Source organism: Mycoplasma sp. 1199 (assembly GCF_034863365.1).
GTDB lineage: Bacteria > Bacillota_I > Bacilli_A > Mycoplasmatales > Metamycoplasmataceae > Mycoplasmopsis.
The window spans coordinates 1-115,343 of sequence record NZ_JAYFFA010000002.1 but is presented as its reverse complement, the minus strand read 5'-3'; the positions used below and the strand labels follow the sequence as shown (position 1 = coordinate 115,343).

Annotated in this window: 93 protein-coding genes and 1 tRNA gene (1 of these 94 running past the window's edge); 57 read left to right on the top strand and 37 right to left on the bottom strand. The window is 28.5% G+C overall.

From position 1 onward, the window contains the following. From VBM89_RS01625 to VBM89_RS01605, 5 genes are all read right to left on the bottom strand, one after another. Positions 1–1,851, bottom strand: the 5' portion of a protein-coding gene (locus VBM89_RS01625) for a DUF262 domain-containing protein (protein WP_323188569.1). It extends 1,128 nt beyond the left edge of the window; 1,851 of the gene's 2,979 nt are visible here — the first part of the coding sequence; the start codon lies at positions 1,849–1,851; its stop codon lies off the left edge, out of view. Next, a complete protein-coding gene (locus VBM89_RS01620) occupies positions 1,841–2,623 on the bottom strand; it encodes a DNA methyltransferase (RefSeq protein WP_323188568.1) in 783 nt (260 codons plus the stop codon). Before VBM89_RS01620 ends, VBM89_RS01625 begins: the two co-directional genes overlap by 11 nt. 203 nt (positions 2,624–2,826) lie before the next feature. After that, a complete protein-coding gene (locus VBM89_RS01615) occupies positions 2,827–4,704 on the bottom strand; it encodes an ABC transporter ATP-binding protein (protein ID WP_323188567.1) in 1,878 nt (625 codons plus the stop codon). A 15-nt stretch (positions 4,705–4,719) separates the two neighbouring features. Continuing rightward, a complete protein-coding gene (locus tag VBM89_RS01610; protein WP_323188566.1) occupies positions 4,720–6,525 on the bottom strand; it encodes an ABC transporter ATP-binding protein in 1,806 nt (601 codons plus the stop codon). 108 nt (positions 6,526–6,633) lie between these two features. Further along, positions 6,634–6,710, bottom strand: a tRNA-Arg gene (locus VBM89_RS01605). A gap of 124 nt (positions 6,711–6,834) precedes the next feature. On the opposite strand from VBM89_RS01605, the gene VBM89_RS01600 reads away from it, so the two are divergent. The 5 genes from VBM89_RS01600 to VBM89_RS01580 all read left to right on the top strand — a co-directional run bounded on the left by VBM89_RS01600 (position 6,835) and on the right by VBM89_RS01580 (position 12,737). Further along, positions 6,835–7,197 carry a hypothetical protein gene (locus tag VBM89_RS01600; RefSeq protein ID WP_323188565.1) on the top strand — a complete coding sequence of 121 codons (363 nt, stop codon included), beginning with the start codon at positions 6,835–6,837 and terminating at the stop codon, positions 7,195–7,197. Beyond that, entirely contained in the window at positions 7,152–8,558 is a 1,407-nt protein-coding gene (locus VBM89_RS01595) for a site-specific DNA-methyltransferase (protein ID WP_323188610.1), read from the top strand. Before VBM89_RS01600 ends, VBM89_RS01595 begins: the two co-directional genes overlap by 46 nt. A 1-nt stretch (position 8,559) precedes the next feature. Further along, positions 8,560–11,034, top strand: coding sequence for a DEAD/DEAH box helicase (locus tag VBM89_RS01590; RefSeq protein ID WP_323188564.1), 2,475 nt, complete (start codon positions 8,560–8,562; stop codon positions 11,032–11,034). Positions 11,035–11,104: 70 nt separating this feature from the next. Then, a complete protein-coding gene (locus VBM89_RS01585; protein ID WP_323188563.1) occupies positions 11,105–11,941 on the top strand; it encodes an MAGa3780 family membrane protein in 837 nt (278 codons plus the stop codon). Positions 11,942–12,398: 457 nt separating this feature from the next. Then, positions 12,399–12,737 (top strand): hypothetical protein, encoded by a 339-nt coding sequence (locus VBM89_RS01580; protein WP_323188562.1) that lies wholly within the window; start codon positions 12,399–12,401, stop codon positions 12,735–12,737. 613 nt (positions 12,738–13,350) lie between these two features. On the opposite strand, the gene VBM89_RS01575 is transcribed toward VBM89_RS01580, so the two are convergent. After that, positions 13,351–13,710, bottom strand: a complete 360-nt coding sequence (locus tag VBM89_RS01575; RefSeq protein WP_323188561.1) for a hypothetical protein — start codon at positions 13,708–13,710, stop codon at positions 13,351–13,353. A 435-nt stretch (positions 13,711–14,145) separates the two neighbouring features. Further along, entirely contained in the window at positions 14,146–15,333 is a 1,188-nt protein-coding gene (locus VBM89_RS01570; protein WP_323188560.1) for a phosphopentomutase, read from the bottom strand. Positions 15,334–15,500: 167 nt separating this feature from the next. On the opposite strand from VBM89_RS01570, the gene VBM89_RS01565 reads away from it, so the two are divergent. Next, complete coding sequence (locus VBM89_RS01565; RefSeq protein ID WP_323188559.1) at positions 15,501–16,712, top strand: hypothetical protein; 1,212 nt, start codon at positions 15,501–15,503, stop codon at positions 16,710–16,712. 164 nt (positions 16,713–16,876) lie between these two features. On the opposite strand, the gene VBM89_RS01560 is transcribed toward VBM89_RS01565, so the two are convergent. Further along, positions 16,877–18,505 carry an IS1634 family transposase gene (locus VBM89_RS01560; RefSeq protein WP_323188558.1) on the bottom strand — a complete coding sequence of 543 codons (1,629 nt, stop codon included), beginning with the start codon at positions 18,503–18,505 and terminating at the stop codon, positions 16,877–16,879. A 695-nt stretch (positions 18,506–19,200) separates the two neighbouring features. Between VBM89_RS01560 and VBM89_RS01555 the strand changes: the two genes are divergently transcribed. The 11 genes from VBM89_RS01555 to VBM89_RS01505 all read left to right on the top strand — a co-directional run bounded on the left by VBM89_RS01555 (position 19,201) and on the right by VBM89_RS01505 (position 28,166). Next, positions 19,201–19,635, top strand: coding sequence for a division/cell wall cluster transcriptional repressor MraZ (locus VBM89_RS01555; RefSeq protein WP_257089633.1), 435 nt, complete (start codon positions 19,201–19,203; stop codon positions 19,633–19,635). Beyond that, entirely contained in the window at positions 19,622–20,530 is a 909-nt protein-coding gene (rsmH, locus tag VBM89_RS01550; protein WP_323188557.1) for a 16S rRNA (cytosine(1402)-N(4))-methyltransferase RsmH, read from the top strand. Before VBM89_RS01555 ends, rsmH begins: the two co-directional genes overlap by 14 nt. Before the next feature lie 10 nt (positions 20,531–20,540). After that, positions 20,541–21,758, top strand: coding sequence for an MAG3720 family protein (locus VBM89_RS01545; RefSeq protein WP_323188556.1), 1,218 nt, complete (start codon positions 20,541–20,543; stop codon positions 21,756–21,758). A gap of 11 nt (positions 21,759–21,769) precedes the next feature. Beyond that, the gene (locus VBM89_RS01540; RefSeq protein WP_323188555.1) at positions 21,770–23,029 is read left to right on the top strand and encodes a cell division protein FtsZ; all 1,260 of its coding nucleotides are present in this window, start codon (positions 21,770–21,772) and stop codon (positions 23,027–23,029) included. A gap of 265 nt (positions 23,030–23,294) precedes the next feature. Then, a complete protein-coding gene (locus VBM89_RS01535; RefSeq protein WP_323176435.1) occupies positions 23,295–23,534 on the top strand; it encodes a hypothetical protein in 240 nt (79 codons plus the stop codon). Further along, positions 23,534–24,124, top strand: a complete 591-nt coding sequence (locus VBM89_RS01530; RefSeq protein WP_257089643.1) for a diadenylate cyclase — start codon at positions 23,534–23,536, stop codon at positions 24,122–24,124. Before VBM89_RS01535 ends, VBM89_RS01530 begins: the two co-directional genes overlap by 1 nt. Before the next feature lies 1 nt (position 24,125). After that, positions 24,126–25,595 carry a magnesium transporter gene (gene mgtE / locus VBM89_RS01525; protein WP_323188554.1) on the top strand — a complete coding sequence of 490 codons (1,470 nt, stop codon included), beginning with the start codon at positions 24,126–24,128 and terminating at the stop codon, positions 25,593–25,595. A gap of 9 nt (positions 25,596–25,604) precedes the next feature. After that, a complete protein-coding gene (locus VBM89_RS01520) occupies positions 25,605–25,937 on the top strand; it encodes a hypothetical protein (protein ID WP_323188553.1) in 333 nt (110 codons plus the stop codon). Positions 25,938–25,949: 12 nt separating this feature from the next. Further along, on the top strand, positions 25,950–26,522 hold the full coding sequence (locus tag VBM89_RS01515; RefSeq protein WP_323188552.1) for an MHJ_0274 family protein: 573 nt from the start codon (positions 25,950–25,952) through the stop codon (positions 26,520–26,522). After that, entirely contained in the window at positions 26,494–27,318 is an 825-nt protein-coding gene (gene pgsA, locus VBM89_RS01510; RefSeq protein WP_323188551.1) for a CDP-diacylglycerol--glycerol-3-phosphate 3-phosphatidyltransferase, read from the top strand. The genes VBM89_RS01515 and pgsA overlap by 29 nt, the downstream gene beginning before the upstream one ends. A 53-nt stretch (positions 27,319–27,371) precedes the next feature. Continuing rightward, positions 27,372–28,166 carry a hypothetical protein gene (locus tag VBM89_RS01505; protein ID WP_323188550.1) on the top strand — a complete coding sequence of 265 codons (795 nt, stop codon included), beginning with the start codon at positions 27,372–27,374 and terminating at the stop codon, positions 28,164–28,166. Positions 28,167–28,180: 14 nt separating this feature from the next. Here the strand turns inward: VBM89_RS01505 and rlmD are convergent, their stop codons facing one another. Both rlmD and rsmD read right to left on the bottom strand, forming a co-directional pair. After that, positions 28,181–29,509: a 23S rRNA (uracil(1939)-C(5))-methyltransferase RlmD gene (rlmD, locus tag VBM89_RS01500; protein WP_323188549.1), complete on the bottom strand. Its 1,329-nt coding sequence runs from the start codon at positions 29,507–29,509 to the stop codon at positions 28,181–28,183. Next, positions 29,497–30,039, bottom strand: coding sequence for a 16S rRNA (guanine(966)-N(2))-methyltransferase RsmD (rsmD, locus tag VBM89_RS01495; protein ID WP_323188548.1), 543 nt, complete (start codon positions 30,037–30,039; stop codon positions 29,497–29,499). Before rsmD ends, rlmD begins: the two co-directional genes overlap by 13 nt. Positions 30,040–30,110: 71 nt before the next feature. Here rsmD and trmB point away from each other — a divergent pair, with 71 nt between their 5' ends. From trmB to VBM89_RS01480, 3 genes are all read left to right on the top strand, one after another. Next, positions 30,111–30,722: a tRNA (guanosine(46)-N7)-methyltransferase TrmB gene (gene trmB, locus VBM89_RS01490; RefSeq protein ID WP_323188547.1), complete on the top strand. Its 612-nt coding sequence runs from the start codon at positions 30,111–30,113 to the stop codon at positions 30,720–30,722. A 343-nt stretch (positions 30,723–31,065) separates the two neighbouring features. Beyond that, a complete protein-coding gene (locus VBM89_RS01485; protein WP_323188546.1) occupies positions 31,066–31,326 on the top strand; it encodes a hypothetical protein in 261 nt (86 codons plus the stop codon). 1 nt (position 31,327) lies between these two features. Then, positions 31,328–32,185, top strand: coding sequence for a hypothetical protein (locus VBM89_RS01480; protein ID WP_323188545.1), 858 nt, complete (start codon positions 31,328–31,330; stop codon positions 32,183–32,185). Positions 32,186–32,267: 82 nt separating this feature from the next. On the opposite strand, the gene rpsR is transcribed toward VBM89_RS01480, so the two are convergent. From rpsR to rpsF, 3 genes are read right to left on the bottom strand one after another with little or no spacing between them, the layout of a single operon-like run. Beyond that, positions 32,268–32,531, bottom strand: coding sequence for a 30S ribosomal protein S18 (gene rpsR, locus VBM89_RS01475; protein ID WP_257089673.1), 264 nt, complete (start codon positions 32,529–32,531; stop codon positions 32,268–32,270). 10 nt (positions 32,532–32,541) lie between these two features. Then, a complete protein-coding gene (locus VBM89_RS01470) occupies positions 32,542–33,075 on the bottom strand; it encodes a single-stranded DNA-binding protein (protein WP_323188544.1) in 534 nt (177 codons plus the stop codon). A 38-nt stretch (positions 33,076–33,113) separates the two neighbouring features. Then, positions 33,114–33,521 (bottom strand): 30S ribosomal protein S6, encoded by a 408-nt coding sequence (gene rpsF, locus VBM89_RS01465; RefSeq protein WP_323176425.1) that lies wholly within the window; start codon positions 33,519–33,521, stop codon positions 33,114–33,116. A 278-nt stretch (positions 33,522–33,799) separates the two neighbouring features. Between rpsF and efp the strand changes: the two genes are divergently transcribed. From efp to VBM89_RS01440, 5 genes are read left to right on the top strand one after another with little or no spacing between them, the layout of a single operon-like run. After that, the gene (efp, locus tag VBM89_RS01460) at positions 33,800–34,363 is read left to right on the top strand and encodes an elongation factor P (RefSeq protein WP_257089679.1); all 564 of its coding nucleotides are present in this window, start codon (positions 33,800–33,802) and stop codon (positions 34,361–34,363) included. Beyond that, entirely contained in the window at positions 34,363–34,671 is a 309-nt protein-coding gene (locus VBM89_RS01455; protein ID WP_257089681.1) for an MMB_0454 family protein, read from the top strand. Before efp ends, VBM89_RS01455 begins: the two co-directional genes overlap by 1 nt. A gap of 2 nt (positions 34,672–34,673) precedes the next feature. Beyond that, positions 34,674–35,018: a hypothetical protein gene (locus tag VBM89_RS01450; RefSeq protein WP_257089683.1), complete on the top strand. Its 345-nt coding sequence runs from the start codon at positions 34,674–34,676 to the stop codon at positions 35,016–35,018. 15 nt (positions 35,019–35,033) lie between these two features. Further along, positions 35,034–36,020 carry an MAGa3780 family membrane protein gene (locus tag VBM89_RS01445; RefSeq protein ID WP_323176423.1) on the top strand — a complete coding sequence of 329 codons (987 nt, stop codon included), beginning with the start codon at positions 35,034–35,036 and terminating at the stop codon, positions 36,018–36,020. Positions 36,021–36,073: 53 nt separating this feature from the next. Further along, positions 36,074–37,093 (top strand): nicotinate phosphoribosyltransferase, encoded by a 1,020-nt coding sequence (locus VBM89_RS01440; RefSeq protein WP_323188543.1) that lies wholly within the window; start codon positions 36,074–36,076, stop codon positions 37,091–37,093. Positions 37,094–37,151: 58 nt separating this feature from the next. On the opposite strand, the gene VBM89_RS01435 is transcribed toward VBM89_RS01440, so the two are convergent. From VBM89_RS01435 to VBM89_RS01415, 5 genes are all read right to left on the bottom strand, one after another. Further along, positions 37,152–38,816, bottom strand: a complete 1,665-nt coding sequence (locus VBM89_RS01435; RefSeq protein ID WP_323176421.1) for an MHO_4530 family protein — start codon at positions 38,814–38,816, stop codon at positions 37,152–37,154. Further along, entirely contained in the window at positions 38,816–41,023 is a 2,208-nt protein-coding gene (locus tag VBM89_RS01430) for an ATP-dependent helicase (protein ID WP_323188542.1), read from the bottom strand. Before VBM89_RS01430 ends, VBM89_RS01435 begins: the two co-directional genes overlap by 1 nt. Further along, complete coding sequence (locus VBM89_RS01425; RefSeq protein ID WP_323188541.1) at positions 41,014–41,649, bottom strand: RDD family protein; 636 nt, start codon at positions 41,647–41,649, stop codon at positions 41,014–41,016. The genes VBM89_RS01430 and VBM89_RS01425 overlap by 10 nt, the downstream gene beginning before the upstream one ends. A gap of 165 nt (positions 41,650–41,814) precedes the next feature. Continuing rightward, entirely contained in the window at positions 41,815–42,825 is a 1,011-nt protein-coding gene (locus tag VBM89_RS01420; RefSeq protein WP_257089694.1) for a glycosyltransferase, read from the bottom strand. 97 nt (positions 42,826–42,922) lie between these two features. Next, on the bottom strand, positions 42,923–44,161 hold the full coding sequence (locus VBM89_RS01415) for an MAG3090 family protein (RefSeq protein ID WP_323188540.1): 1,239 nt from the start codon (positions 44,159–44,161) through the stop codon (positions 42,923–42,925). A gap of 359 nt (positions 44,162–44,520) precedes the next feature. On the opposite strand from VBM89_RS01415, the gene VBM89_RS01410 reads away from it, so the two are divergent. The 10 genes from VBM89_RS01410 (at position 44,521) to VBM89_RS01365 (ending at position 62,480) form a co-directional block, all read left to right on the top strand. Beyond that, positions 44,521–45,891 (top strand): glycine--tRNA ligase, encoded by a 1,371-nt coding sequence (locus tag VBM89_RS01410; RefSeq protein ID WP_323188539.1) that lies wholly within the window; start codon positions 44,521–44,523, stop codon positions 45,889–45,891. Between the two features lie 31 nt (positions 45,892–45,922). Further along, on the top strand, positions 45,923–47,794 hold the full coding sequence (dnaG, locus tag VBM89_RS01405; RefSeq protein ID WP_323188538.1) for a DNA primase: 1,872 nt from the start codon (positions 45,923–45,925) through the stop codon (positions 47,792–47,794). Between the two features lie 3 nt (positions 47,795–47,797). Next, positions 47,798–49,288 carry an RNA polymerase sigma factor gene (locus VBM89_RS01400; RefSeq protein WP_257089700.1) on the top strand — a complete coding sequence of 497 codons (1,491 nt, stop codon included), beginning with the start codon at positions 47,798–47,800 and terminating at the stop codon, positions 49,286–49,288. A 37-nt stretch (positions 49,289–49,325) separates the two neighbouring features. Continuing rightward, positions 49,326–50,117 carry a Nif3-like dinuclear metal center hexameric protein gene (locus tag VBM89_RS01395; protein ID WP_323188537.1) on the top strand — a complete coding sequence of 264 codons (792 nt, stop codon included), beginning with the start codon at positions 49,326–49,328 and terminating at the stop codon, positions 50,115–50,117. A 179-nt stretch (positions 50,118–50,296) separates the two neighbouring features. After that, positions 50,297–51,523 carry a replication-associated recombination protein A gene (locus VBM89_RS01390; RefSeq protein ID WP_323188536.1) on the top strand — a complete coding sequence of 409 codons (1,227 nt, stop codon included), beginning with the start codon at positions 50,297–50,299 and terminating at the stop codon, positions 51,521–51,523. After that, complete coding sequence (gene pheS / locus VBM89_RS01385; protein WP_323177504.1) at positions 51,524–52,477, top strand: phenylalanine--tRNA ligase subunit alpha; 954 nt, start codon at positions 51,524–51,526, stop codon at positions 52,475–52,477. Next, entirely contained in the window at positions 52,467–53,138 is a 672-nt protein-coding gene (locus VBM89_RS01380; RefSeq protein ID WP_323188535.1) for a uracil-DNA glycosylase, read from the top strand. The genes pheS and VBM89_RS01380 overlap by 11 nt, the downstream gene beginning before the upstream one ends. 3 nt (positions 53,139–53,141) lie before the next feature. Further along, the gene (locus VBM89_RS01375; protein WP_323188534.1) at positions 53,142–55,340 is read left to right on the top strand and encodes a phenylalanine--tRNA ligase subunit beta; all 2,199 of its coding nucleotides are present in this window, start codon (positions 53,142–53,144) and stop codon (positions 55,338–55,340) included. A 7-nt stretch (positions 55,341–55,347) separates the two neighbouring features. Further along, positions 55,348–56,610, top strand: coding sequence for a serine hydroxymethyltransferase (gene glyA / locus VBM89_RS01370; RefSeq protein WP_323188533.1), 1,263 nt, complete (start codon positions 55,348–55,350; stop codon positions 56,608–56,610). Between the two features lie 218 nt (positions 56,611–56,828). Then, positions 56,829–62,480 carry a phosphatidylinositol-specific phospholipase C domain-containing protein gene (locus VBM89_RS01365; RefSeq protein ID WP_323188532.1) on the top strand — a complete coding sequence of 1,884 codons (5,652 nt, stop codon included), beginning with the start codon at positions 56,829–56,831 and terminating at the stop codon, positions 62,478–62,480. Positions 62,481–62,594: 114 nt separating this feature from the next. On the opposite strand, the gene VBM89_RS01360 is transcribed toward VBM89_RS01365, so the two are convergent. The 4 genes from VBM89_RS01360 to prfA form a co-directional block, all read right to left on the bottom strand. Then, on the bottom strand, positions 62,595–67,772 hold the full coding sequence (locus tag VBM89_RS01360) for a M60 family metallopeptidase (RefSeq protein ID WP_323188531.1): 5,178 nt from the start codon (positions 67,770–67,772) through the stop codon (positions 62,595–62,597). 333 nt (positions 67,773–68,105) lie between these two features. Continuing rightward, positions 68,106–69,611 carry a 2,3-bisphosphoglycerate-independent phosphoglycerate mutase gene (gene gpmI / locus VBM89_RS01355; RefSeq protein WP_323188530.1) on the bottom strand — a complete coding sequence of 502 codons (1,506 nt, stop codon included), beginning with the start codon at positions 69,609–69,611 and terminating at the stop codon, positions 68,106–68,108. Between the two features lie 11 nt (positions 69,612–69,622). Further along, positions 69,623–70,333 carry a peptide chain release factor N(5)-glutamine methyltransferase gene (gene prmC, locus VBM89_RS01350; protein WP_323188529.1) on the bottom strand — a complete coding sequence of 237 codons (711 nt, stop codon included), beginning with the start codon at positions 70,331–70,333 and terminating at the stop codon, positions 69,623–69,625. Next, entirely contained in the window at positions 70,333–71,397 is a 1,065-nt protein-coding gene (prfA, locus tag VBM89_RS01345; protein WP_323188528.1) for a peptide chain release factor 1, read from the bottom strand. The genes prmC and prfA overlap by 1 nt, the downstream gene beginning before the upstream one ends. 179 nt (positions 71,398–71,576) lie before the next feature. Between prfA and topA the strand changes: the two genes are divergently transcribed. The 3 genes from topA (at position 71,577) to VBM89_RS01330 (ending at position 75,899) form a co-directional block, all read left to right on the top strand. Further along, the gene (gene topA / locus VBM89_RS01340) at positions 71,577–73,451 is read left to right on the top strand and encodes a type I DNA topoisomerase (RefSeq protein ID WP_323188527.1); all 1,875 of its coding nucleotides are present in this window, start codon (positions 71,577–71,579) and stop codon (positions 73,449–73,451) included. A 163-nt stretch (positions 73,452–73,614) separates the two neighbouring features. Then, positions 73,615–75,465 carry a tRNA uridine-5-carboxymethylaminomethyl(34) synthesis enzyme MnmG gene (mnmG, locus tag VBM89_RS01335; RefSeq protein ID WP_323188526.1) on the top strand — a complete coding sequence of 617 codons (1,851 nt, stop codon included), beginning with the start codon at positions 73,615–73,617 and terminating at the stop codon, positions 75,463–75,465. After that, positions 75,465–75,899, top strand: coding sequence for a 23S rRNA (pseudouridine(1915)-N(3))-methyltransferase RlmH (locus VBM89_RS01330; protein ID WP_323188525.1), 435 nt, complete (start codon positions 75,465–75,467; stop codon positions 75,897–75,899). The genes mnmG and VBM89_RS01330 overlap by 1 nt, the downstream gene beginning before the upstream one ends. A 19-nt stretch (positions 75,900–75,918) precedes the next feature. On the opposite strand, the gene VBM89_RS01325 is transcribed toward VBM89_RS01330, so the two are convergent. Both VBM89_RS01325 and VBM89_RS01320 read right to left on the bottom strand, forming a co-directional pair. Then, positions 75,919–76,302 (bottom strand): MAG1140 family protein, encoded by a 384-nt coding sequence (locus tag VBM89_RS01325; protein WP_323188524.1) that lies wholly within the window; start codon positions 76,300–76,302, stop codon positions 75,919–75,921. Beyond that, the gene (locus VBM89_RS01320; protein ID WP_323188523.1) at positions 76,286–78,343 is read right to left on the bottom strand and encodes an Mbov_0121 family peptidase domain-containing ABC transporter; all 2,058 of its coding nucleotides are present in this window, start codon (positions 78,341–78,343) and stop codon (positions 76,286–76,288) included. Before VBM89_RS01320 ends, VBM89_RS01325 begins: the two co-directional genes overlap by 17 nt. A 149-nt stretch (positions 78,344–78,492) precedes the next feature. On the opposite strand from VBM89_RS01320, the gene VBM89_RS01315 reads away from it, so the two are divergent. The 12 genes from VBM89_RS01315 (at position 78,493) to VBM89_RS01260 (ending at position 89,228) form a co-directional block, all read left to right on the top strand. Next, a complete protein-coding gene (locus tag VBM89_RS01315; RefSeq protein ID WP_323188522.1) occupies positions 78,493–78,933 on the top strand; it encodes an RpiB/LacA/LacB family sugar-phosphate isomerase in 441 nt (146 codons plus the stop codon). Positions 78,934–78,935: 2 nt separating this feature from the next. After that, on the top strand, positions 78,936–79,181 hold the full coding sequence (locus tag VBM89_RS01310; RefSeq protein ID WP_257089736.1) for a DUF2188 domain-containing protein: 246 nt from the start codon (positions 78,936–78,938) through the stop codon (positions 79,179–79,181). A gap of 200 nt (positions 79,182–79,381) precedes the next feature. After that, a complete protein-coding gene (locus VBM89_RS01305; protein WP_323188521.1) occupies positions 79,382–80,044 on the top strand; it encodes a LemA family protein in 663 nt (220 codons plus the stop codon). A 1-nt stretch (position 80,045) separates the two neighbouring features. After that, on the top strand, positions 80,046–81,131 hold the full coding sequence (locus tag VBM89_RS01300) for a DUF3137 domain-containing protein (protein ID WP_323188520.1): 1,086 nt from the start codon (positions 80,046–80,048) through the stop codon (positions 81,129–81,131). 109 nt (positions 81,132–81,240) lie between these two features. After that, a complete protein-coding gene (locus VBM89_RS01295) occupies positions 81,241–81,903 on the top strand; it encodes a LemA family protein (protein WP_323188519.1) in 663 nt (220 codons plus the stop codon). A 5-nt stretch (positions 81,904–81,908) separates the two neighbouring features. Next, positions 81,909–83,018 (top strand): DUF3137 domain-containing protein, encoded by a 1,110-nt coding sequence (locus VBM89_RS01290; RefSeq protein ID WP_323188518.1) that lies wholly within the window; start codon positions 81,909–81,911, stop codon positions 83,016–83,018. Positions 83,019–83,116: 98 nt separating this feature from the next. Continuing rightward, positions 83,117–84,304 carry a phosphoglycerate kinase gene (locus VBM89_RS01285; protein WP_323188517.1) on the top strand — a complete coding sequence of 396 codons (1,188 nt, stop codon included), beginning with the start codon at positions 83,117–83,119 and terminating at the stop codon, positions 84,302–84,304. A 188-nt stretch (positions 84,305–84,492) separates the two neighbouring features. After that, positions 84,493–85,032 (top strand): hypothetical protein, encoded by a 540-nt coding sequence (locus VBM89_RS01280; RefSeq protein ID WP_323188516.1) that lies wholly within the window; start codon positions 84,493–84,495, stop codon positions 85,030–85,032. Positions 85,033–85,225: 193 nt separating this feature from the next. Beyond that, on the top strand, positions 85,226–85,564 hold the full coding sequence (gene rbfA / locus VBM89_RS01275) for a 30S ribosome-binding factor RbfA (protein WP_323188515.1): 339 nt from the start codon (positions 85,226–85,228) through the stop codon (positions 85,562–85,564). A gap of 47 nt (positions 85,565–85,611) precedes the next feature. After that, a complete protein-coding gene (locus VBM89_RS01270) occupies positions 85,612–87,390 on the top strand; it encodes a hypothetical protein (protein WP_323188514.1) in 1,779 nt (592 codons plus the stop codon). Positions 87,391–87,636: 246 nt separating this feature from the next. Continuing rightward, entirely contained in the window at positions 87,637–88,785 is a 1,149-nt protein-coding gene (gene metK / locus VBM89_RS01265; protein WP_323188513.1) for a methionine adenosyltransferase, read from the top strand. Continuing rightward, positions 88,785–89,228 (top strand): NUDIX domain-containing protein, encoded by a 444-nt coding sequence (locus VBM89_RS01260; RefSeq protein ID WP_323188512.1) that lies wholly within the window; start codon positions 88,785–88,787, stop codon positions 89,226–89,228. Before metK ends, VBM89_RS01260 begins: the two co-directional genes overlap by 1 nt. A gap of 165 nt (positions 89,229–89,393) precedes the next feature. Here the strand turns inward: VBM89_RS01260 and VBM89_RS01255 are convergent, their stop codons facing one another. The 5 genes from VBM89_RS01255 to VBM89_RS01235 are packed head-to-tail and all read right to left on the bottom strand — an operon-like array spanning position 89,394 to position 97,972. Beyond that, positions 89,394–91,325 carry an ABC transporter ATP-binding protein gene (locus tag VBM89_RS01255; RefSeq protein ID WP_323188511.1) on the bottom strand — a complete coding sequence of 644 codons (1,932 nt, stop codon included), beginning with the start codon at positions 91,323–91,325 and terminating at the stop codon, positions 89,394–89,396. Beyond that, entirely contained in the window at positions 91,303–93,063 is a 1,761-nt protein-coding gene (locus tag VBM89_RS01250; RefSeq protein WP_323188510.1) for an ABC transporter ATP-binding protein, read from the bottom strand. The genes VBM89_RS01255 and VBM89_RS01250 overlap by 23 nt, the downstream gene beginning before the upstream one ends. A gap of 1 nt (position 93,064) precedes the next feature. Continuing rightward, entirely contained in the window at positions 93,065–93,451 is a 387-nt protein-coding gene (locus VBM89_RS01245; protein WP_323188509.1) for a transcriptional regulator, read from the bottom strand. 18 nt (positions 93,452–93,469) lie between these two features. Next, positions 93,470–97,606, bottom strand: coding sequence for an AAA domain-containing protein (locus VBM89_RS01240; RefSeq protein WP_323188508.1), 4,137 nt, complete (start codon positions 97,604–97,606; stop codon positions 93,470–93,472). A 12-nt stretch (positions 97,607–97,618) separates the two neighbouring features. After that, entirely contained in the window at positions 97,619–97,972 is a 354-nt protein-coding gene (locus VBM89_RS01235) for a PTS glucose transporter subunit IIB (protein WP_323188507.1), read from the bottom strand. 221 nt (positions 97,973–98,193) lie between these two features. Between VBM89_RS01235 and VBM89_RS01230 the strand changes: the two genes are divergently transcribed. After that, a complete protein-coding gene (locus VBM89_RS01230; RefSeq protein ID WP_323188506.1) occupies positions 98,194–99,042 on the top strand; it encodes a DegV family protein in 849 nt (282 codons plus the stop codon). After that, the gene (locus VBM89_RS01225; protein ID WP_257088624.1) at positions 99,035–99,265 is read left to right on the top strand and encodes a hypothetical protein; all 231 of its coding nucleotides are present in this window, start codon (positions 99,035–99,037) and stop codon (positions 99,263–99,265) included. Before VBM89_RS01230 ends, VBM89_RS01225 begins: the two co-directional genes overlap by 8 nt. 78 nt (positions 99,266–99,343) lie before the next feature. Here the strand turns inward: VBM89_RS01225 and VBM89_RS01220 are convergent, their stop codons facing one another. From VBM89_RS01220 to VBM89_RS01200, 5 genes are all read right to left on the bottom strand, one after another. Next, on the bottom strand, positions 99,344–99,766 hold the full coding sequence (locus tag VBM89_RS01220; protein ID WP_323188505.1) for a hypothetical protein: 423 nt from the start codon (positions 99,764–99,766) through the stop codon (positions 99,344–99,346). 107 nt (positions 99,767–99,873) lie between these two features. After that, positions 99,874–100,536, bottom strand: coding sequence for a deoxyribose-phosphate aldolase (gene deoC, locus VBM89_RS01215; protein ID WP_323188504.1), 663 nt, complete (start codon positions 100,534–100,536; stop codon positions 99,874–99,876). 48 nt (positions 100,537–100,584) lie between these two features. Further along, positions 100,585–101,880: a pyrimidine-nucleoside phosphorylase gene (locus VBM89_RS01210; RefSeq protein ID WP_323188503.1), complete on the bottom strand. Its 1,296-nt coding sequence runs from the start codon at positions 101,878–101,880 to the stop codon at positions 100,585–100,587. A 1-nt stretch (position 101,881) separates the two neighbouring features. Continuing rightward, entirely contained in the window at positions 101,882–102,586 is a 705-nt protein-coding gene (gene deoD, locus VBM89_RS01205; protein WP_257088632.1) for a purine-nucleoside phosphorylase, read from the bottom strand. Positions 102,587–102,868: 282 nt separating this feature from the next. Continuing rightward, positions 102,869–103,339 (bottom strand): L-threonylcarbamoyladenylate synthase, encoded by a 471-nt coding sequence (locus VBM89_RS01200; RefSeq protein WP_323188502.1) that lies wholly within the window; start codon positions 103,337–103,339, stop codon positions 102,869–102,871. Positions 103,340–103,438: 99 nt separating this feature from the next. Between VBM89_RS01200 and mutM the strand changes: the two genes are divergently transcribed. From mutM to VBM89_RS01180, 4 genes are all read left to right on the top strand, one after another. Then, on the top strand, positions 103,439–104,293 hold the full coding sequence (mutM, locus tag VBM89_RS01195) for a bifunctional DNA-formamidopyrimidine glycosylase/DNA-(apurinic or apyrimidinic site) lyase (RefSeq protein WP_323188501.1): 855 nt from the start codon (positions 103,439–103,441) through the stop codon (positions 104,291–104,293). A gap of 1 nt (position 104,294) precedes the next feature. Then, entirely contained in the window at positions 104,295–104,831 is a 537-nt protein-coding gene (locus VBM89_RS01190; RefSeq protein ID WP_323188500.1) for an isochorismatase family cysteine hydrolase, read from the top strand. Beyond that, a complete protein-coding gene (locus tag VBM89_RS01185; RefSeq protein ID WP_323188499.1) occupies positions 104,822–105,157 on the top strand; it encodes a Smr/MutS family protein in 336 nt (111 codons plus the stop codon). The genes VBM89_RS01190 and VBM89_RS01185 overlap by 10 nt, the downstream gene beginning before the upstream one ends. A gap of 219 nt (positions 105,158–105,376) precedes the next feature. After that, positions 105,377–108,148 carry a cation-translocating P-type ATPase gene (locus tag VBM89_RS01180; RefSeq protein WP_323188498.1) on the top strand — a complete coding sequence of 924 codons (2,772 nt, stop codon included), beginning with the start codon at positions 105,377–105,379 and terminating at the stop codon, positions 108,146–108,148. 144 nt (positions 108,149–108,292) lie between these two features. Here the strand turns inward: VBM89_RS01180 and VBM89_RS01175 are convergent, their stop codons facing one another. Together VBM89_RS01175 and VBM89_RS01170 are read right to left on the bottom strand one after the other, a co-directional pair. Further along, on the bottom strand, positions 108,293–109,165 hold the full coding sequence (locus tag VBM89_RS01175; RefSeq protein ID WP_323188497.1) for a hypothetical protein: 873 nt from the start codon (positions 109,163–109,165) through the stop codon (positions 108,293–108,295). 305 nt (positions 109,166–109,470) lie between these two features. Then, positions 109,471–110,568 carry a hypothetical protein gene (locus VBM89_RS01170; RefSeq protein WP_323188496.1) on the bottom strand — a complete coding sequence of 366 codons (1,098 nt, stop codon included), beginning with the start codon at positions 110,566–110,568 and terminating at the stop codon, positions 109,471–109,473. A 61-nt stretch (positions 110,569–110,629) separates the two neighbouring features. Between VBM89_RS01170 and VBM89_RS01165 the strand changes: the two genes are divergently transcribed. Further along, entirely contained in the window at positions 110,630–110,794 is a 165-nt protein-coding gene (locus VBM89_RS01165; protein ID WP_323188495.1) for a hypothetical protein, read from the top strand. Here VBM89_RS01165 and VBM89_RS01160 read toward each other — a convergent pair. After that, the coding region (locus VBM89_RS01160; protein ID WP_323188494.1) for a lipoprotein 17-related variable surface protein at positions 110,791–115,343 on the bottom strand (4,553 nt) is incomplete at its 5' end. The genes VBM89_RS01165 and VBM89_RS01160 overlap by 4 nt on opposite strands.

Genomic DNA, 115,343 nt, shown 5'->3' with positions numbered 1-115,343 from the left:
ATGAATTGATTCAATCTTTTCGGCATTATCATCAAAATAACTACATTCTTGGTTTGATTTAATGAGACAACGGTTGTTTTCACATTTTAAACTTCTAAGATTCACAATTCTAAAGTATATATGTTCAGTAAAATCGTTAAAATGATCATTGAATTTATCTATTTTCTTATTATCTTTGTCTTCTGATTTCGTAGGAATATATTTGTCAAAAAGTTTTTTTCTTATATCATCAATTACAACAGACTCATCTTTAAATTCATTTGTGAGAAATGAAGAATCTTTAGATTTTAAGTCTATGAGTTTGTAATAGACAAAGTTTATAAATAATTCGAAATTAGTTAATTGCACACCTGTAGAGTTAAGTGTTTCAAATAATTCTTCAGGATTAATTTTATCAACAATAGTGACCGTAAGATATGAGCTATCTAAAAATCTGGTCGCAAAATCATTAAGCTTAGATAAATTTAAATCACCATGAATATCAAGCGCATAAGCTATAATGTAATTCTCGATTTCTCTAAAAATGTTATCATCAACCTTGTTAATTAGTTGTCCTATATTCTTCAAATGTTCATAATTGTTTGAACTTTCATAAACAGATAAATGAGGTTTGTTACGATGGTGTTTAATCAAATTATATGCGTGTCAAAATATGAATGACAATCCTTTGTATTTATTTAGCACTTCAGTTAATTGCTCGCTTCATTCGTTTTTTGGGCGTGATGGATCAATTTTGAAATACATTTGACCCATTGTTACTTTTCATAAACATAAAACAATAATTGAAATAGTTAATGTTCTTTGTTGACCGTCTAAAAGTGAGTATTCGTTATCTTGTAGTTTATAGAAAATAACGTTGTTTAAATAGTAATTTTTATTTGAGTGAGTACTAAATAATCTATCAAGTAACTCTTTAATATTGTCGAATTTTCAAACATACTCTCTTTGATAAGGAGGTAATTCAAATTTTATTGTTTCGAGAAGCATTTGAACATAATCTCTTATTGATGCTAATTTTGAATAAGAGGTTTTTAATTGTTGAGTCTCATTATTTATAACTAGATTTTGAAATTTATCTTCTAAGGATGCATTGACTTTTTCGATTAATGTGTCTAAACATTCTTTATTTTCATTAATTTTAACTTCATTTTGTTTAATCTTGCAAATGAATTGAGAATATGGAAAGTCGAATTCAATTGATGGACTTTTATCAATATTTGAAATAAAGTTTTTTAATGCATTAAAAAGTTCATTTGACTCATTTTCTGAAAGAAATTCTGAGTAATTATGTATATAAAAATAATAAAGTCTATTATCAAATTTTTTATTTTCAGAATCTGAATTAACAAATTTCATATATTGATATTGTGAGAATACAAAAGAAAGTCAAAAGCTTTGTTCTGAATCATCGAAATCGACAAATTCAGTTTCCATAAGTTCGTTTTGGATAAATTCATTTAGTATCTCAAGCGAAATTTTATAAAGTTCAGTGATTTTATCTTTAAGTTTTTTAAAATCTAAAGTGACTTCATAATATTTTGATGTACTATTTAATGATTTATTAATATTAAATTCCTTTTTGAAAAGAAAATATACAATTCTTAAATATTGGTCAATTGTACTATTAGAGACATTTGATGATTTACTTTTTGATCTGTACAATGTAAATTCAATATCATTAACATTTATTTCATTTCTTTCAGGATATATTTTAAAGATTAATTTGTTTTTACTTACACTTTCATAATCTAATTTATTTCAAATCTCATTAACGTTGTCTTTTAATTGATCAAGATAGCGAATCATCGCTGTACCAATTTTTCAGAATTTAACTTTAATTTTATCTTCCATCACGACCTTCTTTTTTATCTTTATCAATGTAGTGAACAATTTGATTAACCATATCAATTATTAATTGATGTGGGATTTTGCTTCTTTGAGCATAAGAACCATGTGACATATGTTTGCTTTTTTCAGCTCTCTTTTCTGACTTAGAAATTAAATGTAACTTAATGTTTGATTTAAATATTGTGGGTTTTAAAGAGAATCTACTATCATATGCTGAATAAGTTGATTTATTTTCAAATCCCATAAAATCTCAGTGATTTTTTTGAAATTCTCAAGTCTTTGATGTAGCAGGGTTTTCGACAACTCAGACTTTTGGTTTGAATGTTCTAATTATTTCGATTGTTCCACCAACAGTTGCTTCACCTAAAATTCTTCCTCTTTCTTTTTGTTCAAAGTATCTTCTTTTAACCGGATGGCAAGTTTTGTTGTATTCATCATAAAATCTTGAATTTTTAACAACTCAGTTTCCGTCTCTATCGATTTTTCTAAACATTTTCCCATTACAATCTGCTCCAGATCAGCTTTCGCATGGTGGAGATGCTAATATTATGTCTGGTGTAGGTAATTGTTTTAATTGAGAAATTAAATTAAAGTTTGTAATAGATAAATCAATTCTATGATAGAAGTATTTATCGCTTTTTGGAAATGATATGTCGTTAATTCCGACACTATGAACTTCTAAATCATATTTTTCGTTATTTCAATGTTCCTTAATTGCATTTTTATATGAACTTTCTGCATCATCATATAGAGCTCAAATAACTAATTTTTTCAATACTTTCTCCATAATAAGTTGATTATATATATATATATATATATATATATATCGAAAACATCTTTTACATCTATATATGAATAGAAAAAGTAAAAAATGATATTGAAAATTTATGTATTTTACTTACTTTTATAAAAATTAATGAAATAGAGTCAATGTTTCAAAAGCATAAAAAAAGCAAGCGTATAGCTTGCAAATTTGTCTTAATTTTCGAATTCAAATTGTGATGTATATAGTTGATGGTAGAAACCTTTTTTATCTAATAACTCTTTATGAGTTCCTTTTTCAATAATAAGCCCATTATTAACAACTATAATAACATCAGCATTTTTAATTGTACTTAAACGGTGAGCAATAACAAATGTTGTTTTATTTTTCATTAACTCTCACATAGCTTTTTGAACAATTTGTTCTGTTGCTGAATCAATGTTTGAAGTGGCCTCATCTAAAATAAGTAAGTTTTTATTCGAAAGAATTGTTCTAGTCAATGAAAGAAGTTGTCTTTGACCTTGTGATAAGTTAGCACCATTGTTTTCGATCATTGTATCATAACCTTGAGGCATATTCATAATAAAATGATGGGCATGTGTCATTTCAGCAGCTTGAATGATTTGTTCATCAGTTGCATTCGGATTTGTCATTTTAAGGTTATCTTTAATTGATTCATTAAATAAGAACGAATCTTGAAGCACAATTGTCATATGATCTCTTAATTTATCTGTTTTGATGTTTCTAAGTTCATTTCCATCAATTTTAATCGAACCCTTAGTGTAATCATAATATTTAGATAAAAGAGAAATGATTGTAGTTTTACCAGCACCAGTTGGACCGACAATCGCAACAACTTGACCTGGTTTAATATCGAATGAAGCTGCTTTTAGTTGATATTCTAACTTATCTGGATTGTATTTGAAATATACATTATCAAATTGAACGTGTCCTTTAATTGAGTTAATATCAATTGTTTGATTTGATGTATCAGGTTCAGCAATTTCTAAAAGTTTGAAAATTCTTGATGAAGATGCAATTCCAATTTGTGCATTAAATGCACTTGATAAGATGTTTTGGAATGGTCCCATAAAGTTTCAATTAAGTGAAATGAATAAGATAATAAATGCAGGTGTTGCATTTCCGTTTTGGTCAACTCCAAGTCCGATTAAGTTTCAAACAGGTATTTGTTTGAAATAAAAGATTGCAGCAAGACCTGAGATAAGTAAGATAACAAAGTTTGCTATAAGTGTATATCAGATATCAAATAATTTAGCAATTACATCACCTTTGTAAGCACTTTTTCTAATATCGTATGTGATTTTTTCAAGTTCACTATAAACATATGCTTGTCTATCAAATGAGTTAGTTACTTTTGTATTTGTTAACATTTCTTCAACAAAAGCGTTAAGTCTCCCGAATGAGTTTTGCACTTTAACAAAGTAAGGTTGTGATTTTTTAATTAGTAAGAAAACTAATCCAAATAAAATCAGTGTAACAGGTAAAACAATTAATGTAAGAAGTGATGAAACTAACATAAGTACAATGATTGTTATACAAATGTTGAATATACTTGTTACAACTTGCGTCATCATTTGGAATAATGAGTTAGCTGTATTGTTAACATCAACAATTAAAGTTGATATCAAGTCTCCTGTTTTGTTTTTATCATAAAAACTAACAGGCATTTTTAATATCTTTTCAAGCAGTTCTTTTCTAAGTGTTGCACCAGCTTCAAAAGATAGTTTGATATATAACCTTTGTTCTACATATCTACAAATACCGTACAAGATAAATGTAAGTGTAAGTGCAGATAGCATTAATATAAAGTTAGTTAAATTAAATTTATCAGGGTAAGTTATTTGTGAATTAAGATAAGGTTCAAAGAAGATTTGTACGATTATTCCAATTAAGAAACTACCAATGATATAGAAAATAGAGTTGAGTAATGAAAATAAAAGAGCAACAAATAATATTTTTTTACTTCTACAAAAGTATGAAAGTAATTGTTTAAGTGTTTTAAAGACTTTAACTTGGTCATTAGCTTGTAAATCTTGAGCTATTTCTTTTTGTTCTTCTCTTAAATCAGACATATTTACTTCTCCTTTCTATTGATCTAATTGGTTAGTTGCTACATCTTTATATCATTGACAAGATTTAAGTAATTGTTCGTGAGTTCCTTGGTCAAGAATTTTTCCATTTTCAAGAACTAAAATATTATCAGCGTGCTTGATTGAGTTAATTTTCTGAGAAATAATAATTGTTGTACAAGAGTAATTTTCTTTAATATTTTTAATAAGTTGCTTTGTGGTTAAGTTGTCAAGAGCAGAAGTTGAGTCATCTAAAATTAAGATTTTAGGGTCAATAATTAAACTTCTTGCGATTGAGATTCTTTGCTTTTGACCACCACTTAAGTTTTTACCTTTTTGTTCGACTTTGTGATTTTCTCTATCTTCGAATGTCTGAATAAAGTTTCTTGCACAAGATCCTACAAGAGCTTTTTGAAGTTCTTCATTAGTTGCATCAGGTTTAGCGAATAAAACGTTTGATTTAATTGTCCCTGAATATAAAAGTGCATCTTGATAAACAATAGCTACGTTCTTATGTAAGTTATGTGTATTGATGTCTCTAACTTCAATACCATTAATTAAGATATTTCCGTTTTCTTGGGTGTATTTCATATTGTTAACAAGTAAGTTAACAATTGTACTTTTACCTGAACCAGTTGGTCCGATAATTCCTAAAGTTTTACCACCTGGAATTTTGAAGTTAATGTTTTTAATCGCATAATCTTTAGCTGTATCAAAGTATTTGAAGTTAACATTTTTAAATTCAACCGAATAGTCAGTTACATCATTAGTTTGTGAAATTATTTTTCCATTTGGAACAAATAAATCATCATATTTAGCATCTAAAACTTGAACTATTCTACCTGAACTAATTTTTGCTCTAAACATTGAACCTAAGAATTGTGAGAATAAAATAATTCCACCAGCTATAACAAATTCATATTCGATGAACACATTAATCTTTGCGATAAACTCACCATTAATGCTTGTATTTTGGTCTAATTTAACTTTTCCTATTGCGTAAATTAAGACAACAATAAAGTTAACAATTCCAAAGAATGCAGGCGTTCCGATTGCAAAGAATTTAAAAATATTCTTTTCAGTTTTTACTCATTGATTATTAGCGTAATTGAATTTTCTTTTTTGTTGTTCTTGTAAATTATTTGCTTTTATAAATCTAGCACCATTTACAGTTTCGTCAACTTCTTTTGTAATTGCATCAAGATTTTTTCTGTTTTGTTTAAGTTTAGGGTTTACCTTAATGAATATAAATACCATAACAAAAAGAAGTAAAGGTATAACTGCTAAAATTGAGTAAGTGAATTCTAAATCTGTTGCAAAAGCAAATACTAATCCAACAACAATAAATAATGGCGCTTTAACAAGTGATGTTGATGCACCGACTAAGAAATCTCAAAAGACAGCAACATCATCATTAATTCTTGTTATTAAACTTTCGGTTGTTAAATTAGAAATATCTTTAAGACTAAGTTTTTGATATTTAGCAAATAAAGCATTTCTATAAAAGTTCGAAGCTCTCTCGCCAGCTCCGATGATTATCATAGTTGAAGCTATAGCAGTTATTGCTGTAAGTGCAAGTAATACTAAGATTGAAATTAATAAGAATACAAATGCATTAGTTCAGCTTGATGATTCATACAATTGTAAGTTCTTAAAAATTGTAATCGTGTATATTTCTTGACTACCTTTTGTAAGTAAAGGTAAGAATTGACTAAGCACAATTGGCAAAATCATTGTGCAAGCAACATTTAAAATAACAATAATGATACCAATAAAAAATCTCATTTTAATGTTAAATGGCAAAATTTTAAACATCTTATACATAACTTACTCCTTTCATTAATTTGTCCTATATATAATGCATACATTATATATATTTTTAATTTTTATATCTTCAATTATTTATAAGGGTCAAAAAAGGTATAAAAAAAATGGCGATCACGAGAGGATTCGAACCTCCGACCACAAGCTTAGAAGGCTCGTGCTCTATCCAGCTGAGCTACGCGACCACGCTAAAACTATTTTACATTATTTTTGTTAATTCAAAGAATAAAAATTTAATTTTATTTATTGAGCCACTTGCATAGTTAATAGTAATATAATTTTAATTATAAACAAAATTATGGAGGAAAAATGCAATTTACAAAAGAACAATACTTGCAACAATGAAACGATGAAATTGATAAAAAATCAAGCAACGTTTTAAATGAAAATCAAAAGAAATTGATTAAGACAATTATTGAATCAATTTCAGAAAATAATATTGAGTTGGTGGAGCCGATTATTCAATTTTTATTATCAAGAGTAAAAACAGGATTCACATTTGATGTGGCACCACAGATAGACAATAAGAAGATTTCTTACTTAGAAATAGATACAAAAAGAAGTTTTAATGTTGATGAAACTAAAACAAACTTTAACTCTTTAATCATTGGAGATAACATTGATGGATTAAAGAACTTAATGCTCTCAGAGAGAGAGAGAGAGACGGCTTAGAACATAACTTCGATGTTGTCTATATTGACCCTCCATACAATACAGATGCAACAAAAGAAGATGGGAATGGCGATTCAACGAGTTCAAAATTTATTTACAATGATAAATTTTCACGTTCTGGTTGATTAAATTTAATGAATGACAGACTTAAAATAGCAAAAGATCTCATTAAAGATGATGGGATGATTTTTGTGTCGATTGACGACAATGAACAAGCATATTTAAAAGTTTTAATGGATGAAATATTTGGTGAAAGTAATTTTATTACAACATTTAAATATGTTAAAAACCCAGGTGGAGATAGTGATAATAAATTTATAGCCAATACAACAGAGTACGTTCATGCATATGCAAAAATGAAAGATAGGCTATTATTAACAAACGATGAACAAAATATAGAAGTTTCACAATGATCATTTAATGAAAAATGAAATAGATACGAGCGAAAAGGTTCTAACCTACAAAAAGGTGGAAATGAAGAGTTTTTATATCAAAGACCAAATATGGGGTATGTAATTTATTACAATGAAAAGACTAAAGATATTAAAACTTCAAGTAATTACAAAAAAGACAATATTGCTAGTGGTTCAAAATTTGAAGATGTTTACTCTTTAGATAATGACCTTATTAATCAAGGGTATTCAGCTATTCTTCCTACAATTAGAAAAGAGGAATTAGGTAGATGAAGAATTAAAGAAGAAACATTTCATGATAGATGGGAAAAAGATCTCTTTGTTATTCAAAAAACGAAAAATGGATATCAAATTTTTGAATATGAGACTGTCGATATTGATGGTGTTAAAAATACTAAACCAAAAGATTTAATTCAATTTGCTAATAATGCACAAGGAACAAGAGAATTAAAAGCTATTTTTAGTGATCTTAATAAAGTTCCATTCAATTATCCTAAACCAACAAGTTTAATAGAGTATTTAATTAAATTGCATCCTAATAAAAATGCTCGTGTATTAGACTTTTTTGCTGGTTCAGGTACCACCGGGCACGCTGTCTTAGAACTTAATAGACAAGATGGTGGAGCTAGAACTTATACATTAATAACAAATAATGAGAACAATATTGCAGACACTATAACATATGAGCGTCTATATAGAATAAACAATGGTGAAGGAACTCAAAAAGAAACTTTTGATTGACTTAAAAAGAATAAACCATATGGGAAAGATTTAAATATTTTTGAGATTAAATACGAAAATATAGATTTCAAAAAGGAAAATAGAGTTGATTTTATTTTGAAGAAAATAAAAGAAGAAATCCAGTACTTTACAAAAACATCTAAACTAATAAATGAAGATGAAATTTTAAATTTAATTAGACAACTATATGTAATTAAAAAGGATTAATATGAAATTAACATCAACACAACAAAATGCTGTTAACCAAGTTGTGACAATTTATCAAGAGCAAAATTCTAAAAATGCTTTATTATGAGCACCAACAGGTTCTGGAAAAACATTTATGGTTGCTAATATTATTGACAATATTGTCAAAATTCAAGAAAATAAAAATGAGAAAGTAATATTTATTTTTGCAACTATCTCAACCGCTGAATTACCAAGACAGTTGGAAAACAAATTTAGAGAATATAAATATTTCTTAACAAATGATTTTCCAGTTGAATATTATGAATCCCCATCTAATAGTCAAAAAGATACCAAAGATTCTGAAATTTTTATCAATTTTGTGAACAACAAAGTATATATTGTAGGAACTCAAACTTTTGGAAAAAACAGAATAATGTCTGAAAGGGGAATTTTCAAAGACTTTCTGCAGGAAGCACGAGATAAATATGGAGCAAAAATTGTATTTATACGTGATGAAGCACATATTGGTATGGCAAGTAAGACTAATAATGAATTCGAAAGATCATTGAATGAAATTGTCGCAAACTACGTAGACTTTACTCTAACAATGACAGCCACACCTAAATATGAGCAATATAATTCTGATATTCAGATAGTCAGAGTGCGAAGTGAAGAAATTGAAAATGATATAAATGTAAGTTTATTAAAAACTAATTTAATAACACCAACATTTAATGAAGATGTAGATAACGTAGGTATTTTAGAAGAAGCTTGTAAAATATTCGTTAATGAAATTCAACCAAAATACAATGACCCAACAAACAAAAATCATTTGGCAAAAGTTAGGCCAGCAATGCTTGTTCAAGTTGATAACAAACCGAAAGATGCAGAAAAAGCAAAATTATGAGATGAAGCTTATGAAAATATTATTAAAGTAACTAAAAAATATGGATTAAAAGTAGCTACATATTTTGCAGATAAGAAAGATGGTGAAAGATCAGACTTAATAGGTGAAGAAATCACATTAAATAATCTTTCTAAAAGTAATTCTTTATACGATGTAATTATTTTCAAAATAGGACCAACTGTTGGGTGAGATATCCCTAGAGCTTGTATGTTAGTTCAATTAAGAAATATTAGTTCTGAAAGTTTGGAGATTCAAACAATTGGAAGAATTAAAAGAAACCCTGTTCCTGAAATAGGGAAAATTAATGGTGATTGAATTGGTAAATATTACTGAATCGTTTCTTTTAAGGATGTAAAAACACTTGATAATTATTGTTCATATGTCTTAAAGAATCAATACAAGGAAGAAAGATTTTATTCAGGTGAATTACGGATAATCACAAATGAAAAAAAAGAAAAAGAATTCCTTAAAAATAAATATGATGATGAAATTAACGAATTTTTAGACAATTTTAAATGAGATAAATATTTAAAGCAATTTTATGATTATGTTGATAATTGTGAAAAATTAATTCAAGATTCAGATAAAAACTCAAAAGATGTATTAAATATTAAAAGTTATATAAATAACCAAATTGATTTAAGAAAATATATTTTTAATATAAAAAATAAAAAGTTTAAGAATCTATTAAATGAAAATTTAATACACAAACTCCAAGCTATAAAAGAAAAACTAAATTTTAAATACAGTGATGATATGTTCTACTATTTTGTTTTTAATCCTTACTGATTTAATGTTTCAGACAAATTTTATATTCAAAATATTCAATTGTCATTAATGCAAATATATAAAAATAACTTAAAACCTTTGTCTAAAAATGCTTATGTTTTAAAAGAAGGAATTACGCTTCCTGAACAATATAGAATTTTAAAAGTATTAAATGATACAAAGAATGAAATAGAAACAAAAACAATTAGAGCAATAGTAAGTGATCGTCCAGAACTTAAAAATGCTTATCAAATACTAGATAGAAATGAGAATAAAGATTATAAAGATTTGGAAGATGGCGATGAAATAATTTATTTAGATTCAAAACCTGAGCAGAACGTTGTAAAAGAACTAATTAAATTAATTGATGTTCGAGAGAACTTAAATGTTAAAATCTGAACAAAACTACCGGTAGCAGGAAAAGTTGGTTTTGAATACGCAAAGTATGATGATGGGGTAACAGAAATTCATCAATCAAAACCTGACTTTATTTTAAAAATTGATAATCATCAAATTTTTATTGAAATTAAACATTTAACAAATGACCCAAGAGAAGACAAGACGAAAGCTATTCAAGAAGCATATTCAAATTACCCATTTACAATTGGTGAAAATCACAGACTATACAAAGATGATTTAACAATGATAGTTTTAAGAGTCGGTGATAGCAAAAAAATGTTTGAAGGTCAAGAAAACTTTGCTTCAAAAATTAAATGTCAAATATCAGGAGCAAGTTCAATTAAGAAAATAAATGACTATATTGAAAAAAATAAAACTAATGATGACTTAAGACTCAAAAATGTTCTGGATTTTCTTATAAGCGATAAATTTGCTGATTAAATTAACTTTTAATTCATAATTAAGAAAGACAAAAATCTAATTGTCTTTCTTATTTTGTATAATAAAAACCATGAAAATAAAAACTTTAAAAACAACAAGACAAAAAATATCATTCTTTTTAGCAATAGGTATTGTATTTGTTGTCATATTAGCGACGCTAATAAGCTGACATTTAACTTCAACAAAAATTTCACAAGAATTGGCAAAACTATCAAATGAAGCTAAATATGAAATTTTAAATACATCAAGTATTCACGGTTACAAAATGCTTCAATCATTTTGAAGAGTTAATTTAACATTCACGTGGCTTAGTAATACATTTTTAGCAATATCTGCAGTTATATTTGTATTAAAAATTAAAAATCATAAAGCACAACAAACATTCTTTTTGTCAATTATTTACATTTCAATTACATTCTTAATATATTGAACTTTAATCTTTGCACCTGAATTAAAAGAATTTAAACCACTTTACTTTTTAAACACATTTATAATCCACGCAGTGTCACCAATTTTAGGATTTGTGATTTTAATCATAAATCGTAAAGAAATTCAAATTTCAAAGAAAACTATTTATTTAAGTGTTATAACAATGTTAGGTTACTACTTCTTTGCTTTAATCACATTTTTTATGTCAACACCGATTTATGATCAATTTAAAGATGTAGAACTTAAGAATGGAAATAGATTAACAAGAGAACTTGATATGACTATATATGGTTTCTTAAACTTCCGTGAACCTTTATTTTATAAAGGTGGAAATGTAGCTATTGTATGTTTATTAAACTTTGTTATTTTTGGAGTTGGATTTGTTTTAACTCCAGCAATAGGTTATTTATGAGTGAAGACATTGAGAATTAAATTTGCAACCAAAACATCTCAAAAAGTAGATTGAATTAGACGTTAACAGTATCTGAAACATCACAAATTTATATGTGATGTTTTTATTTTTGAGACTTGCATTAAGTAATAAAAGAAAAAAATAGATAATTTTGTTAAATTCTCTATTTAATTATTTTATTTACTAAATTGATTATATTTTACCAATCCTCTTCGATAAGTTAACATTACAGCAGCTTCAGTACAAAATGGAATGAAAAAGCTAACTATGTATAAAGCAAAGATTTCATTACCAACATTCTCGAATCTAACGCATGCAATAATTATAAGTATTTTTGTTATTTGCAAAATCGTTAAAATTTCATATATAAAATAGAAAAAATTCGCAGTATTCTAATTTATTAGTAATAATTAGTTTATTTATAGAAAAACAAAGAATCAAAAATAGAGAGTATTTTACTGCTCTCTATTTTTGATATTAAGTTTATAAATTTTAATATTAATATTGCTTTTTAGCAATGGCTATGATTGAACCGATGAATGAAAGCAATAGTAAAAGAGGGGGTATACATACACCAATAGTGTATAACACCATAGTTGCTTTATTTCATTCAGAAATTCTAACTGCATCTACAATGCACATAACAAATAATGAAAACGCCATAGCTGCAGCAGGTAATAGAGTTAAGGTTACATTAGCTTTCATAATGATAATCGGTAACTGACCTCCAGAACTATTGGTATCACTGAATAGAACGGCAGCAAAAGTAGATATTAATCCATATGCTATAAAAAATACCATTGTTAAAATGGATAAAACTAATATTGGAATTGATAAAAAATTCTTCTGCATATTGAAGTAACCCTTTTTATAAAGTTTGTTTAAATAGAAACTTTTAGATTTAGAAGGAGTAAAACTAATTATTTATTATTGAATCACTTAAAACATTGAACTAAATTACATACATCTATCCTTAAATATATAAATATTGAATTTAATAATCATACATAACGAAAAGAAATTACTGATTATTGTACATTAGAAGTAACTTTTCGAAACATTACATTATTGAATTTATAATGAAGTTATTATTTTTTAATTACTGTGATTGTTAGATAACACTACCATCATAAAAACGAATCAATAAAATATTAAAAAGAACAAATGGTAATTTATTGTAAGTAATAAACTAGAAAAATCTTGGTAATATGATAGATATTAGAATATTATTTTTAATTGTTTTATTCCTCCCACTACTTATTCTAAAAAAAAAAAAAAAGCAAAGAGAAAGTTAAAAAACTTTGATTTAATGTGAAAAAATGTGAAAAATTTACACTTTTTGCTATGAATTACATAAATTTGAATCAATTCCTTAGTTTTTAATGTGGATTTTCTAATTTTGAAAACAGTTAGATTAAAAATAGAGAACTTTTGTATTATTCTCTATTTTTCTATTTGATTTTATAAATTTAATATTAGTATAATTTTTTGTGAATAGCCATACCTGCTGCAATTAAAGTACAAATTGGGACGAAAAATCCAACGATATATAAAGCCATAATTGTTTTATTTTCATCCTTAATTCTAACAGCAGCAATGATTTGCATAATAAATAAAGCTAAACCAATTGCGCTCATTAAAAGTGAAACAAGGATCACACCTACACTGGCACCAACAAATCCAACAGTGGCTGGATCTTCAAGGCCAGCACCAGTTGATGAAGCTGTAGCTACAGCTACACCTGCTGATACAAGTAATCCCATTAAAACAAAGATTAAAATTTGAAATAAAATTGATAATACTAATATAGGTACTGATAAAAATTTCTTTTGCATATTTTTTAATCCTTTTGTGTAATTTTTAAATTTAAATATTAACATTTAGAAAGAATGAAATTATTTTAGCTCAATTGATTACTTGTGAAACTTAGAAAAATATTTATATTCAATTAGTTGAGATTAACTTTAATAATTAATAATTGTTAGATTAATTAATTAGATGTGCGTTTGATGAAAATCAGTTTTTTTAAATCTAAACAAAATGAATAATTGAGTTGTGGAGAATGGAATGTTATATTCTTGTGTATTTTTTGGTCTTATGATCTAAATAATTTCACACTTTCTAACCCTTATTTTAAAAAAAAAAAAAAAAATGGAAAGAAAAACATAAAAACTTCAATTCAGTGTGAAAAATTTACATATTTAATTGTAATTTAGATAAATTTTGGAATAAAAAAACATCAAGCATAAGCTTGATGAGTTGAATAAATACTATACTAATTTGTCGAAAATATCTTCACCTGTTTCAGTAACAATATCAACACCAAAGTTTCTAGCAACGATGTTTCCTGTTGTTCCTAACCCTTCAAGGGCTGGTAACACTTTTGGTGATTTGAATGATTTAGAGTAAACTGTAAGTGGTAAGTATTCTCTTGTGTGGTTGAACCCAGGGTAAAGAGGGTCGTTTCCGTGGTCACTTGTCATGATTAATAAATCATCTTCTTTAAGAACGTTGATTAATTTTCCTAATTTAACGTCTAAGTCAGCAATGTTTTGTGCGTATCCACGAACATTTCTTCTGTGTCCAAAGTGTGAGTCGAATTGAACTAAGTTTGTGAAGATAAATTGATTTTCTCCATCTTGCATAGCTAATTCAATTGTAGCATCCATTCCTTTTTCATCTGAACCAGATGGAATGTGTCTTGAGATACCTTGTCCAACGAAAATGTCGTTAATTTTACCGATAGAAATAACTTCAACACCTGCTTTTTGTAATTCATTTAAAATCATTTCACGTGGTTGGTTTGCGTAGTCATGTCTGTTGAATGTTCTTGTGTAGTTACCCTCTTCTCCAATGTATGGACGAGCAATAATTCTACCTACGTTTCATTCTGGACGTGATGAACAAATTTCACGTGCAGCTTTTGCATATTTGTATAAGTTATCTAAACCTGTTCATTCTTCATGAGCACAAATTTGAAGAACTGAGTCATTTGATGTATAAACAATGATTGCTCCACGTTCTTTTTCTTCATGTGCTAATTCGTTAATAATATCTGTTCCTGATGCAGCTTTGTTTCCAACAATTGGACGTCCATCAAATGCTTTTGATAATTCGTCGATTAATTCTTGTGGGAATCCGTTTTCTGCAAATGTAGGAAATGGAACTAATGTTTTAATTCCCATCATTTCTCAGTGCCCTGCTAATGTATCTTTAGCATTTGAAACTTCTTGGATTTTAGCAACATAACCTATTTGGTTTTTTTGTCTGTAGTCACCATTTAAGTCTGTAATGTTTCCGATACCTAATTTTCTTCAAGTGTCAATTTTGAATTCATCAACCATTGATGCAGATCTAATTGAGTTTGCACCATCATCTCCAAAACGTTTTTGATCTTTATCTGGTCCAATTCCTAAACCATCTGTAACAATCATAAAAACACGTTTAAATTTAGCCATATTTAATCTCCTTATATAAAAAACTGTAATAATGAAATATGCTTATATTTTATTCCTTTTTTAATTTTATTTATCTATTTTATTTTACTTAAATCATATTTTTAATATTAGCAATCAAAACTTTAATTTATTTAAATTAAATTTCAAATAATATACAATTTAAAATTATGTTAAAAAAGAAAAATAAATTATTTTTATCATTATTAGCAACTCCAGTTGTTGCTTTTCCTATTGTTGCATCAGTTTCTTGTGGTTCAGTAGATGACTTCGAATATCAAGTTTCTAGATTTGATGAACTTGCAAAATATCTTGAAAATAAAGTGAATAATGAAAACCAAACTGAGTTATTCTACTTATTAAAAGCTGTGCAAAATGCAAATGATTCATATAAAGTTGTTAAAGAAAGATTAGCTAAAAAAAGAGATGAGGGTGAAACATTTGCTGCTATTGAATATGAAAAATGAACAGCTACAATTAAAGCCAAAATTAATCAAGTTAATACACAAGCAGATCTTTTTAGAAAGGTACCAACTTTAGCAAGATCTGATGAGTTTCCTGTTCTAGGACTTTATTTATATATTTACGGTATAAATCCAAGAGAATGAAACTATGTTACTGAAGTTAGTGATTTAATAAATGAATATGTAAATACAAATATTGAAAGTTCAAAATCAACAGAGTTAATCAATAACATTGCAAATAACCTTTATGTTGTTTCTAAATTTTTAAATAATCAAGAGAACATTGATGCAGTTTTCGCTAATAATCCTGAAAACAAAGCTCAATTTGATCGAATTAATGAAGAAATTAAGCAAAAGAAATATTCACACAAAATTCTTAAAGACTTACAAAAGAAAGATGAACAAGAAAAATTTAATGAATACAACAATATGTTGTTAAATCAAGCTAATTTATATTCAGCTTCATTAATTAATAATCCAAAAGAAGCTGAATATGCACCTATTGTTGAAAAGATTAAATTCATTCTGAACTACAACTTAAATATGATTTCAGTTGTAAATTATTTAATTAATGATATTGTTAGAAAAATTTATTCTTCATTCTACAAGACATATGAATTCAATGAGTTGTTAAATGGTGAACATACAAATATGATCAAGGATAACATCATCAAAAAACCTTTAGATAAATATAGGGAAATGAGTGTTCAATTATCTAAGGTGTCACTTAAAGAGATTGATTTAACTCCATACTATGATGGTAGAATTGATTTTCAAACTAATGAATATGTTCGTCAAATAGATAATTACTTAGATAACAAAATCAATGAATTAGTTGCAAAAAGAAAAGAAGAAGAACGTAAAAAGCAACAAGCTGCAAACTCATCTTCAAACCAAATAACTGCTCCATCAAATTAATAATAATTTAAAGTCCTGCACAATTTTATTGCGCAGGTTTTTTTATTAAAAATTAAAAAATACCATCTTAAACCCGAGTTTCCAAGTTTGAAGGTCTAAAAAACGAATATGCCTATAAATAAGACATATTCGTTTTTTTATGTTTCAAAATTACACACATAAAATTAACCAATGCATGCTATAAAATCTCTATAAATTTTGATATTTTCCTGATGATGTGGATCTAAATCATTAATTATTTCTTGAACGATTTGACCATTCACTTCTTTTCTAGTGATTGTCATCATTCTTAATGAATCAACTAATAAATCAATTGATATTCTCTGAATTTCGCCGTTGTTTTCGTAATATTTTTTCAACTTGTAAAGACAGTATTTAATAGTAACTAATGCTAAAAAACATAATAAAACATGAGCTAAAATATGATTTTCTTTATGAACATATACCGGTCTAATTTGTAAGGCAGATTTTAACATTCTAAAATTGTCTTCAACTTTTCACTGTTGCTTGTAAATCTCGTTTGCTTTTTCAGCTGTTAAGTCCATAATGTTGGTTTCAATCATATAAAAACCATCTTGATCAGCTATTTTTCTGATCTTTTCATAATTTAATTTGGCTGTTGTTTTTCCTTCAACATCCATATATTTTTTCTTATATTCAGGAACAAGATCACTTAAGCAAATTTCACGATTTGTTGATTTTTTGTCTATTTTTGTTAAGAAATTTAATCTTTTAAGTTTATCAAGTGTTTGTTTCGCAGGGCTAAAGTAAACAATTTGCTTTCTCATTTGTCCATTAAATCTCTTCTTATTTCAAATCGAATCAACGTATCTTTCTTTTGAAAAGATTTGATTGTCAAACATATAGTCTTTGTCTTTCACAATAAATCTTCTGCTTTCTTCATTTAATGTGTCAATTCTTTTTTGGAAAATATATCTAAAACCTTTTTGTTCTAAAAAACGTAAGTTAGCATTGTTATTTATACCTCTATCAGCAACAATTACTGGATTCGAAATACCATAAAGTTTTTTCATTTCTACAAGAAAATCAATCATTGTTTTGCAATCTGCTGTGTTTCCTGGGAAAACTTTATAGTGAAGGGGAATACCATTACTATCAACTGCCATAGCAATTACAATTTGGTCTTCATCATGCTTGCCGTCTTTTGAAAATCCTCTTTGTCTAACTCCCTCCCTTGTAAAACTTTCAAAATAAACAGTTGTGTTGTCAAAGTGCATAATATTGTTTTTTCTATTGGTTAATTCATTCATTTTGTTAAATAAATTTTTCAAAATTGCGTTTTTATTCTCCAAAACAGTGTCAAGATAGTTGTAAATTGAAGATTTTTGTACATCAACTTTGTTGATGAAGTCATTCTTGTTTTTAAACTGTGAAGAATAACTTCTTGGCAAAATGATGCGAGTCCCAATAACAAATTCAAGAACTTCTTCCAATGATTTATTTCTGTTTTCCGTTAAAACGCTAAATAAATCCAGTTCCTTAATCACTTTGTAAATCAAATCAATACCAATATTTTGAACACTTGTTTTTACAGAAGTTGGAGCTAATAGTTCAAAAAAATGTGCTTTAGCATCTTTTTTGTCTAGATTAACATCAATTTTAGCTGCAATCGGTCTTATATCCTCAATTTTTGATAAATTGTATTTTTCTTTTAAGTCTTCTCAATAACCTAAACCTACTTGGCTTCCATAACCTTTTTTAAAACCTTTTGAAATTGCTAAGACTAAATAGTATTTTCCGTTTTGTTTTTTTCTGCATAAGTTGTATTTCATACTCTTTATTATACCATTTTATGTGTGTAATGTAAGTAAAAAAATAAAATTTCTTTTCCTTCATATATCTATAGATATATGGATTAAAAAACGACCCTTAAAAAAGGTCAAACTTGGAAACTCGGGAAGAACGTAAAAAGCAACAAGCTGCAAACTCATCTTCAAACCAAATAACTGCTCCATCAAATTAATAATAATTTAAAGTCCTGCACAATTTTATTGCGCAGGTTTTTTTATTAAAAATTAAAAAATACCATCTTAAACTTTCTTTTTCAAACTTTTTAAAATAGTTATTTATGATTCATTTAAAGCAAGTTAAATTCATTGAGAAAAATCGGACAAATTATCAGAGTTTTTTCAACTTTTTCATGAAAATCACAACTTATTATTAAGCTGAATATTTTTTTCTCAAAATTCATCCCACTAATTGTTTAAATATTTGCAAATTTTGACTAATTTTCATCAATTTTGTCTCAATTAATTTAATCTATTAAATTAGTAAAAAATAGAAAAAGTGCATTTTTTCCATAAAAACTATCAAAAATTCAAAAAATAAGATTTTGAGTAAGTCTGATTTTTTGAATTTTTCACATTTATGAAAAATCTAAAAAATTTTGCTAAAAAAATAAATATTTTTTAAATGCTTGTCTAATTTGGTGTAGAATTATGGTGGATAGTGGGAGGAAGTGGTAAATATGTACGGCGAATACTCAAGAAACATAGATGATAAGAACCGTGTGGTCATTCCACCGGTCTTCAGAGATGAACTCGGTTCGAAAGTTTTTGTTACCATCGGTTTTGATGGTAATGCTGAAATTAGATCAATCGAAGAATACAAAGCTTACATCAGAATGATTGAAGAAAATAATCGTTTTGATAGAAATGCACGTATTCTCGCAAGATACATTTTAGGAAACACTTACGAAATCGACCTTGATAATCAAAACCGTATCTCATTACCAAAAATTATCATTGACAAACTATCCATCAAAAAAGAAGTTATTTTCATTGGTGTAGGTTCAATTGCTGAACTATGATCAAAAGAAAAATACGATGAATTCAACAATCAATACTCTCTTGATGATATAGCAAATATCGCTCAAACTCTTTCAGGTCATGGAACAAAGTAAATTACATTATTCAGTTCTATTAAACGAAACAGTAGATTCACTGGACATAAAACCAGATGGAATTTATGTTGATTTAACTGTAGGAATGGGTGGTCACTCATCAGAGATATTAAAAAAACTAACAACAGGTCACTTATATGCTTTTGATAAAGATGATTATGCTTTAGAACAATCAAAAGCAAGACTTGAAAAAATAAGTAATAATTTCACACTTATTAAAAGCGACTTTAAAGATTTTGTTTCAAAATTACATGAACAAAATATCTTTAAAGTCAATGGGATTATTGCTGACTTAGGAATTTCATCACCACAAATTGATCAAGCAGAACGTGGATTCTCATATAACAAGGACGCAAAACTTGATATGCGTATGAATCAAGCGCAAGAACTTGATGCTTATTATGTAGTTAACTACTATGATGAAGATAAATTGGCTGATATATTATGAAAATACGCTGATGTAAAACTTAATAAAAAAGTTGCGAAGGCCATTTGTAATAATCGTCCAATTAATACTACATTAGAGTTAGTTAATGTCATAAAAAGTGCATATCCAGCTGCATTACTTAGAGAAAAAAATCCAGCTAAAGCAATTTTTCAAGCAATCAGAATTGAAGTTAACAATGAACTTGATTCATTAAAACAATTACTTGAAAATGCACTTGGTATGTTAGGTTCAAACGGAACTTTAAGCATTATTACATTCCATTCTATCGAAGATAAAATGGTAAAAAACGCATTTGCAGAAGTTACCAAATCTAAAATACCATCAAAAATGCCAATTCAAGAACAAAAAGAATTTATAACTAAATCAATCAAAGCTTCTAAGCAAGAAATTGAAGAAAACAATAGATCAAGAAGTGCAAAACTAAGAATTATTAAAAAATTAAAATAAAGGAGTAATTATGAGCAAGTACATAGCAAACTATCATATAACAGATACAAATGCAGAATTTGTACTTGTTAAATATCAAAATGATAATTACTTCAATGTTTTAAGTCGTACTTCAGAATATAACTCATTTGACATTATAACTTTTGACGCGTGATATCAGCAAGCTGCTGTAGCAACAAAAACAGTTGTAAATGATAGTGAGCTAGAGTTAAATGTAATTTTCGATGACAATTTATTTGAAAACTTATCATTTTCAAGATTTATCAACCAATTAGATAATAACAAGAATCTAATTAACTCTTCAGAGGTTGAGAAATCACTTGAAAACTTAATGCAAAAACACATTAAATTCTCAAACTTAGAGAATTTCATCTCTTCACCAACAATTAACTGAACAACAGTTAAAGGTGATATTAGCAAAGAATATGCAAATGTACCTACAGATAGAGAGTTCACAAAAATTAGTCAAGTATTTTCATTATTTGACACAGGTTTAGATAGAACAAACTTAGAAACATTAAAAGAAATGTTCACTAAACCTTATTCAGAAACAAACTTAAGAGTTACTTTCTATCTTAAGTCACAATTAGTTGCAAGTAAAATTACAGATACAGCTGTTCAAAGCATTGCTGTAGACTTAAACAAAAATTATTTATCACTTTTTGTAGTTAAAAATGGAAAAATTTTCAACTACAAAAAATATGACAATATTTCATTAAATTACTTAGTTAATAAATTAGCAAATCATCTTAAGGTAAATAATCAACTAGTTGCCAATATGATTGATTACCACACAAGATTAGATGAATTTTCAAATGGATTTGATGAAGATGCTGAAGTTTACAAATTTGTTGTAGCAAAATACAATGAATTTAAAAAACACTTATCAAACTTAGTTTTAGATTTTTACAATCTAAATAGAAAACATTTAGATTTACCAAACTTAAAAAGCTTAATTGTAAATTCAGAAAATGAATTTATCGCAAATGATTTAAAAGAATCATTTAGCAACAATTTCAATCAGCTACGTGTTCAAAATTTATTAGCTGACAACGCTTTTACTTTATTTGTTTTAGAAAACAAATTAATTCAGCAAGCTATTTTACAAAGTAACAATATGCTTATTGAAAAAGATCAAAACAACACTATTATTAGTAGAATAGATTATTCAAGATCAAAAAGAAATATCTTTGCAAGAATTTTTACAAACCTTTTTAACCATAAATAAGGAGTTAAAAAATGGATCAATTAACCCAAAATAGTCAATATAAAAAATGAGAGAACTTTAAAATCACCATCATTGGCGTTGGTGGTGCAGGAAATAATGCAGTAAATATGATGATTGATGAAAATTTGCCAAACATCAATTACATAGCTGCAAATACAGATTCTCAAGCATTAGAACACAGTAAATGTGAAAATAAACTAACTCTTGGAAAAAGTAACAATGGTTTTGGTGCCGGTTCAAATCCAGAACTTGGATTAGAACTTGCTAAAGAAAGTATTGAAGATATTAAAGAAAAATTAAGCGGTTCAAAAATTGTAATAGTAACTGCTGGATTTGGTGGAGGAACAGGTACTGGAGCAGCACCATTAATTGCCCAAATTGCCAAGGAGCAAGGTGCATTAGTATTAGGTATTGTTTCTACACCATTCACATATGAAGGTAAAGCAAGAAATAAAATAGCTACAAATGGTATTGAAAATCTTAAACAAAATACAGACGCATATTTAGTTTTATCAAACCAAAAAATTTCAGAATTGAACCCATCAGTTCCGAGTGCAGACTTATACAGATTAGCTAACGTAAGTTTAAAAAATATTGTAGTTGCAATTAATGACATTTTAAACAAAGTAGGATTTATCAACATTGACTTTGCTGATTTTAAAAATGCATTGACAAATTCAGGTAAATCAATCATCAACGTCACACAAGGTTCAGGAGAATCAAAAGTTTCAAAAGCACTTAACAAGCTTTTTGAACCAAACTATTATGATTATCCATTATTTGCACCTTCGAGATTATTAATTAACTTGCAATATGACCAAAATACGACATCAGCTCAAATTCAAGAAGCAATCATGGGTGTTTACAAAAAACTAAACATCGATGAAGCTAATGAATCAGAAGCTATCAAAATAGGTCAAGAAATTATCAATACACCACACAATGCAGGATTTTTCAAAATCACTGTAATTGGTTCAGGTGAAGATGAGCAAGTTGACAAAAACATCTATGTGCAAGAAGAAAAGGTTGAAGTTATAGAACAAATCAATGAGCTAGAAGACATCAAACAAGACACAATTATTCTTGAAGATGTCCAAAGTATTATTGAACAAGAAATCAAGTTACAAACTCAAGATACAGAAATTCTTAAAGTTGAAGAAGATGCTGCAGATGCATCAAAAGAAAATCCTTCTATAGAATTATTAAACTACTTCAATATTCCAAACGAAAACGAAGTAGATGATTCAAAAACAAAGGTATGATTTAATTAAAATAATCGATGTCTTTGAAGAATATTTTAATCACAAAATTATGCTAATTTTTCACAGTTCTAAAGAACTGTTTTTTTATGCAGTTTTTGCAATTGCATAATTTAAAATTAGCTAATTTAGCTAATATCAAAATCAAAAATTAATTTGTCAATTAACTAAAACTACTTTCTGCAATGCTTATTTAACTAGTTTAAAAATTTTATTTTTAAAAAAAACAATTTAAAATTATATAAATTAAAAAAGTAAATATACAAAAGGAGTCAATATGGATAAGAAAACTAAAGAAAAAAGAAAATTCATTGACTTAGTTGAATTTAGAAAAAATGAGATAAATAACGCTCGTGTTAAAGCGCAAGCAGAAAAAGAAGCATTAGAACACAAAAAATCACAAAAAGCTCTTCCTTGATACAAAAAAGATTTAACTTTTAACATTCTTGGAATAGTTTTCACATTACTTGTAATGGTGCTAATCATCCTAATCGCATATTTTGTTAAAGGTGCATAATGAATGTTGTTGCAATCATTTCATTAGTTATAGGTTGCTTAACTTTTATAGCAATACTAGGGCTTTTAGGTTACTTCTTAAAACCAATGATTTCTACATTTGTTGGAAATAAAATCAGAAAATCAAAATATGAAAAATTAGGAAAAAGTAGTCAAATTCGTTTAATTAACCAATTAAGAGAAACAGTTGATTACTTATCAAAAAACAAAATTGGTGCCCTTATTACGATTGAAAACAATGACAACATTGATAACTTAAGAACCGATGGTGTTGTTGTTAACGCAAACATTTCGAGCAGTTTGCTTATTTCGATTTTTAATAAAACATCTCCATTGCACGATGGTGCTGTGGTTATTAGAGATAACAAAATCTACTATGCAGCTACATTTTACAAAATCACAAAAAGAAGTTTTGAAGCTAATTATGGCTCAAGACATAGAGCTGCTTTGGGAATTTCTGAACAATCAGATGCAACTACAATTGTAGTTTCAGAAGAAAATGGACAAATTAAAATCATCAAAAACGGAGCAATGATAGATACTGAATTAGATCATTTCCAAGAAGATTTAATTAAGTACTTAAGTGAGTAATATGAACTTCACAGAAGAACAAAAATTAGAGTTAATACAAAATTTAAGAACTCTCATTGCTGCTAAAAAAATTAAAGACGTTAGATTGTTGCTTGAAAAATATCCTCTTGCAGACTTTGCTGAAGCACTTGGTGAATTAACAATCAATGAGCAACTTTACATTTTAAGGGTGCTTAAAACCGAAGATGCTGCTGACGTTTTTGCTTATTTAGATGATGATACAAAAGTTAATTTAGCTCAATCATTCACTCAAGATTGAGGTATGGAAGTTTTACAAGAACTTCAAACTGATGAGTTAGCCGACGTTCTTGAAGAATTACCAGCTAACATTACAAAATACATTTTGTCTAAAACAGATTCAGAAAAAAGACAAAAATTAAATAACATTTTATCTTACGATGACGATAGCATCGGAAGTATTATGAGCGTTGATATGTCTGTTCTTAAATCTGATTGAACAGTTAAAAAAGCTATTTCAAAAATCAAAAAAGACTATAGAAGCAACATTGAACTTACACACAACTTCTATGTTGTAGATGACCAAAAGAAATTACTTGGAGACATCACACTTGAAGAATTAGTCTTTGCAGATGATGAAAAAGAAACATTAGATGAACTTTACAACGTTGTTACAACAGTTCATCCAAATGATAAAAAAGAAAATGCAGCTAACATATTTGCTGACCACGATAGATCAACGCTTCCAGTAACTACAGCTGATGGATACCTTATCGGTATGATTACAGCTGACGATGTTATTGATGTTATTCAAGATTCAGCAACAGAGGATATGTATAAGCTTGCCGGGATTAACCCTGAAGCTGCTGAAGAAAGTTATCTTAAAACAACAATTATGCAAATTGTTAAATCTCGTGTTTTATGATTAATTATCTTAATGATTTCAGCTACTTTATCTCAATTTATTATTCAAAAATTCACTGACGTTTCAGAAGGATTTGTTAACGGAATTAATGTTGCAATTTCTTCTGCTATCTTAGTTGGACTTATTCCGATTATTTCAGGGGCTGCTGGAAACGCAGGTTCTCAATCTTCCACAACAATTACTCGTGCAGCATCTTTAGGTGAAATTGGAACTAAAGATATGTGAAAAGTAGTTGGTCGTGAAGTATCCATTGGTGCTATTATTGGGGCGATTATGTTCGTAGTCAATGTAGCCAGACTTTATATTTACTTTGCAATTCCATCATTTAGAGAAAGTGATGGTAAAACAGCAAGTTGAGGTGTTCTTTCATTTGTTATTTTAGCAAGTTCATTATCACTATTTTTTGTAGTTATATTTGCTAAATTCTTAGGAACAATTATTCCTCTTGTAGCTATTAAATTTAAAAAAGACCCAGCTGTTATGTCTGCTCCAATTTTGGCAACATTATCAGATGCTTTATCAACATTGATTTTCTTCGGTCTTAACATTTTAGTTCTTTTCATAGCACACAGTGCTCATTGAATTTAAGGAGAATTTATGCAACACGAAACAATTGATATTGAAAAAATCGTTTTATTAGCAGAAAACTATGTTAATGCTAAAAAAGAAGCAAATGAAAACTTAAAATTAATCAAAGAAGAACTAAAGGATGTAGGCATTGAAATTTCAAGAACACTATCAACTGGTGGAAAAATTTCATACGTACTATATCAACCTGCTAATTCATTTGATTACAGAGGATATGGAAACTTCTTACATCAATCGATGTTAGAAGGAAGAACTTTTACACCTGAAGAATTAGATGATTTAATCAAAGAATACGTAGTAGCAAAAGAACCTAAATGAAAATTAAAAATAACTACAAAATAGAAAGGAGATGTTATGCCTGATAATAAATTAAATATAGCAATTTGAGTTATCCTTGGTGTTGTTTTACTTGCTTTAGCATCATACATCTTATACCAGTTTATTAAGGATAAAATTGCAAAGAAAAAACAAAGACAAGCGCACTTTGAATTTACACAAGAAGCAATCGTGTATGTTTATGAACTTAACGTTATGGTTAACAAATTAATCAAACTTAACAAAGTAAAACACGATGAATTTGTACCATCAATTGGTGAATACACAATGTCAGAAATTAACAATAACACTAGAAATATTCTTGTTAAAGTGTTTAAATCACCTGAATTTAGAGAATTCTTATTCAAAAACCCTGCTCACGAAATTTTTATTAAAAACTTAGAACAACTTAGAGATTGCAACTCAAACTTGTGAGCTAAAAAAATCCCTAACGTTTTAGAATACTTTAATACAAACCAAGAAAAAGCTTTTGCAGAAGTTAAAAAATACAATGAAGCTTCAATTAATCAAATTTATAAAGAAGAAGCTGAATTACACAGTAAAATGGAGGAGATTTTTAAAAATGAGTTCAACAAAGGAAAAGAAAATTAAAAAAGTAAAAGTTGTAAAAGAAAAGAAAAAAATCAGTTTACCAAACTTACTTACATTAATCAGAATCATTTTAGTTGTTCCAATGCTTCTATTAATGTCAATTAGTATTTTATTAATTTACTTAGGAACTGACCAAGCTGGTGCATCATATTTTAAATTAGAAACTTTACCAAATTTAGGCAGCGTTCTAGGATACAAAATTGCACTTACAATTATTAATTTATTAATCCTTGCAATTTTTATTGGAGCTATGGTTACAGACTACTTTGATGGAGCAATTGCAAGAAAACGTAATTTAGTATCTGTGTTTGGAAAAGTTTGAGATCCAATTGCAGATAAACTAATGGTTAACTTAACACTTGTTTATTTAGCCGTAATTAATGTTTTACCTTTCTGATCTATGGCACTTTTCTTATTAAGAGATATTATTGTAGATGGTGTTAGAGTATTTTTAGCATCAAAAGGATATGATGTATCAGCAGGTAAATGAGGAAAAATTAAAACATTTGTTTTAGCTATAGGACTTACAATCACATTAACTGTTACAGTTGGATTGCATTATGCAACATTAAATGCAACATCACACCAACAAATTGTTAGATACATTTTAAACATCACAATTTACGTAGCTTTAGTATTTGGAATTCTTTCAGGAATTTTCTATGTAAGAAAAGCATTTAAAGCTGTTAAATTAGTTACAACAACAGAAACAGTTACAACTACACAAACAAAAGTGGTTGAAGAAAAACAAGCAGAACAAATTGAAAAATCAAAAAAAGAAGTAAATAAACAATAATTTAATTTAAATAAGCTCAAATCAAATATCAGTTAACATATCAAGGATTTACAGTGGAATTTATATTAACAAAGAAGTTTTTATGAGAACTATTTGTTGCAGAGTTTTTAGCAGTTACATTTTTATCAACTATGTCACTGCTACTAACTTATGTAGGCAAAAAATATGCTAAATTAAAATTTATATTTCCATTTACATATGGTTTAGCTACATTTACTGCAGGATTGCTTTCATACTTTATTCTCAGAGGACTTGTTTACCAATTTGAAAATGATTTATACAATGACATTAGTAAAAAAGTTCCTCCTGTTATAAACCCAGTTGTATCTCTTTTTTATGTTTTTATTTACTTATTTAACAAAAACTTAAATAATCAAACAATATTATTCCTCAACTTATTCTTGTTATTTTTAGCACACGTACTTGCTTCGATAGTTTCAGGAAACATCTGAGGCTTAATATCAAGAAAATATAAGAAACTTCAAGTTTCGAATATGAATAAGACTTCAATCAAGACTTATTCAACTTTCAAAGATGTAACACAAATCATTATATTTGCATCAATCTTATTTACTATTCAACATACAATAACAGAAAACTTAAGCTCATATGTTATGGCTGATACAATAGCTGGATTAACAACTTATGTAGCACTTTTAGCTTTTACACTAGTGTTTAAAGAATTTTCATTCCCAACAAACATCTATGTTTGTGTCGGTTCATTCTTTACTTCATTGCACACAAACAAAAAGATTTGGTATAAAAACTTATTGTATACAGGAATAGTCGCTTCAACATATGTTCTTATTTCAATGATACTTTCAGGAATATATGCAATCGCAAAATAAAAATAGTCGCAAGACTATTTTTTTTCGATGAAAACAAGCGCCTCAATATGTGGTGTATTAGGAAACATATCAAAACCTTGAATGTAAGTTATTTTATAAGAATTATCTTCTAAAATTAATTGTAAATCTCTTGTTAATGTCTTAACATCACAAGACATATAAACAATATTTTTGATTTGTTTTTCAATTATTCAATCAATGAATTCTTTACTTATTCCACTACGTGGTGGGTCTAAAATTAAAATGCTGTCCTCTAAATTAGAAACATTCTTAGTGAAATAAACATCAGAAGATATTGTTTTATATTCACCACTAACAGAGTTTAAAAGTTTGTTATTATTTGCATTTTTAATTGCACTTGAGACAATGTCAGAACCATATACATAATTATTTTTGTTTGCAACAATTTGACCAATTGTACCAACTCCACAATATGCATCTAAAATAGTTTTAATGTTGTTTTTGCTATTTACATACTCTTTTATCTTAGTAAACATCATTGATGCAACAATATCGTTTACTTGAAAGAAAGATTGAATGCTACAAATGAACTCTTTATCATTCGATTGCATTTTGAATTGCCCTTTTTCAAATAAGACTTGTACACTATTCTTTTTGTTGATACTTAATGAAATAACTTGTGTAATTTCATTAAGTAATTTAACTAATTTATTAGGCAAATCATAATCAGAGTGAATTGATAAACAAACATCAACCTGATTTTTTGAATTTGCTCTTAATGTGATTTTTTCAAACATTTTCAAGTTTTTTAATTTGCTAGTGTTTTCCAGAAATGTTTGAATTGTATATAAAATATGACTGATTGTTTCTTTTATGATTGGTTTAACTAAAAATAAATTATTAGCATCTGTTATTTCATTAGACTTTTGATTAATTTCATTGATAGTCAACTGATTATTTTGAACGCTTAATTTATAAGAAACTTTATTTCTATATTCAAATTGAATTAGAGATTGAGTAAATTGAGAATAAACTTCATTTAAATTTATGTTTTGCAAGTTTCTTTTAAGCAAATTATAGAAATAGTTATTTTTAAATTTGATTTGAGCAGGATATTTTAAAGTGACTAATGGTGCTGATGGAGTTCATTGAAATTCAGAGTTTCTATCTTCGGAAAAAGTTAAATGTTTAACAATGCATCCAAATGCATAATTTTTATATAAGTTTGTTATCTTGATAATTGCTTCTTCATTAGGCAATAAATCACTTATAAAAATAGGAAAGTTATTTTCATCTCTATAAACACCATAACCTTCGTAACTAATTTCACTGCATTTAACTTTTAACTCTTGTCGTAAGATATATTTGTTTATTTTAGACATATTTTTAAGATATAAACCTTTCCATATTGTTTTTCTTTATAAACTTCCAAATTGTCAGGCAAGACAATTAAATTAGGTTTATCAGTTTCTAAAATAATTTCACCATTTTCATTTAGTAAGCTTTTTTGTGAAATTGTTAAAAGTGAATTATTGACTAATTCATATTCAACAAATGGAGCATCAATAAAGATAAAATCATAAGTTTTGCTTGTCTTACTTAAAAAATGTAAAGCATCATCATTAAATAAACTTATTTGATTATCTGTTTTAGTTTTAGCAACATTTGCTTTAGTTACAGTAAAAACTTGTCTTTGTTTTTCAACTGCATCAACGTGTTTTGCACCTCTGCTGATAGCCTCAATAGCTCAAGCTCCTGAACCTGAAAACAAGTCTAAACAAGTCGTGTCTTCAATTTCAAATTGAATTGATGAAAAGACAGCTTCTCTGACTTTATCTCCTGTAGGTCTAGTGAATTTTGAATCTGGTTGTTCTATTATTAAGTGACGTAATTTACCTGCTATTATTCTCATTTTAGCTCCTTATAAAAATTCTTTTTAACTATTCATATAGTGATTTTTAAATTATACATTATAATAAAACCATGAGATTGAGATATGATAAAAATGCTGAAGCACATTTAGCAAATTCTGACTTTTTAATTAAAGAATTTCCAGTTAACTTAAAAGAAAACCATGTTTTAGAAATTGGAGCAGGTAAAGGTGAAATGATTGCTCAATTAGCTCTTCAAAATCCTAATATTACATATTATGCTTTTGAAAAATACCCAACAGTAGCTAATAAAATTCTTAAGAAGATTAATGAACTTAATTTAAAAAATCTTTTCATTATCACTAAAGACGCAAGTAATTTAACTGAATTATTTACAGGTAAAATAGACACAATTTGATTAACTTTTTCAGATCCGTGACCTAAAAAAGCTCACGAAAAAAGAAGATTAACATACAAAACATTTTTAGACCAATATAAACAATTATTGTCTGAAAAAGGTTGCTTATACTTTAAAACTGATAATGACAAGTTATTTGAATTTTCAATAGAATCATTGAATGAAAATAATTGAAATATCATTGATATGACAACTGATTTACATTCATCAAAGTATAATGAAACTAATGTTCAAACAGGATATGAGCAAAAATGATCTTCACTTGGTAAAAACATTAATTTCTTAATCGCTAAGCCAAATGAATAATGTTTAAAATTATGAATACTATAATAGTATTCATTTTTTATTATTTTATTAAAGTAAGCTTTTTAATTTTGTAATTTAAATACATAAGTAATTTAAATTAAATTAGAGGTATTGATGAAGAATAATAGAAGAACAACAAATAAAAAATAAAATTGCATTTTTAATCAAGGTTAATGACAATGAATTCTACAGGGATGACAATAATTCTTATTTTTTGAATTATTTTTGGAATTTCTTTATTTCGGCATAGTTAAAGATTTTTTTCAAAAATAGAAAACGGTTATTGCTTTAGGAATATAATTTTAATAATAAATAGATAATTACTATTAAAAAAGAGGCAGAAATGAAAAATAATTTACTTAATGCAACAATATTATTTTCTTCAGTAACAAATGTTGTTAATTCGACACCGGTAACTGTTTCAACAAATGTTAATATTTCTGGAGAAAATTCAACAACATTAAATCAAATAGATATGAAAGCTGTTGAGAGGTTAAATAATGAAGTTCTTAAAAAATCAGGTTTAATGAAAGTCTATGACAAGAGAAATGGTTGATATATTAAAACACTACCTAACAATAATAAAATTGATAACTTAGGTTAAAATGGACTTAATAGGGATTTGAACAATTTTTATTCTATGAATTGTTATTGGGGCTTTATTAAGTCTATCTTCTCTGATTTTATTTTACTGTTTCTATTTACCAATAGGTAGAAATTTTAGCAAAGTTGAGAACTGCAGGTGAAAGCAATTAAAATATTGAAATCACAATAATGCAACAATTAATAAAAAGTATTTAGATGGTTTTATAGCATTAAAAAGCTTATACAAAAGATATGAAACATCATTGTCAATTCTTTCGTTTTTTAGCTTAATTTATTTTCTAATCTCTTTATCATTCTTTTTTGCATGAATCTATCCTCCTAGTAATTTCCTTAAAAAAGAGGAATCAGATATCGGTTTTCCATTTCCTCTTGTATGGTTTGTTGTATCATCTATACCATTCGGAAGTTGTTTCAGTATCTCTAGAAAACGTTATTTTTTCATAAAATATTCTAGTTATTGAAATGATTTTTTAAAACAAATAACCAATAATTTTAAAGATATAAATTGAACTTATGAATGTGAGTTATTTAAAAAAGATAACAATTTAAAAATAAAAAATAAAGTTGATATCAAATTAGAGAAGTTAAAAATAATTCCATCATGAGATGTAGATGTAAGTGATATTAATTTTGAAAATAAAAAGAAAACCAAGAAAAAGTATTTTTACATAAATAATACGTGACGCATTTATAAGAATGCAGAAGACATGGGTTATTTCTTGTATAACTTTGATGACATTGAAGAATTTGTAGGAAATGAAAATAAAGAAATTTATAAAGATATCTACTATTACTACATTAATGAATTTGAACAAAAACGCAATAAAAAAATAAAGAGAAAATCTAATTCAATTTAACCTTAAGCACCACAGGAGTGGTGCTTTTGTTTTTGATAAAAGAAAACCACTTGCTTTCACAAGTGGTGTAATAGTATATAAATTAGTTTGATTTTTGAATACGTGGACGAACAACGTGGTAAGGCATTAAAGCGATGAAACGTGCTCTTTTAATTGCGTTAGCAACTTTTCTTTGGTGTTTAGCACATGTTCCAGTTGCAGCTTTAGCTTTAATTTGCCCTGTTGCTGTTACATATTTGTGTAATAAATCAACGTTTTTGTAATCAACATATGTCATTTTGTTATCACAGAATTCACATGATCTTCTTCTGTTAATAAAACCTTTTTTGTTTTTGTAAAAAGCCATTCTTATCTCCTTAATTTAAATCCTCAGGTGCTGCGAAAAGATCTTCTAAATCGTGTAATTTAGTAGCACCGGTTTTTGGATTAGTATTTTCAAATGTAGCATTCGCAGGTGTATTACGATTCACAACACTTTGTGATGCTTTATAAGTCGGAGTATACGTTTGGGGCGCAGACACCGGAGAAGGAGTTGCGTTTAAAGAACCACCACGAGCTTCTCTGACACTTTTTGACTCTAGAGCGACGATTTGATCTGCAGTAACATCTAACGTTCTTACTATTTGGTTTGTTTGGTTACTGTGATATTGATTTGAATGTAAAGACCCTTCAACTAAAACAAGAGACCCTTTATTCAAATATCTCGCTATGAACTCGGCATTTGATCTTCAAGCAACAACTGGGATAAAGTCAGTAACTTCATTTTGTTGTGCTGAAAAGTTTCTTCTATTAACTGCCACTGTGAAACGTACGTATGGAACACCTTGTGATGTATGTGCTACCGCATTATCTGATGTTATACGTCCTACTATTGTAATTTTATTAAACATAATACCCCCTGTGAATAACTAAACTTTTAAGCATTTAATTATTCAGATGCTTTTGCTTTAACTGTTCTTGTACGAGGTTTTGAAACTTTTTCTTCTGCTGATGCAGCTGATTTTCTTGTTCTACGTACTGGTTTTTTAGTTTCTTTAACAGATTCTTTTCCGTTAAGACCTTTTTCTGTGTCTAAATTAATTACTAAAGCTCTTCAGATATCTTTAATAATATTTGAACGACGTGTAAATTCAGCAATGTCTGAACCTTTAGCATTAACAAATGCTAAAACGTATTGTCCATGTTTTGACTTGTTGATTTCGTAAGCTAATTCATTTCTTTCAAGTTTTTCAACTTTAGAAATGTTTTCTTTTCCAAAAACTTCGTTTAATAAGTCAACTAAAACTTGAACGTCTGCTTTTGGACTAACGATTGACATAATTTCGTATTTTTGCATTTTCTCTCCTTATGGTCGTTTCTGGGCTAAAAATCTTATAGCCAAGGAGTATCTTTATATACTCTTGTATATTATACAAGAGTGTCAAAATCTAACCAAAAACTTTTAAGACTATTACACACCTTTAAAAATATTTTTTACACCTACCACACTGGCTAATTTAGTAAATTTTAGTTTTTTTGTGTCAAATTAGGCAAAATTTGAATTTTTAAACTATTTAAATGCAATTTTTTAATTATTTAATATAATTAAACAAATAATTTACTAAGGAGAATTTTATGATTAATGTTAATGAATTTAAACCAGGTATTACTTTCCAAGATGAAGGTGAAATTTTTGTAGTTTTAGATGCTCAACACTCAAAACAAGGACGTGGACAAGCAAACGTTAAAGCTAAAGTTAAAAATTTAAGAACAGGTTCAACAACTATAAAATCATACACAGGTGGAGACAAAGTTAAACCTGCTCACATAGATAAAAGAAAAATGAACTTCTTATACTCAGATGGAGAAAACATTATCTTAATGGACAATGAAACATATGAACAAGTTGAAATTCCTGTTACAGTAGTTGAATGAGAATTAAACTTCTTAAAAGAAGGTTCAGAAGTTCAAATTAGAAAATTTGAATCAGAAGTTTTAGATATCGAATTACCTGCTCACGTTGATTTATTAGTTACAGAAGCACCTGATGCAGTTAAAGGTAACACAACAACAAACCCTCAGAAAAAAGTAACTGTGGAAACTGGTTTTGAATTAGAAACACCTATGTTCATTAAAGAAAATGACGTTATTTCTGTTTCAACAGAAACTGGAAAATACGTTGGAAAAGCAAATAAATAATGAATTGAATTAATGTATCTTACAATTCAAATCAAAATTACATAGTTCAAGAAAGTGCAATTTTAGATGTTGTAAACATTGCGCTTAGTTCATACAAAAATATTAAAGCTTCAAACTCAATTAGATTAAGTTTTGACGATAAACATTCAAACGTTGAAATTTATGTAGATATTAAAATTAAAAACCAGAAAAATAAAGAACCATATTCAACAATTAAAGAATTAATCACACAAATTGAAAATGGTGTGAAATCTTTAATTGATAAGAAACCTAAAAACGTTCAAGTAGTGTTATTAGATTTTTATTAATAATGAGAAGAACTTATAAAGATTTGGATAAAAACTCTTATGCAATATACAGAAGAGTTTTTATTAACGAAGTTCGTGCTGAATTAAATAAAAAACAAAACGTCAAGTCATATGAGAAAAAAAACAAATACACTGTTGAATATTTTTTACAATTAAACAAATTACTGAAAGAATTAGAAACAGACAAAATTCCAGATCAATATTTACCTGAAAATAGATTTGTGTTCAATAGACTAAAGAAAAAATATTTAATGAATAAATATTCAAAATGATTTATTCTTGGTGGAATTAGTTTTGTTCTAGTTATTATAGGTATTATTCTACTAGCTGCATTTAAAATAATTTAACTTTAAGGAGGTGTCGTGATTGGATTGAAAAAGTCTTTTAGAGTTTTAAAGGCAAAATTTAATTTATTTGATTGAAAAGATTGAATTACATTTTCAATAGGTTTAACTTTAATTCTTACTTATTTAGTTGTAACCTTACTTGAATGACACTTCAGAAGTATTGCAGTTGAAAAAGCATTCTTAGAAGTTAAAGGAACATTAGATGAATCTAATGTTGATAGTGCTAAACTTCAAAAATTAATTTACCCTAATGCAACCTTACTTTTCTGAGGTGGATCAACTTACTGATTTACATTTATGTCTAATGTGCTTATGGGTGTAACAATGTTCTTATATCCTTTTTATAGAACATCTAAAAAGGCACAAAGATTTTACTTTGCTTCAATGGTCTACATTATTATTGTAGTCGCAGTTTATTGAGGTGGTGTAGCAACCGATCCAACACTAATGAGTGACTCACAAACTTTTGAATGAGTTAAAACATCAATTATGCACGGCGCCGCTCCATTCTTGGGACTTTTAACTCTTGTTGGATGAGAAAGAAAACGTATCAGAATTTCAAATGCGTCAATTTGAAGTTTTATGATTTATCCAATTGCTTACTTATTTTTCACATTTGCAATTTATGCATTTGGGTATAAATTTATGCAATTTGGAGGAACTGAATTAGAACGTGGTGTTGCTATTTATTCAGTTGTTTCATATTTACATCCATTTAACTACAAAGGTAATTCAACATTAGTTATTGTAGTATTAGATATTATGCTTTTACTCTTTGCTATGTTTTCAGCACCTGCTTTAGGATTCTTTTTAAGAAAAGTACTCAGAATCCTAAAACCAGGTCAAAAAGCGCTTCCTAAAATTTACTTTATTTCACCAAAAGTACGTGAAGCAATTAGACTTAAAAAATTACAATTAAACAAACAAAGAGAAGAATACAAAGCTAAGAAACAAAAAGTAAAACAAATAAGAAAAGAACAAAAACTTAATAAGCAAAAATAATTTAACAACAAACTATTTGCTATAGTTTTGTTTTTATTATACAGGTGGTAAAAATGCGCAAAGATAAAAAAGCCTATATTGCATCTTACTTTGAAAAAACTAAACAAATCTTAGAAACTTTTAAACCTAAAAACAAGATTGTTATGCAATTTTTTCAAAGAAAAGACAACTCAATTTTATGTGGAATTAATGAAGTTCTTGCTCTTTTAGAAGAACAAACAGACACATCAAAATACACAATTAAATACTTACCTGAAGGTTCAAAAATTAATAATTTAGATATTGTTTTACAATTAGAAGGACACTATCAAGATTTTGGTATTTGAGAAGGTATGGTCGATGGTATTTTAGCTAGAAATACATCAATTGCTACAAACGCTTACCACTGTGTGCAAGCTGCAAAAGATAAACAAGTTATCTTTATGGGAGACAGAGCAGACCACTACATTAATCAAGAAATGGATGGTTATGCAGTCAGAGTCGGTGGAATTAAAGCTGTTTCTACATTAGCTCAAAAAGATCAAAACGAAGTTAATGATGAAAATGTTTTTGGAAGTATGCCTCATGTATTAATTCAAGGTTTTGCAGGTGACACAGTCGCTGCAACTAAGGCTTATCATAAACTTTTCCCTAAAAATAAACTTATAGCTCTTGTAGATTATCATAATAATATTATTAGTGAATCTCTTAAAGTTTGAAATGAACTCGGGAATCTTGTTTGAGGTGTTAGAATTGACACTTCAAAGAATATGATTGACCATATGTTTGATAACGATGAAGAAAAGCAATATGGAGTTAATCCAGAACAAATTAAGAGATTACGTGAAGCATTAGATAAAGCTGGAGCAACTAACTATAAAATAGTTGTTTCATCTGGATTTAATGCAGAGAAAATAGAATTATTTGAATCATTAAATGTCCCTGTAGACTATTATGGAGTTGGTCAAAGCATTTTCAAGCTTAACAATTCTTTCTCAGCTGACGCAACTATTTTAAATGGTAATCCTGAAGCTAAAGAAGGAAGAGGGTACAGAGAAAATCCTAATTTAATAGTCTACAAGTCAGATAAATAATTTATCAGCTTTTAAAGCTGATTTTTTTATACAAAAAAATATCCCTGATCAGGATATTTTAATTTTCATTCTTATATGAAATTTTAACATTAGCCTTTTTAATTGTAAGTGGGTCTAAATAATCAGGTGCACCTTCATAAATAGTCTTAATGTTATTATTAGTAGCTAAGTTCACAATATTAAAACAGTTTAAAAATACCTTTGTATTGTTTAATTGTTTTGAAATCTTTTCTCCAATTACAATAGCTTGCAGTTTTGTATCGTTGATGATATTGATAAGAGATTTATCAATAGTGTCAATGTATAAAGCTGTAGGTATTTTTTTCTTGTAGTTGTTACTGATTTTTTGTCTTAAATGATATGTGTCAAATGTATTATTGTATGCATAAATAAGGCAAATTGGTTTCTTTTCTTCAAGAATGAAGTTAGATTGTAAAAATGTCTCTTGAGATATTTTTATCAATCTCTGCATATTTTTAACATTACCAGTTTCATCAAGTTTTTCAGTATTTTGTGTGATGAAGTCGTATCATTTTTTCTCATATAAGTAATTTAAATGTGGGATTTTTCGAAAGAAGTCAGTTCAATATTTGTCTTGGTCGTCTTTAGTTATTTTTTGCAATGAGTTAATTACAATGTTTGAAGCTTTTTTAGTTTCATAAACAAAGATATTTGTACTCTTAATTGTTGCATTTTTAGAACTTAAAGTATTGTTTCATTGCACATATTCATTTAATCTCTTAACAAATTCTGTGAATTTAGGATCTTGAGAAATTGTTGCAGGAATATTTGAATATGTTGATTTTGTTTTAGGATTAATCGTTAAATTAAATAATGAGAATTTGACTTTATTGATTAATTTAAGTCTATCAGCTTTATTATTTAGTTTATTTTCGTTAATTAATGAAGCACATAAGAAGAATTTATTAATCATCCTATTATCATTAATTTCATTAATCATTTTAAGATATTTTTTGTGTCCGAATTTTGATAATTTATTCTTAACAATAAACAGAATTCCATCAATAATATAGAAAGGTGTTTTTGATATTGAAATGTTTAAGTTATCAAAAATTGATTTAATTTGGATGCTGTCAAATTCTTTGTTTATAAAGTAAGGTTTAAATGCAAAAGCTAAAACAGAATGTTTGTTGCTTTTGAAGTTTTTTTGTTCGAATTCTTTTAATGATTGCTCTGAATTATGATGATTAAATTTGTATTTAAGTCGATTTTTTTCTCACTTAATAGTACAAATGAATTTTTTATTTTCAATAGGTTTGATTTTAAGAATATATGATGAATTAAGTCTTTTATTTGATTTATCAAGCAAGTAAGCTATTTTTTCAAATAACGTAAGGTTTGATGTGTTAAATTCTGGATTCAGTTTAATTTCAAAAGAAGTTTTAACTGAATCACTGACTAAGTCAAAGAATTCATTTAGTTTTTTTCTACTTCCTTCATCAAGGAAGCTAAAAAAGGTTTGTAATGTAATGAAATTAAATGTTCTGAAACCTAATTTTTTAGCATCAAATAAAGTTGATAATGCTTGATTTCTTTTTGAAAATCTAAGAACTTTTTTATTAACTGAATCAATTTCAAACAAAATTATTCCAGCTGTTGATCTTATGTAATATAAGTAAATAATTAATCAAAATCCCATTAATAATACAAAGAGTAATATTAATGAGATTATTGAAATTACAATAATAGCTGTTAAATTCATTATCTTGTGATTACTTTGATTGAAGGGTGATTTTTATTAAGGGTTCTTATTTTTCTATCTTTAATGAAGTCAATAACAATTTCTGTTCCTTTAACTTCAACAACTTCACCTTCTCCGAACATAACGTGAGAAATAATGTCTCCAACTACAATGTTATTGTTTGTAGGCGTTTCATCATCAGGTGAGAATGTAGGATCATCAAATTTTCTTCCGTGGTAGTTGATAATAAAGTCTGAAATATCAACTCCCATTTCTCCAATAAATCTTGAAGGTTTCTTATCAATATCAGATGAAATAAGTTTTCCACGTGAGTCACTTAGGAATAAGCGTTGTTTTGCTCTGGTTACTGCAACATAAGCTAAACGTCTTTCATCTTCTAATGTATCGTTATATTTATCAATTAATGGAGATGATGATTGTTTTTTATTTTTTTCTCTATCTAAAGCACGCTTGTTAGGAAAAACTCCTTCAGACATACCGATAACAAAAACGTTATCAAATTCTAATCCTTTAGCAGAGTGAATTGTCATAAGTGAAACGTAGTTAGAAAGGTTATCATATTCATCTTCAATTGATGTTAGTCCAACTTCATTTAAGTAGTCAATAGCAGACTTATCTGGATTGTTGCTTTCTCAGTTTTGAATTGAGTTAATTAATTCCTTAACGTTATCAATAGCTGACCCTCTAAGGTTTTTATTCATTTCGATGTGTTCATAGTATTTGATTTCTTCAAGGAATTTATTCAAAGTTAAGCTTATTTTATTTGTTAATAAAGCTTTTTGGTATTTACGAATAGTTGATAAGAATGGGAAGACTGATTTAACAATTAATTCTTTTGAGATAGGTAGAATTTTAATATCTTTAATCATTATGTTGAATAAACTATCGTGAATGTTTTCTGCGTGGTCTTTAAGTTTTTTAAGAGTAGCATGACCAATTCCTCTATTAGGAACATTAATAACACGTTCAAATGAAATATCATCATTAGGGTTTGCTAAAACTTTCAAGAATGCAAGTGCATCTTTAACTTCAGCACGTTGGAAGAATTTAATTCCATTAAAGATTTTGTAGTTAATGTTTTCTGCAATAAGTGCATCTTCAATTGGTCTTGATAAGTAGTTTGCACGATATAAGATTGCAATTGATTTTAATTGTTGTTTTTGTTTTTTAAGTTCATTAATTTTTTGAACTACTCATCTAGCTTCAGCTTCTGAATTGAATCCGTGGTAGTACTCAATTTCTAAACCTTCTTCGTTTTCTGTAATTAAATTTTTATGAACACGGTTTGAGTTATGAATAATAAGATTGTTAGCTGCGTCTAAGATTTTCTTACTTGATCTGTAATTTGTATCAAGCACGATTGTTTTAACGTTTTCAAAATCTTTATCAAAGTCTAAGATTAAGTTAACATCAGCACCACGTCAGTTGTAGATTGTTTGGTCAGGGTCTCCAACAATTGTAAAGTGTGTATTTGGACCAATGATTTGTTTAATAACTTCATATTGAAGTTTTGATGTATCTTGAAACTCATCAACAAGCATATATTCAAATAATTTCTTAAGTTCTTCAACTACTTCAGGATGTGTATCGAATAAAAGTTTTGTAAAGATGATTAAGTCATCAAAGTCAACAGCACCTTTTGAAGTTAATTCGTTTAAGTAATCTTGATATACAACTGCAAGGATGTGTTGAGGTGACTTGTTTAGCATTTTTGCTAATTCAGGTCCTGATTGAATTTGGAAGTTTTTAGCTCAAGAAATGTACTCAATCATTGTTTTATAACTAATATCGTGAGATGTGATTCCTCTTTTTTCATAAATACCTTGAAGTATTTGGATTTTGTCAGGGTCATCTACGATAATAAAGTTTTCTCTAAATCCAATTAATTTACTTTTTCTTCTTAATAATTTTGCACAAAATGAGTGGAATGTTGAGATTTTAAGTTGATCGCTATCAACTGATTTTGAACAATATTGTAAAACACGTTCTTTCATTTCATTTGCAGCTTTATTTGTAAATGTTAAAGCTAAAATGTTTTTGTAGCTTACACCTAAGTCATTAATTAAGTAAGCTATTTTTCTTGTAAGAACTCTAGTTTTACCTGAACCAGCGCCTGCGATAATTCTTAAAGGTGAGTCAAAATATTCAACAGCTTCACGTTGCTGTTCGTTTAAGTCACTTAATAAATCAGGTTTAATTAATCCCATAAATTCTCCTCCTTATTAACGTAACGATATTTACGTCCTTTATTATAGAAAGGTAAAAGCACAATTTCTTCTTCAAGCACTTGTTGTATTTGCTTATCTTCAACAATCCTTGTATTAAACATTAAGTCAAGTAATGTTAGTTTTTTCTTGTAAAAAATTAACATTGTGTAACCTATTGTTTGAATTGCTAATCATGCAGTCATTAGTGCAGATATAAATGCACTGGATGATTTAAATTCATTTGTTTTTTCAAATTCCTTGATTGTCATTTCTTTTTGAAGGCACATTGGAATAATTGTGAGTAAGAAGATAACTTGCAACATAAATATTCCTATTATGTTTCTTTTGAAAATGAGTTTATAACTAAACTGCTTTGAATTTGTATCTATGAGCTTGAGTTTAAATAGTTTCATTCCAAGTGTTTTGCCTTTTAGTAATAAAGGTAAAATCAAGAAATAAACATTCATTCAAAAGCAAACTAAGACAACAGAAACAATTCTGTGAATTAATGTTTGATTAGCGTGATCTAGCATTATCAAGAAGATAACTGCAGAAAATGCTATAAACAAAAAATTGTCGAAGACATTTGAAAAAAACCTCTTGAAAAAAGATGCATTTTTATACATTTGTACTTGATTACAATTTGAATTGTAAATTCTCCTTTATATATATTTTTAATATATATAAATTTTAGCACATCTATTGATAAATAAAATTTTTAGTAATTTTATGGTGTATTTTTGACTTTTTGCATTAAAAAACCATATGAGAAAGCTCATATGGAAAGTTAATTATTCAAGTCCTTTTAATAATTTATCTGCCTTTAATTTAGAAAATTTAGTTTTTAGCAATTTAGTTTCATCATTATCAAGTAAAACATAATAGTTGGTTGTTAAAAACGTTTGAAAATCTGCTGTGTCTTCGATTTTCTTAATTGTTTCAGCGTGTTTATCATTTAGGAATGAACTACGTTTTTCGCTAACTTCATCATCTTGAACATTGAATAATTTATAGAAGAAGTAGTTTGCTTTTAAAAAACCTGAAAGAAGTAATTTTAAGAAGTAGTATTTTGCATATTCTAATTCTTCATTAATCTTTAAATTCTGATTTTTTGCTATTTGTTTAATTATGTCAAATGATTTAACATAATTTTGTGTGTTCAATCAAATATCTGATGAAATAAAATCTCTTTTAACCTTATAGTCAAGGTATTTATATTTTTTAGCATTCATTAAAAGACTGTATGTAACTTCAATACACATAATTGAATCGTTTGAAATTTGAGGTCTATATTTAATGAATTTTTTAATTAATGATTTCTTGAAAACTTTATTGAAGATGAAAGGGAAACTATACGCTAATGGTAATGAATTTTTAGTTAAATCAAACATTTGGCTCATTTCAGCTCTTTCTTTTGGTTTGAATCTAACTGAGCCAATTAGTTTTGGTTTGAATTCTAAAACATCAACATTTCAACGTTGTGCTTGCTCTAAAATGTTCTCAACATAACTATCTCTAAATGTTGAATCTGAATTTAAAACAGTAATAAATTCACCTTTTGCAACTCTAAATGCACTAATTAAATTGTGTTGATATGAAGTGCTTTTTGTGTTGAAAATCATAATAAGTCTGTTACCGAAAAATTGGTAGTAATCTTTAGCAACTTTGAAAATTGCTTTTGAGTTTTCAGTTAAACAAAGAATAACTTCAAAGTTCTGTGCACTTTGATCTTTTAATCTTTCTAAGTATTCTCTTACTTTTTCAACTGAGTTATTTTTTAATGAAATTAATGATAGTCTCATCTTACACCTTCTTGTTTCAAATTTATATTTATATAAATTTTAACACATTCAGAGAATAAAAAAACAAGGCGTTTAAGCCTTGCGCATTGGATTAAAACTAAATGATGTATCCTAATCCTAATAAGATTGTTAACACGATTAAGATTGAGTATCCTAAAACAATTAAGAAAATTGCTAAAAGACTAGCTCTTGAACGTGTTGTAACAACTTGACCTTCACCTGAAACAACACCATCTGATAATACAGATTCAAATACTAAGAAGTGTTGTCTTTGAGCTTCTTCACCTAAGAAGATTGAGTAGTCGTAGCTGTCTTTTTTAACAAATCCAACGTGTAAGTTGTTGAATAATACGTATGAAGTTTTTTGTGCTAAAGTAATGTTTCCAACTAATTCACATACTGAGTAAACTTCAGTTTCAGCATTAAATTCGATTTCTTCGCTTCCTTTAACTTTGTCAGCAAATTCTTGCATTGCTTTAGAAATAGTAGCAACAATAGCAGCTAATAATTCTTTGTATTCTTCATTTCCTTTAACATCTTTTTTAAGAGCTTTAGCAGCTTTTAAAACATTTTCAAAGTTTGTTTCAATACGTTTGATGTCTTCTATTGATGTTAATGTTTCTGGTAATGAAGCGGCTGTTAAACGAAGTTTTCTAGCGTAGATTGCTAATACTTTGATTTGTTCAGAAATCATTAAGTCTCTAATGTATGCATATTCTGTAATTTTATCTTCACACACTGGTAAAACTTCAACATCTTTTTCTACAAATTTTTCAACTAAAACTTCTTTTGTAACTGAGTTAGCTAATTTTTCTTGAAGTTCGTTAACTTCTTTTTCTAATTGTTCTTTTTTGCTTAATTCGTTTTGTAATTTTTCAATTTCTAAGTCTTTAGCAGATTTTTTTCTTTCGTAAACGTAATCATCATCAGCTGGGAAGTATGTTTCGTGATCTTTAATGATTTTGAAATCAACTACTTCTTTGAAGTTTCTTTTAGCTGTTTTGTCATCACGTTTCATTGATTTTGGATCAATAGCTAATTCTTCTATTGTTTCTTCGTAATCTAAACCACCGTCGAATTTATCAACGTTAAGTTCGAATTCAGGAACGATATTTCCTTTTGAATCTTTATCATTGAATTCGATAACGATTCCCCCTCAGATTTTTTTATCTGTTTGGAATCAAGTTGCACACTCGTAACCTAATGATAAGAATCAGGTCATAGCGTCTTTACGAGTTTTGAATAGAGCTAAAGGACTTTCAACTTTTGGGTGTTTAAGAGCTCAAGGGTAGTTTTTATCCTTGTTAGGTCTATATAAACATTGTAAACGTTTCATATATCTCCTTTGTTTAAATAAGTAATTTTGTATAACGTTATATAAAATAAACTTTCGTTCCTCTTAATTATAAATGCTTTTTATAAATAATGATGATATATTTGTCTACTTCTATCCCTACAATTTAGGGAAAAACGGTATTTTTTGCTTTTTTTTCACAAAAATTAAGAAAAAATAGCTATTTTTTTGATGTTTTCCATAGTGTGTAAGGGATAAACATATTTTGAAATTAATAGCAAAGTGTAAAAATCAAATGTGTAACAAAATTCAAAAATTTTTGCTTTTTTCTTTTGTTTTCATCAAATTATGATAATAAAAAATAAATTTTTTATTAAGCGTTTAGTGATAAAATTACAATTATGCTAAATAATAGAGAAAATAAAATGAATGATATTGTTAATCACTTGAAGAACTCTGGATTTGTTTTTCAAGGAAGTGAAATTTATGGAGGATTGTCAAATACTTGAGATTATGGACCGCTTGGCTCACTTTTAAAAGATAACATTGAGCAAGCTTGAAAACGTGAATTTGTTATCAAAGAAACTAACAACTACTTAATTGACTCAAAAATTTTAATGAACCCACAAGTTTGAGTGACAAGTGGTCACGTTTCTAACTTCTCTGACCCTTTAATCGAAAACAAAGTTAATGGAAAAAGATATAGAGCAGACAAATTAATTCAAGAAGTAAATCCTGATTTAATTCCTGAAAAAATGAGCTTTGAAGAAATGGTTGTTTTTGTAAGAGAGCACATCAAAGAATATGAAGGAGATAAAACAGATTGATCAGACATTAAGAAATTTAACTTAATGTTCGAAACTTCTCAAGGAGTTGTTGAGGGTGCTAAATCAAAAGTTTACTTAAGACCTGAAACAGCACAAGGTATTTTTATTAACTTCAAAAACGTTCAAAGAACAATGAGAGCTAAATTGCCATTTGGTGTAGCACAAGTTGGAAAAAGCTTTAGAAATGAAGTTACACCAGGAAACTTCATTTTCAGAACAAGGGAATTTGAACAAATGGAGCTTGAATTCTTCACAAAACCTGAAGAAGCACAACAATGATTTGACTACTATGTAAACAAAGCTTATAACTTTGTGCAACAATTAGGAATTTCAAAAGACTTAATCAGAGTTAGAGCTCACGATCCAGAAGAGTTAGCTCACTATTCAGCAGGAACAAGTGATATTGAATTTAATTTTGCTTTTGGTTGAGGTGAATTACTTGGGGTTGCTAACAGAACAGATTACGATCTTAAGTCACATATGAATGCAACAGGAGAATCACTTGATTACTTAGATCCTGAAACTAATACAAAAGTTATTCCATATGTAATTGAACCAAGCATCGGATTAGATCGTTTAATGTTAGCTGTAATTACAAGTGCTTATGATGTAGAAGAATTAGAAAATAATGATTCAAGAATTGTTTTACGTTTCCCTTACGAAATTGCACCTTACAAAGTTGCTGTTATGCCACTTGTTAAAAAGTTAAATGAAAAATCAAAAGAAATTTTCAACAATTTAGTTGCTGCTGGAATTTCAGTAACTTATGATGAAGCAGGTTCAATTGGAAAAAGATATCGTCGTCAAGACGCAATTGGAACACCTTGATGTTTAACAATTGACTATGACACATTAGACGATAATGCAGTTACTTTAAGAAACAGAGATACTATGGAACAAGTCAGAGTATCAATTGACCAAGTAATTTCATTTATTCAAAAATAAAAATAACTAAATTAATTCAAAGGAGGAAATAATGTCAGCAAGATTAACTTCTGAAATAACAAATCAAATTAAGCATGCAAATGATATTGTTGATGTTATTTCTGAATTTATTCAATTACATAAAAAGGGAAATAGTTATGTAGGACTATGTCCTTTTCACCAAGATACTAAACCTAGTTTAAGTGTTGTTCAAGCTAAGCAAATTTTCAAATGCTTTGTTTGTGAAACTGCTGGTGACGTAATTGAGTTTGTGAAAAGATACAAAAGTATTTCTTATGTAGACACATTAGAATATTTAGCTAAAAGATCAAATATTGAACTTGATTTTGAACAATATAAGCAAACTGAAACAACAAATTATTCTCAAGAAGTAATTGAAATAACTGATGTTTTAGACATTGTAAACTCATTTTACAAAGTTCAATATTTAACCAATCAAGCTGCTAAAGAATATTTAGCTAAACGTAAAATTGACAATCAAATTAGAGAAAAATTCAACATTGGTTATGCACCTAAAAATGTTTTGGTTAATTATTTAACTAATTTAAATTATTCAACACATCAAATGCAACAAGCAGGATTAGTTAATGCAGATATGCACGAGTTATTCTGGGATAGAGTAACTTTTGGTATTGCTAATGAACACGGACACATTGTTGGATTTAGTGGAAGAAAACTAAATAACAATGATCCTAATTCGCCTAAATACATTAACTCTCCAGAAACTGTTGCATTTAACAAATCGAGAATTTTATATAACTACCATAATGCTAAAGATTCAATTAGAACTAAAAAACAAGTTGTAATTGTTGAAGGTTATATGGATGTTATTGCTTGTTATAAAGCAGGAATTGAAAACGTAGTTGCAATTATGGGGACTGCACTTACTAAAGAACATTTGGCGCTTATCAAAAACACAAAAGTTTTAATGTTCCTTGATAATGATAAAGCAGGAATTGAAGCAACGTTTAGAAGTTTAAGTAGATTATTAGAACACAATTTTGATGTTTCTATTATTAATAACACTTATTCAAAAGACCCTGACGAAATTTTAAATGAATATGGTGCACAAACTTTAGTTGACTTGATTAACAATTCACAAATATCTGCTATCGACTTTCTTTACAATCGTTTAAAAATCAAACATCAAATCAGCAGTGATAGTTATGACTTTAATCACTTTAACTTGTTTATCATTGAACTTAATAAATACCTTGATTTATTTAGTGAAAAAGAACAACAATATTTAAAATCACAATTACAAAGAGAATTTAATTACGAACTAAAAATTGTTCCTAAAAGACAAATCCAAGAACAAGTCAAGTATGATGAATTTGTTGCAAATGACCCATATGCACCTATTGATCCATATGATGGGTTCGTTGAAGCACTTAACAATGTTAGGTTTGATGAAAAAGATTTTTACAGCAAGCTCACTACTTTAGGTATTCAAAATAGATTGAAAATCTTAACTCAAGCTATGATGAACTCTCATATTTTGGATATCCTAAAACAAACAGAACATATTAGTGCTGTTTTTAGCTACCCAACTCAAATTGGCAAACTATACAAAGAAGTCATGAAAAACACCAAACAATATTTAAATGAAAATTATTTAGACATATTCAAGCAATATTTACTTAAAAATTGTGGAATGACTGAAGCTGAAGTTAATTCAGAAATCATTGAAAATTATTTACACGAGTTATATGAAGAAACAACTTTCTTTACAGAGACAAGTATGCTTTCGTTTAATTCATATATAGTAGAACAAGAACCATTTATACAACAAACAATTGCAGATTTACCTAAGGGAGATGCATTGCCACCATATCTTGTTGACACAATAAATAACTTGAAAAAACTTAACTCAAATAAACCTGATAAGAAGAGAGGAAGATAATTTATGTATAAATTTGAAGAGATTATTAATTATATGAAGAGAGAGCTTAAAAAGCACCACAAAGATTACTTAACTCAAGAAGAAGTCTTTGATATCTTAAGCTCAAAAGGTTTATCTATTGATGAAGACACTATTGATGATTTTATGTCAGAATTAAAAGATAACAATATTATTATTGATGATGTTGACTTTGGTGACAATGATGACTATACAGAAGCTGATTTTGAAGATGTAGCGCCTGCAAAATCAAAAAAATCTAAGAAAACAAAAGAAAAAAGTCTAGATGACTATGATTTTGAAAAATTAACTGACCTTGATGATCAGGAACCTGACTTTGACGGCGGCTTTGATTCTGATGATATGGATGATGATGAGTATTATGAAGATGACGAAAACGAAGATTACTACACAATTCCAGATGAAGAAATAGAAGCTGATGAAGAAGAAGAGGAAGACGAAGAAAAAGAAACTGAAGTTCATAGATTAAGCGATGAATTCTTTGATGATGCAGGAATTGATTCAGGTTTTGATGATATGGATTTAGTTTTTGAAACTTACGATGAACCAATAGAATTAGCTGACGATACAAAAATTAAATATAACTTATCAAACAAACTTACTGAAACAAATGACATTGTTAAATGATATATGCGTTGAATCGGTAAATATGGAGAATTATTAACTTTAGAAGAAGAAAAACACTTAGCTAAATTAATGGAAAAAGGTGGTTTCAGAGGAAAAAGAGCAAGAGATAAACTTATCCAAAGAAACTTACGTTTAGTTATTAACAATGCTAAAAAATACAAAAACAGAGGGCTTACATTTATTGACTTAATTTCTGAAGGTAACTCAGGTATCTTAAAAGCCGTTCAAAAATATGACGTTAACAAAGGATTTAAATTCTCAACATATGCTACTTGATGAATTAGACAAGCTATCACAAGAGCTGTAGCTGACCAAGCTAGAACAATCCGTGTGCCTGTTCATATGGTTGAAACAATTAACAAAATTTCAAAAATTGAACGTGAATTACAACAAGAATTAGGAAGAGAACCATCTGATGAGGAAATTGCAGAAAGATACCAAAATGGATATGATGCTGCTAAAGTTAGATACATTAGAAAAATTAATATCGACCCTATTTCATTAGATAAACAAGTCGGTAAAGAAAACGATTCATCATTCAGTGACTTTGTTAAAGATGACAACATTGTTTCGCCGGTTGATTATGCTTCACAAGAAGAATTAGAAGAAATCTTATTAGATATGGTTAACAACCTTGATCCAGAAGATAAAAAACTTATTTGTAAACGTTTTGGTATCGGTGTTGATGAAAACGGAAACAAATACAGAGTGCACTCATTAGAAGAATTAGCACTAGACCGTGGAGGAGTTTCTAAAGAACGTGTAAGACAAATTGAAAACAAAATCTTACGTAAACTTAAATCAGATCCAAAACATGGTAAAAACTTAAAAGACTTTATTAGAAACTAAAAACAACAATTAAGCAAAATTAGGAAAAATAGATATTATGAGAGAAAAAAGTTTAAAAATTAAAGATTTTATTGAATTATTAAACAAAATGTACCCATTAGAAAACAAAGAAATTTGAGATCCATCAGGGTACTCAGTTAAAACAGTTCAAGCTAAAAAATTCAAAGGTGCAGTTTTAGCAATCGACCTTACAAAAGAAGTGCTTCAAGAAGCAATTGACAATGATTGCAACGTTATCTTAACACACCACCCATTCAAATTCGAAAGAAGATGAATTGATGAAGATTACAAAGCACCATACAAAAGAGAAATCTTAAATTTACTTAGAAAACACCAAATTACAGCATTCTCAATGCACACAAATTACGACTGCGATCCAAAAGGTACTTCATACCAAATTGCAAGATATATGGGTATAGAAGCAAAACAAAATGAAGAATTAACACAAAAATTCTCATCAGTTGTTGATGCTAATTTATCATTAAACCAAATTAAAGAATTATTAGAAAAAAGATTAGGATTGCACTCATTTAGAACTAATGTTGCACCTGAAAACTACGATAAAAAATTCAAAACAGTTGCAATCTTAAGTGGAAGTGGATACATTGGACAAATTAATGATTTAGCTACAAAATGTGACTTAATCATTTCAAGTGACTTTAGATGAAGTGACTGAATCGTATTTGACCAAACAAACACAAACATTTTAGAAGTTCCACACTTAGATGAAGAAGTATTTGCGCTTGATATGTATGAACAACTTCAAGAAATACTTCCAAATCATAAATTCATTTTTGTTAAAACTAATGTACCATATCACAATATGTAATTGACTAAATTTAACTGCTACAAAGCAGTTATTTTTATTTTTATAATAGTGTGCAAGCTTTAAAAGTTTTGCTACTTTAAACTTTTATTACTATAAACTAAACAACAAAGTGCAATCTTTAAAAAAATAAAAATGTATAATTAATAAAATTTATTTTATTAATTAACTAAAAGGGTGTTATGAACAATAAAAATCTAGCAAATTTAATTAGACCAACTAAATTAGAAGACATTGTCGGACAAAAGCACGTTGTTAAATTACTTGAAAAAGTTATTGCAAACAAAATAACAACAAGTTTTATTTTCTTTGGTGAATCAGGAACCGGTAAGACAACAAGTGCAATGATTTTGGCTAACCAATTAGGTCTTAAGTATGATTTGTTTAACGCATCAGTTGATAATAAAGATAAATTAATTAATATTTTGAAAAATAATGATGTAATCATCATCGATGAAATACATAGATTAAATAAAGATAAGCAAGACATTTTGTTATCTTATCTAGAATTTGACAAGATTATTGTTTATGCAACTACAACAGAAAACCCTTACTTTAAAGTTGTACCTGCTCTAAGAAGTAGAATGCAAATTGTGCAGTTTTTTAAGATTTCAGAAGATGAAATCGCAGAGAAACTTAATCAAATTGTTAAGGAAAGTTTTCCTAACTATTTAATTAGTATGGATGTTCTAAAAAACTTAGCTAGATTTTCTTCAGGAGACTTAAGATTAAGTATTAACAATTTACATATGCTAATTTTATGTTCAGATCCAGGTGTAGAAATTACCAAAGAGCAACTGAAACAAGTTATTCCGAATATTAACTTCTACAGTGACTTAAATTCAAGCGCACATTACAACAATTTATCTGCATTTCACAAATCTCTTAGAGGTTCAGATGTAAATGCTGCACTGTATTATGGGATGTTAATTTTAAAAAGTGGAGATGTTGATGGATTATTCAGGAGAATGATTTGTGCATCATATGAAGATATTGGTCACGCTTCACCGAATGTAAACTTAAGAGTGCTCAATGCAATTGAAGCTTTTGAGCGACTTGGAATGCCCGAAGGAAAATTACCAATTGCTTTTGCAATTATTGATATTGCACTAGCACCAAAAAGTAACTCAACATACATTGCAATCGAAAACACAGAGCAAATCTTAGATTCAGGACAAATTTATCAAATACCAAAACATTTAAGAGATTCACATTATGCATCAGCGGCTAAATTAGGTGATGGAATTGATTACAAATATCCACATAACTACTGAAACAATTATGTTAATCAGCAATATTTACCAAAAGAATTATCTAAAGCAGAATTTTATTTTGCTGGATTAAATGAAAACGAACAAAAATACAAAAAATATTGACAAAAAATCAAGGAAGCAATTAAGGAGGATTAGATGAATTTAAAATTAGAAAACATTAATTCATTAGAAGATCTTAAAGTAGCAAAAGCAAGTGTATTTTCAAATGAAGGAGAAATTTACAAACTTCAACAAGAATTAAAAACAGCCCCAGTTGAACAAAAGAAAGAAATTGGACAAAAAATTACAGTTCTTAAAAAAGAATATGAAGATTTCTTTAAGTTAGCTGAAGAAAGAATTCAAAAACTTGAAATTGAAAAGAAAATTAATTCAGAATTTATTGACGTAACAATTCCTGTTTTAAAACCTGGAGCATTACACCCAATCACACTTGTAGAAGAAAGATTAAGAGATTGATTTTTCCAACACGGATACTATGAACGTAAAGATGGTGAAATTGTATCTGATGAATATAACTTTAAACGTTTAAATATTCCAGATGATCACCCAGCTAGAGGAATGCATGACTCACTTTACATTACAGAACAAACTTTATTAAGAACACATAATACAGGTATTACTGCAAAAGTTCTTGAAGAAAATCCTAATAAGGAATTTTCAACTTTTGCTATTGGTAAAGTTTACAGAAATGATGAAGATGATGCAACTCACTCACACCAATTTACTCAAATTGACTTTGTTACAGTTGGAAAAGTTTCATTCTCTAACTTAATTTGAACTCTTAAAGATTTACTTTCATATGTTTTAGAAGAAAATGTTGAAATCAGATTAAGACCAAGTTACTTCCCATTCACTGAACCAAGTGTTGAAGTTGATGTATTTTACAAAAATAGATGAATTGAAATTTTAGGTGCTGGTATGCTTCATCCAAGTGTGTTAGAAATGGCTGGTTTTGATTCGTCATTTAACGGTTTTGCAGCTGGTATTGGAATTGAACGTATCACAATGATTAAATATGGTTTTACAGATATAAGAGATTTATACAGAAATGATTTAAGAATAATGGAGCAATTTAAAAATGAAAGATAGTTTTTTAAAAATATTACAGTCAGAAGGTCAAAAACCATACTTTACAAAAATTTTAGATAAATTAAAAGAAGAAGAAACAAATGGAGTTAAAGTTTTTCCACACCAAATGGATTTATTTAAACCATTTGAATTCTTCCAAGTTAATGAAACTAAAGTTATTATCTTAGGTCAAGATCCATACCACACATTAGGTTTAGCTGATGGATTAGCATTTTCAACATACGATGACAAATTTGCTCCATCACTAAATAATATGCTTAAGGAACTTAAAAAAGATTATCCTAAAACAAAATTAGAAACAACTTCACTTGTTTCTTGAGCTAAACAAGGTGTTTTATTATTAAATACAGTTTTAACAGTTGCTCAAAGCAAGCCTGCTTCGCACTTCAGAATAGGATGAGAAACTTTCACACACAAAGTAGTTGAGGAAGTAGTTGCGCAAAACCCTAATGTCATTGTAGTTGCGTTAGGTAAAAAAGCACAACAATTCATTAAAGATATAGCTATTAATCCTAAGAACTTAGTTGAACTTGCACACCCAAGTCCATATAGTTACAATAAAGGTTTTGCAGATTCACACTTATTTAAAACTATTAATAAAAAACTTAAACAAAACAATGTAAAACCAATCGAATGAGATTTAACTAAAGGAGGAAAGTAATTTATGATTTTATCTTTAAAACATTTAAATAAATATTTACCAAATATTAAGTTAGATGCAAAAGAAGTAGAAAAAGCATTAAACAACTTAGGTTTAGAAGTTGAATCGGTTTCACCTTTCTCTGACGTTAAAGGTTTAGTATTTGCAAAAGTTTTAGAAGTTTCGGTTAACCCTAATTCAGACAAATTAGATGTAGTTAAAGTTTTAACAAAACAAGGTGAATACACAATTCAAACAAATAATAGAATTTTAAAACCAGGTGACCTTACAATTTGCTTCCCAACAGGTGCATCAAAAGGCGATTTTGTTTTAGCAGACAAAGAAATTAAAGGTGTTTTATCACAAGGAATGTTCGGTGCGTGATCTGAAATTGAATATGATAATTCACTTTTATCATATACTGACTCAATTTTAGTTTTACCAAACGATTTTGCTACACTTGAAGATGATGCAATGGAACTTTTAGGTCTTAATGATACACTTATTGAAATTTCAGTAACGGCAAACAGAAATGATGCGAACTCATATTATGTTTTAGCTAGAGAATTAGCTTCATATTTTGATACTGACTTTATAAGCGTATTAAAAGAAACACCAAGTTCATTTACAACACAATTTACAGTTAATAAAAACAAAGCACAACATTTATCATTTACAGAAGTTAAAGGTAAAAAAGAAATAACTTTATATGAAAAAATGTTACTTGCAAAACACGGTATTGATACAAAATTTGACTGAGCAGTTAATTTAACAAACTTAACATTAATTAACTATGGTGTTCCTGCTCACGTTTATGATGCTACAAAATTAGAAAACAATTTAAGTGCAGATTATTATTCAGGAAAATTAGTTATTTTAGGAAATAAAGAAGTTGAATTAAATAATGTTTTAACAATTTTTGCTAACAATAAACCTGTTTCAGTTGCTTGCGCTATGGGTCTAGAAGACACGAAAGCTACAGAACAAACAAATGATTATTTATTTGAAGTTGGAGTGTTTAAGTCTACAGATGTTAGACATTCATCTAAAGAACTTAAATTAATTTCAAACTCAGCTGCACAAGGTGCAAGAACAATTACACCCGAATTAGCAAGTTTAGCAGTTAAATTCATCAGATCATACTGCAATGATTTACAAGTCTCAAATACAATTGGTGAATTTGAATTTGATAGCTACAAAGAAATAAAAATTGATAATGAAAAATTAAAAGTTTACTCAAATAAATCAGACAATCAATTAGTTGAATTTAACAAAGCTAAAGATCAATTAAGTAAATTAGGATTTATCTTTGAAGCAGACATTGTTAAAGTCCCTAACTATAGATATGATGTTAACTTATTTGAAGATGTTATGGAAGAATTATTCAGATTCTATTCATACAGCAACTTTAAAGAAGAAGTTGTTAAAAACGTTCCATTAATTACACAATCAAAAGATAGAACAAAAAATATTATTAGTGGGATGGGTTATTCAGAAGTTAGAACATTTACACTTGTTTCTAAAGAAAAAGCAAACTTTAAAGTTTTAGACTTAAAAGAAACTGTTAGGCCTTTATTAACATTCGTTTCTAAAGAAAGAGAATACGTACGTAATTCAATTATTGTTTCATTGCAAGAAGTTGTTGAATACAATCAAAAACGTAAATTAAACTCAATTAACATTTTTGAAGTAGGAATGATCGGGAACTCTAATGAAGTTTTAGGTCTTGCTTCAACAACTAAATCATTCTTTGAAATGAAACAAGATATTATTAATTTTGCAAAATTAGATTTAGAATTTGTTCCTTTAAAAGACAATGCTTTAGTTCATCCAAATGCATCTGCAAAAATTGTTTACATTGACCAAAACACAGGTGCACAAGTTGAATTAGGTTGATTAGGTAAAATTCATCCATCAATTGATAAGACAAATGCATTCTATGCCGAATTATTTACAGATGTGATTAAAAACATTAGAAACAAAGAAGCAGCAACTAAATTCCAATCAGTTAATACTGAACCATATAAAACACTTGACCTTACATTTGAACTTGGAAACGGTGAGTACATCAAAGATAAAATTAATCAAATTAAATCAGTTTCAAATTGTTTCAGCATTGACCAAATTGATGATTACAAAAAAGAAAATTCACACAATGTAACACTTAGAATTACAGGTTCAAGTGAGCAAATTGAAAAAATAGATTCACACTTTAACAACTAGGAGACCTATGTATTCAGATATTAGTTTAAAAGATAAATTAGTTCAAGATGCAATTAATAATGAACTAAAAAGACAAGAAGATCACATTGAATTAATCGCTAGTGAAAACTATGTTTCAGAAGATGTACTTAAAGCTCAAGGTAGCATTTTAACAAACAAATATGGTGAAGGTTACCCAAATAGAAGATATTATGGTGGATGTGAAAATGTTGACGTAGTTGAACAAGCTGCTATTGATAGATTAAAAGCTATTTTTGGTGTTAAATTTGCTAACGTGCAACCTTATTCAGGTTCAGTTGCAAATGCTGCTGCTATTGCATCGGTTGTACCTAGTGGAGGAAAAATTATGGGACTTTCACTTAGTTCAGGTGGACACTTAACGCACGGATACAAAATCAGTTTTAGTGGAATTTTCTATGATTCAGTTTCATATGATTTAGGTAAAGATGGAATTTTAGATTATGATGCAATTTTAGAACTTGCTCTAAAAGAAAAACCACACTTAATTATTTGTGGTTATTCGGCTTATTCAAGAACAATTGACTTTGCTAAATTCAGAGAAATAGCTGATAAATGTGGTGCAAAATTACTTGCTGATATAGCTCACATTGCAGGACTTGTCGCTACTGGAGAACACCCATCGCCAGTTGGCTATGCAGATATTATTACTTCTACAACACATAAAACATTACGTGGAGGCAGAGGTGGGATCATTATGACTAATGATGAAGAAATTGCTAAAAAAATCGACAGATGAGTATTCCCTGGATACCAAGGTGGTCCATTATTCCACGCTATAGCTGGAAAAGCTGTAAGCTTTTATGAAGCTATGCAACCTATGTTTAAAGAATATGCAAAAAACATTAGATTAAATGCAGCTAAGTTATGTAATAACTTCATTAACAAAGGTGCAAAAATTATTTCAGGTGGAACAGACAACCACTTATTTATGATTGATGTTTTATCAACATACAACATTAGCGGTAAAGAAGCTGAAGAAATCTTAGGTAAAATCAACATTACATTAAACAAAAACACAATTCCATTCGATACACTTTCACCGTTTGTAGCAAGTGGTATTAGAATTGGAACTGCTGCTATGACAAGTAGAGATTTCACAGAATGAGATAAATTAGCTGACATAATTGATTACACACTTAGAAATTATGAAATGTTAAGTTCAGAAAATGGAATCGATAAACTAAATGAACTTAAACAAGAAGTTTTAGAATTAACTAAAAAATTCCCAATCAAAAAATCATATTTATAAGATGCAATTGCATCTTATTTTTTTTACTTTTATAATATTCTCCTAGACTTAAAAGTAAAAAATGTAAATCAAATTTAAATAAGCTAATAAATCTTGAAATTTAACAATCAGACATTGTGTATAGTGTTTAGAATTTGTTAAAATAGACAGATAAAATATAATAAATTTATTTATAAATTTATTAGGATTACTCAAATTTTGAGTAGGTTGGTACATTTATGAAAAAAAGAAATAAGAAATTAATAATAAGTTTAACCCTCGGAGCAGCTCCGATCCTTTCATTGACTGCAATTTCAGCAATTGTTCAACAAAGTGTTTCTTGAACAGATGAAAATAAAGCTTATTCACGTGAAACACAAACACAATTGAATTTAAGTGATTGAATGGCTGATGTTGATGGGAATAAATTACTATCAGAGCTTTCTATACCAGGAACTCACGATAGCGGTATGTATGATGGTAAAGGTTTTAGATGATTTTTCGGTTCTGCTTGAGCTAGAACACAGTACAAAAATTTACCTACCCAATTGAAAATGGGTATTCGCTATTTTGATATTCGCTTAGATAGAAACAATTTGGTTAATCACGGTGGAGCAGATTCAAATAACTTATATCTAAAAAATGTGTTAGACGAGTGTAAAAAATTCTTAACTGCACACTCAAGTGAAACAATCATTTTACGTATAAAAGATGAAAATGTAGATGTTGGTAATTTATCTGCTACAGATTGTATAAAATGAAGAAACTCAATAATTGATAATCTTTATAAATTCAAAGATATCCTCTTCAAAAATGATTCTCGTAATAATAATCTGAACCCAACACTTAATGAACTAAGAGGTAAAGTTTTTGTTGTAAATAACTTTCACCACAAAGTTTATTCAGATAATAACTATGGAACTTTCATCGATCACCGTAATAACTGAAATATTTGACAAGATACATATGATTCAACAGAAGATGTAAAGAAGAGAACATTTGAGTCTATGGCAAACATGTATCAAGATCTAAATGATTTCCACAATGACATAATGACCAACTTCATTTCAAGATCTAACGGTGAGCAACCTTGAAGGACTAGCGAACCTTTAAATAAATGACTTGTTAAAAAACTTCGAGAAAAAGAAGAACAATGAGAACAATTAGGAATTGTACCAATGGATTTCCCTGGAGATGCCCTTGCATTAGCTATAGTGCGTAAAAACTATATGTATAGTCAAAGAGCAATTAACCGTGGAATTTTAGGAAGACAATTAAATGCGATTCCTGTTACTAAATTAGTTGACAATACATCGATTATTGAATTAAACCAACCTATGAAAGATTACTTTGTTGAAGTTTACAAAGGTAATAATCTTTTAGAAAAGAAAAAGATAACTGATACAAACACAAGAATTCAGTTAGCTAATAAATTTGTTTTAGGCGATTCAATCAAATTAGTTTTCTACAAAGAAACTCCAACAAACATTTACTATCCAACTCCAAAAAGAATTTTAAATGTTGAAGGAACACTTACGGTTTCTAGAAATGAAGAATATGTAAATAAACTTCTTAGAATAGGGAGAAGTTATGTGGCATATTCAGATACTCTTGCTAATACAACTTACCAAAATTTCATTAGATTTCATATTCAAAATGAAATTGTAAGTGTAGCTAATTCATATATCATTCAACCAATGACTGACCAAAGAGGTGAATGAGCCGACTTATTTGATTCAGATAAAACTGAAGTTCAAAATAAAATTACAAACTTAAAAAATGCTTATGAAGCTTTGAAATCAGATATAAAAACATTTAATTCATCAGTTCCATTTAGAAATTCTCAATTAAGTTTTATAACAACTGCTGACAAATCTAAATTATCAGAAGATAGTTATGAAGCATTTCAAGATGTAATTACAACAATTCCTAAATTACCTGAATATCAAAATGTTCTCAACATTTACATCAAGAAGAAAAATAAATTAGCTGGATTAAAAACAATCTTGAACGATCTTCAGGATTATTTAGGATTGTTCAATCAAAAAGTTACTGACTTAGATTTATATAATTTACAAATTAACTACCAAGATAAAAAAGCAGAATTAAACCAAAATATTCAATCTATTCAAGCTATTATCAAAGAAACAATTAATAATGATGAAACTATTGATTTTGCGAATATAAAAAGCAGATTGCAAACTCATTATGATAAATGCAATCAAATTATTAAATCACTTGAAGACTTAAGAAAACAATATGATCAAAACTTATATAGAGAAAGATTAAGAGCTGCATTACAAAAATGTGAAGAACAAAAAACTCAAATTAATTACTTACTTGATAATAGTGGTGGAACAACTAAAATTGATCAATTAATTACTGAAATTAATGAGCAATTAACACTTTCAGAAATTCAAGAAACAAAAGTTAATGATATTGAACAACGTATGCAATCTGCTATTTCGATGTTAAATGGACAATCTAATTTAGATTCAATTAGACAATCTATTTTGTCATCTAAATATTTAGAACAAAGCGTTATTGATCAAAAAGTTGCTGAACTTAACCAAAAAAGATCTTATGCAGATGCAATTGAATTGCAAAATGCAGTTAAGCAATTAAATAATTTTGAACATCAAGCTATTAATCAAACAATTGATAGTTTATCTAACTTAACTGATACACAAGAATCAAGTGCAAAAACTTCAGTTGAACAATGTGCAAATAGAGTTGCGATGGATTCAATAGTTTCAAATGTAATTAAATTAAACAACTTTAATGCTCAACTCAAGAATTTTGATTCTGTAAAGTCATCAATTAACTATATAGAAGCGTCGACAGATCTTAAAAAAGCTTATGATAATGCAGAAATAGTTGCTAATACAGTTAAAAATTCAAATACATTTGATAGAGGAATTGAGAATATTGATACTGCAATACCGAACTTGCAGATAGCAAAAAACAACTTAGATGGTGAAAGAAGATTAGATACTGCAAAAGCAGAAGCTAACAAAAATATTGATAAGTTAACTTACTTATCAGACAATGTTCAAAAACCAGCTGCTAAAACATCAATTAGTAATGCGCAAACTGTGAATGATGTAAATTTAATTGTTTCTAATGCTACAAAATTAAATGCTGCATTAGAACAACTTTCAATTGCTGATTTGAAATTAAATCAACCAGCATATACAGAAGCTGCGAATAATAAAAAACAAACATTTGATTCTGCTAAAAGTGCAATAGACAATATCAAATCAAATTCAGACTTTACAAGATCAATTTCTAATATTGATATATTAACAGTTAACTTAAAAAACGCTATCAAGGATCTTGATGGTGATTCTAAATTATCATCTGCAAGAACAAATGCATTAAATGAGTTGAATAAATTAACTAATTTAACTGGAGAACAAATAAAAGCTGCACAAGATGGAATCAATGCTGCTAACACAATTAATTTAGTTAATTTAAAATTATTTGAAGCTCAAAAACAAAATGCAATCAACAAAATAAATTCATTATCTAATCTAGGACAAACTCAAAAAGAAAAAGCAGCTGAATTAATTAATAATAAAACTACAAAAACTGAAATTGATGCAATTCAATGAAACTATTCAAAAGTTGATTATGCACTTCCGAAAATTAAAGAAGCTGAATTTGAAAAATCAACAATAAACTACACTGAAGCCGAAGGTTCTAGAAAAACAAACTTTGATACTATATTGGACAGTTTATTACCATTAAAATCACAAATTGATTTTTCTACATTATCTGCGAACTTTGATGCAAACGTTATAGCTCTTGAGAATGTAAAAGGTGACTTGAACGGATTAGACAGACTTAAAAAAGAAAAAGAACAAGCTAACATTTTCATTTCTAATTTAAGTGAATTATCAAATGAACAAAAAGATACTTTTGCAAATAGAATAACTTCAGTTAACTCAATTTCAGAAGTTACAGATATTAAAAGCAATGCTGAAAAACTTAATAATGTTTTAATTGAATTAAAAGCAGCAAGACAAACTGCAAAATCTGAATTGACTAAATTAACATACTTATTAGAAGAACAAATTATAGAAGCAAATAACCAAATCGATGCAGCAATAACAATTCAATTAACAAAGGACATTGTTTCAAACGCAACAAATCTTGATGCTGCAATTGAACAAGTTCAAAGATTTAATGATGTTAAATCAAAACCACAATTCACAGAAGCTGATTCAGATAAAAAACAAGATGCTCAAATAGCTTTTGACAACTTACCAAGTGTAGAAACAGTAACAGACTTTACAACAAGTCCTATTGCTGACATTGCAGAAAAAACAGAAGCTCTTAATAATGCAATCAACTCACTTGATGGTCAACAAAACTTAGATGCTGCAATAGCTACTGCTAAATCTGCTATTGATGCATTGACTAACTTATCAAATGATGAGAAAAGATATGCAAAAACTGAAGTTGAAAAGCAGACAACTGTCGCTAATGTTGCTGAAAAATTATTAAATGCTCAAAAACAAGATGCATCAAATAAAATCAACTCATTATCAAACTTATTGGATGATGTGCAAAAACCAGCTGTTAAAGCTTTAATTAACTCAAAAGCAACTAAAGATGAAATTGATGCAATTGTTGCTAATGCAGAAAAAGTTAACAGCGGTATTGGAACACTTAATGATGAAGTTGTTATAAAAGAAGAAATTCAATACAAACAAGCATCAGATGATGTTAAGACAAACTTTGATAATGCTATAACTGCATTAGATGGATTATCAAGCTACACAGACTTTGAAACTCCATTTGACCAATTAGATACTAAATTACAAGTTGTATCTGAAACTAAGGGTTCATTAAATGGTAAAGATAGATTAGATACTGCAAAAGCTGAAGCAATTAAAGCTATTGAGGCACTTGAAAACTTAACATCAGTTCAAAAAGATGCTGCTAAAAATGAAGTTGAAGCTAAAACATCAATTACTGATGTTGAAGAAAAATTACTTGAAACTCAAAAAGAAGATGCTATAGTTAAAATTAACTCATTACCTAAATTATCGGAAACCCAAAAAGAAAAAGCTATCAAATTAGCAGAAGCTAAATCTGGTAAAGCACAAATTGATAAAGTAGTTTCAAATGCATCAAGCATTGATGCAGCAATTGCTAAAGTTGAATCTGCTAGAGAACTTGAATCAGAAACCAAATACACTCAAGCTTCAAACCAAGATGTATTTGATGATGCAGTTACTGGTTTAAACGACTTAACAACAACACTTGACTTTGATGAACCATATCCTAACTTAGATAACAAGTTAGATACATTAAAATCAACTCACGATGCTCTTGATGGTACTGGTAGATTGAAAACAGCTAAAGAAGAAGCGCTCGCTGCTCTTGAAGCTGCTTCAAACTTATTAGATACTCAAAAAGAAGCTACAAGAAATGCAGTAAACAGCTTAGATGAAGTTACTAAGATTGAATACATTAAAAATAATGTAAAAGAAGTTAACAGTGCATTTGATGTTGTTGAGAAAGCTGAAGCGATGAAAGAAACAACACAATACATTCAAGCTGATAAAAAATTTAAAGATGCATTTGATAATGCATTAGCTGCTTTTGAAGAAATTAAAACAAAAGAAGACTTTGCTACAGAAATTCCTAATTTATCTAAAAAATTAGTTGTACTTCAAAAAGCTACAGAAGCTCTTAACGGTAAAGTTAAACCAGAAACTAAACCAGTAGACCCTGCTAAAGTAGAAGATAAAAAAGAAAACACAAATAGTGATTCAAATTTAGCTGGTCCAATTGCAGGTGGTGTGTCCGGATTACTTGCTTTAATTGGTTCAATCTTTGGATTTATCTTCTACAAAAAACGTTGAAAACGTAATAAATAATTTTTAAATTTAAACTTTCATCCTAGTGGTGAAGGTTTTTTGTTTTGTTTTTTGCAAAAAAGTAAAAGAAAAAGAAGACACCATAGTGTATCTTCTAAATTTTGCAATTACATCTTATTTGGTTAAAATGTAGTTAAAGAATAATGGTTTATTTTCTTTATTTACAATCTTCATTTTGTGATCTTTTGTTAAGTCATATTTTTCAGGTGTAAATAATGTTAATAAACAATGGTTGTATGTTTCTTCAGTTGTAACTGCTGAAACATTTTCAAGAACTAATTCATCATCGATGTATACGTCAAATGATGACATATTTGGCCCTGTTTTTCCAAATAAGTCAATAGCGTCTGAGTTAAATGTAAATTCAAAGTATTCGTTAGCTTTTGAAACTTTAGCTGAAACACCATTGATTGCGTTGTTGATTTGATCATTTTCGTTTGTTAAAAGTTCTCAAGATGTTCCATAGAATTGAATTTCAGGGTTGTTAATTGGTAATACTCTCTTGTTTTGAGTATCAAGACCAAATTTAATTTCTCTAATGATTGTAACTTTTTGTTGTCTTATTTTCTCATCGTCATTGATTGGTTCTCTCATTGTTGTAATGTGAACTTCTACAATTCCATCATAAATAGCACCAAAGTCTAATCTATTAGTTAATGGAAGACCATCTGTATCTTTTGTAGGGTCAACTACAAAGTTTAATGTTTTGAACACAACCGGCATATCAAAAAATTCACCTTTGAATACTTCAACTTTTTCAGTTCTCATAAGTTCGATTGTGTAATGAGTTGGACGGTATTGTTTTTGAAAGTCAGCTTTAGCAACGATATCCATAAAGCTTAATGTAGCAGGTTTTTGAAACTTGATATTAAAGTCTAATTTATCTATTTTTCAAGTTTCAATTTTTGTGTCGTAAATTTGATCGTAAATTGGTTTATATCCTGTATTACCATCAATAACTGTATTACCATCAATATCATTTTTTGTACGTCCTCTAACGCTTAATGCAACAGGGTTTGTAACTCGAGCCGAACCAGCGAATTTTGTAATTTGAAGGTCGCTCTTAGTATCAGTAGGCATAAATCTTGGTTTGTATTGTCATTGTTCACTAGTTAATAATTCTTGGATTTTTTCTGGTGTATCGTATCAATCTGCTGGAAGATATGGGCTTAATGCATAGTTGTTAATTTCGTAGATTGTATTAGAACCTGTATCATTGATTTTTTCCAATCAGAATGTTCTTCTTGGGTATGCAATATCATTTCAAGCAGCGATTGTAAGGTCGTAAACTTGTCCTTTTTGTAATGTTACTGTACCAAAATCTTTTAGTGCATTATTTGTTGAGTTAATTTCACCTTCAAATGCATCGCCAATCTTAATGTATCCTCAGTTAGAGAAGTAAGCTTTAATATTATATGATCCTGTTTCAGGTGCGATGAATTTTGCCTTAGATTCAACTAATTGTTTTTTACCTGTGAATGGGTTTTGAAGTTTTCTTTGTTCAAAATCTTCAACTAAAGTATCTTTTGGTTGAATGTTATTTGTTTTGATGTAGTTCATAATTTGTGAAATTGTTCTTAACCCTTTAACTTGACCATCTGTAAGTTGGTAAGTTGTTAAGACTGGACGGTTAACTACGTTTCTAAGTTTAATTTTGTATCTGTAAGCAGGTACATATCTTTTTGGTTTGTTTTCAAAGTCAGCTGGAATAACTTCCATATCAAATTCATCAATTTCTGCAAGTTTATCTGGATTTGCTCTATAGATAACTTTCATTCTTGTAGGATCTGACGGATCAAATTCTAAACTTCCACCTAATTTTGTTCTTGCCGGGAATTTAAGTTCTTTAATTCTAAAGTTAGAGTTAAGTGAGTTAATTCCATTGGTAAAGTCAAATGTAAATTCTTGTCCTGCTGGAATTTGGTAAGCTGGAGCTGTATCTGATGTATATTCAAATCTGTCTAGCTCACTATTGTATAAGAATTGACCACAAGCATAAATGTTAGCAACAAAATCGAATGATGGTCATTGGAACATATCAAGCATTCTTTCGATGTTTTCTTGATCTGGATATTTAGCCATAAGCTCATTGATTTTATCTCCAGTTGCTCTTAATTTAGCAATGGCGTCTCTTTCTTTTTGAGCTCATTGTTTATCCATTTCTGTTAAGTTTCGAGGTCTATCGGAATCATTATATCCATAGTAACCTTTAGGATCGATTTCTTGACTTCCGTTAAATCTTCAATCTTTTCAGTCAGCTTGAACTTTTTTAAATTCAGCTGTAGCTTTATTAGCTTCAGCCATAGCTGCATCAAATTCTGGTTTATGGTCGTTTGCAATATCAACTGTTGGTACTGATCGTTGTAATGATTCAATTGTACTTGCGTATTGTTTTAATGCGTAGTAGAAGTTTAATTTGAAGTATTTAGATAAGTATCAAGTTGTCTTCAGTTTCTTATCGTATAAACCGTTTCTTCCTGATGATTTAACTCATTCAATAAAGTTAACTGGTCCTAATGTGTAAATCATATTTGAGTAAAGTGCGTATCAGTCAGCTTTTGTTTGGTTAATTAAATATGAGTTAGCTAATCTAGCTCAGTATACATCAAAGTCTCCCGATGGGTTTGTGATTCCACGAAGTCTTGTTTTATCATTAATAAATGATAAGTTAATTACTGATGGAATGTTTGTTCATCCGTGATCTCTTATATTGAATGGATCTTGGTGAGGTTGAAAGTTATGGTTAATTTCGTGGTAGTTTCCTCAATCATCAAATCCAAAGTCAGAAGTTCCTTTTAAGTAAGGTGATGCTCATCCGATCGCAGCTCAAAGATTGCTTCCACCACCTCAAGCACCAGCTCCTCCTCAAACATCATCACAGTAGTTAAGTGCTAACTTAGGTGCGTTGTAGTCGAATCAGAAGTATGACATTTCATAGAAACTATCTCATTTGTGCATTTTTTCTTCAGGGAAGATAATATCATCAAATTTAACATGAGCAATAGCATTTGATGATGTATAAGGAATTGCTATACCTGAGTAGTTTGATTGAATTGTCATAATAGGTGCATTAATTGTACCTGCTTTAACAGCGTCCATTTGTGCATCTCATTCTGCTTTTGTTGTTTGTCCATAAACGTAGTGAAGTTGTTCAACTGCATTATAAACTTTAACGTCAAATGGAGCAGGGTTACCATTTTGATCTCTAAGAGTTACGCCAACGTTAATTGATAATGCTCCACCAAATGGCGAACCAACTTTAACTCTTCTTGTGACTGGGTCAATTTCGTTAAATCTGAATCTAAATCTTGATAGAACAAATGGGTAACGGTTAGAAATTTTCCCTGTGTTGTCTGCTGGGTAGTTGTCTCAGTAGCTTTTGTTTACATAGAAATCAAACGGAACTTCACTGTAAATCCCTGTAGTTTCATTTGGTGTTCCATATAATTCTTTAAGAATTTTGTATGTGTCTTCACTAATTTCAAATTCAATAACTTCTCCAGCTGGAGCATATAAACCAATAACGTTGTATCCTGTCATTGATGTGTTAATTGAAATTTCTTTTGTAACTGTTTGAGTTTCGTCTGTAACTACTCTTTCGAATCATTTATCTGCAGCAGGGTGTTTTTTAAGACGGTTATTTGCGATTTCTTCTTTAATGAAGTTTGCATCACTATATTTACGTGCACCTTCACCTGTGAAACCGTCTACACCAATAACACCTTCAACTCTTTCGTTGTAAACAAGTTCACCCATACTAAGTTTTTGACCATTTACTTCAAAGAAAGCGCGATCAGCAAAGCTTTTGTTATCTTTTTCGTAGTTAAAATCGTATCCAGGGTATCTGAATCCATAACTTGAATACATTTGGTTTAATTTTGTATCGTAAACTTGTTTTTGGATTGTAGGTCTAGGTTTTCTATCAACGATTTTATCTGTATATGAAACAATGTCTAATCTGTTTGAAAGTAATGAACTGAATGGTTGAGTATTATTTGCAAGTGGTAATGCTGAAATAGTAACTGGTTTTAATCTTCACATTACACCAGTTGAATTTTTAACTACTAATGAATAGTCTCCATCTCTGTTTACATTTAATGTAGTTGAATGTTCATTTTCAATTAATGTTGTATATCTGTATCAAGATGAGTTAGCTCAATCTACACCATCAACATTACTTGCTGTAACTGTAGCTGCGTTGTTTATTAATAATCCATCATTTGATGCAGTTAATTTTACATTTTGTAACGGGTTAACTTTGTGAACCATTTCCACATTAAGTTTCTTAACGTATTTTTTACCATTGTATGTTCCGATAACTTCAAGTTGGAAGTTAGAATCAATACCGATTTGGTTATTAAATACTTCTAAAGTACCTTTATCAGTAACACTAAATTCACTATCATTTGAATATCATTTGAATTGTTCTGGATTTAATTCTTCATTTCCAGCAACAAATTGTAATACAACTGGTTTACCTTCTTCTGGGAAGTAACCTTGGTTTGTGATTGTGAATTTAGCATTTTCAGTTAAACGGTTTGTTTCTTCTTCGCTTAACATATCAACTGGTGGATATTCAGGTTCTAGAATTCTTTCTGATGTAGTAGGTTGTGATGGGGTTTCTTCTCTAGTTCCTGGCTCTTCGTAACCTGGTGTACCATTATCATTACCGTCTCCTGTCCCTGTTCTTGAGTTAGGATCGGTTGGTTCAGTTGATGAACCTCCATCTCCATTAGGGTCACTTGGGGTTTCGTCGCTTCCACCACTATCACCATTTCCAGGGTCAGTAGGTTGTTCTGATGAAGTAGATGAACTTAATTTTTCCTCAGCAGCATTTAATGCATCAATTAAGCTTTGTTTGTTTTCAACTGGTGTAGTTAAATCAGTTTTAGTAGCAATAGCATCTTCAAGAGCCTTTTTAGCTTCGTTGAATTTTTGTTTTTGCTCAGCTGATGCATTTGTGTATGCTTCAGATTTTTGTTTTTCATTAGCTTCATTTAATTTAGCAGCTAATTCATTTAAGTCTCTTGAGTTGTTTACAATATTATCAATTGCAGTTTTATTAGCAGCATCATTAATTTGTTTATAAATTGCATCTTTTTGTGCTTGAGTTAAGTTTGATAAATTAGCAACAATATTTTTAGCAGGTTGCTTGTCAACTGGTTGAGAAGGAGTGGGAGCTTCTTTTTTGCTTAATCCTAATCCAACTCCAGTACCAATTAATGTTGCAGCACCGACACCACCAAGTATTAGACCAATAATGAGTTTTCTTTTTCTATTTTTGTCAGCCATAATCATCCTTTCTTTTTATTTATGACTAAAATAAAATTAAAATTTTATTTTATAAGTCTTTTTATTTTATTTTAATCTAGCTTTTATTTATCAAAATATTTATTCTATTTTTTATGTGTAAATTTTATATGAATTATTTCTGTTTTTGTTAGTGTGATTAAGCACTAAAATTAACTAATTTAATCAAATAAAAAGTACATTTAGTATCTTTAAGATTTGTAGTAAATGTACTTTTAAGTGGGTTATATAGGTGTAAAAGTTTTATTAAGCTTACTGAGTATATCTAATTATAGACATAACAATAGAGTAGTTAATTAAACTTTTTTAATTTAATTATTTAACTAATAAAGATTCTTCATCCATTTCTTTAGGTTTAGAAATATTGATGTAATCTAAAACAGTAGGTGCAACGTTAGCTAATTTTCCATCTTTTAATTTAACGTTTTTATCTGTACAAATTAACATAACTGGACTTGATGTATGTTTTGTAGCTGGTTTACCATTTTCATCTTCTGTGATTTCAGCATTTCCGTGGTCAGCTGTGATGAATACTGTGACATCATTCGCTTCAGCTCATTCAATAACTCTTTTAATTTGTGAATCTAAGAATTCAACTGCTTTGATAGCTGCTTTTAAGTTCCCTGTGTGTCCAACCATATCAGGGTTTGCATAATTCATAATTGTTACATCATAATTTAATGCGTTTGCTAATAATTCGTCTGTAATTCCTTCTGCAGACATTTCTGGTGCATCAGCATATGATTCAACTTTAAGTGAGTCAACCATAATACGTTTTGAATTTTTAAATTCAATATCGTTTCCACCATCTATAAAGTATGTAACGTGAGCATATTTTTGAGTTTCAGCAATTCTTAATTGATTTAAGTTAGCTAATTCTAAAACTCTACCAATTGGCATATTGATTTCCATTTCTTTAAATGCAACAATTGTGTCAATTCCTTCATATTTCATCATTGAAACAAATTTGTTAATCACAACTGGATGAGCTGGTTTGTTCGGATATAATGGTGAACCAATAAATAAGTGTGTTAATTGTCTTGCTCTGTCAGGTCTGAAGTTAAAGAAGATAATTGAATCGTGATCTTTTACAAAGTCACTTTTTGGAAGTGTTTCATTAATAGCAGGTACAAAGAATTCATCTGTAATTCCTTCTGCATATTGTTTGTTTACATAATCAATTACATTGTCAAATTTAACATCTGATAAACCTAAAACAGCATCGTATGCTTTATCAACTCTATCAAACATCGAGTCTCTATCCATTGCATAAAATCTTCCTGAAATAGATGCTATGTGGTATCCATATTTGTCGCATAATGTAACTAATTTTTCAAGTGAATGAATAATTGATTTAGGAGCAACGTCTCTACCGTCTCCAAAAACATGAACTGAAACATTTTTAACTCCATGTTCATGTGCTGCTTCAATCAATTCAAATAAGTGGTTTTCAAGTGAGTGAACACCACCAGGTGATAAAAGCCCCATTAAGTGTAATGTTGAATTATTTTTCTTAACATCATCAAATGCAGTTACAAAAGCTTCATTTGATTTAAATGTATTATCATCAAGAGCTTTTTGAATTAATGAAAGTCCTGTGTAAACAACTGTTCCAGCTCCAATGTTTAAGTGTCCTACTTCAGAGTTTCCCATTTGTCCTGATGGTAATCCTACATATTGACCTGAAGCTTGAATAAGTGAATTTGGATAATTTGCAAATAAGTTATCAAATGTTGGTGTGTTAGCTAATGCAAATGCATTACCTTGTGTTTGTTCTCTTAAACCTAAACCATCAATAACAATTAATACTGTTTTTTTCATTTTTTCTCCTTTTAGTCAAATTCTATAACAGCAAACCTGTTTTTAGAACTCATATCTTTATGTATAGTAATTTTATATTTTTCTTGTAATTTTTCTCAATATTTAATGTGAAATGGATTGATTTCAAAATAGATTTTTCCACCTGGTTTTAAGTAGTTTTCTGCATCGTTAATTATTAAATCATAAAAATAAAATCCATCATCTTTTGCATATAATGCGTGAAGTGGCTCTCAATCAGTGACTGATTTATCTAATATTTCAGTTTCCTGAATGTAAGGTGGATTTGAAACAATTAAATCAAATTTTTGATTGATTTTTTCAAACATATCTGATTGAATGATGTTAATCGTAACATCATTTTTTTGTGTGTTTATTTTAGTTTGCTCAATCGCTTCAGAATCTATATCTGATGCAGTTATATTTCAAGTTGGATTTGCTTTTTTTAGAGCAATTGCAATAAAACCTGAACCAGTACATAAGTCTAAAACATCTAAATTTTGTTTTTTATTTTCTGAATTAACTAATATAACTAGTTCTTCTGTTTCGTATCTAGGGATTAAAACCTTTTTAGAAACATCAATAGTTACATCTGCTAATTCAACATAACCCATTATTTTTTGAACTGGCATTCCTTTTTGAAGTTGTTCTAATTCAAAAGAAGATACAGTTTGTTCTAAACCATATCTTCTTTTTTCTAATAATAAATCTTCTCTTGTAGGCATTAAATTCCAGCTTCTTTGATTTTTTCGTTTTGTTCTTCTGTAAGTAATGCATCAATAATAGGATTAAGTTTTCCTTCCATAACAGGAAGTAAACTTGTAGAGTATGAAATTCTATGGTCTGTAACTCTATCTTGAGGATAGTTATATGTTCTGATTTTTTCACTTCTAGCACCAGAACCAGCTAATTTTCTGTAACCTGATTCTTCTGCTTGTTTTTTCTGTAACTCAATGTCGTAAAGTTTTGATTTAAGAACCCTCATTGCGATTTCTCTATTTTGAATTTGGTTTTTACCTTCTTGACAAGTTACAACAATTCCAGTTGGGAAGTGTGTAATACGAACTGCCGAGTCAGTTGTGTTAACTGATTGACCACCGTTTCCTGATGAACGGTAAACGTCAATTCTGATATCTTCAGATTTAATTTCAACTTGAATATCATCATCAATTTCAGGCATAACTGTAACTGTTGCTGTTGAAGTATGAACTCTACCTTTAGTCTCGGTTGCTGGAATTCTTTGAACTCTGTGAACACCTGATTCAAATTTAAGTTTTGAATATGGTCTGTCACCTTTTACAGCAAATGTAACCAAAGTAAATCCACCAGCTTCAGATGCTGATGCATCTAAAAGTGTGGTTTTCATATCATTTTGTGAAGCTCATTTTGTGTACATTCTATATAAGTCACCTGCAAAAATGTTAGCTTCGTCACCACCAGCTGCTCCACGAATTTCCACAATAACGTCTTTTTCATCGTTTTCATCTTTAGGAAGAATTAAGATTTTAAGATCTTCAGATAAAGCTTCCATTGTTTTTTCAGCTTCATTAATTTCCATTTTTGCAAGAGCAACTAATTCTTCATCTGATTCACCTAACATTTCTTTTGCATTTGCTAAGTTAGCTTCGGCTTCAAGGTATTTATCAAATGCTTCAACAATATCTTTAATTGAGTTAATTTCTTTGTTAATTTTTGTGTATTTTTTAATGTCAGAAATTATTTCCTGATCATGTAAAGATTTTTCTAATTCATCGTGCTTATTTTTAATTTGCATTAAAGAGTTATACATAGTTAATTCCATAGTTAGTATATTTTAACATATAAAAAAACTAAAGTTTTAAAAGATTGCTCTATTGTTGTGTGATGTAAAAATTTTTACATTTCCTAATTATTAAAATATTAATAATTAATATAAGCAGAATAATTTAAATGCTTTTGATTTTCTAAAAAAAGTATATATTTTCCAATATGAGTGCAACAACCTTGAAGAAAAAATTAATTATTGTCGAGTCACCTACAAAGGTTAAGACAATTCAAAAATATGTTGGAGATGAATACAGTGTTATTGCATCTGTAGGTCATTTCCTTAGAATGAAGATTTCTGGTCTTTATTCGTTAGGTATCGATTTTGATACTTGAGAACCTCTTTATACAGCTGATAATACAAAGAAAAATATTATCAACGAGCTTAAAAAAGCAACAAAAGAAGCAGAACACGTTTATATAGCAACTGACCCTGATCGTGAAGGAGAAGCTATAGGGTACCAATTAGTTGATTATTTAAAAATACCCAAAGAAAAATACTCACGTATTAAATATAATGAGATTACTAAAGATGCTATTTTAAGATCCTTAGACAATCCAACAAGTATTGATGATGCTCTTGTTAATGCTCAAAAGAGTCGTAGAATGCTTGACAGAATTATTGGATTTAGATTATCTTATTTATTAAGGTATAAATTCAAAAATACACCAGGTCAACCTACAGCAGGAAGAGTTCAATCAATTGCTCTTAAATTAATAGTTGATAGAGAAAAAGAAATCAGAGCATTTATTCCTGAAAAATACTTTACTCTTGATGCTAAATTAAATAACAATCCTGTTTTAGCTGCATATCACAATGAAGCTAATGAATCAGATAGAAAAAACTGAATTTACAGTTCAGAAGTTGATGTAATCAAAGAATACTTTGAGTCAGCTCCTAAAGTTTTAAAAGTAACTAACAAAAAAGTTTCTGATAGAAAAGTTGGAGCAATTCAACCATTCAAACAAGCTGTTTTATATAAAAAGTCACCATTTTCATCTAATTCAACAACAAACATTCTTAAAAAACTTTTTGAAAACGGTTTAATTACTTATCCAAGAACAGATTCAACACGTTTATCTCAATCATTTATTGATGATGCACATAAATTCATCAAAAATAAGTGAGGTGAAGATTATATTGCTGATGAAATTAAAGGATTTAGTGGAGATCAAGATGCCCACGAGGCTATTAGACCATCAGATGTTTCGTTAACACCTGAACAAGTTCAAATTCACTATCCAAAAATGGAAGATAATGATGTAAGAATTTACAAATTAATCTATGATACAACACTTCAAGCTTTAATTAAGCAACCAATAAGAACAAGTGTTCAATATACTTATGTAAATGATAAATACACATTTAAAAATTCTTATTCAACAATTAAATTTAATGGTTACTATGTTGTAACAGGTAAAGAATCTGAACAAGTTGATCCAAATTACGAAATTGATCAAGAAGTTAAAGTTGATGAGTTTATCTTATGTGATCACGAAACAAAACCAGCACCAAGATATAATGATGGGACACTTATTGAAGCGCTTGATAACATCAAAGTTGGTCGTCCATCAACATTTGCTTCAACAGTTCAAATTGTTAAAGATAGACGTTTTGTTGAATTAAACAATGGTGCATTACATCCTACTGAATTTGGTGAAATTATCTTACAAAACTTAATCGCAGCTTTCCCTAATATTATTAATGAAAGTTATACAGCACACGTTGAACAAGAATTAGACCAAATTGCTGAAGATGAAATCACTAAAAATGAAGTTATGCAAGATTTCTGAGATAACTTCCTTGTTGAATTTGATAATGCACAAGGTAAAATTACACCTTACACATTCAAATTAGAACAATTGGACACAACTTGTCCTGAAGATGATGGTATCTTAGTTAAAAGATATAACAAGAAAAATCAACCATTCATTGCTTGCAAAAACTTCCCTAACTGTAAATTCACAAGAAACATCGAACCAGATGATTTTCCAAGTGAATCAGATGATGAAGAAATCATTGATGAGTATGATGATTAATTAATTAAAATTATTTAGATGAGCAGATTTAAAAGTCTGTTCATTTTTTAATTAATTTTGTTATTTTAATTGAGCTACTTAATCAAAAACATCAATTTAGACCATAAAATAAGCTAATTTTATGATTTTTAAAAATCAAAAAATAAATTAAAATTATGAAACTATGAATAATAAAGGTATTTTAGAGAACAAAAAAGAATTTGAAGCAATAGTTATAGGTGGAGGTCACGCTGGTGTTGAAGCGACTTTTGCTTTAGCGAATATGGGTCACAAAGTAGCTCTTATCACTTTTGATCTTTCAAAAGTTGCTATGATGCCTTGCAACCCATCAATTGGTGGACCTGCTAAAGGAATTATTACACGTGAAATTGATGCACTTGGTGGAGTTCAAGGTTACTTTTCAGATTTAGCAATGATTCAAATTAAGATGCTTAATGAATCAAAAGGCCCTGCAGTTAGAGCTATGAGAGCTCAAATTGATAAAGAAAAATATTCAGCACTTATTTTAGAAGCATTACAAAATCATAAAAATGTAACTTTAATTGAAGGAGTTGCTGAGGATATTCTTGTTGATGATAATAGCCAATTTAAAGCGATTAAAATGGAAGATGGTTCAATTTTGGGGGCTAAAGTTTTAGTTATCACAACTGGAACGTATATGAACTCAAGAATTCTTAGAGGTGATGAAATTAAAATTTCAGGACCTGATAATCAAAAAACAACACCAAAATTATCACAATCGCTTGCTAAGTTAGGTTTTGATTTACAAAGATTAAAAACCGGAACACCTGCTAGAGTTTATGCTGATTCAATCGACTTTTCAAAAGTTGAAAAAGAAGAACTTAATGATACTTATTTAGCTTTCTCATCGCGTTCAAATGTTAAACTTGATAAGCAAATTTCATGTTATTTAACTTATACAAACGAGAAAACACACGAAATTATTAGAAATAACATTGATAAATCAGCTATGTATTCAGGGCTTATCGAAGGGATCGGTCCAAGATACTGTCCGAGTGTTGAAGATAAAGTTATGAGATTCGCTGATAAAGAAAGACATCAAATTTTCTTTGAACCAGAAACTGCTGATGGTTCAATTATTTATGTAAACGGAATGTCTACATCAATGCCTGTTGAAGTTCAAGATTTAATGTTAAGAACAATTCCTGGTTTAGAAAATATGAAGGTTCAAAAATGAGGATATGCAATTGAATATGATGCATTAAATCCATTGCAAATTACACCTACATTAGAATCTAAAGTTATTAAAAACATCTTTACAGCAGGTCAAATTAATGGAACAAGTGGATACGAAGAAGCAGCAGCTCAAGGTCTTATTGCAGGAATTAATGCAGGAAGAAAACTTGAAGCTGAAGAACCATTGATTCTTAAAAGACACGACGCTTACATTGGTGTTTTAGTGGATGATTTAGTTACAAAAGGGACTAAAGAACCTTACAGAATGTTGACTTCAAGAGCTGAATATCGTTTATTATTAAGAAATGATAACCCTGATATTAGACTTGCAAAATATGGAAATGAAGTCGGTTTAGTTTCTGATGTAGATTACCAAAACATAATTAATAAATACCAAATGATTGATGAAAAAATCAAAGAATTAGAAAGCACATACTTATCATCTAAATCAGAATTGGCTAAAAAACTTGGAGTAGAAAATGGAGTTTCAATGTTAAGAGTTTTAGCTAGACCAGATGTTGACCCGGTTGATGTTTTAGGTGACTTCCCTTACAAAAATGAATTAACTATTATGGTAAGACTTGAAGGCTACATTAAGAAGCAAAAATCTGATGCTCAAAAAATGAATAAATTAGAAGACTTTAAAATACCTGAAGATATTGATTATTCAAAAGTTCAAAACATAGCTACAGAAGCTAAACAAAAACTTGAAAAAATTAGACCTTTAACAATTGGACAAGCATCAAGAATTAGTGGGATTAACCCGGCTGACATTCAAATGCTTATGTTTCATATTGAAACTAGAAAAAACAAATAATGAAACTAAATATAGTTGCAGTAGGTTCATTAACAAAAGATTTTCAAGTTTTATATGATGATTATGTTAAGAAAATTAACTTCTTTGCAAAGATTAATTTAATTGAAATTAAAGAACAAAAGATAGATAACATTCAGTTAAAAATTAAAAAAGAAACTGAAATGATTTTAGAAAAGATACCTAAAAATTCAAAAGTCATCTACTTATCATTACAAGGGAAACAATTAAGCTCTGAAGAGTTTGGTTCAACATTTTTAGATATTGATAATGTAACTTTTGTAATTGGTGGTTCAAACGGAGTTGATGAAGAAATGTTTTCTAATAAAATTAACTTCTCAAAAATGACCTTTCCACATCAATTATTTAGAGTTATGTTAGTTGAGCAAATTTATAGAGCATTTACAATTAGAAATAATATTACTTATCATAAATAAACTCTGTAATGGAGTTTTTTTATATACTTCCCAAGACATATTTGATAAATAAAGTTTGATCAATTAGTAAATTAGCTTGAATTTGTCTAATGTTATTTTCGTTTACAAATAACTTCAGTTCATCACTTTTAATAAGAACATCAGAGTGATCTTGATTAGAAATATCGATATTGAATTTATAAAATTCGTTATCATAAACAAAACTGACATAACAGGTATCTAGTTTTTGATTATCAATGTTGAAGTTGTATAAATATAAATCATCACCTTCTGCAGTTATTAAAACTGGTTTATATACATTTACTTTAGTTGAACATAAGACTAAAATAAGCGCTGCGAAAATGAAAAATAATATAAGTAGTATGCAGAAATTTCACTTATGTTCTTTAAGATAAGTTTTCAATATTCACTTCCTTAGAATCATCAAAAATATATCTGTTATTGTGTGAAATTTCTACAACTAATTTATTTTGCAAATTATTTTTAATAATAGGTTTTAGTTTTTCAAACATTGATTTATCGATATTTGCAAAAGCTTCATCTAATATCACTAAATCATAGTCATTTAAAAATATATTTAGCAAATTAACAAATTGAACCTGACCACTAGATAATTGGTCCAGTGATGAGTTTAAATTAATGTTTAATTCATCAATTAATTTATCTAATTTATTATCTTCTAAAATTGACTTGAAGATACTAATATTACTTACGCATAGGTATTCTAGTGTTCTAATCTTTAAATTCAGCATCTGATTTGAAATATATAAAACTCTTTGTTTGTATGTTTCATCTAAGAATGGATTGAGCTTTTGATCATTAACTTTAATAATTCCAGATAAACTCTCACACGAGCCATTCAATATAGAACAGAGTGTGCTTTTTCCTGAACCATTTTTACTGACTAAATGTATGTTCGAATCAATCAATAGTTTCCTGATTTCTAAATCTTTATTAACTTTTAATGAATTGTATGAATAACTTATATTAGAAAGTTGAATTTTAATTATTCTTTCCTTCTGTAAGCTAGTTTTAGGAATTTTTAAGTCTTCAAAATTTAATAATGAAATCAAATCTAAATCCTTTTTATATTGACTATAACTAGTTATTAATGGGATTATATTTTTAATTGGTTTAGTGAATAAAGAAACACCGGTTAAAAAGAAAATTAAATTGATAACACTTAAATTTTGATTTCAAATTTGAATAGTTCCTATTATTAAAATTAATAAAGGGACTAAAAAGTCTAAAAATGAACTTAAATAACTAATTAAGCTTTGTTTATTCTTGAAAATAATTGAATCACTATGCAATTTCTCATTCACATAAGTGGATTTAAGATTTAAATTATTAAGCAGATTTTCATTATGTGAAGTTTGATTTAATTTGTAAATATTAAATAAGGTATCTTCAAACATGATTGAGTTATTGAGTAATTTATTGAAGTTATTATCAAAATTAGTTTTATTAATAAAACTTAAAATCAATGTAATTACTGAATAACAAAAAATTATTAAAAGCAACACTCAATTTATATTGATTAGTAAAATAAACGAAACAGCAATCGAAATAACTGTACTGATTAATTCAGGAAGAAAACATAATTTAAATAAACTTAAATTATCAAGTGCAATAATTCTGTTTTTAAAATCTGCAAAAGTTAGCAAATTAATTACTTGTTTATTTTTAAATTTCAATTCATTTATTAAATTATTAATTAAGTCACTTTTATATTTAGTTGCTATTTTATACATCAGTTGTTTGGTCAGTAAGTTAAATGTGAAATTTATTAAAAATAGCACAGTAAAAATCATTCCTAAGAACATAAGAATTTGATCATCTTTATTTAAAACAATATTATTTAGGATAACTTTATTCAAGAACGGAAACGAAATATAGACACTTATTTCTATGAGTAAGCAAAATAAGTATAAAAATGAGAAGTTAGATCATAATGAAATTTTTAAACTTCTGGAGTTACTTATCAATGGATTTGGTTTTATATTTTTCTTGTTTTCTTCATTTTCATTATCAATTTGCTTTTCGTTTTTACTAAATGCAACAATAATGTTAGTGAATTTAGTTTTAAATTCATTTTTACTCAATTTGACATCACCATCAATCGGATCATAAATATAAAATTTATTGTTCTTGATTTTCCTAATTACAATCATATGGTCTGTAGTATTATTTTTGATAACTGTTGCAATAGGAAAAACTTGCTTTTCTAACAAAAGCAATTGTTCACAATTAATTTCATAAGCATTAAGCTCCAAATTTACTTTTGAAGCAAGCAGCTTGATGTTTTCTAAACTTATACCTGCTGCACTATATTGAATTTGCAATTTTAGATTATTAATGTCTAAATTTTCTTTGTAGAAAATCTCGTGAAAATAATTTAGCACATATAATGAGCAATCTCTTTGATCTACTTGTGTCTTCATCTCATTATATTTAGTAATTTTTGTCAAAAAGGAACTAAAGAACAATTTTTCCACTAAAGTTTTCGCAAAATTGAAAATACAAAAGTTTTTAAAACTTTGTATAATTAATTTATCAATAAATTAATGTTCAAAATTTAAAAGGAGGACTAATGAGCAAAAAAGTAGTAGCACTTGCAAGTGACCACGCAGGTTACAAATTAAAAGATGAATTAGCATCATACTTAAAAGAACAAGGGTTTGATGTTGTAGACTTAGGACCTGAAACAGATTCAGTTTCAGTATCATATGCTTCAAAAGGTAAGGAATTAGCTAACTATGTAGATGAAGCACAACCTAATTTTGGTATCGCAGTTTGTGGTACAGGTTTAGGTATTTCATATGCACTTAACAGACATAAACATATCCGTGCAGCTAGAGTTACATCTGTTGAAGATGCACACTTAGCAAAACAACACAACAATGCAAATGTTCTTGTATTCGGTGGAAGACAAGTAACATTTGAACAGGCTAAAGATATGTTAAATGAATATATGGATACACAATTTGAAGGAGGAAGACATCAATCTAGAATTGATGAGCTTGACGAATAATTATGGCAAAAGTAAATGAAGTTCAAGAAAAAGAAGTTAAAGAATTAGATGCTGTTTGACACGTTTCACAACACAACGATGGATGAAAAGTTATCAGACAAGGTGGAGTAAAAGCTATTAAAACTTTTGAAACACAAAAAGAAGCAATTGAATTTGCTAAAGAATTAGCAAAAAACAACAAAGGTAGAATGTTAATCCACAGTACAAAAGGGAAAATCAGAGGTGGATCAAACTACCAAGAAAAATAATTTAAGTTATTTAAATTTACATAGGCAGAGTGAATTCTGTCTATTTTTTCATAATTTTTCACATAATTTCAGGAATTTTGACTTTTTACTTCTGTTTTTTTTTTTTTTTTTAGAATAGAGTTGAAATACAACAAATATTTACATATTTTGATGAATATTAGACTTGTATTTAATAAATTAACAATTAATTTAGGAGAAAAATGGCAAATTTATTTTCACAAAATGAAGCTCAAAACCAAAAAGGTTTTGAACCTACAGCTTCAAGTGTTGAAATTGCAGCTCAAGCTTCTACAGCTGCTAAAATATTTTTATACATTATTATGTCTATTCCACTATTTTTAGGTTGAATTTGATACTTCAAAAGAAAAAATAGTTTAAATAGAATGCAAAACGATATTAATAACAGTGCATCAAGCATTGATGTTCAATTGCAAAAGCGTAACGATACACTTGTTAAATTAGTACAACAAGTTAAGTCATATAAAATTCACGAAGCTGAAGTTTTTGAAAATGTTACAAAAATGCGTTCATTAGCAGCTGGTGGTAGAGGGATTGAAAACTCAGCCGAATTAGAAAACTTAAATCAATCAGTATTTGGTCGTTTAATGGCTATTTCAGAAAGCTATCCAGAACTTAAAGCAAGTTCTTTATACACTGAATTAATGGACGAAACAACATACATTGAACGTGAAATTGCTGCTGCTAGAAGAAATTACAATGCTCAAGCTAACACATTCAATAAAGAATTATTTACAATCCCAACAAAAATTGTTGCTGCAAATATGGGATTATCAACAGTTAGATTATTCCAAGCATCTTCTAAAGCTAGAAAAGATGTTGATATGCAAGAATTAGGTTTATAAGATGAAAAGAGTTGAAGATTTTGTTACTATAGAACAGTTCAAAGAAAAAACTGATCAAGTTGTACTTCCAATTATTCAAAATGCAGTAGATGACGCTTACAAATCGCCTTTATACAAAAAATATAAAAGTATGAAATATGGAGCTTTAGGTTCATTTCCAAGTATGATTTTATCTGCTTTAATAGCGATAATCTGTTTTATTGCACTAAAAGATGCAATGGCTAAACTTGTTTTATTTGGTATTTTTGGTCTTGCTGCTTTTATTTGTTTCATATTAACACTTGTGTTTGTGAAATTAGCTAAAAAGAGAAACTTAATTTTTAGAAGCTTTATTGCAAGCAAATTAAGAGAAGATAACATTTATGGAAAAGCAGTTAATGCAGCTGATACAAGATGAAAATATAGAAATGACGATTTTGAACCTAGTTCAATGAGACATAACTATGATCTTTCAACAGAAAGATTCGCAGTCAAAGAATATGAATCATTCAAACCTGCATCTGTTCCACGAAATGCTTGATTAGAAAGTACATCACCAGTTCAAACAATTACAATTGACGATAAATATCACGCACACGTTTCAGTTGCCGAATGACTTTTAATTACTAGAAACAAAAACGGACACGAAACAAAACAAACTTGATATTCTGCTTTACTTAAAATTGATGCTAGAGCACTTAAAGAAAGAGATAGAGCAAACTTTACATACTTTGATAATAAAAATGGTCTTCAACCTGTAGAAATGGAAAATAAAGAATTTAATAAAATTTTCAAAGTTGCAAGCGATAATCCAACAAAAATGTATCAATTATTCACACCACTTGCAATGGAAGAATTAGTTAAATTAATCAATCAAGGTTTACAACACACAAACATTAAAAAAGCTAAAGATTTTGAATATCAAGCAAACAATGATGTTGTTTACTGTTCATTTATATCTCCATCCGGATTTATGGATATTGATGTTCCGGTTTTTGTGGGTAAAAAAGACAAATTTGTTGCAAAAATTTACAAAGATGTAGTTACTGATATTTACACTTTATACTTTGTATTAGCATTAAGTTACATTCCTGTTTACTTATATTAATCAAATCGATTGCACAACAAGAAATTGTTGTGTTTTTTGTTATTTTTACTCAATATATTTAACTTATTTTTATATAAAATTATAGATAAGTAAAAAAAGGAGATTAAATATGGCAAATTTATATTCACATAATGAAGAACAAAACCAAAAAGGTTTTGAACCTACAGCATCAAGTGCTGAAATTCCTGCAAAAGCATCTGCAGGACTTAAGATTTTTATGTACATTTTAATGAGTTTACCCTTAGGTTTAGGTTGACTTTGATACTTTGCAAAGAAAAATGAATTAAACAGAATGCAAAATAACATTAACAACAGTGCATCAAGCATTGATGTTCAATTACAGAAACGTAATGACACACTTGTTAAATTAGTGCAACAAGTTAAATCATTCAAAATTCACGAAGCTGAAGTTTTTGAAAACGTTACAAAAATGCGTTCACTTGTTTCATCAGGTAGAACACTTGAAAATTCTGAAGAATTAGACAAATTAAACCAATCAGTATTCGGTCGTTTAATGGCTATTTCAGAAAATTATCCAGAACTTAAATCAAGTGCTTTATATGCTGAATTAATGAACGAAACAACATACATTGAACGTGAAATTGCAGCTGCTAGAAGAAATTACAATTCACAAGCTAATATCTTCAACAGAATGTTATTTGAAATTCCATCTAACCTTGTTGCTGCAAATATGGGATTATCAACAGTTAGATTATTCCAAGCATCTTCTCAAGCTAGAAAAGATGTTGATATGGTTGCTCTAGGATTATAAAAAATATGAAAAGAGCTGAAGATTTTATTAGCATAGATAAATTCTATGAAAAAGCAAATCAAACTGTATTACCAATCGTTAAAAATCGTGTAAATGAAATTACTCAATTACCAATCTATGTAACTTATAAAAGAACCAATAGATATGCACTTAGGGTGTTTTTAGCATCAATAGGTGCTTTCTTGTTTTCTGGTTTTTTTCTTGGATTAGAAACTACAAAAGAATATGGTGGTTTTAGAACGCTTTCGGTATTTACTACCTTTGCAATTATTTTTGGACTTGTATTTGTAATATCTATACTTGTTGCTATTGGTTTTTGAATTAAAGCATGAAATATTAATAGAAAAATTAAAAAAGAAATTATAAGTCAGCTTCATAAATCAAATATTTATGGAGTCGCAATTGAAGCTCTAATTGATAGATGAAAATATGAAGGCACAAACTTTACACCTACATCTATAAAACATAATTTTGACCCTAATACAAATAAGTTTACAAAAGATGAATACTTAAGCACTAGACCTAAATGAATACCAAATGGTTCACAGCTAAGAGGTGTAACTGAAATTCAAACAGTTACTATTGATAATAAATATCACGCACATATATCAGAAGCACATTGAGTCGATTTCCACACAGATAAAGATGGTAATACTCACGAAGAACATTACTATAGTGCTTTAATAAAAATCGATGCAAGAGCACTTGCTCAAAAAGACCAAGCAAACTTTACATTCTTTGGTGATAAGTTTTCTGATTTAGAACCAGTAGAACTTGAAAACATTGAATTTAACAAGATTTACAAAGTTAAATCTAATAATCCAACTAAAATGTTTCAATTATTTACTCCATTAGCAATGGAAGAAATGAATAAACTTTTCCAATTTGGTATTAAAAATACAAGCATTATGGCCAAAGGTATGCGTTATTGAGCTAATAATGATGTAATTCACGCTTCATTTCAATGTTCATCTGGATTTATGGCTATAAATTCATCTAGATTTATTGGTAATAAAGAAAAATTAATCAATACAATCTACAAAGATGTTATTAAAGATATATACTCTTTATACTTTATTTTAGCTTTAAGTTATATACCTGTATATCTTTATTAAACCTTAAATTTCACAACAATAAATATTGTTGTGTTTTTATTTAATACTTTATAATATATACACCTTATTTTATTTGTTATATTTACATAGGAGATACAATGAAAAAAGTTTTAAATGAACTTAGTTTGAAAAATAAAACAGTTTTAGTTAGAGTTGACTTTAACGTACCATTAAAAAATGGTGTTATTACATCTGCTAAAAGAATTGTTGCTGCACTTCCTACAATTCAATACATCATCAGAAAAGGTGGAAAAGTTGTTTTATTTTCACACTTAGGAAGAGTAAAAACAGAAGAAGATTTAAAAGACAAATCATTAAGACCAGTTGCAGTTGAATTAGCTAGATTACTTAAAAAACCAGTTACATTTGTTCCTGTAACACGTGGAAATGTTTTAGAATCTGCAATCAAACAAATGGAAAATGGTGATGTTATTTTAGTTGAAAACACACGTTTTGAAGACTTAAATAACAAAGCTGAATCTAAAAACGATCCATACTTAGGAGCTTACTGAGCTTCATTAGGTGATGTATTTGTAAACGATGCCTTCGGTACAGCTCACAGAGCACACGCATCTAATGTTGGTATTGCTTCAAACATTGCTGAATCAGCTTTAGGATTCTTAATGGAAAAAGAAGTTTCATCATTATCTAAGGTTTTACAAAACCCAGAACACCCTTATGTAGCTATCGTTGGTGGAGCTAAAGTTTCAGACAAAATCTTAGTGTTAGAAAAATTAGCAGAAATTGCTGACAAATTAATCATCGGTGGAGCTATGGCTTACACATTTATGGTTGCTCAAGGACAAAAAGTTGGAACTTCATTAGTTGAAAATGATTACATTCAATTAGCTAAAGATTTCTTAACAAAATACTCAGACAAAGTTATCTTACCAGTTGACCATGCTACAGCTGAAATGTTTGCAGACGTTGAACCTACAATTCAAGAAGGTTCAATTTCAGATGGATTTATGGGCCTTGACTTTGGACCAAAATCAATCCAAAACGTTAAAGAAGCTCTTGAAGAAGCTAAAACAGTTGTATGAAACGGACCTATGGGAGTTGCTGAATTTGAACACTACAAAAATGGTACATTAGCAGTATGTGAAGCTGTTGCTAAATTATCAAACGCTTACACAGTTGTTGGTGGTGGAGATTCAGTTGCTGCTGTTGAAAAATTAGGAATGGAAGATAAATTCTCACACGTTTCAACAGGTGGTGGAGCAAGCTTAGAATTATTACAAGGTCAAAACTTACCAGGTGTTGATTCAATTCAAGACGCTGAATAATTAACCGAATATTTTCGCAAATAGCACCAAAAGTGCTATTTTTTTACACATTTTGTGAAAAATTAAGGAGTTTACTTTACTTTTATTTGATAAAGGTGTATAAGTAAAATATATTCAATTTTTCAAATTAAATATATTTAATAAATTAACAAAAAATTCTTTTTAGACAAAAGAATAAAAGAGGATAAATGAAAAAAATCAAATTCTTACTTTTTGCTACAGGTGTTTTATCAACAGCATCAATGCCACTTATTGCCGGTCAATGTTCTGCAAAAGAACAAAAATCTGAAGAGCCTAAAACACCAACTAATCCAGAACCACAACCAGTTCCTGTTAATCCAGTAAATGGAGGAACCGATAATCCAAGAACTATAGCGGCTCCAGTTGACCAATACGAAAATGCATTCGTATTGCAATCAGCTGGTACATTTGCATATGTAAATGCTAAGGTTCAAGAAAAAGCTAATCAAATTAGCAGATATGGTCTTTTACAACTTTACAAAGGTTTCAATGGTATAGGAATTAAATCTGGTGGTCAAGGCGATGATAATAAAATTCTTCTTCCTAAAGAAGGAATTACAATTGACCAATTCCTTTCAACTAGAGATACTACGGATAACAAGTATTTTGATGGAACTTGAAATCCAGAAACAAAAATACTTACAATTAAATACAAAATCAAAGATAATGGTGACAAAGTATACGAACAATCATTTACTTTAAGCTAGAAAAATTACGAAAATTTCAAAATCAAATTAATCAAAATAACTAAAATATATTAGCATCTTGTGAAAAAGATGCTATTTTTTACACATTTTGTGTAAAATTTAAGAAAATTCTTACATTTTAGGGTAAAAAGTGTATAAAATAGTTATAGTTATATTTATATATATTCAATAAGAAAGAAAGTATAATTTAACTATGAACGAAATTAATTTAAAAAGAAAAGAAGCAAGATTACATCAATTGATTGCTGACATAGTGACTAATGATATTACAAATTCAAATGTAATAGACCCAGTAGTGATGGATATTCAACTATCACCTGACTTATCACACGTGAAAGTGTTTGTATCATTATTCAAAAACGAAGAAAAAGGTATCGAAGCATTAAACAATGCAGCAGGTTATGTTAAAAAAGTGTTATCCAAATCACTTGATTGACGTAAAGTACCTTCAGTTCATTTCCACTTAGATACAGTTTCTAAGAATGGATACAAAATTGATGAAATCATTAGACAAATTAAAAATGAAAATTAGTTAAATTATTTTTCAATTTTCAAAATTGAAATTGAAAAGGAGAAATTATGAAAAGAGCTTGAAAAGTTGCATTCACCATTTTAGGAGCTGCAGCATTAGGAACAGCTATTGTTACAATTCCTATGGCAGTTTTAGGAAAATTTAATAAAGACGACAATAATAAAGATCCAGAACAACCTGCAAACCCAGGAACAGGAACTCCAACTAACCCTAAAAATGGTAGTCAAGACCCTAACACAGGTAACCCTGGAGATGGAAATGGAGGAAATGAAACTCCTAATCCAGACCCAGTGACACCACCAGTAGAAGAGAAAAAAGTATCAGTAACACTTAATGCAGATGTTACAGGAAAGAAAACAGCTTACGTAGCTGATATTAATGACTTTACAATTGATGTTCCAGAAGGTGTTACACTTGTTGAAAAATCAGTAGTTGACTTATATGAATTATCAAAAGCTGATACAGAAGAAGGTAGAGCTGCTAAGGAATTATTATTTGCAGGAAAAGCTAAAGTTACTGTTAAAACAACAAAAGAAGGTCAAACAGAACCTACATCACAAGACTTCGAAGTTGCAGGTTACATCTCAAAAGACAAAGCATATGAAAAATTCAGAGCAGTTTTATCAACAATTTCAACATCAGTTGATAAAGATCAAGAAAACAACCTTGCAATTCAACCACAAACTGCTAAAGGTGTTTCAGCAGGTGCTAAATATTTAGCTGGTTCATATACAAACAAAACATTAGAAAATGTAATCAAAGTATCAGTTACAGGTGATGATTTAGTTAAAGGAGCATTTACAGTAGTAGATGCAAGCACAAACCTTAAAGAAGGAAAAACTAAAGTTATTCCATACTTATACTTAGATGATAGATCACACAATGATATCTTTATGTACAAATCAGGAAGAACAGAAGCTACATCATTAGAAGATGAAGTTGAAGTTACACAATTACCTGTTTTAGCAATGAGTGCTGCTGGTATTGCTAATACATACAATGTTCAAAAAGCATTCACAATTGATGAAGCAAAATTATTAGAAGCATTAAATAAACAAAGTATGAGCGAAGTTTCATTTAGTGACTTAACAGTTGACAATGTTACAGCTGCATTAAAATTCACACCAATGACAATCCTTCCAAAAGCTGGTGGTGAAGAATATGGGTATGTATTAGATGCAAACTTCAAAGAAGCATCTAAATTCAAAGTTGCAAAAATCGAAACTATTCCAGGTGATGCGTCTGAAACAAGTGCAAAAATTAGTTTTGAATTTGAAACAGTTGTTCCTACAGTTGCAGAAGGTCAAAAAGTATTCTACTTCGTAAAATCAGCTGAGCCAAAAGCTACAGAATTAACAGAGGCAATGAATGGAAAATTCTCACAAGTTCTTAATGGATTGAAAGCTAAAGAAGCAACACCAGCTACAGTAGAGGAAGAATCAACAGCTAATACTGATTCTACATCATCAGAACAACCTGTTGCAGAAGCTGAATCAGCATACAAAGATGCATTCGTTGTATTATCAACAGCTACATATGCTAACGCTAAAACTACATATGATGCTAAACAAGGCAAAATTAGAACAAACGGTTTATTACAATCATACAGTGGTGGTGCATTCTTTGGTATAACATCTGGTGGTAACAAAGATAACAACAAATTATTCGCACTTAAAGAAGGTTTAAGCGTATCAAACATTGTTTTAAAAAATAGTAAATACCTTAATGGAACATTAGATGAAGCAAACAAATCAGTTACAATTACATACCAAGTTTCAAGTGAAAATAATAAAGAATACACACAAACATTAGTATTACCTGAATAATAAATAATCAATTTAAAACTCACTAAAATAGTGGGTTTTATTTTGCAATTTTCATTTTATTTTCAAAACAAAATTTTTGCTTCATTTTACTTATTTTTCTTACTCATTGTTCTGAAAAACAGAAGCAAACGCCAGGTTATTTAATGGATTTATAGTAAAATTATTTTGCTAACTTTTCAATGAATTTATTAGCCCAAAATAAATGACTGAATAATTAGTAAACATTTGATTAAATTAGGAGATAAAATGAGAAAACTTTTTACAAGTGAATCAGTTGGAAGAGGTCACCCAGATAAATTATGTGACCAAATTTCTGATGCAATCTTAGATGCTTACCTTGCTTTAGATCCAACATCAAAAGTTGCTATTGAAACAATGGCAAGTGGGCATAATATTTTCATAGCAGGAGAAGTTAAATCATCTGCTGATATTGATGTTATAGAAATAGCTAAAAACATCTTAAAAGAACTCGGATACTACACAACAGAAACAAGTTTCATTACAGACATCAAAAAACAAAGTGAAGACATCGCTATGGGTGTTGAAAAAGGACACGAAATCGGTGCTGGTGACCAAGGTTTAATGTTCGGTTATGCAATTAACGAAACACCTGAATATATGCCTTTGGGAATTACATTAGCTCACGCTTTAGTTAAAAAAGCAGAAAACTTAAGACAAAATATGGATTTCAAATGAGCTAAAGCTGATATGAAATCACAAGTCACATTAGATTACACAGACAAAGACAATGTATTTGTAGACACAGTTTTATTAAGTATTCAACATTCTAAAAACTACAACGAACAAGAGTTTAAAAAATACATTAAAGAACAAATTATCTTACCTGTATTAAAAGAATACAACTTAGATGCACCTAAACACATTTTAATCAACCCAACAGGTCAATTTGTTATCGGTGGACCTATTGGTGACACAGGTCTTACAGGACGTAAAATCATCGTTGACACATACGGTGGTTCAGCAAGACACGGTGGAGGAGCATTTTCAGGAAAAGATTCAACTAAAGTTGATAGATCAGCAGCATATGCTGCTAGATGAATTGCAAAAAACATTGTTGCTGCTAACTTAGCAGACAGATGTGAAGTTCAAATTGCTTATGCAATTGGTGTTGCTAAACCAGTCTCAATTATGATTGAAACATTTGGCACATCTAAAAACATTCCAGACAGTGTGATTGCTGACTTTGTGACTCAATTATTTGATTTAACACCTAAAGGCATCATTGATGCTCTTAGTCTTAGAAAACCTATTTTCTTACAAACAGCATACTATGGACACTTTGGTAGAAATGATTTACACTTACCTTGAGAACAACTTAACAAAGTTGAAAAACTTAAACAATTAGCTACACAATGATTGGAAAATTGAAAATAATGGATCAAAAAGTATCTGAATATTCGTGTGGTGCAATTGTTTTCAAACAATTCAAAAAACAAATTAAAGTTTTATTAATTAAACAAATTAATGATGTTTGAAATTTTCCTAAAGGACATATGGAAAATAACGAAACAAAACTTGACACAGCACATCGTGAAGTTTTTGAAGAAACATCAATTAAAGATATAACAATTTATGCAGACAAATTTTATGTTGACACATATTTTGTTAATCAAACAGGTAACTGAAAAGAAGTAACTTACTTCATAGCACATACTAAAACCACTTCTTGTCCTAAGAAACTGCTCTCAGAGGTCAAAAAAGCGCATTTTTACCCTATGAAAAGAGCTTTGAATATTCTTACATATAACAAGTCAAAAGCATTCTTAAAACACGCTTATAAACAGTATTTAAATATTACAAATAGCAAGATTAAATAGTCTTGTTATTTTTTATATCCTTAGTTAATTAATTAACTTAAAAAAGATATAAAAAATCAACACTATTTGCATAGCACTGATTAATTGTGAACTAAATGTTTATTATTGTGATTTGTGAAGCTTTCTATTTTTATATATAAAAAAGCAAGAAATTGATTTTTCCTGCTATTTGTTTGAAGCATATTCTCATAGTTGAGCATATAGATTTTTATTTTTTATAAGTTCATCGTGAGAACCTTGCTCAATGATTTGTCCATCATTTATAACAATTATTTTTGTAGCATTTTTAACTGTACTTAATCTGTGAGCTATGATAAATGATGTTTTGTTTTGAAGCAACTTATCGGTTGCTTTTTCTATTTGGAATTCTGTATGTGTATCAATATTAGATGTTGCTTCATCTAATATTAAAACTATTGGATTTTTATAGCTAGCTCTAGCTATAGAAATAAGTTGTTTTTGTCCTTGAGATAAATTAGAACTTGAATTAGTTAACATAGTTGAGTATTTATCATCTAGTTTTTCTATATGTTCAAATAAATTAGTTGTTCTTGAAACATTAGACAGCATTTGTTCATCATATAAATCAGAACCATATGTTATATTGTTTTGAATTGTATCTGTAAACAATCTTGTTTCCTGAAGCACATAACCAATAGATTTTCTAAGAGAATATTTATCAATATTCTCAATAGGTATATTGTCATACAATATCACTCCATTAGTTACTTCATAAAATCGAGTTATTAAGTTAACTATTGTTGTTTTTCCAGCACCAGTTGGTCCAACAAATGCAATTTTAACTCCTGGATTAGCTACAAAACTAATATCTTTTAATGTGTATTTTTCATCATTTTCATTGTATTTAAAATATACATTTTTAAATTCAATTTTACCTTGTACTTTTTGGTAAATGATTTGATTTCCTACTTGTGTTTTTCAAGCATAGAAACCGTCTTTATCATTTAAATTAACTTCAGTGTATTTATCATTTTCATTAATTACTTTAACTAATTTGATAGTTCCTTGATTAATTTCACTTTTTTGAGCTAATATATCAAAAACTCTTTTTGAACCAGCTAATGCAAGCATAAATGAGCTTACTGTTTGAGTCATTGTTGAAATTGGGCCTGAGAAACTTTTAGCTGATTGAGAAAATGAAACAACAATACCGATTGTCAATCCCAGAGCAACTCCGTTACCTGATTGGTTTGTGATAACAACAATTGCTCCAATCATAATAACAAGAGCATAAGCAATGTTGCTTAAGTTCTTTGATAAAGGTCATATGATTGAAGAAATAAATTCAGATTTAAAACTGTTTTTAGTTACTGTTTTATTAATATCAGAGAACTTCTTAACTACATTAGCACTTTGACCATACATTTTAATAGTTTTAAGTCCTAAAATAACCTCTTCTGCATAACCTATCATTTGACCGTTATTTTTTTGTTTATTAATAAAGTACTTACTTGATTTTTTACTAATAATGTATGCACTAAGTGCTATTAGTATTGTTAAAGCAACCATTATTAAACTAAGTAATCAGTTAAGTACAAATAAGATTGTAAGTGATACAGTTAAAGTTATAAACGATTGAATAATTGTAATTATTGTTCTTGATAGAAACATTCTGAGTGTATCTATATCTGAAGTAAATCTAGATACTAGATTACCTTTAGATTTAGAATCAAAGTATTTAATAGGTAAAGTTTGTATATGCTCATACAAGTCCAAACGTAGTTTAGTCATTGTTTTATAGGTAATAGATATCATTATTCTATTAGCTATGAAATCACAAATAATACTTGTTAAGAAAATAAGTGCAGATACGCAAATAATTATGTAAAACTTATCTTCATTAAATGGATTTGTTCCTAACAATAATTTGTCAACTATTACATATCCTAAAAATAGTTGGTTATATATATTACCCATTGCACTAAATATAACTAAAGTAAAAGCTAAAAGTAATCATCCTTTATTATGTTTTCATAATAAAGAAACTAATTTCTTAAATGAATCTAACTTTTCTTCTTTAGTTAGTTTTAAATTAAGATTGTGATTAGGTGATTTAAATGATTGCATCGACCTCATCTAAACCTCCTGCATTTTGTTGTGATTGGTATAGTTCATTATAGTATTTACTATGTTTAAGTAAATACTCGTGATTACCTTGAATTTGGATTTTTCCATCTTGTAACAAGATGATATTGTCACAATCTTTGATTGAACTAATCTTTTGTGCAATGATAATTTTGGTGCAATTTTGTAGTTTTGACACAGCATTTTTTACGTGATTTTCTGTTTTGGAATCAAGCGCTGATGTTGAGTCATCTAAAATTAAGACTTTAGGTTGTTTAAGTAATGATTGAGCAATTGCTAATCTTTGTTTTTGGCCACCGGAGAAGTTCCTTCCTCTTTGTTCTACTACGTGATCTAATTTATCTTCTAATCCATAGACATAGTCGTAAATGTTTGCTTCTGATAATGCTTGATAAATTTGCTCATCAGTAGCATCAGGATTAGCAAAAAGCATATTTTCTCTAATAGTTCCTTTAAATAAAGTTGGATCTTGAAATACAACAGAAATCTGTTGTCTTAGATTATCTTTTTGAATCTTATTAATGTTAATCCCATCAATTAAAATATCTCCATCTTTAACTGAATAAAATCTAGGAATTAAGTTAATAAGTGTAGTTTTTCCTGAACCAGTTTGTCCAATAATTCCGATTGAACTATTAGCCGGAATTCTAAGATTAATATTTTTGAGCGCTTGATGACTTGAATTTGCATATGCAAATGAAACATTCTTAAATTCAATGTCACCAATTACATTGTGTTTGATTGAGTTTTTTGCATCTAATATAGTAGGAACATAATTTAAAATTTCTTTAATTCTTTTTGAAGCAGGAATTGACATTAAAATTTGACTTAAAACGTTCATAATTCCCATTAGAGAACCTGAAACCATTCAGATGTATGAACCGAATGCCATAATTGTTCCAATTTGAATTTTTTGTCCTAAATACAATTGCGTTCCAACTATCGCAAGTGTAATAAATGAGCTATAAATTATTCCATTAATTAATAAGCTGTTAAAAGTTAAGTACTTATTAACTTTAATGTTAGTATCTTTAAGTGTATTAGCTAAAGATGCAACTTTGTTGTATTCTGAGTTTTCAGTTACATATGATTTGATTGTTCTAATACTGTTTAAGTTTTCTTGAATTTTTTGATTGTATAAATCATATTGTTTATACATTAGTTTGAATTTAGGAAAACTAATAAATCAGATTAAAACAAAGAAACCACTTAATATTGGTAATGTTACTAAGAATATAGATGATAAAGTCAATGATAGTTTAATTGACATTGTAAGTGATAATAAGAAGATAATAGGTAACCTAATAAAAGTTCCGATTATGAACCTAAATGACATTTGAACATTATTCACATCTATATTCAATCTATTTAAGATAGAACCATTTGTAAAATGGTCAATATCTTCAAATGAAAATTCATTAACTTGTTTAATTATTGCATTTCTGATGTTTTGAGCATATCTAGTGGATGCGATATTTGAAAAATATGCACCTAATATACCTGTTAGAAGCGCAATAAGAGCAAGAGCTATTAGAATAGCTCCTTTTTGTAGTACGAAATTAATATCAGCAGTATTGTTTTGCAATGCATTAATTACGTCTTTTGAAACATCAGGTAAAAATACCTGCATTAAAACTTCTACTAAAATTGTAAAAATAGACAAAAGACTATATATTCGAATGCCTTTTGTCAATTTTCAGAAAGTAATTTTTGGAATTGGTTTTTGCATATTATTTTTTGTTTACGCTTGAAACGTATTTTAAGTTGTGATTGTGTTCTCCAACTTCCATTACGTGTCCATCTCCAAAACATTTGCAAGCCATTTTGTCAAGTAAAGCAGGATCTGAGTGTTCCATAATTTCTTCGACTAAGTAACCATATTCTTTTTTAAATTCATTTGTTACATAGTATTTTGATTTTTTACCTTGTTTTGTTCTGGCTACCACTTTGTCTCTTCTTAAATCACCTAAGTGTTTTGAAACATTAGCTTGTTTTTCCTTTAAAAGGTCAACTAAATCTAAAACGTCACATTCTTTTTCATGGCAAGTAAATAAGTGAATAATTAAATTTCTTTTAACGTCCTTAGACATAAATGTTAAAAATTTTTCGATTGTCATGATAAGCTCTCCTATCTATTAAAAGTCATCGTATTGTCCATCATAAATTCATTCTTCTGTTTTATCTTGCATCGTCGGATGAATTATATGAGATTTTTTCTTATTTAACACTTCTTCAGCTTGTTCAACTTTATCAAGTGTTATTTGTTCTTCTTTTGTAACAGCTCTTGGGTTGAATGATTCAAAATTTAATACAAAATTATCATCATCTTCATCACTGTAATCTAGGTCATCTACTTGTGATTCTTGTGAATCTGTAGAAGTTTGTTGTTCTTTAGTACTGTCTGCAACAAATTCTTGTGTTATTTGTTCTTCTATATTTTCTGGTTTGATTTGGAAAATGTCATCAAATGATGAATCAATTTCACTTTGGTTAATGAATGCTTCTTCTGTTGGCTGTTCTTCTTTAATTACTGTTTCTTCTACAGCAACAGGTTCTTCATTAACTTCTTCATTTTGTATATCTTCTATTATTTGTTCAGTTTCAATATTATCATTTGAAACTTCATTGTCTTCAAATGTTCAGATTTCTTCATAAACATCTGATTCATTTTGAGTTTCTATTTTATTATCATTTTCTGAGTTTGATTCATCAACTAATTCATCTTCTGAATCAATTTCTTCTTCAAGTGTGTCTTCGACTTCTTCAGGTTCATTTTGTTCTTCAATGCTTTCTGAAGTTTTGCTCTTCATAACTTCTTCTTCTTCATCATCATCTTCATTAGATGAATCAAAGTCAAAGATTTGTTCCTCTACAACAGTTTCTGTTATAGGTTCAGCTTTTTCTTCTGAGTGAATTACAACTTGCTCTGCAGGTTGTTCTTCAGCTTCGATTATTTGTTCATCATTAATATTTAAATCAACTTCATCTACTTCTTCATCAATTGGTTCAATTGTGATTTGTGCAGTTAAAATTTGATTTTGTACTTGTGGTTCTTTAGCAACTTCGTGTTCTGCAGTTTTGTTAATTGTGTAAGTATTTGTTACTTGGCCTTTTGAAGTTGATTTAAACTCTTTTGTTTTTTCAGGTGTAAATCAACTATCAATTTGATTTTGAATTCAAATTCAGTTAATAGGTGTAACAACTTCCACATCATATGATTTAGATTTTAAGAATTTAACTGCATCATATAAAGACACGAAGTTTTCTTTTGAATTCGCATAGTACATTGTGTCAAATGAAATACATTTGAATGGTATTTTATTGTATGTAACTACAATGTCTATATCTAATGAACCAACTATGTAATCTTTGAACACTTCAAAGTTTGGATCATATGCAATTGCACTTTTGATTCTATTAAATACTAAGTTTTTAAATCAGTCGTCTTTGAGTTTAGTATTTGAAATTGAATAATGGTTTTGATCAAATGATTCTTTGATTTCAATTCTTCTTTGTTCTGATTCTTTTTCTAAGAATTGAAGTCAAGATTTGAACACTCTAATATCGTCAGATATTTCAGGTGTTAAAATGATATCTTCGGATTTGATTGTCTTAATGATAATCATTTTTTCTTTAGCACGTGAAATTGCAACGTTAAGAGCATTTTTACCACCTGGACGTGAAACGTATGTAGATGATAATTTTGTGTTCTTATCGTAAGCAATTGTTGCAATAACTAAGTCAGCTTCGTCCCCTTGGATGTTTTCAATGTTTCTGATTAAAAGTCTCTTGCTGTGAATTGCTTTTTCAAGTAATGGATATTGATTGTAAATCAATTCTGTTATGTAATTACTTTGTTTAACGTTAAATGATAAAAGAATTATTTTCTTATATTTATCTATATTTTCTATTACTTTGTCTATAGCTAATTTAGCTTCAACGATGTTTTTGTTTTGGTCTCAAGAACCATCTACTTGGTAAACTTCAATTGGTTCATTATTTCAAGCATTAGCAGCATCTAAAACGTTAAGTTTACTTTGGTAGAAAGTTTTTGATGAGAACCCCATAAGTTCAGCGTGATTTGAACGGTAATTCTTATCAAGCATAACATTATGAACTCCTAATGAAAGTGCATAATCTAGAACTGATTCAACTTTACCGAAAATCGAATCATCTGTAATACGTTGCACGAATCAAGAAGTCGGTTTCATTTGCTCTGTGTCACCAGCAAAGATTTTGAATTTTGCTAAATAAAGAATTGGAATGGCATTTTCAATGAAAATCTGACTTGATTCATCAAGGATTGCATAATCAAATTCTTCTTTAGATCAACCTGATAAATCTGCGTTAGGTGTAGCAACTACAATCGGGAATAATTGTTTAATCATTCCAGTGAATTTTTTAACAAATCTGTAAGGTTCTAAGTTTTGAATTCTTACTGATTGAGCAAATTCTCTATATTCTTTTTTAAGTTTTTCGTCAAATTTATTAATTCTAGCCACTATTAAGTGAGCCACAAAGTCTCTGACTTCTTCTATACTCATTCTTTGAGGTCTAGGTTGAATGTTTTTGTAAGCTGTAATTAAATTATTAAGTTTTTTAAATGGGCTATGTTCTGAATTAATGTGCTCAAATCCAATTGTGTTCACAAATTTCATTAAATCATTTAATGAACCATTGAATGCAGGCAATTTTTCGTCAATTAAGTTACCTAATTCTTTTAGTCTTCTATATTCTTTTACAAATGGTAAATATTTATATTTACTTAATTTAAGTAATTCTTTAGCTGTTTGCTGGTTTGTTGGTTCAGTTGGATATTTAACATCTTTTGGAAGTGATAATAGAAACTCGATGTCTGTTAAATGATCGAAATCTTGCTTTTGTGATGCAAAGTAGTAGTAAGTTAATAAAACATCTTTTGCAAGTGAATCATTTAAATATTCAGAAGCGGCATCTATAAAGTTAATTTCGCTTTCTGAAATAACATTCAAAGGATGGAATCCATTTGTTCCACTAAAGTTCTCAAGCATATCTAAGTATTTTTTAATAGGTTCATAGAATGATTTTCTGTTTGTATTCTTTGTATTTAATATAAATAAGCAGAATGCAGATAAATCATCTAATCTATTTTTAATAACTTCAAGCGCAGCTCTCTTTTGCGAAGCAACAATTGCTGTTTTCTTTCTTACTAAGATGTTAGCTAATATATTAACTATTGTTTGAGATTTACCTGTACCTGGTGGACCTCAAATAACAGTGTTTTGAAGCATTGAACTTACGATTGCCTTATCTTGAGATAAGTTTGAATCTGTTATCTTGATTAATCCTGTGTTATCTCTATATGTATTATGCTCAACTGTAGCTTTATAAATGTTTTTATTAAACTCAACTTTGATGATGTTATCAATTTCATCTTTTTGAGCAATCTCTTTCATTCTGTTTCTAGCATACCCACCTCAAGGTTGGTAAATTCCTAAAACAGCACCTGGATGGAATTTAATATTTTCATTAGTAATTTCTTCCTCAGGATTTGAGATTTTCTCAAAAGGATTTTTAAGTGAAACTGGTAAATCAAATAAATCGTTTCAATCTTCTTGTAACTTATTAATTAAAGTAGAAATTTTGTAGTCTTTAAATTCTGCATCAATAGAAATCTTGAAATCATTATTGTTTAAGAAGAATACAAGTTTTTCATTAACTTTAATATCTCCATCTGATTTAATAATTGGTTTACCATTTACAAAATCAATTGAAGCTTGTTTTAAGAATAAAGGAGCATAAATGAATTTGTCATCTTTCTTAAGTGAAATAAATAAGAAACCTATATATAAAGGTCAAATATTTGTTTCATCAAGAATGTTAGTTACTTTGTCATCTAACAATTTTCATTGTGTGATTGACTTTTGCAACATTAACTGTAAGTCATTTAAAATCTTTTTCTTGTAGTATTCTCAATCTTGTTGTACGTTTTCTAAATTAACTTTAATTTTTAAATGATGCAATACATCAAGTTTGCTTTCTAAATATAAGACCAAGTTATCAGGTCCTGATATATTAGAAATTTTTTCAATCAAAGTAATTACATTATTGTCTAGCGCACTTATTTGAAATGTTTCATTGTTATAAAACGTATCTCAGTTTTTATCTCCTATAAGCGAATACAAGTCATAAAAATATTTATTTTGTATTTTTGTAAATATAGAAGAATCAGTCTGCGAAATATCTAATAAGTTATCTAGAATAATCTTATATTTGTTTTGTTCTTTACTCATTTTGTAACCTCATTATTTTACTTGTTGTTCTAATTGTCTAAATGTTTCATTAGCATACTCACCAAGTGTTATAGATACTTTAGAACTAGATAATAAAATTCCACTTACACCTTTTAATTCTTTTAAAGCTTCTGTATCGACTTTGTTGTTTGATTTAACTGTTACAACTAGTCTGCTTATTTTAACTTCAAAGTTATCAATATTTTCTTTAGCACCTAGAGCACCAACTAATTGTTCAACTTTGAAAGGAAGCTTGTTACTTTGGTAAATAGTGTTCTTAGCTTTCTTTTCTTTGTTTCATTTAATTCATATGAAACCTAACGTAATAATAGTTAGAAAAATAATCTTTGTCATTTGTTTAGTCATAGTAATAATTATATTGTAAATATAATTATTATTAAATATTTTTTATATTATATATACATATAATATACATATACACGTGTGAAAATACTTTTAGCATAGTGTACAAGGCATTTTAGTCAAAAAATGAAACTAAATTATTACTAAAAATGCATATATTTTTATATATACATTTTATGTATATATAATACTTTTTTACAATAAATTGCTATATAATTTACTTTATGGAAAAAATAGGTATTATCATTGATTCCTTTTCAGGAATCTCAAAAAGCGAAGCAGAAGCTCACGGATTTTATTATTTACCATTACAGATAGAAATTGATAAAAAAGTTTATCAAGATGGTATAGTTGACCCCCTTGAAGTTTTAGATCAGCTTGCTACTGCAACTGATATTAAAACTTCATCACCAAAATTAGATATCCTTCAAAGCGCAGTCAAAAAAGCTGCTGAGGAAAACCAAGAAGTTATTTATTTAGGTATCTCATCTAAATTATCTTCTACACCAAATCACGTTGCAGCTATGTCTAATGAATATAAAAACGTTCATGTAGTTGATAATCACTTTGCAGGTGTTCAATTATTATATGCAGCTAAATATGCTAAAAAACTAAGTGAGCAAGGCTTAGAAGTTCAATCTATTATCAATCATCTTGCTAAACTAAATCAAAAATCACACACATTCTTACTCCCTATGAACTTAAAATATTTAATTTCAGGTGGTAGATTATCATCAGTTAAAAAGTTTATCGCTTCAAAAGTAAGTATTTACCCTGTCCTTTCATATGATAAAAATGACGCAGTTTCATTTGTTTCATTCAAATTAACTTCATCAGGTGCTATTAAAAAACTATTTGAAAAAGTAATGGAAGTAGTCGATAAACCAGAAGATTACGTTTTCACATGAATGCACGGTATAGACGAAAAAGTTAATAAATTAGTTCAAGAACAAGCGCAAAAACACTCGATTAAACTTGTTAATGAACAACTTACTTCAAGTGTTATTTCAGTTCACACAGGTCCTGAAGCTTTTGCTATTATGATAACTCCAAAAGAAGGTTACGATGCCTAGACAAAAGAAAAATGCTAAAAAACCAGGTTACTCAACAATCAAATCAGAGAAAAAATATACTCAATTAGTTGATTTAGTAATCGAAGAGAATGTTAAAGATGAAACATCTGTTAAAAGATATAAGAAAAACAGACTAGCATATATACTAGCTATTTTCTCTTTAGTTCTATTAATTGCATTAGTAGCTGTCTTAATCACAGCTATTGCACTTAAATGAATATAATTGCATAATCAAAAACGTCTTAACGTAGTTGTTAAGATGTTTTTTAATCTAATTTTAGTGTTTTTGTGTTTAACTTGACTAAATTTGATTGTTTAACCGATTTATTTGAATTACTTTTACATTTCTTAGATTGTCCATAACCTTATCGTGAATGATTTGTAGAATTTCTAATTCATTAAACTCACTAATTTTCTTATGTAGTACTTCGTGATTAATGTTGTATGAATTCTTAAATAAGATATCTTCTTTAATTTTAAATATTGTGTTTACATTAAGCTCATAATCAGTTAACCCATCTGCAGTATATAAAAGCAGACCCATATCAGTGTCTAATTTGAATTTTTTGTGTTTAACCTCACAGAATAAGTATTCATTACCCACTTGTAAGATTGGCATAATTAATTTATCAGTCATTTTCGATTTTTTAAATAAGAAGTCGAATAAATCATCACTGATTTCGTGGACTTCAAATAAATCTATAAGTTTTTCTTTATTTTTCATTTCGCACCTCATTTATTTAGTAAATTTAGTCAAATTTGAACTTAATTTGAATAAAGCGCATTAAAAAATCACCATCTTATGATAGTGATTTAATAATTATTAAAGGATTAGTATCCTTCTTTAGAAGTTTTCCCTTCAATAATAGCGATTGAACGACTTGTTCCAAATCTTGTAGCTCCAGCTTCGTACATTGCAATTAAATCATCAATGTTTGCAATTCCTCCAGCTGCTTTGATAAGTAATTTGTCTCCACAAACGCTTTTCATAATTTTAACATCTTCCAATGATGCACCACGGAAGCTTGTTCCTGTTGAAGTTTTGATGAATTCAGCACCTGATTTCATAACGATTTCAGTTGCTTTTCTGATTTCTTCTTCTGATAATAAAGCTGTTTCGATGATAACTTTAAGAACTTTATCTCCACAAGCTTCTTTAACTTTTTTAATGTCGTTAAGAACGTATTCGTAGTCTCCTTGTTTGAAACGTCCGATAGCCATAACCATATCAATTTCTGTAGCACCGTGTTCGATAGCTAATTTAGCTTCGTGTGCTTTAACTGCTGTAATGTTAGCTCCTAAAGGGAAACCAACAACTACAGTAACACCGATTCCTGTTCCTGCTAATCTTTCAGCTGCATATTTTGCTCATCCTGAGTTAACACAAACTGTAGCAAAGTCATATTTAATAGCTTCGTCGATTAATTTATCAATGTCTTTTTTTTGCGCTTCAGCTTTTAATAAAGTATGATCGATTAATTTGTTGTAATTCATTTTATCCTTTGTTTAAATTTAACTATTTAAATTAAGTGTTTAATGTAATTATTGTAATTTAGCAATAATAATTTTGTTTTCAACTTTTTCTTTATTGAATTTGTATCCTTGTTTAAGTTCGTTAACTAATTCAACATCGATTGGGTTTGATGAATATAATGTGAATAATACATCACCTTTTTTAACTTCTTCATTTGTTTTCTTGTTCAATGTAATTCCAGCTTCATTGTCAATGCTGTCTTCTTTTGTTTTTCTTCCAGCACCTAATTTCATTGAAACAATACCAAATGTTAAAGCGTCAAAGATTTCTAAGTATCCTTCATCTTCTGAAATAACTTCTAATTTGTATTTAGGATTTCAGAATGTAGGTGATTTAAGAGCTTCTACATCACCATGTTGTACTCTTACAAATTCATAGAATTTTTCAAGAGCTTTTCCGTTTTTAATAACTTCATCAACCATTTTAAGTGCTTCATCGTGTGATTTAGCAATTTTAGCTTGTTCTAAAATTGTTGCACAAGATGAATAAACTAATTCATTGAAATCTTCAGGTCCTTTTCCTTCAAGAGTTCTAATTGCTTCAAGAACCTCGTTTTTGTTACCGATTTCACGACCAATTGGTCTTGACATATTTGTAATTTCAGCTCTTGTGTCTACATTAAGTTCTTTACCAATGTTAATCATTGTTTCAGCTAATGCAATAGCGCTTTTTTCATTTTTCATAAAAGCACCATTTCCACATTTAACATCAAGTAAGATAGCGTTTGAACCTGTTGCTAATTTTTTAGACATAATAGATGAAGCAATAAGTGGAATAGATTCAACTGTTGCTGTAACATCTCTTAATGCATATAATTTTTTGTCAGCTGGAACAAGTGATGCAGATTGTCCAATAACTGCAATACCATGTTCTTTAACTTGTTCGATAAATTCTTTTTCAGATAATTCAACTGTGAAACCTGGAATTGTTTCTAATTTATCGATAGTTCCACCTGTGTGCCCAAGTCCTCTACCACTCATTTTAGCAACTGGAGCCCCTAAAGCAGCAACGATTGGTCCTACTGCTAAAGTTGTTTTATCTCCAATTCCACCTGTTGAGTGTTTGTCAACTTTAATACCAGGAATAGCTGATAAGTTCATAACTTCACCAGAATGCATCATATATTTTGTCATTGTTGCAATTTCTCTTGAGTTCATTCCATTGAACATAACTGCCATTAAGAATGCACTCATTTGGTAATCTGGCGCTTCACCTCTAACATATGAATTAATTAAAAATTCAATTTCTTCATTTGTTAGTTCATGATTTAAACGTTTTTTCTCAATAATATCTACTACACGCATATTATTTTGCTAATTCTAAAGCAATCTCCATCATTTTTGTAAATGCTGTTTGACGTTCTTCAGCTGATGTTTCTTCGTGTGTAATTAAGTTATCTGAAATTGTTAATAAACAAGCAGCTTCTTTTCCTGTAGCTTCAGCATTTGTGAATAATGCAAATGATTCCATTTCAACACAAACTGATTGTGTTTCTTCAATTCTTTGTTCAAGTGGAACAACTGAGTAGAATATATCTGATGAATGTACTCTTCCTTCAGTAATTTTTGTTCCTTGTGAAGCAGCAATAGCTTTAATTTCTTCGTTTAATTTTGCTGAAGGTAATGAAATGTTTCCTTCTTTTCCTAAAGCAATTCTTCTAAATGCATCAGCGTCAGCAAAAGCTTCTGATGCTAAAACAACTTCGTAAAGTCCTAAGTCAGCTTTGTATGATCCAGCTGAACCAATTCTAATAATTCTATCTACATCATAAAATTTGAATAATTCATATGAGTAAATCCCGATTGAAGGACATCCCATTCCACTAGCTGCTACAGTGATTGGTCTTCCTTTGTATGTACCTGTGTACATAAACATATTTCTAACTGTATTAACTAATTTGAACCCTTCATCTAAGTATGTTTCAGCAATAAATTTTGCTCTTAATGGGTCACCTGGCATAATAACTGTTTTAGCTATTTCACCTTTTTTAGCATGAATGTGTGGTGTCATTTTTTCCTCCTAAATTTAATAAATTAAAAACATCAAAATATTAAGTATGATGTGGACTATTTTTAGTCAAAAATATTTTAACACTTAAAACAAAAAGTTAAAAGAATTATTAATAATATATTATTAATAAGGAAAATAAAAAAGTTAGTCAAGCAGACTAACTAAAATATGCACAAAATAATTTCATATATAAATTTATTTAATGGAAGCAGTTATTATAAAATGCAAACCAAAAACAAAACTTTGACAAAAGTTCTATTTTTGAGTTTTTTTATAGACATTTTAACGTCTGATAGTTTCTCTAGTATCTAAATTATAAATTGTACTTGGCGTTCCTGTTCCTTCACAGAAGTCAATAACATTTTGGATCATCGGGAATTGTGTTTTAGCTTCTTCTAAAGTTTTCGAAGCTGGTTGTCCTGATAAATTAGCACTTGTTAAATACATTGGACCATTTTTGATTAAGAACTCTTGAAATGCTTTGCAAGCTGGCATTCTGAAACCTTGATCATTTACAATAATTGTATTTGCACCAGGTCATTTATGAATAGCAAATGCATTTGCTTCTTCATTTCATTGCGCAAATCCTTGAGCTTGTTCTAATGAACCTACAACAATTACCATCTTTTTATCTAATGGTCTTTGTTTAAGTTCATAAAGTGCTTCTAATGTTTCAAGAGAAACAAAACCACCAAGTCCAGGTACAGTATCTGTAGATACTAGGAAAATATCTTTATATTTTGATCTTTCCATATTTTAATTTTACTCTTATAGAGTAAAATATATATACTAAATTAAATTTTTTTTAAATTTATTTAAAAAACTTTTAACCCTAAAAAAATGGAGGTAAAAATGCCAGAATACCCTGAAGTGACTATAATCACAGAACAATTAAATAAAAAAATATTAAACAAAACTATCAAAAATGTACAAATTAATGTTTCTAAAATTATTAAAAATGTACCTTTGGATGAGTTTGTAAAATCAGTTACTGATAAGAAAATTATCCAAATTCAAAACTATGGTAAATTCATCACAATTTATTTAGATGACAATTCTAAAATGGTTATCCATTTAAGAATGTCAGGTATGTTTTATGTTGTTGAACAACAACATTTAGCTGATTTAAAGAAAATGGTAAATCATATAATTGTTGAATTTTATTTATCTGACAACTTATGTTTCGTTTTTGTTGATCCAAGAATGTTCGGATCGATTGAATACTTTGCAAACTCTGATAAAAGAAGTGTTTATGAAATTAAAAAGTTAGCTAAGTTACCTAAAGATGTAGATGTTGATGCTTTATATGAAAAATTACAGAGAAAAAACATTTCAATTAAAGCTGCATTATTAGATCAACAACTTGTTTTAGGTATTGGTAACATTTATGCAGATGAATCTTTATTTGCATCTAAAATTTACCCAATGACTAAATGCAACAAAGTAACTAAAGAACAACTTAAAGAACTTTTAAAAAATGCACAAATCATTATGGACGACAGCATCAAAGCAGGTGGCAGCACAGTTCACACTTATGCATCAGTTAATGGTGTGGTTGGACATTATCAAAACTATTTAAGAGTTTATAGCAGAGCTAATAAACGTTGCTTAGTATGTAAAGAAGGAATTGTTCAAAAAGTTAAATTAGACTTTAAACCAAACGGGAGAGGAACATCATTCTGTCCTGTTTGTCAAAAAGAACAATAAGATGAATAAAAAAAGTTTATTAATAGTAATAGATATGCTTAACGGTTTTGCTAAAGAAGGGAAATTATCTTCAAGTAGAATAAATAACATTATTCCTACTATAGAAGATATGTTGCAAAACTATGAGCATAATATTTTCATATGCGACCATCATTCTGAAGATGATTTGGAAATGAAAACTTATCCAATTCACTGTTTAGCTAATGATAAAGAATCACAAATAGTTCCTGAATTACAAGAATATGTTCAAAAAATTTATTATAAAAATACTACAAATGGGTTTTACGATATTCCAATGAAATTATGAGATCAATATGATGAATTTGTGCTTGTAGGTTGTTGCACAGATATTTGTGTTATGCAACTTGCTTTAAGTTTAAAAATTTACTTGAACAAAATAAATTCAGATAAAAAAGTCATAGTTTATTCAAATGCAACTGATACATATGATGCTCATGAACATGATGGAGACAAATTCCACAACTTTGCTCTAGACATAATGAAAAACGCAGGAATTAAAATTAGAGTATGAGAGTAGTTGATTTACACGGTTTATTAGCTGAAGAAGCTCTAATTGTAATTACAAACAATTTGTTTGATTATAAAACTGGTAAAGTTGACCAAATTATGTTCATCACAGGTAAAGGTACTGGTATTTTAAAAACTACGTTAGAAAACTACTTACATTCTAATAATATTAGATACTCTATTTTTAATGACGATGGAGCCTATTTAATAAATAGATTCAATGAACCATATTCAACATATGACTATGATTCATATGAAGACGATGAAGAATTTTCGATGTCACCATTAGATGTAGATAATTTATTTAATAACTTCAAGAACGAAAAAGAAGAATAAGAATAAATTGCTTTAAATTTAGATTTATCAGGATTATCGAAATCTAAATAAAGCAGGAAAATGCCTTTAATAATTGACCACTAGTTAAAGACTTTTAAGTTTATGTGCTAGTGGTTTTTGTATTTTGTAGCTTCAAAATATTAAATTTAGCAAATAGGAAACAAAAGGTATAATTATTTAACTTATTTATAAGTTAAATTAAATAAGAAAGGAGAAAAAATGGAAAACTTAACACAAACTGATTTAAAACTTGGTTTAAGTTCTGAGGAAGCACTTAAAAGAAATCAACAATTTGGTTTAAACACAATTGAAACTAAAAAGAAAAAGAATATCTTTTTAATTTTCTTAAATCAATTTAAAGATTTTATGATCATCATTCTTTTAATTGCTGCTGCATTTAGTTTTGGTGTTACTATTTGAGAACACGTTGATGGTAGATTAAAAACAACTAGTGAAATCGTTATTGCATATATTGAACCATTCATCATTTTAGTAGTTGTAGCACTTAACTCTATGCTTGGAACTTATCAGGAAATCAAGAGTGATCAAGCTGTAGCTGCATTAGCTAAATCTAATGAGCTTATGGCTAAAGTTATAAGAGATGGAAAAACAGTTATTATTCCATCATCACAAGTTACAATTGGTGATTTAATTGTGGTTGAAGCTGGAGATTACATCTCTGCTGATGCTGAATTAGTTGAATCTTACTCACTTAGTGTAGTTGAATCATCATTAACTGGTGAATCACTTGCTGTAGATAAAAAAGTTGGAACTATTGAAAACATCGAATCTTTACCATTAGGTGACAGATACAATCAAATTTACTCAAGTACATACGTTGTAAATGGTAGAGCAATTGCACTTGTAAAAGCAATTGGGGCTAACACAGAAATCGGAAAGATTAACTCATCTATCCAAGAACAAGAAGTTCAACTTTCACCATTACAAATTAAATTAAACAAATTAAGTAAAATCTTTGGAATTGCTGGTATTGTATTATTGTTCTTAACAACAATCTTACAAATTGTTTTAACAAACACAATTTCAAACACTTGAGATGAACCTCAAGTGTACTCAAACGCTGTTGTTATTGGTATTTCACTTGCAGTAGCTGCAATTCCTGAGGGGTTAATTACTTTCACAACAGTTCTTTTAGCAATAGGTGTTTCAAGAATGACAAAACAAAATGCAATTATCAAAGCATTCCCTGTTGTTGAAACATTAGGTTCTACATCGATTATTTGTTCAGACAAAACAGGAACATTAACTGAAAACAAAATGACAGTTGTTAAATTCTTTGAAGCAGCTGATCCAAATAATAAAAACTTAGCTAAATCACAAACATTAGCATCATTTGTTGCTTGTTGTGATGCAGAAGTTACAAAACTTGAAAATGGTTACAACGAAGTTGGAGACCCTACTGAAACAGCTATCTTAAGATTTGGAATTGAAAATAACAATTCAAAAGATAGTTTCTATTCTAAATACAAAAAGATTTCTTCACTTCCATTTGATAGTGACAGAAAAACAATGTCAGTATTAATCGAAACACCTGAAGGTACTAGAGTAATGATTACAAAAGGTGCTCCTGATGTAGTCTTAGCTAAATCAAAAAATAAAGCTGATGAATATTCACACATCAATGAACAATGATCAAACGATTCAATCAGAGTTATTGCTGTTGGATACAAAAAAATGAAACCTGATACAACTTCAATTAGTGTTGAAGATGAAAACGATTTAGTATTCTTAGGATTAATCGGAATGATTGATCCACCTAGAGCTTCAGTTAAAGCTTCAATCGAAGAAGCTACTGCAGCTGGAATTAAAACAGTTATGATTACAGGTGATCACTTGACAACTGCTATTTCAATTGCAAAAAGCTTATCAATTTTCAAAGATGGAGATATTGCAATTGATGGAAAACAATTAGCAGAAATGAGTGATGAACAATTATTAGAACAAGTTAAAAACATTTCTGTATATGCTCGTGTAAATCCATCTGACAAATTACGTATTGTTAAAGCTTGACAAGCACATAATCAAGTTGTTGCTATGACAGGAGACGGCGTTAATGATGCCCCTGCTCTTAAAGCAGCCGACGTTGGTTGTGCAATGGGAATTACAGGAACAGACGTTTCTAAACAAGCTGCTGATGTTATTTTAACTGATGACAACTTTAACACCATTGTACACGCTGTAAAAAGTGGTAGAGAAACATTCGACAGAATTAAAACAGTTATCTTAAACTTACTTATTTCTTCATTAACAGAAATTATTGTTATGTTATTTGGTTTATTCATCTTTAGATTTATCTTTAAAGATGCAATCAATACAGCTGAATTTATTGTTCTTACAGCTGCACAATTATTATGAATTAACCTTCTTACACACGGACTTCCTGCTATTGCACTTGGAATGGTTCCAAATGAAGAAGATGTTATGAAACGTAAACCATTTAATAAAAATGATAGTATCTTCGCAAATGGAATGGGTATTAGTTTAATTATCCAAAGTTCAATCTTAGGATTTGTATCATTACTTTCATACTTATTTGTTGGGTTATATGCTCAATCACAAGGTATTAAAGGTGAATGATTTGTAAAACTTACATCTTCTGCTACATTCATTACATTAGGTATTGGTTCAAGTATTAACTCACTTAACTTAATGTCTTCAAAAAGCATTTTTGTAACAAACATTAAAAAATACTACTTAGTTTACTTAGCTTCAGCATTCAGCTTTATCTGTGTTGTTGCTTCAGCATTCATTCCTGGACTTGCTTCAGTGTTCGGAAATGTTGATATTGTTGAGTTTGTAAATGATGCAAAATTAATTAGTTTAGGAGCATCATACTCAGTTGTTTACTGACTAATTCCATTATTGCTTGGATTTGTCCTTACAGTTTCATTTGAATTCTACAAACTTTACAAATTTATTAAATTTAACCCTAACAATCACATCAAAGCTAAATTAGCAAAGAAAAACTAATTACCTTACAAATCATATAAACAGTTAAATTAATCAGTTTGACTGTTTTTTTTATTTTTTTAGAATTTTTGCATAATTTTACACATTAGAGTATAAAAAAACAGTACCATGTGAGTGATACTGATTTTTTTTTAAATTAAATCATTATTTGTTTTTGTTTTTTCTTCTAGCAGCAGTTGCAATGAAAATACCACTTAAGAAGGCAATTAATGAACCAGCAACAACATATGGTCATACTAAGCGTGGAACTCTGTTAACTAATGATTTTTTAACAGCAGTTACTAAAACATTAAGATCTTTGATTTTTGAAACATCAAGAGCTAATTGTTTCATGTTTTTAACATCATCTGATTTTATGTCGCTTCTGTCTTTAAGTTGAATGTTGAAGTAATCGTATGTTGTTAATAATTTTTTAAACTCATTTAAGTTAGCTAAATCTAATTGTTTAGCTGTTTTATTAAATTTGTATTCTGAAACTTTTGATGTTAAGTAGTCAACTAAGTCAAGTAAATTTTGAGCTTTAGCAACTGCTTTTTCTCCAGATTCTTCTTTGTATGATTTTGAATTGAACATAGCAATTTTATTTTCAATTTGTTTTCTTAAAACATTTGCTTTTTCAGTTCCATATGTACTTGCTAAGTATTGGTTTGTTAAGCTTTCTAACTCAGATACTTGTGCATCATAGTTAGCTTTGTTTAAAGCTTTAGCATCTTCAATAGCTTTTTGTAGTTCTTCATTTGATTTAGCAGATTTAATAGCTTCAGAAGCTTTGAATTTTTCTGAATCATATGGATATGGTTCATCTGATAAGAATGATAAGTCGTTAAGTGATTTAACTGCTTCATTCTTTGTATTATTGAATTTTAATCTTCCTTCAGGAGCATTAATTTCAGGATTTGTATTTGTAGTTGTTACATTTTCAGTTGTTGCACTTACTGTTGTAAGTAAAGCAAGTGGAGCTGCAACTCCTGCGCCTAAAGGTAAAAGAATTCATTTTTTCTTATTTTTTAAGTTCATAAAATTTCCTTTTTCAATAAATACTTAAGGAAGCTAAAAATATTAATTTTTAAGCTAGAAAAGCACTTATTTTATTCTTGTCTTTTTTATAAGTAAAATATTCATATTAATTATACCTATAAATAGCATAAAAATCATCTTTGAAGCATCTTTTTTTTTTTTTTGCAAAAGTAATTTTTTACATATTTTACCCTTAAAGTTTCGCATTATGAAATTTTTAGATTTTTAAAAAATACAAAAAAATCAGCACTATTTTTATCTAGTACTGATTGATTTTGATTGTTTATTAATCGTTAGTTAATTTTTTATTTCTTTCTACCAAATACAAAGATTAACATACCAATTAATCAAGTTACAGCTGAAGCAGCTACAAAGTATGGTCAGATTAAGATTGGTGATGTTTCTTTTAATGATTTTACAATCGCTGTTGTAAGCACATTTAAGTTGTTGATCTTTGCAATATTAGAAATAATTTGTTTTAAGTTTTTTACATCATCAGCTTTAATTTGTGATTTGTCTTTTGTGGCAATGTTAAAGTAATTATTATCATTTAAAGCTTTTGAGAACTGGTCAATGTTGCTTAATGATGAAGCTTCTGATGATGTGTTAAATTTAGGTTTAGATACATCTGTTGTGATGTAATCAACTAAACTAAGCAAGTTTTTAGATTTAGCAATAGCTTCTGCACCATTTGTATCTTCAAATGATTTAGTAGCAAATTTTGCTAATGCTTCTTCCATTTTTTCTCTTAATTTATTTGATTTAGCTGTCCCATATGTACTTTGTAAGTATTCATTAGTTAAGTTATCTAATTCACTTACTTTTGCATCATAGTTAGTTTTATTAAGAGCATTAGCATCTGAAATTGCTTTAGCTAATGATTCAGCATCTGTAGCGTTTTTAATAGCTTCAGAAGCTTTGGATTTTTCTGAATCCGATAAGTATGAAAGTTTAGCAAGTTCTTTAAGAGCTTCTTCTTTAGCAGCATCTAAGCTTACACTTCCATCAAGAGCAGCAATTGCATTGTTTAATTTATTTGTTAAATCAACGATATTATCTACTGGCTCATTAAAGTTAGTAATATCTTTAATTGCTTCTACATTAGCTTTAGCTTCATCAAAGTTAGTTTTTGGTTGTTCTGAAGCTTCTGTGTAAGCAATTGTTTTTTGTGCTTTAGAAGCTTTATCTAGAGCTTCTTTAGCATTATTCATTAAAGTAGCATTGTTCACAATGTTATTTACATCTGTAACAGCTTCTTTAGCATTGATATCAGCTTTAGCAGCATCTTTTTGTGCTTTTGATAAGTAATTTAACTTATCAATAGCAGCAATAGCATCTGCTTTAGCTTTTGCTAAGTTTGAATCTCCGTTTAATGCTTTGTGAGCATCTTTAAGAGTTTGCACTTTATCTTGTAAGTTTTCTACAGCGTTCTCAAAGTCTTCTTTGCTTTCTAATGAATTTAAATTGTCTAATGCTGTAGTTAATGCATTTTGTTTGTCTGCATCAGCTTCTTTGAATTGAACTTTTTCTTTAACTGGGGCAATGTCTTTAATTGTTCCTAGAGCAGCATCAACTGCTGTTGCATTTGCAACAATGTTATTTACATTGTTAATTGTGTTTTGTTTTTAAACTTTAGCTTTAGCAGCATCTTTTTGTGTTTCTGAGATGTTTTGTAATGCATCAATAGTTTTCTTAGCTTCTTTTTTATGCTTGTCTAATTCAGTTAAGAAACCACTTAAAGTAATAGTTTTAGATTGTTCTGATTCAATATCAGTTAAGTTTTCTTTAGTTGAAGCAATTTTATATTTAAAGGTAATTGAACCATTAGCATCATCAGCGCTTAACTCAACAATTTTTAAATTAACTTGATTAATCGCTTCATTATCTAAGTTCATATCAAAATATGTACTTAAATTATTTAATACTTCATCTTTATTAGCTAATAATTCTGAAGGTAAAATTTCAGCTTGATTATCTAATTTGTATTCAACATGAGATTGAATTGTATCATCTGCTAATAAATTATTAATTCTTTCTTTTTCAGTTAAAAATCCGTTAATAGTGAATTTTTTATCATCAACATGAATGTCATTTAAACCGTCTCTTGTTGAATAAATGCTATAAGTACCGCTTAAAGTACCATTTCTATCATCATGAGTTTTATTGCTAATTGTAATATTGGCAGTTTTAGCATCGTTTTGACTTAAATTACTGATAGTAATTGTAGTATCTGAAGCTTGTTTTTTATTTTTATCACTAACACTATTATTTAAATCAAAAACTAGATCTTCTAATCTTTGTAATTCGGTTTTAAAACCGCTTAATTTATTAGTATTAGCACTTCTTGTTTCATTAACAACAATTTCTGCGCCTTCTAAACCTGGTTTAGTTGATTGCAATGTATAAGTTACTTTGATATATCCTTCACGATCATCACGTTCAGTAATAGTTAATGAATTTTCTTTAACTTTAATTTGATTTTGTTCTAAAGTTTCATTGTTGTTTAATTTAACAATTACTTTTGAATCAATTACATCTTTTTCATTATAAAGCGGTAAGTATTGATCACGATTTGTAAAATCAAGCACAATTTCTGGTAAGAAGTTTTCAATTCTTCTTTTCTCTTCTTCGATATTAGTTAAGAATCCATCAAAATTAACAGGAGTTGATTCCTTAGAAATTACTTTTTGTTCATTGAATGTTTCTTTTCAATCGCTTACTAATTTTTTCAAATCATTTTGATCAGTATTTACTTGTCTATTTGAAATTAATTTGTATTTAACTCCAATTTGACCTGTATTATCATTAGAATCTGTTAGAAGTAAATCAGAGATGTGATAGCTTGTATTGTCGGCATTTTCTTTAAATGAAGCACTAAAATCATCTTTATTTAAAGTTGAAGCTTTTTTATTTGCTTTATTAACAGTGTTATTTAATGAAATATCATATGGATTAGCATCAATTAATTTATTTAATCTTTGTAATTCTGTTTCAAATCCACTAATAATAATTTCTTTAGTATCAGAAACTACAGAAGTAAAGTCTGGTTTGGTTGATCTAGTTTGGAAACTTAAACGAATTTCACCAGTTAAATCATTGTAACCAATAATTTTTTGATTAATAAATTCATAATTATCTTTATTTAATGTATCTCAAGTTCAATTAGTGGTTGCATCTGTTAAACTTGAAGCTTGTTCATTTGCTTTATTTGGATAATCAATACGATAAAGAACGCCATTTTCAACTTTGTCACTAAAATCAAGAGAATTTAATCTTTCTTTTTCAATTTGCTCTAAAGTTTTAAAGCCACTTAAAGTACCTGATTTGTTATATTCGTCGCTTGAAGTTACAGTATTCAAGTTTTGTGAATTAACCACACCTCTATTAGAAATAATTTGTCATGTATAACTAATTTCACCTGCGTTATCATTAGCTGATTTATCTACTACTTTTAAGTTATAGCTTGTATCTTGATTAGTTGTTAATTTATTTAAAATTAAATCTTTTAATAATTTTGATGCCTTTAATTTATTATATTTATCGCTTGAAATATTTTTAATTCCAGCTTCAATTGCTAATTTTTGCATAATTTCATCAAGACGCATTTGCTCAGTTTTGAAGCCATTAATTTGCGCATATTTATTCTCTGAAGTTACATCTTGATAAACTTCACCGCTTTTTTCAGAAACTAAATGGTATTGGATTTCAATATAACCTTCAATTTCGTGTCTTGCATCAATACTATCAATTACAACTCTGGCTTCAGGATTAGCTTCTTGAATAGATGCAATTACTTTTTTAATAACTGCACCTGAAGGTAAAGTTGTAATTTTATCTTCATGATCTAGTACAACAGTTAAATTATTTAAACGCTCTTTTTCTGCATCACGATCTATTCTATCTTGCTCTCCCTTAGTTCTAAAACCATCAATTACTGAGTTTTTATTATTACTTTCAGGTGCAACAAAATTATCAATTTCTCAATTTGAAACTAATTCATTTTGTGTTTTAGTTGAAATTAATTTGAGATTTAAAGTATTTTCTCCAGCTTGATTATTAGGAGTAATTGAATTAATTTCTATATTAGCTTTGTTGGCAGTTTTTTTAGTTTCATCATAAGAATAATTATTTTTATTATTAGCTGGCTCAACTGAAGGTAATTGGTCCTTTTTATTTCCATCAAAACTAATATCTTCTTTACTTAAAGTATTTAAAAGTTCATTCAATCTTTGACTTTCAGTCTTGAAGCCACTAAGAATAATTTCTTTGGTATCAGATTCAATATTGTTTTGATTACTTTTTAGTTTATATGAAAGTTTAATTTCACCAGTGATGTCATTGTAACCAATAATTTTTTTATCAATTACACTAACGTTAGAATCTTTAGCACTTAAAGTAATTTCATCGGCATTATATTCAGAAGCTAATTTATTTTTAGTTACATTTATTTCTAAATCATCAATTCCTTTAGCTTTTAAATTTTCTTTTTCTCTCTCATTTTCTTTTTCTCTTTCAACATCAGTTTGAAAAGGACTTAAAGAATAAGTTCTTGACTGAGAAACAATGTTGTTATTAGGAATATCTGTTCGAGTAGATAAGAGATGATATTTGAAAGTAAGTGCGCCGTTTTGGTTATCTCTTGCAGTAATTTCATCAATTATTAATTTAACTTTATTATTTGATCCTGCTAAATATCCTGATAATTGTGCTAATTTAACTTCATCTACAGTAGTTTTGTTTTGTGGTTTATCACCATTAAATTCAATTTTTTTAGATCTATTTATTAATAAATCGTTTAATCTTTCCTCTTCAGTCATATAGCCATTAATAGTTATAGTTTTAAGATCTGAAGTAAGAACTTTACCGTTTTTATTACTTTGCACCACAAAATTAGCTACTAATGTTCCGGTTCTATCATCTCAAGATTTAATTGATTTAACCACAATGGTTTCATTTGAATGATCAAGATTATCACTAGCATCAAAAGCAATATTAACTTCTGATAATTTATTTACGAATTCTGATGCTTGAGTAAGAGGATCAGGAGTGCCTAAAAAATTACTTGTATTATAGCTATTAATAGTTTTTTGTTCTTTTTCTTCTCTGGTCATAAAGCCAGTTATTTTAGTAGTTAAACTTTTGCTTGAAACAACTTTTTTATTATCTAAGTTATCTTTGGTTGATTCTAATTTATAAGTTACAATTACTCCTCTTGAATCATCTGGATCGGGTTCAATTTTATCGATAATTACTTTAGCATTATTAGATGGACTAATAGAAGTTGTAAAATTATCTTTTGTTAAATCACTAACAGCAACAGATTTTTTATCTGTGCCATTAAAATCAACAGTTTTAGTAACAGCTTCATCTCGAACTAATTGATCTAATCTTTCTTGCTCAGTTAAAGTGTTTAAGGCATTATCATTATTTAAAGTATAAGTTTTACTTGATTGAACACTTTCAAGATTTTCTTTAGTTGATTGATATTTGTAACTTAATTCTAATTTACCTGTTACTTCATTTCTATTAGTAATATTTAAATCAACCGGTTGAGCATCTTGTGGAATAGTATCATTATTAAATTCAATTTCTTCATTTGAAATTTCGCTTGCTGTATCAGTTGTTTTTATATTATCTTTAACTTTGGCAGTTGCAGTATTTAATCCATTTAATCTTGCAACTTCAGCTTCATAACGTTCTTGTCCATTTAAAGCATTAATTGCCGCTTTAATTTTTTCGTTTAAAGCGTCAACTGTTGCTTTATTCATCAAATCAGAATTATTTTCAGTATTTAAAGCAGTTACTAAATCTTCTGCTTCTTTAATCGCACCACTTTTTACATTGTTATTTTTAGTTGGGTTACCATCATAAGCAGTTCTTAAATCATTAGTGGTATAAGTGTAATCATTGCTTGAAGTAACTTTTTCTTGATTAGAAATATAGTCTTTTAAAGTCTTCATTGAAGAATCTAAAGCTTTATTAGTTGTATCTTGATTATTAACATCTTCAATAGTATTTTTGCTATTAATTAATTCAATTGCTTTTTCTTTTTGCTTTTGTGTTAAATATGAGTATTCGGAATTAATTTTTCTAATCGCTTCATCTTTAGCAGCTTTTAATCTCTCTTCACCATTTAAAGCAGTAACAGCATTATTAAGTGCTGTAATTTTTCCGTTTA